Annotated in this window: 112 protein-coding genes, 1 tRNA gene and 2 pseudogenes; 71 read left to right on the plus strand and 44 right to left on the minus strand. The window is 71.9% G+C overall.

From position 1 onward, the window contains the following. Positions 1-212: 212 nt before the first annotated feature. Positions 213-286, minus strand: a tRNA-Ile gene (locus C2L58_RS00985). A gap of 186 nt (positions 287-472) precedes the next feature. Here C2L58_RS00985 and C2L58_RS00990 point away from each other — a divergent pair. Next, positions 473-742 (plus strand): hypothetical protein, encoded by a 270-nt coding sequence (locus C2L58_RS00990; RefSeq protein WP_103335014.1) that lies wholly within the window; start codon positions 473-475, stop codon positions 740-742. A gap of 116 nt (positions 743-858) precedes the next feature. Here the strand turns inward: C2L58_RS00990 and C2L58_RS00995 are convergent, their stop codons facing one another. Next, positions 859-1,833 (minus strand): bile acid:sodium symporter family protein, encoded by a 975-nt coding sequence (locus C2L58_RS00995; RefSeq protein ID WP_103335016.1) that lies wholly within the window; start codon positions 1,831-1,833, stop codon positions 859-861. Between the two features lie 96 nt (positions 1,834-1,929). On the opposite strand from C2L58_RS00995, the gene C2L58_RS01000 reads away from it, so the two are divergent. Further along, complete coding sequence (locus C2L58_RS01000) at positions 1,930-2,763, plus strand: LysR family transcriptional regulator (RefSeq protein ID WP_103335017.1); 834 nt, start codon at positions 1,930-1,932, stop codon at positions 2,761-2,763. Here the strand turns inward: C2L58_RS01000 and C2L58_RS01005 are convergent. After that, on the minus strand, positions 2,760-3,332 hold the full coding sequence (locus C2L58_RS01005; protein ID WP_199191050.1) for a sigma-70 family RNA polymerase sigma factor: 573 nt from the start codon (positions 3,330-3,332) through the stop codon (positions 2,760-2,762). The two genes, C2L58_RS01000 and C2L58_RS01005, sit on opposite strands and share 4 nt — an antisense overlap. 170 nt (positions 3,333-3,502) lie before the next feature. Beyond that, positions 3,503-3,991: an RNA polymerase sigma factor gene (locus C2L58_RS01010; protein WP_103335021.1), complete on the minus strand. Its 489-nt coding sequence runs from the start codon at positions 3,989-3,991 to the stop codon at positions 3,503-3,505. 535 nt (positions 3,992-4,526) lie between these two features. Between C2L58_RS01010 and C2L58_RS01015 the strand changes: the two genes are divergently transcribed. Next, on the plus strand, positions 4,527-4,790 hold the full coding sequence (locus C2L58_RS01015) for a WhiB family transcriptional regulator (protein WP_103335022.1): 264 nt from the start codon (positions 4,527-4,529) through the stop codon (positions 4,788-4,790). Positions 4,791-4,925: 135 nt separating this feature from the next. Here C2L58_RS01015 and C2L58_RS01020 read toward each other — a convergent pair whose 3' ends face one another. Further along, positions 4,926-5,972 (minus strand): RNA polymerase subunit sigma-70, encoded by a 1,047-nt coding sequence (locus C2L58_RS01020; RefSeq protein WP_103335024.1) that lies wholly within the window; start codon positions 5,970-5,972, stop codon positions 4,926-4,928. 39 nt (positions 5,973-6,011) lie between these two features. Here C2L58_RS01020 and C2L58_RS01025 point away from each other — a divergent pair, with 39 nt between their 5' ends. Together C2L58_RS01025 and C2L58_RS01030 are read left to right on the plus strand one after the other, a co-directional pair. Continuing rightward, on the plus strand, positions 6,012-6,755 hold the full coding sequence (locus tag C2L58_RS01025; protein WP_103335025.1) for an SDR family NAD(P)-dependent oxidoreductase: 744 nt from the start codon (positions 6,012-6,014) through the stop codon (positions 6,753-6,755). 207 nt (positions 6,756-6,962) lie between these two features. Next, positions 6,963-8,177 carry an LCP family protein gene (locus tag C2L58_RS01030; RefSeq protein ID WP_103335027.1) on the plus strand — a complete coding sequence of 405 codons (1,215 nt, stop codon included), beginning with the start codon at positions 6,963-6,965 and terminating at the stop codon, positions 8,175-8,177. 4 nt (positions 8,178-8,181) lie between these two features. Here the strand turns inward: C2L58_RS01030 and C2L58_RS01035 are convergent, their stop codons facing one another. The 11 genes from C2L58_RS01035 to C2L58_RS01085 form a co-directional block, all read right to left on the minus strand. Beyond that, on the minus strand, positions 8,182-9,378 hold the full coding sequence (locus C2L58_RS01035) for an acyl-CoA dehydrogenase family protein (RefSeq protein WP_103335029.1): 1,197 nt from the start codon (positions 9,376-9,378) through the stop codon (positions 8,182-8,184). A 1-nt stretch (position 9,379) separates the two neighbouring features. Further along, the gene (locus C2L58_RS01040; protein ID WP_103335030.1) at positions 9,380-10,288 is read right to left on the minus strand and encodes a 3-hydroxyacyl-CoA dehydrogenase NAD-binding domain-containing protein; all 909 of its coding nucleotides are present in this window, start codon (positions 10,286-10,288) and stop codon (positions 9,380-9,382) included. Then, entirely contained in the window at positions 10,285-11,031 is a 747-nt protein-coding gene (locus tag C2L58_RS01045) for an acetoacetate decarboxylase (RefSeq protein ID WP_103335032.1), read from the minus strand. The genes C2L58_RS01040 and C2L58_RS01045 overlap by 4 nt, the downstream gene beginning before the upstream one ends. Positions 11,032-11,033: 2 nt before the next feature. Continuing rightward, positions 11,034-11,783, minus strand: a complete 750-nt coding sequence (locus tag C2L58_RS01050; protein WP_103335033.1) for a crotonase/enoyl-CoA hydratase family protein — start codon at positions 11,781-11,783, stop codon at positions 11,034-11,036. Positions 11,784-11,795: 12 nt separating this feature from the next. After that, positions 11,796-12,941, minus strand: coding sequence for a CaiB/BaiF CoA transferase family protein (locus tag C2L58_RS01055; RefSeq protein WP_199191039.1), 1,146 nt, complete (start codon positions 12,939-12,941; stop codon positions 11,796-11,798). A 118-nt stretch (positions 12,942-13,059) separates the two neighbouring features. Further along, positions 13,060-13,965 carry a LysR family transcriptional regulator gene (locus C2L58_RS01060; RefSeq protein ID WP_103335035.1) on the minus strand — a complete coding sequence of 302 codons (906 nt, stop codon included), beginning with the start codon at positions 13,963-13,965 and terminating at the stop codon, positions 13,060-13,062. Between the two features lie 174 nt (positions 13,966-14,139). After that, positions 14,140-15,522, minus strand: a complete 1,383-nt coding sequence (locus C2L58_RS01065; protein WP_103335037.1) for a sensor histidine kinase — start codon at positions 15,520-15,522, stop codon at positions 14,140-14,142. Continuing rightward, positions 15,519-16,205: a response regulator transcription factor gene (locus tag C2L58_RS01070; RefSeq protein ID WP_103335039.1), complete on the minus strand. Its 687-nt coding sequence runs from the start codon at positions 16,203-16,205 to the stop codon at positions 15,519-15,521. The genes C2L58_RS01065 and C2L58_RS01070 overlap by 4 nt, the downstream gene beginning before the upstream one ends. 45 nt (positions 16,206-16,250) lie before the next feature. After that, on the minus strand, positions 16,251-16,463 hold the full coding sequence (locus C2L58_RS01075; protein WP_103335040.1) for a hypothetical protein: 213 nt from the start codon (positions 16,461-16,463) through the stop codon (positions 16,251-16,253). Continuing rightward, positions 16,460-16,864 (minus strand): hypothetical protein, encoded by a 405-nt coding sequence (locus tag C2L58_RS01080; RefSeq protein WP_103335042.1) that lies wholly within the window; start codon positions 16,862-16,864, stop codon positions 16,460-16,462. Before C2L58_RS01080 ends, C2L58_RS01075 begins: the two co-directional genes overlap by 4 nt. A gap of 235 nt (positions 16,865-17,099) precedes the next feature. Next, positions 17,100-17,630, minus strand: a complete 531-nt coding sequence (locus C2L58_RS01085; RefSeq protein WP_103335044.1) for a TetR/AcrR family transcriptional regulator — start codon at positions 17,628-17,630, stop codon at positions 17,100-17,102. A gap of 23 nt (positions 17,631-17,653) precedes the next feature. On the opposite strand from C2L58_RS01085, the gene C2L58_RS01090 reads away from it, so the two are divergent. From C2L58_RS01090 to C2L58_RS01100, 3 genes are all read left to right on the plus strand, one after another. Continuing rightward, positions 17,654-18,076, plus strand: a complete 423-nt coding sequence (locus C2L58_RS01090) for an SRPBCC family protein (protein ID WP_103335045.1) — start codon at positions 17,654-17,656, stop codon at positions 18,074-18,076. A gap of 40 nt (positions 18,077-18,116) precedes the next feature. After that, complete coding sequence (locus C2L58_RS01095; RefSeq protein ID WP_103335047.1) at positions 18,117-18,488, plus strand: winged helix-turn-helix transcriptional regulator; 372 nt, start codon at positions 18,117-18,119, stop codon at positions 18,486-18,488. A 77-nt stretch (positions 18,489-18,565) separates the two neighbouring features. Beyond that, the gene (locus tag C2L58_RS01100; RefSeq protein WP_103335048.1) at positions 18,566-19,273 is read left to right on the plus strand and encodes a M50 family metallopeptidase; all 708 of its coding nucleotides are present in this window, start codon (positions 18,566-18,568) and stop codon (positions 19,271-19,273) included. Here the strand turns inward: C2L58_RS01100 and C2L58_RS01105 are convergent. Beyond that, on the minus strand, positions 19,270-19,920 hold the full coding sequence (locus C2L58_RS01105) for a response regulator (protein WP_103335050.1): 651 nt from the start codon (positions 19,918-19,920) through the stop codon (positions 19,270-19,272). The two genes, C2L58_RS01100 and C2L58_RS01105, sit on opposite strands and share 4 nt — an antisense overlap. Then, a complete protein-coding gene (locus C2L58_RS01110; protein ID WP_103335051.1) occupies positions 19,895-21,130 on the minus strand; it encodes a sensor histidine kinase in 1,236 nt (411 codons plus the stop codon). Before C2L58_RS01110 ends, C2L58_RS01105 begins: the two co-directional genes overlap by 26 nt. A 170-nt stretch (positions 21,131-21,300) precedes the next feature. Between C2L58_RS01110 and C2L58_RS01115 the strand changes: the two genes are divergently transcribed. The 4 genes from C2L58_RS01115 (at position 21,301) to C2L58_RS01135 (ending at position 24,689) form a co-directional block, all read left to right on the plus strand. Beyond that, a complete protein-coding gene (locus tag C2L58_RS01115; RefSeq protein WP_103335053.1) occupies positions 21,301-21,954 on the plus strand; it encodes a GOLPH3/VPS74 family protein in 654 nt (217 codons plus the stop codon). A gap of 201 nt (positions 21,955-22,155) precedes the next feature. Further along, positions 22,156-22,920: an isocitrate lyase/PEP mutase family protein gene (locus C2L58_RS01125; RefSeq protein ID WP_103335055.1), complete on the plus strand. Its 765-nt coding sequence runs from the start codon at positions 22,156-22,158 to the stop codon at positions 22,918-22,920. A gap of 43 nt (positions 22,921-22,963) precedes the next feature. Beyond that, positions 22,964-23,977 carry an aminotransferase class V-fold PLP-dependent enzyme gene (locus tag C2L58_RS01130; protein ID WP_103335056.1) on the plus strand — a complete coding sequence of 338 codons (1,014 nt, stop codon included), beginning with the start codon at positions 22,964-22,966 and terminating at the stop codon, positions 23,975-23,977. Positions 23,978-24,092: 115 nt separating this feature from the next. Next, positions 24,093-24,689, plus strand: coding sequence for a hypothetical protein (locus tag C2L58_RS01135; protein WP_103335058.1), 597 nt, complete (start codon positions 24,093-24,095; stop codon positions 24,687-24,689). Between the two features lie 74 nt (positions 24,690-24,763). On the opposite strand, the gene C2L58_RS01140 is transcribed toward C2L58_RS01135, so the two are convergent. Next, complete coding sequence (locus tag C2L58_RS01140; RefSeq protein ID WP_103335060.1) at positions 24,764-25,699, minus strand: ferritin-like domain-containing protein; 936 nt, start codon at positions 25,697-25,699, stop codon at positions 24,764-24,766. Positions 25,700-25,820: 121 nt separating this feature from the next. Here C2L58_RS01140 and rimP point away from each other — a divergent pair, with 121 nt between their 5' ends. The 7 genes from rimP (at position 25,821) to C2L58_RS01175 (ending at position 32,681) form a co-directional block, all read left to right on the plus strand. Then, positions 25,821-26,363: a ribosome maturation factor RimP gene (gene rimP, locus C2L58_RS01145; RefSeq protein WP_103335061.1), complete on the plus strand. Its 543-nt coding sequence runs from the start codon at positions 25,821-25,823 to the stop codon at positions 26,361-26,363. Beyond that, positions 26,360-27,406: a transcription termination factor NusA gene (gene nusA, locus C2L58_RS01150; protein ID WP_103335063.1), complete on the plus strand. Its 1,047-nt coding sequence runs from the start codon at positions 26,360-26,362 to the stop codon at positions 27,404-27,406. The genes rimP and nusA overlap by 4 nt, the downstream gene beginning before the upstream one ends. A 77-nt stretch (positions 27,407-27,483) precedes the next feature. Further along, complete coding sequence (locus C2L58_RS01155; protein ID WP_103335065.1) at positions 27,484-27,801, plus strand: YlxR family protein; 318 nt, start codon at positions 27,484-27,486, stop codon at positions 27,799-27,801. Positions 27,802-27,879: 78 nt separating this feature from the next. Further along, positions 27,880-30,882, plus strand: coding sequence for a translation initiation factor IF-2 (gene infB, locus C2L58_RS01160; RefSeq protein WP_103335066.1), 3,003 nt, complete (start codon positions 27,880-27,882; stop codon positions 30,880-30,882). 162 nt (positions 30,883-31,044) lie between these two features. After that, a complete protein-coding gene (locus C2L58_RS01165) occupies positions 31,045-31,338 on the plus strand; it encodes a DUF503 domain-containing protein (RefSeq protein ID WP_091315631.1) in 294 nt (97 codons plus the stop codon). Between the two features lie 19 nt (positions 31,339-31,357). Next, the gene (rbfA, locus tag C2L58_RS01170) at positions 31,358-31,852 is read left to right on the plus strand and encodes a 30S ribosome-binding factor RbfA (RefSeq protein WP_103335068.1); all 495 of its coding nucleotides are present in this window, start codon (positions 31,358-31,360) and stop codon (positions 31,850-31,852) included. 4 nt (positions 31,853-31,856) lie between these two features. Continuing rightward, positions 31,857-32,681: an alpha/beta hydrolase gene (locus C2L58_RS01175; protein ID WP_103335069.1), complete on the plus strand. Its 825-nt coding sequence runs from the start codon at positions 31,857-31,859 to the stop codon at positions 32,679-32,681. 97 nt (positions 32,682-32,778) lie between these two features. Here C2L58_RS01175 and C2L58_RS01180 read toward each other — a convergent pair whose 3' ends face one another. Further along, positions 32,779-33,396, minus strand: coding sequence for a class I SAM-dependent DNA methyltransferase (locus C2L58_RS01180; protein WP_103335071.1), 618 nt, complete (start codon positions 33,394-33,396; stop codon positions 32,779-32,781). Then, the gene (locus tag C2L58_RS01185) at positions 33,393-33,935 is read right to left on the minus strand and encodes a TetR/AcrR family transcriptional regulator (protein WP_103335072.1); all 543 of its coding nucleotides are present in this window, start codon (positions 33,933-33,935) and stop codon (positions 33,393-33,395) included. The genes C2L58_RS01180 and C2L58_RS01185 overlap by 4 nt, the downstream gene beginning before the upstream one ends. A 154-nt stretch (positions 33,936-34,089) precedes the next feature. Here C2L58_RS01185 and C2L58_RS01190 point away from each other — a divergent pair, with 154 nt between their 5' ends. Both C2L58_RS01190 and C2L58_RS01195 read left to right on the plus strand, forming a co-directional pair. After that, a complete protein-coding gene (locus tag C2L58_RS01190) occupies positions 34,090-34,317 on the plus strand; it encodes a hypothetical protein (RefSeq protein WP_003084005.1) in 228 nt (75 codons plus the stop codon). A gap of 19 nt (positions 34,318-34,336) precedes the next feature. Beyond that, on the plus strand, positions 34,337-35,482 hold the full coding sequence (locus C2L58_RS01195; RefSeq protein ID WP_103335074.1) for an SPFH domain-containing protein: 1,146 nt from the start codon (positions 34,337-34,339) through the stop codon (positions 35,480-35,482). Positions 35,483-35,494: 12 nt separating this feature from the next. On the opposite strand, the gene C2L58_RS01200 is transcribed toward C2L58_RS01195, so the two are convergent. After that, entirely contained in the window at positions 35,495-36,526 is a 1,032-nt protein-coding gene (locus tag C2L58_RS01200) for a TRM11 family SAM-dependent methyltransferase (protein WP_199191040.1), read from the minus strand. A gap of 25 nt (positions 36,527-36,551) precedes the next feature. On the opposite strand from C2L58_RS01200, the gene C2L58_RS01205 reads away from it, so the two are divergent. The 3 genes from C2L58_RS01205 (at position 36,552) to C2L58_RS01215 (ending at position 40,616) form a co-directional block, all read left to right on the plus strand. Next, positions 36,552-37,541, plus strand: coding sequence for a DHH family phosphoesterase (locus C2L58_RS01205; RefSeq protein WP_103335077.1), 990 nt, complete (start codon positions 36,552-36,554; stop codon positions 37,539-37,541). Between the two features lie 146 nt (positions 37,542-37,687). After that, positions 37,688-39,007 (plus strand): MATE family efflux transporter, encoded by a 1,320-nt coding sequence (locus C2L58_RS01210; protein ID WP_103335079.1) that lies wholly within the window; start codon positions 37,688-37,690, stop codon positions 39,005-39,007. A gap of 286 nt (positions 39,008-39,293) precedes the next feature. Next, positions 39,294-40,616 (plus strand): MFS transporter, encoded by a 1,323-nt coding sequence (locus tag C2L58_RS01215; protein ID WP_103335175.1) that lies wholly within the window; start codon positions 39,294-39,296, stop codon positions 40,614-40,616. Here the strand turns inward: C2L58_RS01215 and C2L58_RS01220 are convergent, their stop codons facing one another. Then, positions 40,617-40,997, minus strand: coding sequence for a VOC family protein (locus C2L58_RS01220; protein WP_103335080.1), 381 nt, complete (start codon positions 40,995-40,997; stop codon positions 40,617-40,619). Between the two features lie 17 nt (positions 40,998-41,014). Continuing rightward, positions 41,015-41,470 (minus strand): annotated as a pseudogene (locus C2L58_RS01225) (GNAT family N-acetyltransferase); the annotation flags it as partial. Between the two features lie 63 nt (positions 41,471-41,533). Between C2L58_RS01225 and truB the strand changes: the two are divergent. The 9 genes from truB to C2L58_RS01270 all read left to right on the plus strand — a co-directional run bounded on the left by truB (position 41,534) and on the right by C2L58_RS01270 (position 50,098). Beyond that, positions 41,534-42,439: a tRNA pseudouridine(55) synthase TruB gene (gene truB / locus C2L58_RS01230; protein ID WP_103335082.1), complete on the plus strand. Its 906-nt coding sequence runs from the start codon at positions 41,534-41,536 to the stop codon at positions 42,437-42,439. Positions 42,440-42,466: 27 nt separating this feature from the next. Then, positions 42,467-43,450: a bifunctional riboflavin kinase/FAD synthetase gene (locus C2L58_RS01235; RefSeq protein WP_199191041.1), complete on the plus strand. Its 984-nt coding sequence runs from the start codon at positions 42,467-42,469 to the stop codon at positions 43,448-43,450. A gap of 85 nt (positions 43,451-43,535) precedes the next feature. Further along, the gene (locus tag C2L58_RS01240) at positions 43,536-44,009 is read left to right on the plus strand and encodes a helix-turn-helix transcriptional regulator (RefSeq protein WP_103335084.1); all 474 of its coding nucleotides are present in this window, start codon (positions 43,536-43,538) and stop codon (positions 44,007-44,009) included. Then, positions 44,009-44,512, plus strand: coding sequence for an RNA 2',3'-cyclic phosphodiesterase (thpR, locus tag C2L58_RS01245; RefSeq protein WP_103335085.1), 504 nt, complete (start codon positions 44,009-44,011; stop codon positions 44,510-44,512). The genes C2L58_RS01240 and thpR overlap by 1 nt, the downstream gene beginning before the upstream one ends. A 145-nt stretch (positions 44,513-44,657) precedes the next feature. Next, positions 44,658-44,927, plus strand: a complete 270-nt coding sequence (gene rpsO, locus C2L58_RS01250) for a 30S ribosomal protein S15 (protein WP_003084034.1) — start codon at positions 44,658-44,660, stop codon at positions 44,925-44,927. A 232-nt stretch (positions 44,928-45,159) separates the two neighbouring features. Next, positions 45,160-47,415, plus strand: a complete 2,256-nt coding sequence (locus tag C2L58_RS01255; protein ID WP_103335087.1) for a polyribonucleotide nucleotidyltransferase — start codon at positions 45,160-45,162, stop codon at positions 47,413-47,415. Between the two features lie 126 nt (positions 47,416-47,541). Beyond that, entirely contained in the window at positions 47,542-48,906 is a 1,365-nt protein-coding gene (locus C2L58_RS01260) for a M16 family metallopeptidase (protein ID WP_103335089.1), read from the plus strand. Further along, the gene (gene dapB, locus C2L58_RS01265) at positions 48,903-49,643 is read left to right on the plus strand and encodes a 4-hydroxy-tetrahydrodipicolinate reductase (RefSeq protein WP_103335090.1); all 741 of its coding nucleotides are present in this window, start codon (positions 48,903-48,905) and stop codon (positions 49,641-49,643) included. Before C2L58_RS01260 ends, dapB begins: the two co-directional genes overlap by 4 nt. Continuing rightward, complete coding sequence (locus C2L58_RS01270; RefSeq protein WP_199191042.1) at positions 49,640-50,098, plus strand: tetratricopeptide repeat protein; 459 nt, start codon at positions 49,640-49,642, stop codon at positions 50,096-50,098. Before dapB ends, C2L58_RS01270 begins: the two co-directional genes overlap by 4 nt. Here C2L58_RS01270 and C2L58_RS01275 read toward each other — a convergent pair. Then, the gene (locus C2L58_RS01275) at positions 50,084-51,034 is read right to left on the minus strand and encodes a 4,5-dihydroxyphthalate decarboxylase (RefSeq protein WP_103335093.1); all 951 of its coding nucleotides are present in this window, start codon (positions 51,032-51,034) and stop codon (positions 50,084-50,086) included. The two genes, C2L58_RS01270 and C2L58_RS01275, sit on opposite strands and share 15 nt — an antisense overlap. A gap of 69 nt (positions 51,035-51,103) precedes the next feature. Here C2L58_RS01275 and C2L58_RS01280 point away from each other — a divergent pair, with 69 nt between their 5' ends. Genes C2L58_RS01280 through C2L58_RS01295 form a run of 4 tightly spaced genes read left to right on the plus strand, consistent with a single transcriptional unit; the run spans position 51,104 to position 53,761 of the window. Continuing rightward, positions 51,104-51,955 (plus strand): LysR family transcriptional regulator, encoded by an 852-nt coding sequence (locus tag C2L58_RS01280; RefSeq protein WP_103335095.1) that lies wholly within the window; start codon positions 51,104-51,106, stop codon positions 51,953-51,955. Then, positions 51,952-52,716, plus strand: a complete 765-nt coding sequence (locus C2L58_RS01285; protein WP_103335096.1) for a hypothetical protein — start codon at positions 51,952-51,954, stop codon at positions 52,714-52,716. The genes C2L58_RS01280 and C2L58_RS01285 overlap by 4 nt, the downstream gene beginning before the upstream one ends. 23 nt (positions 52,717-52,739) lie before the next feature. After that, positions 52,740-53,573 (plus strand): helix-turn-helix domain-containing protein, encoded by an 834-nt coding sequence (locus C2L58_RS01290; RefSeq protein WP_199191043.1) that lies wholly within the window; start codon positions 52,740-52,742, stop codon positions 53,571-53,573. 53 nt (positions 53,574-53,626) lie between these two features. Continuing rightward, complete coding sequence (locus tag C2L58_RS01295) at positions 53,627-53,761, plus strand: DUF397 domain-containing protein (protein ID WP_369903925.1); 135 nt, start codon at positions 53,627-53,629, stop codon at positions 53,759-53,761. Here the strand turns inward: C2L58_RS01295 and C2L58_RS01300 are convergent. Further along, the gene (locus tag C2L58_RS01300; RefSeq protein ID WP_103335101.1) at positions 53,726-54,244 is read right to left on the minus strand and encodes a hypothetical protein; all 519 of its coding nucleotides are present in this window, start codon (positions 54,242-54,244) and stop codon (positions 53,726-53,728) included. The two genes, C2L58_RS01295 and C2L58_RS01300, sit on opposite strands and share 36 nt — an antisense overlap. Positions 54,245-54,490: 246 nt before the next feature. On the opposite strand from C2L58_RS01300, the pseudogene C2L58_RS50190 reads away from it, so the two are divergent. Then, a pseudogene (locus C2L58_RS50190) lies at positions 54,491-54,841 on the plus strand (GtrA family protein); the annotation flags it as partial. Positions 54,842-54,859: 18 nt separating this feature from the next. On the opposite strand, the gene C2L58_RS48450 reads toward C2L58_RS50190, so the two are convergent. Further along, positions 54,860-55,417, minus strand: a complete 558-nt coding sequence (locus C2L58_RS48450) for a GNAT family N-acetyltransferase (protein ID WP_146073513.1) — start codon at positions 55,415-55,417, stop codon at positions 54,860-54,862. A gap of 111 nt (positions 55,418-55,528) precedes the next feature. Between C2L58_RS48450 and C2L58_RS01310 the strand changes: the two genes are divergently transcribed. Genes C2L58_RS01310 through C2L58_RS01320 form a run of 3 tightly spaced genes read left to right on the plus strand, consistent with a single transcriptional unit; the run spans position 55,529 to position 58,451 of the window. After that, positions 55,529-56,743 carry a winged helix-turn-helix domain-containing protein gene (locus C2L58_RS01310; RefSeq protein WP_103335103.1) on the plus strand — a complete coding sequence of 405 codons (1,215 nt, stop codon included), beginning with the start codon at positions 55,529-55,531 and terminating at the stop codon, positions 56,741-56,743. A gap of 50 nt (positions 56,744-56,793) precedes the next feature. Beyond that, positions 56,794-57,468, plus strand: coding sequence for a HEAT repeat domain-containing protein (locus tag C2L58_RS01315; RefSeq protein ID WP_103335105.1), 675 nt, complete (start codon positions 56,794-56,796; stop codon positions 57,466-57,468). Then, on the plus strand, positions 57,462-58,451 hold the full coding sequence (locus tag C2L58_RS01320) for a HEAT repeat domain-containing protein (RefSeq protein WP_103335106.1): 990 nt from the start codon (positions 57,462-57,464) through the stop codon (positions 58,449-58,451). Before C2L58_RS01315 ends, C2L58_RS01320 begins: the two co-directional genes overlap by 7 nt. Positions 58,452-58,574: 123 nt before the next feature. On the opposite strand, the gene C2L58_RS01325 is transcribed toward C2L58_RS01320, so the two are convergent. Beyond that, positions 58,575-59,498, minus strand: coding sequence for a DUF4097 family beta strand repeat-containing protein (locus C2L58_RS01325; RefSeq protein ID WP_103335108.1), 924 nt, complete (start codon positions 59,496-59,498; stop codon positions 58,575-58,577). 12 nt (positions 59,499-59,510) lie between these two features. Then, positions 59,511-60,023: a toxin-antitoxin system HicB family antitoxin gene (locus tag C2L58_RS01330; RefSeq protein WP_103335109.1), complete on the minus strand. Its 513-nt coding sequence runs from the start codon at positions 60,021-60,023 to the stop codon at positions 59,511-59,513. A gap of 119 nt (positions 60,024-60,142) precedes the next feature. On the opposite strand from C2L58_RS01330, the gene thyX reads away from it, so the two are divergent. The 8 genes from thyX (at position 60,143) to C2L58_RS01370 (ending at position 69,808) form a co-directional block, all read left to right on the plus strand. Continuing rightward, positions 60,143-60,895, plus strand: coding sequence for an FAD-dependent thymidylate synthase (gene thyX, locus C2L58_RS01335; protein ID WP_103335111.1), 753 nt, complete (start codon positions 60,143-60,145; stop codon positions 60,893-60,895). Then, positions 60,895-61,290, plus strand: coding sequence for an ACT domain-containing protein (locus C2L58_RS01340; RefSeq protein WP_103335113.1), 396 nt, complete (start codon positions 60,895-60,897; stop codon positions 61,288-61,290). The genes thyX and C2L58_RS01340 overlap by 1 nt, the downstream gene beginning before the upstream one ends. A gap of 138 nt (positions 61,291-61,428) precedes the next feature. After that, positions 61,429-62,670 carry an Nramp family divalent metal transporter gene (locus C2L58_RS01345; RefSeq protein WP_199191044.1) on the plus strand — a complete coding sequence of 414 codons (1,242 nt, stop codon included), beginning with the start codon at positions 61,429-61,431 and terminating at the stop codon, positions 62,668-62,670. A 24-nt stretch (positions 62,671-62,694) separates the two neighbouring features. Beyond that, positions 62,695-63,129 (plus strand): hypothetical protein, encoded by a 435-nt coding sequence (locus C2L58_RS01350; RefSeq protein ID WP_103335114.1) that lies wholly within the window; start codon positions 62,695-62,697, stop codon positions 63,127-63,129. Positions 63,130-63,734: 605 nt separating this feature from the next. After that, the gene (locus tag C2L58_RS01355) at positions 63,735-65,213 is read left to right on the plus strand and encodes a serine/threonine-protein kinase (protein ID WP_103335116.1); all 1,479 of its coding nucleotides are present in this window, start codon (positions 63,735-63,737) and stop codon (positions 65,211-65,213) included. 90 nt (positions 65,214-65,303) lie between these two features. Further along, positions 65,304-66,317, plus strand: a complete 1,014-nt coding sequence (dapA, locus tag C2L58_RS01360; protein ID WP_103335117.1) for a 4-hydroxy-tetrahydrodipicolinate synthase — start codon at positions 65,304-65,306, stop codon at positions 66,315-66,317. Further along, a complete protein-coding gene (locus tag C2L58_RS01365; protein ID WP_199191045.1) occupies positions 66,314-68,011 on the plus strand; it encodes a ribonuclease J in 1,698 nt (565 codons plus the stop codon). The genes dapA and C2L58_RS01365 overlap by 4 nt, the downstream gene beginning before the upstream one ends. Positions 68,012-68,164: 153 nt before the next feature. Further along, positions 68,165-69,808, plus strand: a complete 1,644-nt coding sequence (locus C2L58_RS01370; RefSeq protein WP_199191046.1) for a VWA domain-containing protein — start codon at positions 68,165-68,167, stop codon at positions 69,806-69,808. Here C2L58_RS01370 and C2L58_RS01375 read toward each other — a convergent pair. From C2L58_RS01375 to C2L58_RS01390, 4 genes are all read right to left on the minus strand, one after another. After that, positions 69,762-71,159 (minus strand): amino acid permease, encoded by a 1,398-nt coding sequence (locus C2L58_RS01375; protein WP_369903913.1) that lies wholly within the window; start codon positions 71,157-71,159, stop codon positions 69,762-69,764. The genes C2L58_RS01370 and C2L58_RS01375 overlap by 47 nt on opposite strands. A gap of 53 nt (positions 71,160-71,212) precedes the next feature. Beyond that, positions 71,213-72,160 (minus strand): EamA family transporter, encoded by a 948-nt coding sequence (locus C2L58_RS01380; RefSeq protein WP_103335122.1) that lies wholly within the window; start codon positions 72,158-72,160, stop codon positions 71,213-71,215. Positions 72,161-72,353: 193 nt separating this feature from the next. Then, complete coding sequence (gene wrbA / locus C2L58_RS01385) at positions 72,354-72,968, minus strand: NAD(P)H:quinone oxidoreductase (RefSeq protein ID WP_103335123.1); 615 nt, start codon at positions 72,966-72,968, stop codon at positions 72,354-72,356. 34 nt (positions 72,969-73,002) lie between these two features. Further along, entirely contained in the window at positions 73,003-73,818 is an 816-nt protein-coding gene (locus C2L58_RS01390; protein ID WP_233225498.1) for a lysophospholipid acyltransferase family protein, read from the minus strand. 156 nt (positions 73,819-73,974) lie between these two features. Between C2L58_RS01390 and C2L58_RS01395 the strand changes: the two genes are divergently transcribed. From C2L58_RS01395 to C2L58_RS01410, 4 genes are all read left to right on the plus strand, one after another. After that, the gene (locus C2L58_RS01395) at positions 73,975-76,458 is read left to right on the plus strand and encodes a DNA translocase FtsK (protein ID WP_103335127.1); all 2,484 of its coding nucleotides are present in this window, start codon (positions 73,975-73,977) and stop codon (positions 76,456-76,458) included. An 83-nt stretch (positions 76,459-76,541) separates the two neighbouring features. Continuing rightward, positions 76,542-77,765, plus strand: coding sequence for an AAA family ATPase (locus C2L58_RS01400; protein ID WP_103335183.1), 1,224 nt, complete (start codon positions 76,542-76,544; stop codon positions 77,763-77,765). Further along, complete coding sequence (locus tag C2L58_RS01405; RefSeq protein WP_233225499.1) at positions 77,762-78,325, plus strand: RloB family protein; 564 nt, start codon at positions 77,762-77,764, stop codon at positions 78,323-78,325. The genes C2L58_RS01400 and C2L58_RS01405 overlap by 4 nt, the downstream gene beginning before the upstream one ends. Positions 78,326-78,365: 40 nt before the next feature. After that, a complete protein-coding gene (locus C2L58_RS01410; protein WP_233225500.1) occupies positions 78,366-78,797 on the plus strand; it encodes a hypothetical protein in 432 nt (143 codons plus the stop codon). On the opposite strand, the gene C2L58_RS01415 is transcribed toward C2L58_RS01410, so the two are convergent. The 3 genes from C2L58_RS01415 to C2L58_RS01425 all read right to left on the minus strand — a co-directional run bounded on the left by C2L58_RS01415 (position 78,790) and on the right by C2L58_RS01425 (position 80,506). Further along, positions 78,790-79,401: a nitroreductase family protein gene (locus C2L58_RS01415; RefSeq protein ID WP_103335128.1), complete on the minus strand. Its 612-nt coding sequence runs from the start codon at positions 79,399-79,401 to the stop codon at positions 78,790-78,792. The genes C2L58_RS01410 and C2L58_RS01415 overlap by 8 nt on opposite strands. A gap of 50 nt (positions 79,402-79,451) precedes the next feature. Continuing rightward, positions 79,452-79,886 carry a phospholipase gene (locus tag C2L58_RS01420; RefSeq protein ID WP_103335130.1) on the minus strand — a complete coding sequence of 145 codons (435 nt, stop codon included), beginning with the start codon at positions 79,884-79,886 and terminating at the stop codon, positions 79,452-79,454. 110 nt (positions 79,887-79,996) lie between these two features. After that, entirely contained in the window at positions 79,997-80,506 is a 510-nt protein-coding gene (locus C2L58_RS01425; protein WP_103335132.1) for an amino-acid N-acetyltransferase, read from the minus strand. A gap of 285 nt (positions 80,507-80,791) precedes the next feature. Here C2L58_RS01425 and rimO point away from each other — a divergent pair, with 285 nt between their 5' ends. From rimO to C2L58_RS01465, 7 genes are all read left to right on the plus strand, one after another. Then, entirely contained in the window at positions 80,792-82,219 is a 1,428-nt protein-coding gene (gene rimO, locus C2L58_RS01435) for a 30S ribosomal protein S12 methylthiotransferase RimO (protein WP_103335135.1), read from the plus strand. Continuing rightward, complete coding sequence (pgsA, locus tag C2L58_RS01440; RefSeq protein ID WP_103335137.1) at positions 82,216-82,857, plus strand: CDP-diacylglycerol--glycerol-3-phosphate 3-phosphatidyltransferase; 642 nt, start codon at positions 82,216-82,218, stop codon at positions 82,855-82,857. Before rimO ends, pgsA begins: the two co-directional genes overlap by 4 nt. A gap of 11 nt (positions 82,858-82,868) precedes the next feature. Beyond that, a complete protein-coding gene (locus C2L58_RS01445; RefSeq protein WP_233225501.1) occupies positions 82,869-83,402 on the plus strand; it encodes a CinA family protein in 534 nt (177 codons plus the stop codon). A gap of 99 nt (positions 83,403-83,501) precedes the next feature. Then, positions 83,502-83,960: a helix-turn-helix domain-containing protein gene (locus C2L58_RS01450; protein ID WP_199191047.1), complete on the plus strand. Its 459-nt coding sequence runs from the start codon at positions 83,502-83,504 to the stop codon at positions 83,958-83,960. Positions 83,961-84,245: 285 nt separating this feature from the next. Beyond that, positions 84,246-85,085, plus strand: a complete 840-nt coding sequence (locus C2L58_RS01455; protein ID WP_103335140.1) for a PspA/IM30 family protein — start codon at positions 84,246-84,248, stop codon at positions 85,083-85,085. 22 nt (positions 85,086-85,107) lie between these two features. Beyond that, entirely contained in the window at positions 85,108-86,094 is a 987-nt protein-coding gene (pspM, locus tag C2L58_RS01460) for a phage shock envelope stress response protein PspM (protein WP_103335141.1), read from the plus strand. A gap of 516 nt (positions 86,095-86,610) precedes the next feature. Beyond that, positions 86,611-88,020 carry an allophanate hydrolase-related protein gene (locus tag C2L58_RS01465; RefSeq protein ID WP_103335142.1) on the plus strand — a complete coding sequence of 470 codons (1,410 nt, stop codon included), beginning with the start codon at positions 86,611-86,613 and terminating at the stop codon, positions 88,018-88,020. On the opposite strand, the gene C2L58_RS01470 is transcribed toward C2L58_RS01465, so the two are convergent. The 5 genes from C2L58_RS01470 to C2L58_RS01490 form a co-directional block, all read right to left on the minus strand. Continuing rightward, complete coding sequence (locus C2L58_RS01470; RefSeq protein ID WP_103335144.1) at positions 87,992-89,029, minus strand: quinone-dependent dihydroorotate dehydrogenase; 1,038 nt, start codon at positions 89,027-89,029, stop codon at positions 87,992-87,994. The genes C2L58_RS01465 and C2L58_RS01470 overlap by 29 nt on opposite strands. Before the next feature lie 65 nt (positions 89,030-89,094). Continuing rightward, positions 89,095-89,655, minus strand: a complete 561-nt coding sequence (locus tag C2L58_RS01475) for a GNAT family N-acetyltransferase (protein ID WP_103335146.1) — start codon at positions 89,653-89,655, stop codon at positions 89,095-89,097. Positions 89,656-90,021: 366 nt separating this feature from the next. Continuing rightward, on the minus strand, positions 90,022-91,068 hold the full coding sequence (gene add / locus C2L58_RS01480; RefSeq protein ID WP_103335147.1) for an adenosine deaminase: 1,047 nt from the start codon (positions 91,066-91,068) through the stop codon (positions 90,022-90,024). A 125-nt stretch (positions 91,069-91,193) separates the two neighbouring features. Further along, positions 91,194-92,003, minus strand: coding sequence for a DNA-formamidopyrimidine glycosylase family protein (locus C2L58_RS01485; RefSeq protein ID WP_103335149.1), 810 nt, complete (start codon positions 92,001-92,003; stop codon positions 91,194-91,196). A gap of 3 nt (positions 92,004-92,006) precedes the next feature. After that, positions 92,007-92,909: a ParA family protein gene (locus C2L58_RS01490; RefSeq protein ID WP_103335151.1), complete on the minus strand. Its 903-nt coding sequence runs from the start codon at positions 92,907-92,909 to the stop codon at positions 92,007-92,009. Between the two features lie 106 nt (positions 92,910-93,015). Here C2L58_RS01490 and C2L58_RS01495 point away from each other — a divergent pair, with 106 nt between their 5' ends. The 3 genes from C2L58_RS01495 (at position 93,016) to C2L58_RS01505 (ending at position 95,732) form a co-directional block, all read left to right on the plus strand. Further along, on the plus strand, positions 93,016-93,741 hold the full coding sequence (locus C2L58_RS01495; RefSeq protein ID WP_103335153.1) for a methyltransferase domain-containing protein: 726 nt from the start codon (positions 93,016-93,018) through the stop codon (positions 93,739-93,741). 106 nt (positions 93,742-93,847) lie between these two features. Next, a complete protein-coding gene (dinB, locus tag C2L58_RS01500; RefSeq protein ID WP_103335155.1) occupies positions 93,848-95,062 on the plus strand; it encodes a DNA polymerase IV in 1,215 nt (404 codons plus the stop codon). 265 nt (positions 95,063-95,327) lie between these two features. Further along, on the plus strand, positions 95,328-95,732 hold the full coding sequence (locus C2L58_RS01505; RefSeq protein WP_103335157.1) for a DUF3040 domain-containing protein: 405 nt from the start codon (positions 95,328-95,330) through the stop codon (positions 95,730-95,732). Between the two features lie 270 nt (positions 95,733-96,002). Here the strand turns inward: C2L58_RS01505 and C2L58_RS01510 are convergent, their stop codons facing one another. The 3 genes from C2L58_RS01510 to C2L58_RS01525 form a co-directional block, all read right to left on the minus strand. Beyond that, on the minus strand, positions 96,003-98,567 hold the full coding sequence (locus C2L58_RS01510) for a transglutaminase family protein (protein WP_103335158.1): 2,565 nt from the start codon (positions 98,565-98,567) through the stop codon (positions 96,003-96,005). Positions 98,568-98,772: 205 nt separating this feature from the next. Further along, positions 98,773-100,047: a DUF58 domain-containing protein gene (locus tag C2L58_RS01520; protein ID WP_103335161.1), complete on the minus strand. Its 1,275-nt coding sequence runs from the start codon at positions 100,045-100,047 to the stop codon at positions 98,773-98,775. Between the two features lie 71 nt (positions 100,048-100,118). Then, positions 100,119-101,186 carry an AAA family ATPase gene (locus C2L58_RS01525; protein ID WP_199191048.1) on the minus strand — a complete coding sequence of 356 codons (1,068 nt, stop codon included), beginning with the start codon at positions 101,184-101,186 and terminating at the stop codon, positions 100,119-100,121. A 317-nt stretch (positions 101,187-101,503) separates the two neighbouring features. On the opposite strand from C2L58_RS01525, the gene C2L58_RS01530 reads away from it, so the two are divergent. From C2L58_RS01530 to C2L58_RS01565, 8 genes are all read left to right on the plus strand, one after another. Then, positions 101,504-101,854, plus strand: coding sequence for a hypothetical protein (locus C2L58_RS01530; RefSeq protein WP_103335164.1), 351 nt, complete (start codon positions 101,504-101,506; stop codon positions 101,852-101,854). Then, positions 101,847-102,521, plus strand: a complete 675-nt coding sequence (locus tag C2L58_RS50195) for a DUF3558 family protein (protein WP_233225502.1) — start codon at positions 101,847-101,849, stop codon at positions 102,519-102,521. Before C2L58_RS01530 ends, C2L58_RS50195 begins: the two co-directional genes overlap by 8 nt. Before the next feature lie 14 nt (positions 102,522-102,535). Then, positions 102,536-103,093: a PPE domain-containing protein gene (locus tag C2L58_RS01540; RefSeq protein WP_103335166.1), complete on the plus strand. Its 558-nt coding sequence runs from the start codon at positions 102,536-102,538 to the stop codon at positions 103,091-103,093. After that, positions 103,090-103,821 (plus strand): ESX secretion-associated protein EspG, encoded by a 732-nt coding sequence (locus C2L58_RS01545; protein ID WP_103335168.1) that lies wholly within the window; start codon positions 103,090-103,092, stop codon positions 103,819-103,821. The genes C2L58_RS01540 and C2L58_RS01545 overlap by 4 nt, the downstream gene beginning before the upstream one ends. A gap of 551 nt (positions 103,822-104,372) precedes the next feature. Then, on the plus strand, positions 104,373-104,804 hold the full coding sequence (gene mraZ, locus C2L58_RS01550) for a division/cell wall cluster transcriptional repressor MraZ (RefSeq protein WP_014467434.1): 432 nt from the start codon (positions 104,373-104,375) through the stop codon (positions 104,802-104,804). Positions 104,805-105,022: 218 nt separating this feature from the next. Further along, complete coding sequence (gene rsmH, locus C2L58_RS01555) at positions 105,023-105,976, plus strand: 16S rRNA (cytosine(1402)-N(4))-methyltransferase RsmH (protein WP_103335169.1); 954 nt, start codon at positions 105,023-105,025, stop codon at positions 105,974-105,976. Beyond that, entirely contained in the window at positions 105,973-106,701 is a 729-nt protein-coding gene (locus tag C2L58_RS01560) for a hypothetical protein (protein WP_103335171.1), read from the plus strand. Before rsmH ends, C2L58_RS01560 begins: the two co-directional genes overlap by 4 nt. Further along, entirely contained in the window at positions 106,701-108,626 is a 1,926-nt protein-coding gene (locus C2L58_RS01565; RefSeq protein WP_199191049.1) for a peptidoglycan D,D-transpeptidase FtsI family protein, read from the plus strand. Before C2L58_RS01560 ends, C2L58_RS01565 begins: the two co-directional genes overlap by 1 nt. Positions 108,627-108,683: the final 57 nt, after the last annotated feature.

The raw sequence follows: 108,683 nt of genomic DNA on the forward strand, positions 1-108,683 counted from the left end.
ACCCAGACGGGGGCAGCGACACGGTAAGCCAGCGGCCTAAGGCGACCCAGACGGGGGCAGCGACACGGTAAGCCAGCGGCCTAAGGCGACCCAGACGGGGGTCCGGGGGCAGAGCCCCCGGGCGGGGCCTGGGGGTTGCACCCCCAGAAGAAAACAACGAAACGAGAGAGCCCGGGCGAGGAAGCGAAGCGACGAGCCCGGGCTCACGAGTGTAGGGCGGGCGGGGCTCGAACCCGCGGCCAAGGGATTATGAGTCCCCTGCTCTAACCAACTGAGCTACCGCCCCCTCGCCTCGGGGTTCCCGAACAATCCGAGGTTTGCATCTGCACAGAACACTCAGTTCGCTTCAAGTTATCACAGCGGCCATCCGGGCAGATCCGGTAGGCCAAACAGGTTGAAGTGGCCGCCGACCGGCGCAGGGTCGTTTAGGTTGCAAGGGCGTCACCGCTGACCGGAACGGCGGGAGGAAGCAATGGGCTCTGCCACCTCGTCCTCTTCCCGGGCCACCCGGCTGGCGTGGCTGAACGCGTTCACCGCGGGGGCCGGTTTGGGCTATCTCGCGCACGAGTACCGGGAGGTCGTCGTGGCGAACCCCGGGGTCGTCGGCTTGGGGTTGTTGCTCGTGTTCGCCGCCGGTTATCTGATCCGGGCGGTCGCGCGTGCGTTGCGGCGCGCGAGTTCGCGTGTCGACACGATTTTCGCGGAGGAGCTGGGAAACAAGCCTTCGCCCGGTCCGCGTTGACGGAAAGCCTTGGCGGGCAGGGCGAAAACCGCGGATTCCGCTCAGCGGCTGCTGGGGGACACCGTGCAGTAGCCGCCGCCGGCTGTGCCGCTGATCGTCCACAAAGGATTCGCCGGTCAGGCCGGCAGGAGTTCCCGCTCCTGCTCGGCGGCGTACCGGCGGGCCAGGGTGGCGCAGACGATCAGCTGGATCTGGTGGAACAGCATCAGCGGCAGCACGATCAGTCCCACCTGGGCGTGCCCGAACAGCACCGTCGCCATCGGCAGGCCGCTGGCCAGGCTCTTCTTCGACCCGCAGAAGACGATCGTGATCCGGTCCGCGCGGGCGAAGCCGAGCAGGCGCGCGCCCAGGCCCGTCGCCGCCAGGACCGCCGCGAGCAGCGCGCAGCACACCACGACCAGCACGAGGAGGTGGCCCAGGTCGAGCCGGTGCCAGATGCCCTCCGTCATGCCCGCGCTGAACGCCGTGTAGACGACCAGGAGGATCGAGCCGCGGTCGACCAGTTTCAGCGGCGCCGCGTGCCGCGTGATCCAGCCGCCGATCCAGCGGCGCGTCAGCTGGCCCGCGACGAACGGCGCCAGCAGTTGCAGCACGATCCCGAGCACGGCCGAGCCGTCGACGCCCGCGCCGTCGCCGGCCAGCAGCAGGGCCACCAGCAGGGGCGTCAGCACGATGCCGGCCAGGTTGGACAGCGACGCGCTGCAGATCGCCGCCGCGACGTTGCCGCGGGCGATGGACGTGAACGCGATCGAGGACTGCACGGTCGAGGGCAGCACCGCCAGGAACAGCACCCCGGCCGCCAGCCGGTCCGGCAGGATCGACGGCGGCAGGAGGAACAGCGCCAGGCCGAGCAGCGGGAACAGGACGAACGTCGCTCCGAGCACCACCGCGTGCAGCCGCCAGTGCCGCAGCCCGTCAAGGGCTTCCTGCGTCGACAGCCGGGCGCCGTACAGGAAGAACAGCAGGCCGACGGCGATCGTGGTGGCGACGCCGAAGCCGCCGGCCACCGCGCCCGAGGCGGGCAGCAGGGTGGCGACGCCGACGGTGGCGAGGATCGCGAGGACGAACGGGTCGAGGCGCAACCGGGACATGGATCTCCTTCCGCGACCATTCTCGGCGACCCGGTGCTCATTCGGAACCCCGATGACCGGACTGACTGTCATCGCAGATCGCGATAAGCTCGCCCGGTGCTGGACCCTCGCCTGTGCCGTTCGTTCCTCGCCGTCGCCGAGACGCGCAGCTTCACCGCGGCCGCCCGGCGGCTGGGGGTCGGCCAGCCGACGATCAGCCAGCACGTGCGACGCCTCGAGCGCGACTCCGGCGGGCTGCTGTTCGCCCGCGACACCCACACCGTCGAGCTCACCGCGCGCGGGCAGGCGATGCTGGGGTTCGCGCAGACCGTCGTGGACACCGAAGAGCGCGCGGAGCGGCATTTCCGCGGCGCCGAACTCCGCGGCCGGGTGCGCTTCGGCGTCTCCGAGGACTTCGCGCTGGGCGAGCTGCCGGAGATCCTGCACCGGCTGCGCCGCAGCCACCCGCTGGTGGACGTCGAGCTGACCGTCGAGCTGTCGGACGTGCTGACCCAGCGGCTGCGGTCCGGGCAGCTCGACCTGGTGCTGGGCAAACGCCGCCCGGGCGCGCACCACGGCCGGCTGCTCTGGCGGGAGCCGCTGGTCTGGATCGGGTCGGCCGCCACCGTGCTGGAGCCGGGCCAGCCGGTGCCGCTGGTGCAGTACCCGATGCCGTCGATCACCCGGCAGCTGGCTGTGGAGTGCCTCGAACGCGCCGGCCGCGAGTGGCGCGCGGCGTGCCAGACGTCGAGCCTCACCGGCCTGCGCGCCGCGGCGGCGGCCGGGCTGGGCGTCACCCTGCACGCGCGCAGCCTGATCCCGGCCGACCTGACCGAGCTCGACGGCCTGCCGGAGCCCGGCGACATCGAGTTCATGCTGCTGGCCAGGGAGTCGATGGAAGGCCCGGCGGCGGCACTGGCGGAGTTCGTTCTGGAGCGCGTCCGGCCCTAAGTGTCTTCGCCGGTGAGCAACCGGCGCAGACGCCCGAGCGCGCGGTGCTGCGCGACCCGCACCGCCCCCGGCGTGGACCCGACCGCCGCGGCCGTCTCTTCGGCCGACAGCCCGACCACCACCCGCAGCACGACGATCTCCCGCTGCTTCGCGGGCAGGATGTCCAGCAGCCGGGCCAGCCGCTCGTTCAGCTCGAACCGCAGCGCCTGCTGCTCCGGGCCGGCCGTCTCGCTGACGCTGTCCGGGACCTCCGGTACCGGGTCGCTGCGGTTGCGAGCCGCGGCGCGGTGCGCGTCGGCCACCTTGTGCTGGGCGATCCCGTAGACGAACGCCAGGAACGGGCGGCCCTGGTCGTGGTACGACGGCAGCGCGGTGAGCACGGCGAGGCAGACTTCCTGGGCGACGTCGTCCGCCGAAGTGAACGAGCGCTCGTGCCGGCCGACGCGGGCGCGGCAGTAGCGGACCACGAGCGGCCGGACGGTGGCGAGCAGGCGCGCGATCGCGGCGTCGTCGCCGGCGATCGCGGCGGCGACCGGCTCGTCGTGGTGCCGCCAGTGCGGCGGGAACACCTCGGGGGGCTGCGTCGCGGCGATCTCCCGGACCAGCGCCCGGCTGCGGACGCGCAGCAGGGCTCCCTCCACGTCGAGCCCGGCGCGCAGCGAGTCGTGCAGCGCGGCGTTGGACTCCCGCAGCTGCTCGGTGATCGCCCGATCCCCGTACTCGGTTGCCGGCATTTCGCTCACCTTTTCCTGTCCCGCTGGTCACCGGGCCGGGCGGCCCGGAGTCGCCTGAGGCGTTCCCGCACGTGGCGGAGGGTGGACCGGACCGTCGCGGGGGCGACCCGGAGCGCCTCCGCGATCTGGGACGGCGTGAACCCGTCGAGCGACCACGCCAGCACCATCCGCTGCTTGCCCGGGAGGGTGGCGAGCAGTTCGATGAGCCCCGCGTGCTGCTCGACCAGCCCGGCGAGTTCCTCGTCGACGTGCGGGTCGCCCGCCAGGGTCCAGTCCGCTCGCGCGTCGCCCGGGGCGTCGATCAGCCGCCCGGCGACCCGGCGCACCCAGGCCCGCGGGTCCTCGACGATCGGCCACGCCTCCAGCGCGTGCAGCATCGCCTCGGCGGCGACGTCGCGGGCCGCTTCGACCTCGAACCCGGCCTTGCAGAGGAACGCCACGAGCGCCGGGAAGTCGGCGCGGAAGAACGCGTCGAACTCGTCGTGACCGCACACGGAAACCCCACCACCCCTCGCCCTCACAAGGACAGGTGCACTGAGGGGCCCGCCACGTGTAACGATCGGATCAAGACTGCTCGGTAGGAGTAATGGACCGCGTTGGCTCGGTGACGGCTCGTGACGAACGGCCGCGGCGGTGGTCGGAGCCGTCCGCGAGCCGTGCCGCCCGGCTCCGCGAACGGCGGGTTCCGGACGCGCGGCGGAGATCGTCCCCGGCGACCGCGTTTCGATCACTCCCGACCGGAAACCCGTACCGGACAACGCGGAAGCGGACCGGTGCCGGCCGGCCCGCGACCCTTCGGCGGCCCGCGGACGTCGTCGATCGGGTGACGTGATCGACATCGAGATCCCAGGAAGAAAGGCGTACTCTCATGTGTTGCAGTCTTGGTTGCCCGGAGGGTGAGCCGGGGACCGAAGCCAAAACCCCCTTGACCCAGGCGGATACGCTCGCGCGCCCGCCGCAGTTAAGTCGGTTGACGCGCCCCAACAATGGGAAGCAGTAGAAGAAAGCTCAAGGAGGTGAACGAAGGAAATGGAAGCCACGATGACGGGCTGGGCGGAACTCGCGGCCTGCAAGGACGAGGACCCGGAACTGTTCTTCCCGATCTCCGAGGTCGGCCCCGGCGCCCGGCAGACGGCGCAGGCGAAGGCCGTGTGCGCGCGCTGCCCCGTGCGCGCCGAATGCCTCGGCTACGCGCTCGACAACGGCCTTGACCACGGCGTCTTCGGTGGCGTCACGGCGGTCGAACGCCGCCGGCTGGTGCGCACCGCGCCTGAGCGGCACCGAGCGGCCTGACGCGCCGCCCGGTGACCTCTTCCCGGCGGCCTCGAGCACAAGCACCGAATCCGGAAGAAAACCATTCCGGCCGTGTGCGCGCCCGGGTGGGTGATTCCCCGCGAATCACCCACCCGGGCTTTTTGCGCGCATTGGCTATGCGTCGCTTTGCATCTTTCCCGGGGAGTGGCGGGCACCGTCGCCGGCCGGCCACGTCTCCGGCAGGCCCCACGCCGCCGCCCCGAGCGACTCGAACGCGGCCATCGCCGTGACCACCCCGCCCTCGATCGTGAGGAGCGTGACTCCGAACCACCGGTGCTCGCGCTCGTCCGGGCGCCGCAGGTAAGTGGCCACCGCGGGCTGGCGGTTGGCGCGCACGGGCAGCATCCGGAACCGCCCGATGCAGTCGGGCGACGCCGGGTCCATCGAGAGCGACAGCGCCCGGATGATCGCCGCGCGACTGCCGAACCACAGCGTGTACGGCGGCATGATCGCCTGCGCGTCTTCGTGCAGCAGCCGGGCGACCGCGGCCGGGTCGCCGGCTTCGTACGCGGCGATGAACCGCTTGAGCAGGGCCGTTTCCTCGGCCGTCGGGTCGCCGGCCGTCCACTCCGCACGCCGCGCGGGCAACCGCTCACGCAACGTCGCGCGAGCCCGCTGGAGCGCGCTGTTCGCCGACGCCACGCTCGTCTCCAGCAGCGCCGCCGTCTCCTTCGCCGACCAGCCGAGCACGTCCCGCAGGATCAGCGTCGCCCGCTGCCGCGGCGGCAGGTACTGGACGGCGGCGAGGTAGGCCAGCTCGATGGTCTCCCGCTCGACCACGGCGGCGCCGGGGTCGTCGGTGCCGCCGGTGGTGTCGGGGGCCGCGCCGTCGAGCAGCCGGTCCGGGTACGGCTCGAGCCACGGCAGGTCGGCGGCCGCGATCGGCCCGGCGGGCTCCCCGGCCGGGCCGAGCTGGTCGGGCAGCACCCGCCGCGGACGGCGGGCGAGGACGTCGAGGCACGCGTTCGTCGCGATCCGGTAGAGCCAGGTGCGCACGCTCGCCCGGCCCTCGAACCCGTCGCGGCCCTTCCACGCGCGCAGGAACGTCTCCTGCGCGAGGTCTTCGGCGTCGGCCAGGGACCCGAGCATCCGGTAGCAGTGCACCTGGATCTCCCGGCGGTGCCGTTCGACGAGCGTCTCGAAATCCGGAGCGTGACCCACCCCGGCACGCTAGCGCACCCGGGTTGGGAGAATGCTGCGGTGAGCGGAACGGTGCTGGTACTGGGCGGACGCAGCGAGATCGGGCTGGCCGTGGCGAAACGCCTGGTCAGCGGGGACGTCCGGCGGTTCGTGCTGGCCGCGCGGCCGGGTGCGGACCTGACCGCGGAGGTCGCCGTGCTGCGCGAGGCCGGCGCCGAGACGGTGGCGACGGCCGAGTTCGACGCCGACGACCTCGCCGCGCAGGGTCCCTTCCTGGAGAAGGTGGCGGCCGAGCACGGGCCGCTCGAGACCGTCGTGCTCGCCTTCGGCGTCCTCGGCGACCAAGCGCGTGCCGAACAGGACAGCGCCCACGCCGCCGCGATCGTGCACACCGACTACGTCGCCCAGGTCGGCGTGCTGACCCACGCCGCGAACCTGCTGCGCGCGCAGGGGCACGGCCGGCTCGTAGTGTTCTCCTCGGTGGCCGGGGTGCGGGTGCGCCGCGCGAACTACGTCTACGGCTCCGCCAAAGCCGGTCTCGACGGCTTCGCGAGCGGCCTCGCCGACGCGTTGCACGGCTCCGGCGTCCACTTGCTGCTCGTCCGCCCCGGCTTCGTCATCGGCCGGATGACCGAAGGCATGACGCCGGCGCCGTTCTCCAGCACCCCGGATCAGGTGGCCGAAGCGACGGTCGCGGCGCTGGCCCGCGGCCGCGGGGTCGTCTGGGTGCCCGGATTGCTCCGTCCGGTCTTCTTCGTGATGCGCCTGCTGCCGCGCGCGATCTGGCGCAAACTGCCGCGGTGACGCGATAGCGTGGGCCACTGTGGCCGGTGCCACAGCACTTTCCCGTACGCACACCCCTACCGTGTGTGGCAAAACCGGTCCAGGGCCCGGATCCGGCTCGGCCGATCGGGCAGCGTCACAGCTTTCCGACAACTTTCTCAGCTGATTCCCAGCTAACGCGGTGATCCTCGAAGAAGGGGAACACGAGCGGGAAGCAAGGGGAAAGACGTGCTGTTGTCGTCGCGGGGGCGCCGGATCGGCGGCCGGGTCGCGCTCGGCGTCGTCTCGACGGTGGTGCTCGGCGCCACCGGCTACCTGTGGACGCAGCTGAGCTCCCTGGACGCCGGCATCGTCACCGCCGACGTCATCCCGCCCGCGGCACAGGTCGGCACCGACGAGACCCCGCCGGGCGAGCCGTTGAAGGTCGCCCAGAACCTCCTGCTCGTCGGGATCGACGCGCGGACCGACACCTACGGCAACCCGTTGCCACAGAACGTGCTCGACGCGCTCCACGCCGGTGGTGGCGACGACGGCGGTGACACCACCGACACGATCATCGTGGTCCACATCCCGGCGGGCGGCGCCGCGGCCACCGCGATCTCGATCCCGCGGGATTCCTATGTGGACATCGCGGGCGGGTACGGCAAGCACAAGATCAACTCGGCCTACAGCCGCGGCAAGAACGCCGCGATGTCCGGGTTGCGCGCCCAGGGGCTCTCCGGCGCGCAGCTGGAGGTGGCGGCGAACGAGGCGGGCGCGAGGACGACGATCCAGACCGTGGAGAAGTTCACCGGGCTGACGATCAACCACTACGCGGCGATCAACCTCGCCGGCTTCGACGCGCTGTCGCAGGCCGTCGGCGGTGTCGAGGTCTGCCTCAAGGCACCGGTGCACGACAGCTACTCCGGCGCGGACTTCGCGGCCGGCCCGCAGACGCTGTCCGGGGCGCAGGCGCTCGCCTTCGTCCGGCAGCGCCACGGCCTGCTCAACGGCGACCTCGACCGCATCGCACGGCAGCAGGCGTTCCTCTCCGGGATGGCGAAGAAGGTGCTGAGCGCGGGCACGTTCACCGAGCCGGCGAAGCTGGGTTCGCTGGTCAGCGCGGTGCAGGGGGCGGTCGTGCTGGACAAGGGCTGGGACATCTTGAGCTTCGCGCAGCAGCTGCGGGGGATGACCTCGGGCGCGATCGCCTTCGCCACCATCCCGGTGCAGAGCCTGTCGCTGGCGACGCCGTCCGACGGTGACGCGGTCAAGGTCGACCCGGCGCAGGTCCGGCAGTTCGTCACCACGGCGATCAGCACCGCCGCGGTCCGGGCCGCGGGTGACGACACGGCCGGCGCCGTGAAGCCGGTGGCCGCCACCGGCACGAAGGCGCCGGCGCCGGGCCCTTCTTCGGACGCGAAACAGCCGGCGGCCAGTACGGCCGCCGGCTGCGTGAACTAGCCCGTCACACGAACGCGGACTGCCCGGTGATCGCCTTGCCGACGATCAGGGTGTTCATCTCGCGCGTGCCCTCGAAGGAGTAGATCGCCTCGGCGTCGGCGAAGAACCGCGCGACGTCGTAGTCGAGGACGATCCCGTTGCCGCCGAAGATCTCCCGGCTCCACGCGACGACTTCGCGCATCCGCGAGGTGACGAACGCCTTGGCCAGCGACGAGTGCTCGTCCTGGAAGATCCCCGCGTCCTGCAGGCGGGCCAGCTGCACCAGCATGCCCCAGGAAGCGGTGATGTTGCCGAGGCTCTTCACGAGCAGGTCCTGCACCAGCTGGAAGCGGGCGATCGGCCGGCCGAACTGCGTGCGCTCCTTGGCGTAGTCCAGCGCGAGCTCGTAGGCGCCGATCATCACGCCCAGCGCCTGCCAGGCCACGCCGCCGCGGGTGGCGCGCAGGATCTCGGCGACGTCGCGGAAGGAGCCGATGCCCTGCAGGCGGTTCTCCTCCGGCACGCGGACGTCGGTGAGGGTGATTTCGGCGTTTTCGACGATCCGGAACGCCGTCTTGCCCTGGATCTTCTCCGCCACGAAGCCCGGCGTGCCCTTCTCGACGACGAACCCCTTGACGTGGTTGTCGTCGAGGTCGCGCGCCCACACCACGACGTAGTCGGCGAAGGTCGCGTTGCCGATCCACTTCTTGGCGCCGTTGAGGACCCAGGTGTTCCCGTCCCGCTTGGCCGTGGTGCGCATGCCGCCGGCGACGTCGGAGCCGCCGAGCGGTTCGGTCATCGCGAACGCGCCGATCTTGTCCATCGCGGCCATTTCGGGGAGCCAGCGATCGCGCTGCTCCTGGCTGCCGCCGCTGTAGATCGAGTACATCGCGAGTCCGTTGTGGACACCGAAGAACGTCGCCACCGAAGCGTCCGTGCGGCTCATCTCCATCGCCATCATGCCGGTGAGGAGGTGGCTGACTTCCGGCTTGTGCTCGCCGTAGCCCTTGTAGGACAGGCCCGCGAGGCCGGAGTCGCGGAACAGGCCGATGAGCTCCTTCGGGAAGGTGCCGGCCTCCCAGTTCTCGTTCACCAGCGGCTTGACGTCGGTGCGCATGAACTCGCGCGCCTTGACGAGCAGCTTGCGCTCGTCGTCGCTCAGCAGCGTTTCGAAGTTGTAGAAGTCGGCGGTCAGCTGGCCTTCGAGTGCTTCCATGGTCATATCAGTTCTCCTCCAATGCCTTCAGGACGGCGAGCTGCTTGCGGTCGCGCGTCTCGGCGAGTTCCGAGTACGTGGAGGAGCCGTAAGCCTTTTCGACAGCTTCGATGAGCTGTTCCTGCTCTTCGGGGCTCTGGCTGGGGTTGCCCAGCCCGGCCCACATCTGCTTCATGGACTTGCCGATGTGCCCGGCCATGTGCCGGTAGCCGCCGGGGCCACCGCCGAGGTGCGAGCCGAGGAACGGCCCGACCGTGGCCCAGCGGATGCCGAGCGAATTCGTGATCACCTTGTCGAGGTCCTCCGGCGTGACGACACCCTGCTCGACGAGGTAGATCGCCTCGCGGCTGAGCGCGTTCTGCAGCCGGTTGCCGACGAACCCGGGGATCTCCTTGCGCTCCACGACCGGGGTGCGGCCGAGGAAGGTGTAGAAGTCGACAGCGGCTTGGACCGACTCGTCGCTGGTGTGCTCGCCGGGGACGACCTCGACCAGCGGGATCAGGTGCGGCGGGTTGAACGGGTGCCCGATGAGGATCCGGCTCGCGTCGGCCAGCTCGCCGGTGAACGCCGTCGAGGGGATGGCGCTGGACGAGCTCAGCAGCAGCGCGTGCGCCGGTGCTTCCTCGACGAGCTGCCGGAACAGGTCCTTTTTGAACTCGACGTTTTCCGGGCCGTTCTCCTGCACGACGTCCGCGTCTCGCACGGCTTCGGTGACGTCCGCGGCGATCCGGACGCGGCTCGCCAGCTCGGCGGCGGTGGTGCCGAGGTGCGGAGCGAACTGGTCCAACGCCTGCGAAACGGCCTCGGCGAGGTCGGGACGGGGGTCGGTGACCCGGATGGTCAGGCCGTGGTGGGCGAACAGCGCCGTCCAGGACAGGCCGATGGTGCCGGCACCGATGACTGCGGCGTTCTTCATGCCTGGGCTCCCTTCAGGTAGTCGAAGACCGGCTTGACCGGAGCGAGCGTCAGGTCGGTGCGGATGTGGCTCGCGGAGACGACCTCCAGCACCGGCAGGTCGGCCAGCGGGGCCAGGACGTGCTGGAACAGCTGCAGCCGGGCCGGGGCGGTGTAGGCCTCCTTGACCACGACGTCGGTGATCTCGGTGCGGACCAGCTCCTGGACGCGCGGAGCGCCGTCGTAGCCGGGGATCGTCTTGAGCATGAACGTCGGGACGGTGATCTGGCGTTCGGCCTCGCGGACGTCCAGCTCGTGGTGCTTGTAACCCATGGTCGCCGTCGCCACCCGCAGCGTCCCGTAGTCCAGCGTGCCGACGAGAACGCCGTTGTCGACATAGAGCTTCGGGCTGCCGGCGGTCTTCGGGTACGCGCTGACCTCACGCCCGGACGCGGTGGCCGGGAAGTTGTCGAGGTACATCGCGTGCAGGTACTCGCCGCGCTCGCCGTCGAAGCTGACCTCGATCGCCTGGCCGGACTCGGTGTACGGGCCGTAGCCGGAGACGTCGCCCATCTTCATGACTTCGAAGCGCACCAACGGTTCCTCGACCCGCAGCGGCTCCGGGACGACCGCGCGCAGGGCGTCGGCGTCGGTGCGGTAGACGATGTTGAGGTACTCGCGGTCGGTGAACCTCGGGACCACGGGCGCGAACGCCGGGGCGGTCAGCGGGGTCGTCACGTGCCGGCGGACTTCTTCGATCTTCATGGTTATTCGCCTGTCCACTTCGGAGCGCGGCGCTCGGCGAAGGCGGTCATGCCCTCGCGGACGTCGGCGGACTGCATCAGCTTCTTGGTCTCTTCACGCTGCAGGGCAAAGGCTTCCGCCTCCGAGCCGCGCACGATCTTCTTGACGGCGGCGAGCGCGAGGGGCGCGTTCTCCGCCAGCTTCTCGGCGAGGCCGACGGCGACCGCCGCGGCGTCACCGTCCGCGGTCACGCGGTTGACCAGGCCGAGCTCGCCGGCGCGGCGGCCGGTGACGGGCTCGCCGGTGAGCAGGAACTCCATCGCGAGGTGGTGGGGGATCCGCTTCGGCAGCCGGATCACGCCGCCGCCCGCGGCGATCAGGCCGCGCTTGACTTCCGGAAGCCCGAACCGGGCGTTTTCCGCGGCCACGATCAGGTCGCAGCCCAGGGCCAGTTCGAACCCGCCGCCCATGGCGAACCCTTCGACGGCGGCGATCAGCGGCTTGGTCAGCTTGGCTTCGGTGAGGCCGCCGAACCCGCGGCCGGGGATCTCCGGCGACTCGCCCTTGAGGGCGGCCTTGAGGTCCATCCCGGCGCTGAAGGTGTTCTCGGCGCCGGTCAGGACACCCGCCCGGAGGGTGGGGTCGCCCTCGAGTTCGTCGAGGGCCGCGGCCAGCCCGGCCGCGACGGCGGCGTTGACCGCGTTGCGGGCCTGGGGCCGGTCGATGGTGATCAGCAGGGTGCTGCCGATCCGTTCGGTGCGTACTTCACTCATGACTCGCTTCTTTCAGAGTTCCGCGAGGACTTCGGCGGTGTCCTGGCCGGCCAGCGGGGCCAGGCGGCGGATCGAGCCGGGCGTCGCGGAGAACTTCACCGGGATGCCGACCGTGCGGATGGTGCCTTCGCTCGGGTGCTCGACGGTGTCGAGCAGGTGGCCGTCGCGGACGTACGGGTCTTCGTGCGCGTTGTCCAGCTCCAGCACCGGAGCCATCGGGATGCTGTGCTTGGCGCACACCTCGGCCCACTCTTCGGTGGTCAGCGCCGGGGCGCACACCGCGATCTGCGCGCTCAGCCACTCGTTGTCGGCGCGGTTGATGGCGTCGCCGTTCACCCGCGGGTCGGCGGCGAGGTCCGGGCGCTCGGCCGCGGCGAAGAAGTCGCGGAAGTTCTGCGGGTTGTAGGGGATGACGCAGGCGAGGCCGTCCTTGGTGCGGACCGCGGCGTGGCCCTTCGTCATCGACAGCGCGAACCCGGTGGGGCCGGTGGCCGGCTCGTAGGTGTGCCCGGCGAGGTGTTCGACGAGGTTGAACGCGATGAGCGTGTCGGTCATCGGGATCTCGATCTGCTGGCCCTGGCCGGTCTTGTCGCGGTGGACGAGCGCGGCGAGCACGCTGTAGGCGATGGTCAGCGACGAGACCTTGTCGCCGATGATCGTCGGCAGGTAGACCGGCTCGCCGAGCGCGCGGTTGGCCACGTCGACCAGGCCGGAGGAGGCCTGCACGGTCTCGTCGTAGGCGGCGTTCCCGGCCCGGTCGGAGTCGCTGCGGAAGCCCTGCGCGTGGGCGTAGACCAGGCGCGGGTTGCGCGCGGCGACGTCGGCGTAGTTCAGGCCGAGCCGGGCCAGCGCGCCGGGGCGCATGTTGGTGATCAGCACGTCGGCCGTGTCGATCAGCTTGAGGGCCTGCTCGCGCTCGGTTTCGTCCTTGAGGTTGAGGGCCACGCTGCGCTTGTTGCGGTTGACGTTGAGGTTCAGCGCCGTCATGCCCGGCGTGGTGCGGTACTCGCCCACCCGCACGGTGTCCGCGGGGGACTCGATCTTGATCACGTCGGCGCCCAGGTCGCCGAGGATCTGCGCCGCGTACGGGCCCATGACCACGGTCGAGAGGTCGATCACGCGCACGCCGTCCAGAGGTCCGGTCGTGATGTCCGTCATCTTGTCGTCCTTTCGCGCCTTGCTGGTTCGCTCTACTTACGAACGTAGGCGCGTCCGGCGGGAAAGGGAATGATCATGATGCGCACAATGGTATGACTCTGGTGGTCATACCATTCTTCTAGCTGCTGAGCGGCTCGGCGAAGATCTCTTTCGCGGCGTCGACGAGCTCGCGCAGGTCGCCGTCGGTGCGGTCGCGCCGCCAGAGCAGGCCGGTGTCCAGCTGGGGGCGGAAATCCGTGAAGGGCAGGACGGTGACGTTGTCGAGCCGGTAGCCGTGCATCGGGCTCTTGGCGTCAAGCATGGAAATGGAAAAGGCTTCACCGCTGGAGATGATTTCCGACGTCCCGCCGTACCCGGTGTTGCTCAATCGGATGCGTTTCTTGACGCCCAGTTCGCTCAATTGGTGGTCCAGCTGCTCGAAATAGGCGGGAACGATTTCCCCTGGTGAGGCGACGTACGGGAATTCGGTCAGCTCGGCCAGGCTGACCGAGTCACGGCCGGCGAACAGGTCGGCGGGGACGACGGCGCCGAGCCGTTCGGTCATCACGGGCAGCTGTTCCAGCGCGGGATCGGTGACCGGCAGCCGGGCGAGGGTGAGCGCGAGCTTCCCGTCGTGCACGCCCTGCACGAGGTCGGCGGTGGTGCCGGGCCAGCGCTTGAGCTCGTAGCTTTGTTTCACCCGCTCGGCGAGAGCGTTGACCCGGTCCCGCAGAGCGGGGTGCACCCCGGCGGGCATGCCGAGGAAAACGGTGCTGCGCTGCGGCTTGGTGGCTTCTTCGAGCTTCCACGGAATGGCGCTGACCTGCTCGAGAACGTCCCGCGCGAGCGGCAGCAGCGCTGTCCCGGCCTCGGTGAGCGTGACGTGGTGGGTGCTGCGGTCGAACAGCTGCTGCCCGAGCTCGTGTTCGAGGTCCTTGATCCGCTGGCTGAGCGGGGACGCGGCCATGTGCAGCTTCCGCGCGGCCGCGGAAAAGTTCAGCTCCTCGGCGACCGCGACGAAGTAGCGCAGGTGCAGCATCTCCATCCCCCGACCCTAACGAGCCGACGCTCCGGGTACGCGAGCCGACCCTCCGGGTACGCGAGCCGACGCTCCGGGTACGCGAGCCGACCGTCCCGGTACGCCCGGTCCGCCCATCGAAGTACCCGGACGGTCGGCTCGCGTACCCAGGGAGTCGGCTCGCGTACCTGGACGGTCGGGTCAGGGGCGGGGGAGCGGGACCGTGGTGGGGGTCAGGGGGAAGGTGAGGGTGAACGCGGCGCCGCCTTCGGGGGCCGGTCCCGCGGTCAGCGTGCCGCCCATGCGGGTGACCAGGGCGTGGACCAGGGCCAGGCCGATGCCGGAGCCGACCGGACGGCGGTCGCGGTAACGGGCGTTCAGGACGCCCCGCTCGAACGCCACCGGGTAGTCCTCCGGCGCCAGGCCCGGGCCGCCGTCGCGGACCGCCAGCGAAGCCGACGAATCGGACACCGACAACGAGAACACCATCGGCGCCCCCGAGGGCGTGACGCGCAGGGCGTTCTCCGCCAGCCCGTCGACGACCTGGCGCAGCCGCCGCGCGTCCGCCAGCACCGGGACCGGGGAAGGCGGCGCCGAAACCGACAGCCGGACGTCCTCCCGGCCGCACCGCAGCTGCCACACCTCCGCGCAGTCGCGCACCAACGCGGCCAGGTCCACCGGAGCCATGTCCAGCCGGAACTCGTCCGCGCCCAGGCGGGCCAGCTCCAGCAGGTCCGTGACCAGCCGCTCGAGCCGCACCGCCTCCCGCTGGATCGTCTGCCCGGCCCGCACCGCGTCGGGCCCGGTGGCGACGCCGTCCGCGATCGCCTCCGCGAAGCCCGTCACGGCGGTCAGCGGCGTCCGCAGCTCGTGCGACACCGACAGCAGGAACTCCCGCTGCCGCGCCTCGCTGACGGCCAGCGCGTCGGCCAGCGAGTTCAGCGACCCGGCCACCTCCGCCACCTCGCGGGGCCCCTGCACCGGCACCCGCACGTCGCGCCGCCCCGCCCGCAACGATCCGGCGGCCAGCGCGGCCCGGCGCAGCGGACGGCCCAGCAGCCGGCCCGAGACGAAGCCCGCCACGGCGGCCACCAGCAGCCCGATCCCGAGCGCCAGCAAGATGTTGCGCACCAGCGCCCGTTGCGTCGCCTGGGCGTTGCGCGCGGGCAGGACCAGCGCGAACGCCGCCCCGCGCGGGCCCACCACCCGCGTCTCGACCAGGTACTGCGACCCCGCCACCGTGACGCGCCCCGAGTGGTCCGCCGCCAGCCCGAGCTTCCCGGCGGCCTGGACCGCGACGGCGTCCCCGACCGCCTGCCCGCCCGCGCGGCGGACCACCACCGAGATGCCCTGCCCGCGCACCACGTCGGCCACCTTGCCGACACCCAGCCGGTTGCCGATGCCCGTTTCGTCCAATTGCGACGCGACGACGTCGGCCTGCGCGGCCAGCGTCGACTGCAGCACGTTGTCCGCCGTGGTCCGGATCAGCCGGGACGCGACCAGCGCCGCCACGATCACCGCGACGCCCGCGACGGCCAGGCACACCAGCGTGATCCGCCCGGTCAGCGTTCCCCGGTACTTCACGCCGGGTCCGCCGCGTAGCCGATGCCCCGCACCGTCCGAATCGGACTCGACGGCCCGAGTTTCGCGCGCAGCTGAGCCACGTGGACGTCCACGGTGCGCGTCCCCGCCGCGGCGGCGTACCCCCAGACGGCACTCAGCAGCTGGTCGCGCGAAAGCACCTGCCCCGGGTGCCGGAGCAGGTGCGTGAGGAGGTCGAACTCCGTGGACGTCAGGGAAATTTCGGCGTCACCCGCCCACGCCCGCCGGGAAAGCACGTCGACGCGTGCGCCGCCCACGGCGAACGTCTCCGCGGCCGGCGCCACCCCGGAGGCCCGGCGCAGCACCGTCCGGACCCGGGCCGCCAGCTCGCGCGGGCTGAACGGCTTGGTGAGGTAGTCGTCCGCGCCGATCTCCAGGCCCAGCAGGCGGTCGAGCTCGTCGTCGCGGGCCGTGACGAACAGCACCGGCGTCCAGTCCCCGGCCGCGCGCAACGCCTTGCAGATCTCGATGCCGTCCATTCCGGACAGTCCGATGTCGAGCACGATCGCCACCGGCTTGAGGCGCCGGACGGCGTCCAGGGCCCGGCCGCCGTCGGCCTCGACGTGCACACCGAAGCCGTCGCGCTTGAGGTAGAGCGCCGCCAGCTCGGCGATCGCGGCCTCGTCCTCGACCACGAGGACGAGGCCGCGTCCCGGTGACCCCATGCCTGCTCCCGTCTCCGCCGTGTTCAGAGGGGAGACGCTAGCCGGTCAGGGCGAGCCATCGCTGTTCATGTCCGACTCGATACCGTTCAGTGCCGACTCGATCCCGCTCAGCTCGCCGGACGGCGAAGACGACGACACCGACGACGGCGCGGGCGCGTCGCCGGAGGGTGAGCCCATCAGGTTGTCGCGGCAGGCCGAGCAGCCGAGCGCGATGACCGCGGCGGCCCCGACCGCTGCCGCGATCCTCGCGCCCCTCACTTGGCCGGCTTGCAGTGCGCGGACGCGAAGGCGTCCAGCTTCTGCTTGGCCGTGTCCAGCTCGCCGATCCGGCCCTGCCGCTTGGTGGCGCGCTGGTCCAGCTGGTCGGCGCGAGCGGTGTGCCCCGCCGCGCGCTGGTCGGCCGCCCGCGCCTTGAGGTTGGCCACCGAGCCCTTGATCTCGGCGCCGCCGTTGATCCGCTTCTTCAGGTTGTCGGCCCGCTTCTGCAGCTTCGGCACCCAGTCCGAGCAGACCTGCTGCGACTCCTGCGGGCTGAGCGTGATCGGCGCGACCGGCGCCGGCGACGTCGTCTGGGCCGACGCCAGCGGCGCCGCCACCAGCAGGCAGGCCGCGCTCGCGCCGCCCGCCAGCGCCAGCCGCGTCCAGGTGGTTCCTCGCATCGTCTCTCCCTCGTGTCCGTTCCGGAGTGCTCCGGGGTACGAGGAGAACTCTGGCGGGGCGGTGTTCGGAGGGCGTCCGCCGAGTGTTCGGGCTTTGTAAGGCCGACGGTGACCGACGTCCGCACGAGGTCGAACGTCATCGTGTACGCCCGGCCCGGGGACGCGCGACGCCGAGCCGGTCTCCACTCACGCCGTCTGGCGGATCGCGTCCGCGTAGGAGCATCGAGCCAGATGATCACGGGTTTTCGTACATCGCCAGGAACTTCTCCATGGCGGCGTCGACGGCTTCGCGGTCGCCGGTCGTGACGAGGTCGAGCAGCAGGCCGCGGGCGACGGCGAGCCCGAGGCGGGCGTGGGCGGGCCGGTCGGCCGCCGGGACACCGAGCTGGGCGAGCCGGGCTTCGATGGGGCCGAGCCAGTTTTCGATCACGCCGTCGAGGAACTCCGCCGTGCCCGGGGTGCCGCCGAGTGCCTGGCCGTAGAGCTGGAAGAACAGCTTCTCGTTGGCGCGCAGGTCGTCGTCGGTGAGCCGGCGCCAGAACTCCGCCGGGTCGAGGCCGGCGAGCGCGGCGCGCTGCCGGGCCTCGACCTCCCGCGCCACCGCCGTGAGCAGGCCTTCCTTCGAGCCGAAGTGGTAGATCAGCATGCGGTGGCTGGTGCCGAGGTCCGCGGCCAGTGCCCGCAGGCTCCGGCCGGCCCCGCCGTGGTGGGCGATGTGGTCGATCGCCGCGTCGAGCAGCTTGGCGCGCGGGCTTGCGTCGATCATGTACCAGATGGTACACGTACCAAATGGTACAACGCATTTCGGTCCACGCCCGGACGGCCGCTCCGGCCGACGCCGTCTACGCCCTGCTGCGCGACGGCCGGAGCTGGCCGGCGTGGTCGCCGCTGGGGTCGTTCGAGCTGGTCCGCGAGGGGGAGGGCGAGCCGGAAGGCCTCGGCGCGGTCCGGCTGTTCAAGACGAACGGCGTCCGCTCGTACGAAAAGATCGTCGCGCTCGAGCCCGGCCGCCGGTTCGGCTACGCGCTGGAGCACGGCCTGCCGCTGCGGGACTACGTGGCCTACGTCGACCTCTCGCCCCGCGACGGCGGCACGGACATCCACTGGCACTCGACGTTCACGCCGAAGATCCCCGGCACGGGCTGGTTCTACCGGTGGTTCCTCGGTTCCTTCATCAAGCGGGTGGCCGCCGGGTTGGCCGCCACCGCCTGATCGGCGTGTTACTCTCCCGGGGAGAGTGAGGAGGTGCCCCGTGGAGCCCGATCCGTACGACCGCAACTGCCCGACCCGCCAGCTGCTCGACCGCATCGGCGACCAGTGGACGGTGCTGATCGTCGGCGCCCTTTCCGCCGGCCCGCTGCGGTTCACCGAAATCGGCCGCCGGGTGGACGGGATTTCCCAGAAGGTGCTGACGCAGACGCTGCGCAGCCTGGTCCGCGACGGCATCCTCACCCGCACGACGTACCCGACGATCCCGCCGAAGGTCGAGTACGAGCTGACCGCGCTGGGCCGCAACCTGTCCGAGCCGCTGGACGTGCTCGACCGCTGGGCCCGGCGGCACATGTCGTCGGTCCAGGAGGCCCGGGACGCCTATGACGCGGAGCACACGCCCGCGTCCGCGTAGTCACCCCGGCTGGACAGCTCCTGGACAATCCGTAGCGTTCCGGGTTCCGCCGTCCCGTCCGCAGGGACACTGTCGCGGTGCTCAACGAGACCGTGCCCGCACCGGGCTGGGGAGTCGTTGCGGTCGCCGCGTTGTTCGCCTTCGCGGTGTCGCTGACCTCGGTCGTCACGCCGCCCAGTGGCCGGCGGAGTCTCCTGCGCAACGCCAACGTCCTGGGCACCCTGTTCCACGAAGGCGGCCACGCGCTGGTGATCCTGCTGACCGGCGGCGACGTCGCCCGCGTCGCCATCACCAGCGCGGGCTCCGGCCACGTCGAAGGCAAGCACGAATCGGGGCTCGGCGCCGTGCTGGCCGGGGCCGCCGGGTACGCGATGCCGCCGCTGGCCGGGCTGGGCGCGGCCGTCCTGCTGCACCGCGGGCACGTCCAGGCCGTGCTCGTCCTGACCCTCGCCGCGCTGGCGTTCCTGCTGCTGTTCGCCCGGGACCTGCTCACCGTCATCCTGATCGTCTTGGTGGGAGCGGTCGTGTACTCGGCCCTGAGCTACGCCCCGGGCTGGCTGCGCACCGGCATCGCGTACACCGAAGCCTGGCTGCTGCTGACCAGCGAGCTCGACGGCGTGCGCATCCTGGTCGTCAACCGCAAGCAGAACGGGTACAAGTCCCAGAAGGACGACGCCGCGGCGCTGGCCAAGCGCACCAAGATGCCCTCACCCCTGTGGATCGGCGGGTGGTTGCTGCTCAACGGCTGGGCGATCTGGCACGCCGCGCCGCTGCTGTTTCACTAGCGGGCCACCAGCCCGGCTTCGTGGGCCAGCAGCCCGGCCTGGGTCCGGTTCGCACAGTCGAGCTTCACCAACATCCGCGACACATAGCTCTTCACCGTCGCCTCGGCCAGGTGCAGCCTCGCCGCGATGTCCGCATTGGACAGTCCGGAACCGAGGCAGTCCAGGACGTCCCGCTCCCGTTCCGTCAGCACCGCTGTCCGCCGCCGGGCGTCTTCCCCGCGTTCGCGGCTGTCCGACGACAACGCCACCAGGCGGCGCGCGGCCGACGGCGAAAGCACCGTGTGGCCGTCCGCCGCCACCCGGACCAGGCCGATCAGGTCCTCCGGGGGCGTCGACTTCACCAGGAAGCCCGCGGCGCCCGCGCGCAGCGCCCGGATCACGTAGGTGTCCGCGTCGAACGTCGTCAGGGCGACCACCGCCGGCGGGTCGGGCAGCGCCGTGATGCGCGCGATCGCCGTCAGCCCGTCCACCCCCGGCATCCGCAGGTCCATCAGCACCACGCGCGGCCGGTGCCGGACCACGGCCTCGACGGCTTCAGCGCCGTCGGCGGCCTGGGCGACCACTTCGATGTCGGCCGCCGAACCCAGGATCGTGCGCAGGTGCGCGCAGACCATCGGCTCGTCATCGACCACGAGCACCGGGATCACAGTGCGTGCCTTCCGCCGTCGGGACGTAGGCGGGCAGTATCGCACCGACCCGGAACCCGCCGCCGGGTCGCGGGCCCGCGTCGAAGCGCCCGCCGACCAGTTCGACGCGCTGCCGCAGCCCGGCCAGCCCGGCGCCGGAACCGCTGCCCGCCAGCGCCGGGTCCGGCGGGTGCGCCGCCGCCGTGCTTTCCACCGAGACGTCGAGGCCGCCCGGGTGGTAGCGCAGCGACACCGTCACCGACGCACCCGGCGCGTGCTTGCGCACGTTCGTCAGCGCCTCCTGCACGAGCCGGTACGCGGTGCGCGCGACGGTCGGCGACACCTGCGCCGGGTCGCCGTCCACCACGAGGTCCGTCGCCACCCCGACCGAGCGGGACTCACTCACCAGCCGCGCCGGATCGCCGGGCTCCTCCGGGCTGAGCGTCCGCGGCCCGGTCTCGGCGCCGTTGCGCAGGACGCCGACGAGGTCGCGCAGCTCGTCCAGCGCCAGCGCGCCTTCGCGGCGGATGTCCTCGGCCGCCGTCCGCGCGGCCGGGTCGGCCGACGTCACGCCGAGCGCGCCGGCGTGCAGCACCATCAGGCTGAGCCGGTGCGTGACGACGTCGTGCATCTCGCCCGCGAGCCGCCGCCGTTCCGCCGCCCGGGCCTGCTCGGCGAGCAGGTGCTGCTCGCGCTCGGCGCGTTCCGCCCGGTCGCGCAGCGACTGCAGCAGCTGCCGGCGGGCTTCGAAGTACAGCGAGGCCAGCGCCGGCAGCGCGGTGTTGAGCAGGCCGAACGACGTCGTCGCCCAGCTCGGCGTCCACGGCCGCGCGGCCAGCACGGCCAGGATGCCGGCCACCCACAGCACGGTCCGCTTGTCCAGCACCCGGGCCGCTTGGGACAGGATCACCGGGGTGATCGTCGGCACGGTCGTCAGGGCGAGCGGGTGGAGCGGCACGAGCAGGCCGGGCGCGAAGGTGTCGGCCGCGAGCATCGCGAACGCCGCCGCGGTGACGAACGCGCAGACCGGGCCGGGGAACCGGAACAGCAGCACCAGCGAGAGGTCGCAGGCGAGCTGCAGGACCAGCCCGGCCGCCGGGCCCCACGCGCCGGTCGTCCGGTCGCCGAGGACGTGGAGGAGGACGTTCATCCCGGCGAACGCGAGGGCCGCGAAGATCAGCCAGCAGGCGTCGGAGCGGCTCGGCCAGAGCGGCCGCCGGGCGGTGGTCACGCGGTCAAGGTAACGGCTGTCCCGGGCCGTCGCCCCGGATGCGCAACCAAAGTTGCGGGCCGCCGGGGAAGGCGGCAACGTTCGTCGCCGCGATCACCGCCGTCGTCCGGTTCCGCCCGCGCCCCGGATCCGGTGGACTGGGGACCCGACGACGAGGGACGGAACCTGAGATGAGCGAGCTGTCCTTGCCCGCCCGGGCTTACCTGCTGGCGTGCGACACCGCGCGGAACCGGTTGCCGGACCGCGAGCGCGTGGCGCTGCTGGTCCGCGCGGCGGCGCTGACGGACCTGGTGCTGCGCGGCCAGGTCGCCGACGACGCCGGCCGGCCGGCGGTGACCGGCGCGGGCGGCACCGGTCACCTGGTGCTCGACGACCTGCTCGCCGAGCTCACCGCCGAACCGCATCGGAAGTGGCGCGCCTGGGTGCGCCGCGGGGCGCGCGGGACGTTGCATTCGCTGGAGGCGCAGCTCGACGCGGCGGGGGTGATCACGCTGCGGACGTCCCGGGTGCTGGGGCTGTTCCCGCGTCGCCGTCCGGAGGTCCGCGAGCCGGCTTCCGCGGCCGCGTTGCGGGACGAGGTGCGGGCGGCGTTGCGCGGTGACGCGCCGGTGTCCGCGGACATCGCGGCCCTGACGTCGCTGGCCGCGGTGGTCGAGCTGGGTGACGTGCTCCCGCGAGCCGAGCGCCGCCGCCACCGCGACCGGCTCGCCCGGCTGGAGGAGCAGGCGGGTGCCGCGGTCCCGGCCCTGCGCAAGGTGATCCGCGAACTCCGCGCCGCCCGCACGGCAGCGATCTCCGCGGCCTCCGGCGGCGGCGGAGGCTGACGTCGTGTCGTCCCTCCGAGCACGCGTGTCGACCCCGGGATCACGCGCGTCGACCGTTCCCGCACACGTCGTTCGTGCGCGAAGGGTCGACACGCGTGATTGAGGAGCCGACACGCGTGATTGCCGGGACGACACGGTCAGGGGGTGCTGGCGCAGTTCGCTTCGGTGCCCGCCGAAGCGACGCGGGCCTAGGTTCGGGGCATGGACGAATTCCGTGCCCTGCACGTCCCCGGATCCCCGCTGCTGCTGCCGAACGCGTGGGAGTTCGGCGTCGGCGCCTTCCTCGCCGCGCAGGGCTTCCGCGCCCTGGGCACGACCAGCCTCGGCGTCTCGGCGGCGGCGGGGGAGCCGGATGGGGCGCCGTCGACGCGCGACGCGACCGTCGCCCTCGCCACCCGCCTGGCGCGGCTGGACGTGCTCGTCAGCGTCGACATCGCCGACGGCTTCAGCGCGGACCCGGCGGCGGTCGCCGATCTCGCGGCCGAGCTGGCCGGTGCGGGCGTCGTCGGCGTCAACCTCGAAGACGGCCGGATCGACGGCTCGCTCGCCCCGGTCGAGGTCCAGTGCGCCCTGGTCACGGCGGTCAAGGAGCGCGCACCCGGCCTGTTCGTCAACGCCCGGACTGACACGCACTGGGCGGGCGACCGCTCGCTCGCCGAGGCCGAGCGGCGGGTGCGGGCGTACGCGGCGGCGGGTGCGGACGGCGTCTTCGTGCCCGGCCTCGCCGAGCCGGCCGACGTCGAGCGCATCGTCGGCGCCGGCCTGCCGCTCAACCTCCTGTTCCTGCCCGGCAAGGTCACCGTGGCCGGGCTGGCGGAGCTGGGCGTCGCGCGGGTCAGCCTCGGTTCGCTGCCGTACCGGATGGCGCTCGCCGCCGCGGCGGAAACGGCGCTGGCCGTGCGCGACGGCCGTGACCTGCCGCTGAGCCCGCCGTCCTACGCCGACGTCACCGCGCTGCTGCCGTAAATTCGGGTGGGCCGCCCCGGCCCGGTCTGCTTGGCTCGGGGGCATGCGTGCCTTCGGAACCGACTTCGCCGCCCCGCCCGGATACCTGAACACGCCCAGCGTCGGCATCCCGCCCGCGCCGGTGGCCGAAGCCGTGGCCGAATCGGTGGAACGGTGGCGGACCGGCGCGATCCGGCCGGACGAGTTCGACGAGTACGTCACGCGGGCGCGGGCCGGGTTCGCCCGGCTGGTCGGCGTCGAGCCCGGGCGCGTCGCGAGCGGCGCCTCGGTCTCGCAGCTCATCGCCAACGTCACCGCGGCGCTGCCCGCCGGCACCCGCGTGCTCGCCGCCGAGGGCGACTTCACCAGCGTGACGTTCCCCTTCGCGGCGCACCCCGGTGTCACGGTGACCGAGGTGCCCTTGGCCGAGCTGCCCGCGCGGGTCGAGGGCCACGACGTCGTCGCGGTGAGCGTCGTCCAGTCCGCCGACGGCCGGATCGTGGACCTCCCGGCGCTGCGGGCCGCGGCCGAGGCCGCCGGGGCGGCGGTGCTGCTGGATGCGACGCAGGCGGTCGGCTGGCTGCCGCTGGACCTCGCCTGGGCGGACTGGGTGGCCGGGACGGCCTACAAGTGGCTCGGCTCGCCGCGCGGCAGCGCGTGGCTCGCGGTGCGGCCGGACGCGCAGGAGCGCACCCGCGCGGTCGCGGCGAACTGGTACGCGGGGGAGGACCCGTGGGCCACGGTCTACGGCCTCCCGCTGCGGCTGGCCGGCGACGCCCGCGCGTTCGACCTCTCGCCCGCCTGGCTGGCCCAGGTCGGCTCGGCGGTGGCGCTGGAGTACTTCGCCGGCCTCGACCTCGCCCAGGTCCGGGCGCACAACACCGGCCTCGCGGACACGCTGCTGGAGAAGCTGGGCCGGCCGCCGCGCGGCACCGCGATCGTGTCGCTCGAGGGCGACCCGGCCCGGGTCGCCGAGGCGGGCGTCGTGTCGAGCGTCCGCGGCGGCCGGGTGCGGGTCGGTTTCCACCTCTACAACACCCTTGACGACGTCGAACGCGTCTTACCCGCATTCGAGTGAACCTCGAAAGTGAAGTGAACTACCGTATGACCCTGTGGTTGGTGCGCATTTCACCCCAGGCCCGTCCGACACCACGGCCCCGCTGGGCGCGGTACCCCCGCAGCCCCGCCCGCCCGTGCCGGGGCCGCCGGCTCGTGACACCCGGTCCCTGCTGCTCAGGGGGGCCGGGCTGGTCGCGATCGCCGTCGTCTCCGGGCTGCTGTGGTTCCTGATCCGGCACGACTCGACGCCGGACGGGCCGGTCGCGCAGCCGCCGGCGCAGAACACCGGGAAGTTCAAGTTCACCCTGGTCGCGGGGCCGGCGAAGACGACGGACTGCGTCGAGAAGTCCTACGGCAAGACGAAGGCCTTCTTCCAGGACACGCCGTGCCAGTCGCTGGTGCGCGCGCTGTACACGACGGAGTCGGGCGGCGCGAAGGCGCTGGTGTCCGTGGCGCTGGTCGGCATGCCGGACTCGGCGAAGGCGAAGGCGCTCAAGGCGCTGACCGAGCAGGACGAGACCGGCAACGTCACCGACATGGTGAAGGACAAGACGTTCGCCGGCACCGGCACGCCGAGCGTGAGCGGCGCGGACGCGGCCTACTCGTCGAAGGTCGAGGGCACGAACACGACGATCGTGCTGGCCGATTTCTACGCCAAGCACAAGGACAAGGACCTGATCGAGAGCATCGCCGACGACGCCCTCCGCCTGTCGGCCGACCTGCACCCCTGACCCGGGCGCCCTGCCGCGGCCGGTCGTGAGTGGTAAGGCGGGTTCTAACCCGCCTTACCACTCACGACGCGGGGTCAGCTCGTCTGGCCGGGCATGGCGATCGCCACCGGCTTCTCGCCCGCCTCGGAGCGCCACGGCGTGCCTCGCCGCGAGGCCGCCACCAGGGCGTGCAGCGCCGTCGTGCGCAGGCCGGCGTCGTCGGTGTGGTCGATCACCGCGAGCCACGCGGCCGCGCAGTCCGCTTCGGCCGTCGCCACCACCTGGGACGCCGACTTCGCGTCCGTCACCGGGGTCTTCGGCACGTACGCCGCCTCCGGGGCCACCGGGGTCGCCCCGGCCGCCGAGAGCGTCGTCTGCAGGTAGTCGCGGCGCAGGGCGTGCTCCGCCGTGCCGCTCTTCTGCGCGTCGCCGAATTCGCCCGGCAGGAACGCGCTGACCAGCCCGTACACCCACATCGCCGCGTGCTCGGCCGCCAGTGCCACCTGCAGCGGGTCGACCGCCTCCGGGGGCACCGCGCCGGCCGGGGCCGTCCCCACCTTCGGGGCGTCCTCGCCCGGCCCCAGCGCGGGGGCGGTGCGCTGCAGCGCCGCGCAGCCCGCCGCCACCGCCGCGACCAGCCCGGCGCGGTAGCGCGGCAGCCCGCCGACGAGGTCTTCGGCCTGCTTGCGGGCGGCCGCCAGCCGGTCCTTCAGGCCGCCCAGCGCCGCGGGGGCCGGTGGGGCCGCGGACGGCGACGGCTTGGGCCGGTTCAGCCGGTCCACTTCGGACTTCAACGCGGCCGCGTGGGCCGCGCGCGCATCGGCCAGCTGGCCGGCGGCGTCGGCGTCGGCGCCCTTGGCCAGCGCCCGCGCGGCGTCGGCGTCCGCCTGGGCGGCGGCCAGCAGCGGCTGCAACGGGTCGGGGCTTTCGTCGTAGCCGGGCCCGCAGGCGGCGAGGGGAACGGCCAATGCGGCCAGCGCCCCCGCTCGGAGGGCGCCGCGGCGGGTCAGCTCGGTCGGTCTTCCGGTCACGCCGCCCCATCCTGCCAGGCCCCGGGGCGGCCCCGCCGCTCGCGCGGGCCGAGCGGGCGACCGGATAAGCTGGTCCACCACCGACCCGCGTACCCCCGGTCCGAAACAAGGAGAGCCCCACGTGCCAGGAGAACTCGCCAGCCGGCTTCAGCCGATAGTGGCCGAAGCCGTCACCGCCGCGGGTTTCGACCTCGATTCGTTCGAGGTGCAGCAGGCCGGCCGGCGCCAGCTGGTCAAGGTCGTCGTCGATTCCGACGACGGGGTCGGGCTGGACGAGATCGCCGAGATCAGCCGCACGGTCTCGGCGACGCTCGACGAGAACGAGCACGTGCTCGCGAGCGCCTACACGCTGGAGGTCACCTCGCCGGGTCTCGACCGGCCGCTGACCCAGCCGCGGCACTGGCGGCGCGCGAAATTCCGCCTGGTGAAGGTCAGCCCGGCGGAGGGCGCGCCCTTCGTCGGCCGGGTCGGTCACGCGGGCGAGGACGCCGCCCGCGTCCTGGCCGGCGGCAAGCTCCGCGACGTCCGCTACGCCGACGTGGCGAAGGCGGTCGTGGAGATCGAGTTCAAGCAGCCGCCCGCCGAGGACCTGAAACTGCTCGAAAACGACGCGTCCGGCATGATCGCTGCCGGTCAGGCCGAGACGGAGAAGGGGTCGAAGTGAACGTCGACATCGCCGCGTTGCGGGCGATCGAACGGGACAAGGACATCCCCTTCGAAACGGTGATCGAGGCCATCGAGACGGCCTTGCTCACCGCTTACAAGCACACCGAGGGCCACCAGTCGCACGCCCGCATCGACATCGACCGCAAGACGGGCCTGGTGCGCGTGCTCGCGCACACGCTGACCCACGACGGCGAGGTCGACGAGGAGTGGGACGACACCCCCGAGGGGTTCGGCCGGATCGCCGCCACCACCGCGCGCCAGGTCATCCTGCAGCGGCTGCGTGACGCCGAGCACGAGAAGACCTTCGGCGAGTTCTCCACCAAGGAGGGCGAGATCGTCGCCGGTGTCATCCAGCGCGACGCCCGCGCCAACGCGCGCGGCATGGTCGTGGTCCAGGTGGGTGACACCGAGGGCGTGCTGCCTTCCGGCGAGCAGGTCGCCGGGGAGTCCTACGAGCACGGCAGCCGGATCAAGGCGTACGTGGTCACCGTGTCGCGCAGCAACCGCGGCCCGCAGATCACGCTCTCGCGCTCGCACCCCAACCTGGTGCGCAAGCTGTTCGCGCTGGAGGTGCCCGAGATCGCCGACGGGACGGTCGAGATCGCCGCCGTGGCGCGCGAGCCGGGACACCGCACGAAGATCGCGGTCAAGTCCACCGTGGCGGGCGTCAACGCCAAGGGCGCCTGCATCGGCCCGGTCGGCGCGCGCGTGCGCAACGTGATGAGCGAGCTGGCCGGCGAGAAGATCGACATCATCGACTTCTCCGAAGATCCCGCCCGCTTCGTCGGGAATGCGCTGTCGCCCGCCAAGGTTGTTTCGGTACGAGTCGTGGACGAGCGGGCGAAGACCGCCCGGGTCGTGGTGCCGGACTTCCAGCTGTCGCTGGCGATCGGCAAGGAGGGCCAGAACGCCCGCCTGGCCGCCCGTTTGACCGGCTGGCGGATCGACATCCGCAGCGACGCCGCACCGGTGGACGACGAGGGTGATCAAGACCACGCCCGTCCGCCGCGGCCCGCCGCGACAACCGGTTCGGCTGAGTGAAGGTCGAAGCGCTAGACTCAGGAGTGGTTCGAAGCCCGCGGCGGGTAGCCGAGCACCAGCCCCACCGGATTTCCCCGGTGCGGACTTGTGTCGGCTGCAAGCGGCGGGCGTTGATCGGTGAGCTGCTGCGCGTGGTCGCGGTGGCCGGGCGGGTGGTCGTCGACGAGCGTCGGCGGCTGCCGGGCCGGGGAGCGTGGCTGCACCCCGACCCGGACTGCCTGGCCAAGGCCGAACGGCGGCGAGCCTTCCCGAGAGCCTTGCGGGCTCTCGGGGCGCTCGATGCCCGCGAGGTCCGCGAGCACGTCGGGCGCACCACCCCGCACCACGAGCCCGGGACATCCCCGGGGTCGCGAGGATTCAAGGAAGCAGGTCGACCCGTCATGAGTCAGCCGTGAAGCTGAAGCCATGAGCGTCAGACAATAAGGACGAGGTCAGCGGGTTTTCCGCCTGGCCTCCCCTAGATGAGGAGAGTTGTGCCAGGCAAGGCCCGCGTACACGAGCTCGCGAAAGAGCTCGGCATCACCAGCAAGGACGTGCTCGCGAAGTTGAAGGAACAGGGCGAGTTCGTCAAGTCCGCGTCGTCCACGGTCGAGGCGCCCGTCGCCCGCCGTCTTCGCGACGCGTATGCGCCCAAGGGCGCCAAGAAGCCCACCCCCGGTCCGTCGGCGCGCCCCGGCCCGCCGGCCGCCAAGCCCGGTGCGCCCGCCGCCCCGAAGCCCCCCGCGCCTGCCCAGCAGGCTCCGGCGGCCAAGGCGGCTCCGGCCCCGGCCGCGGCTCAGGCCGCACCCCAGCAGCAGGCGCCCGCGGCGTCGAAGCCGGCTTCCCCGGGGCAGCGCCCCGGCCCCCGGCCCGGCCCGCGTCAGCAGCCCGCCGCGCCCGCACCCCAGGAGCAGGTACCGGCCGCGAAAGCGGACGCGCCCGCCGCTCCCAAGCAGGACACCCCGGCCACGCCCCCCGCGGGCGGCACCGGTTCGGTCGTCCCGCCGAAGCCGCAGGGCCCCAAGCCCGGCGGTCCCAAGCCCGGCCCGCGCACCCCGCGCGTCGGCAACAACCCGTTCGGCGTCGGTTCCGGCGCCCCGCCGCGTCCGCAGGGCCCGCGCCCCGGTGGCGGCCAGGGCGGCGACAACCGGCCCCCGCGTCCCGGCGGTGGCGCCGGCGGTGACCGTCCGGCCCCGCGGCCGGGTGGTGGCGCCGGTGGCAACCGGCCGAGCCCGGGCAACATGCCCCCGCGGCCGAACCCCGGCATGATGCCGGGCCGCACGCAGCGTCCCGCCGGTCCCGGTGGCGGCGCCCGCGGTGGTCCCGGTGGCGGTGCCCGTGGCGGTCCCGGTGGCGGCGCTCGTGGCGGTCCCGGTGGCGGCGGCGGCGGTTTCCGCGGTGGTCCCGGTGGCGGTGGCGGCGGCGGTGGCTTCCGCCCCGGTGGCGGTGGCGGCGGTGGCGGCGGCTTCCGTCCGGGTGGCGGCGGTCCCGGTGGCGGCGGCGGTGCCCCGGCCGGTGGCGGCGGCTTCCGCGGTGGCGGTGGCGGTCGTGGCGGCCCCGGTGGCCGTGGCGGTACCGCGGGTGCCTTCGGGCGTCCCGGTGGTCCCTCGCGCAAGGGCCGCAAGTCGAAGCGGCAGAAGCGCCAGGAGTACATGGACAACATGCAGGCGCCCAGCGTCGGCGGCGTCCGCCTGCCCAAGGGCCAGGGCGAGACGATCCGGCTGCCGCGCGGTGCCTCGCTGACCGACTTCGCCGAGAAGATCGACGCCAACCCGGCTTCGCTGGTGCAGGTGCTCTTCCACCTCGGCGAGATGGTCACCGCGACGCAGTCCGTGTCGGACGACATCCTCGAGCTGCTCGGCGGCGAAATGAACTACCACGTTCAGGTCGTCAGCCCCGAGGAGGAGGACCGCGAACTGCTGGGGACCTTCGACATCACCTACGGCGACGACGCGGGTGGCGAAGAGGACCTGCAGGTCAGGCCGCCGGTCGTGACCATCATGGGTCACGTCGACCACGGTAAGACCCGGCTGCTCGACACGATCCGGAAGACGAAGGTCCGCGAGAGCGAGGCCGGCGGCATCACGCAGCACATCGGTGCGTACCAGATCGAGACCGAGCTCGACGGCAACCCGCGCCTGATCACCTTCATCGACACCCCGGGTCACGAGGCGTTCACCGCCATGCGTGCCCGTGGTGCGAACTCGACCGACATCGCGGTGATCGTGGTGGCGGCCGACGACGGTGTGATGCCGCAGACGGTCGAGGCGATCAACCACGCGCAGGCCGCCAAGGCCCCGATCGTGGTCGCGATCAACAAGATCGACAAGGAAGGCGCGAACCCGGACAAGATCCGGCAGCAGCTGACCGAGTACAACCTGGTGGCCGAGGAGTACGGCGGCGACACGATGTTCGTCGAGATCTCCGCGCGGCAGAACATCAACATCGACGGCCTGCTCGAGGCGATCCTGCTGACCGCCGACGCCGCTCTGGACCTCCGGGCCAACCCGGACATGGAGGCCCAGGGTGTCGCGATCGAGGCGCACCTCGACCGCGGCCGCGGCCCGGTGGCCACCGTCCTGGTCCAGCGCGGCACGCTGCGCGTCGGTGACTCGGTCGTGGCGGGTGACGCCTACGGCCGCGTCCGCCGGATGGTCGACGAGCACAACGTCGACGTCACCGAGGCGCTGCCGTCGCGTCCCGTCCAGGTCATCGGGTTCACCTCGGTGCCGGGTGCGGGTGACACCTTCCTGGTGGTCGACGAGGACCGCGTCGCCCGGCAGATCGCCGAGCGCCGGTCGGCTCGTACGCGGAACGCGCTCAACGCGTCGCGCCGCAAGCGGGTCAGCCTCGAGGACCTCGACTCCGCCTTGAAGGAGACGAACAGCCTCAACCTGATCATCAAGGGTGACAACTCGGGTACGGTCGAGGCCCTCGAAGCCTCGCTGCTGCAGCTGGACGTCGGCGACGAGGTCGAGCTGAACGTGGTCCACCGCGGTGTCGGTGGCGTGACCGAGTCGGACATCGACCTGGCGACCGCGTCCGACGCGATCGTCCTCGGGTTCAACGTCCGCGCCCAGGGCAAGGCGACCGAGCGGGCCACCCGCGAGGGCGTCGACGTCCGGTACTACACGGTCATCTACCAGGCGATCGACGAGATCGAGCAGGCCCTCAAGGGCATGCTCAAGCCGGAGTACGAAGAGGTCGAGCTGGGCCGCGCGGAGGTTCGCGAGGTCTTCAAGTCCTCCAAGATCGGCACGATCGCGGGTTGCCTGGTCATGTCCGGCGAGATCCGGCGCAACGCGCGGGCCCGGCTGCTGCGCGACGGCACTGTCGTCGCGGAGAACCTGCCGGTCAGCTCGCTGCGGCGGTTCAAGGACGACGTGGTCGAGGTCCGCGAGGGCTACGAGTGCGGTCTGACGCTCGGTTCGTACGGCGACCTCAAGGTCGGCGACCTGATCGAGACGTACGAGCAGCGCGAGAAGCCGCGAGCGTAGAGGCTCGTTGGGGAGGGGTGTGCTCGCGGAAATCGCTCGCCCCTCCCCGCCTCTACGGTGTCCCTTGGGGGTCGAACCCCCAAACCCCCGCCAGGGGGCAAGCCCCCTGGGCAAGCCCCCTGGACCCCCGGGCGGTCCCTACTACACCAAACTCACTTGCCTATGTTCGTCGGAGCTCTTGAGCTCGACATCCTGCTCGGCGACGTCCATTCGCTGAAGCAGAAGCGATCCGTGGTCCGTCCGGTGCTGGCCGAGGTGCGCAAGCGCTTCGCCGTGTCGGTGGCCGAAGCCGGGCACGCCGACCTGCACCGCCGGACCCTCATCGGGGTGGCCGTGGTCGCCGAAGGTGGCGAGCACGTCCGTGACGTGCTCGACTCGTGTGAGCGGTACGTGGCGAGCCGGCCGGAGTTCGAACTGCTGTCCGCCCGCCGCCGGCTGCTCGGCCCAGACGATTAGATCTTCCTAGGAGAACGACATGGCCGATCCGGCTCGGGCTCGCAAGCTCGCCAAGCGGATCTCGCAGATCGTGGCGTCCGCGATCGAACACGAGGTCAAGGACACCCGGCTCGACTACGTGACCATCACGGACACCAAGGTCACCGGCGACCTGCACGACGCCACGGTGTACTACACGGTGCTCGGCGAGAAGCTGGACGTCCCCCCGGACTTCGCCGGTGCCGCCGCCGCGCTCGAATCGGCGCGCGGGATGCTCCGCACGAAGGTCGGGCAGGGCACCGGGGTCCGTTACACGCCGACGCTGACCTTCGTCGCCGACACGATTCCCGAGGAGTCGAAGCGGATCGAGGATCTCCTCGCGAAGGCCCGTGAGGCCGACGCGGAGGTCGCGCGGCGCGCGGCCGAAGCCCAGCACGCGGGCGACGCCGACCCGTACAAGGCTCCTCGCGAGGACACCGAAGTCGCCGAAGATTCCGAAGACGACGAGCTCGCGGAGGAGGAGAGCCGGGGCTGATCCCGTGCTTTCCCGCCGCGGCCTGCTCGCCGGCAGCGCACTCGCGCTGCTGGCGGGCTGCTCGTCCCCGCCCGCCGGGCCCCCGCCCGGCCCACCCGCCGTGCCGGAGCCGGCCCACCCGTCGGCGCTGCGCGACCCGGTGACGGTCCAGCGCATGCACTCGGCGGCTCGCGGCACCGACGTCGACCTGGTGCTCATCACGCCCGAAGGCGTCCCGGCCGCGGGGCTGCCGGTGTGCCTGGCCCTGCACGGCCGAGGTGCCCAGGCGCGGACGTTCCTTTCCCTCGGCGTCCCTGCCCTGCTGACGGCGGCGGTCCGCGCGGGAACGCCACCGTTCGCCATCGCGGCGATCGACGGTGACCACTACTGGGTGAACGTCGGTTCGGACGACGACCCGCAGCGCATGCTCACCGACGAAGTCCCCGGCTGGCTGGCGAGCCGCGACCTGCGTCCGGCATCGGCGGTGTTCGGCATTTCGATGGGCGGCTTCGGCGCGTTGCGCTTCGCCCGCACCCACCCGGACCTGAAGGCGGTGGCCACGGCGAGCGCGGCCCTGTTCGTCAGCTGGCCGGACGCCCGCAGCCGCAAGGTCTTCGCGGACGAGTCGAACTGGCGCGACGCGGAACCGCTGCTGCACCCGGCCGAGCTGCACCCCGGCGCCTTGGGCGTGTGGTGCGGCGAGTCGGACCCGTTCCTGGGGGCGGATCGCCGGCTGGTGAAGGCGGTTTCGCCGGTCGTGTCCCGATTTTCCCCGGGCGGTCACGATGACGAATACTGGCGGGGCGTACTGCCGGAGATCGTGATGTTCGTGGGGGAGCGCCTGTCGTGACCGACCCGTCCGGCCTGTCCGATTCGCCGGGCAGGCGTTCGACTAGGCCACCATCGCGAAGGCGCTGAAATACTCCCCGTCCAGCAACTCATCAACGTTACTTCGCGGCGAACAAGATCGCCTGCGGCACCTCGGCCCCCGGGCGCAGCAGCCATTCGGCTTCCACGGTGAACCCGGCGTCCCGCACCCGCCGGGCCAGCCACCACGGCTGCCGGAGGTGGATGTTGACGCGCATCGGGTGCCCGCCGTAGCCCTCGGTCTTCAGCCGGGTGCCCGCGCCGACGTGGTAGCCGATCGCCAGCAGCCCGCCCGGCCGCAGCACGCGGTGGAAGTGACTCAGCGTCACCGGTACCGACTCGTCCGGGACGTGGATCAGCGACCAGGACGCCAGCACGCCCGCGACCGACGCGTCGGGCAGCGCGAGGTCCGTCATCGATCCCACCTCGAACCGCAACCCGGGGTGCGACCGGCGCGCGAGGTCGATCATCCCCGGTGACAGGTCGATGCCGGACGCGTCGACGCCCAGCGAAGCCAGGTACGCCGTGAAGTGCCCCGGGCCGCAGCCGACGTCCACCGCCGGGCCGTCGACCCGGGACGCGAAGAGCGTCAGCGCCGCCTTGAGGTACGGCTGTTCCCCGAGCGCGCCGGAAACGAACTCGGCGTAGCTCGACGCCACCGTGTCGTACGAGGTGGCGGTGTCCGCGAGCCAGGTCATCGCGCGCGCAGGCCGTCGAGGACCATGCCGAGCGCGCGCCGCCAGTCCGGGGTGGCGGTCGCCGCGGCGAACACGATCGCGAGGTCGGGCCCGCGGAAGTCCGGCCGCAACGCCCCCGCTTCCTGGGCGCGCGAGATGAGCCGGTTCATCCGGGAACCGTTGGCCTGCTTGGCTTTCTCCAGCCCCGACGTCGGGTCGAAGGTCCGCGAGCACACTTCGGTGAAGCCGCGGTCGGAGACCTGCATCAGCACCGAACGCTCGAGGAACAGGACGAAACCCGCCCAGGGGTCTTCGCACGCAAGGGCCTCCTCCAACACGGCCTGAGCCTCTTCCAACGTCGGCAGGAAGGCGGCTTCGACGAGGTCCGCCCGCGTCGGGAACCGGTTGTAGAGGGTGCCGATCGCGACCTCGGCGCGCCGCGCGATTTCGTCGAGCGGGGCGTCGACCCCCTTGGTGCCGAAGACTTCCCGCGCCGCCGCGACCAGGGCTTCCCGGTTGCGGCGGGCGTCCGCGCGCAGGGGACGTTGCTCGACGGTCACGGTCCGCGAGTATAACCGTGTACGCCTGAGCGGCCCGCCTGGTTGCCTTCTGATCGGAACCTCACAGTGCCCACCTCGGGGGCCGGCCGGGAGCACAATGGTGCCAGCGGGGGTGAACCCGCACCGAGACGGCCACCGAGGGGAGGTCGGCACCATGCACTCCGACCTTTCCCCGTCCGGCCGCACCGGAGTCCTCCTGGTCGGCACCCGCGGGCAGCGGGGTCCCGGGGAGGTGCTGATCAGGATCAGGGGTGGCTTGGAAACCTTCCTGGCCTGGTCCGACACGGAGCTGCCGAAGGGCACGACCGTCCTGGTCGTGGAAACCCGGGGCCGGCGCACGGTCGACGTCGTGGCGTGGGACGCCTCGGATCCCGCTTCCTAGTGCTCGCAGAAGGAAATCGATGTTCGGTTATCGCGTGCCGGCCCCCAACGAGGCGATGCTGATCTCCGGGGGCAACAGCAAGAGCGCGGCGCCGTTCCGGGTCGTCACCGGCCACGGCGCGTTCGTCATGCCGGTCTTCCGGAAAGTCCGGTTCCTCACGCTCGCCATGTGCGAGGCCGAAGTGACCGAAGTGTGCGTCACCAAGCAGGCCATCGCCCTCACGGTCCGGGCGGTGATCGCGTTCAAGGTCGGCAACGACACCGAGAGCATCGTCAACGCCGGCCAGCGGTTCCTCTCCGACCAGGACCAGATGTCCGTGCTGACCGGCCGGATCTTCGCCGGGCACCTGCGGTCCATCATCGGCTCGATGACCGTCGAGGAGATCATCACCGAGCGGCAGAAGCTCGCCACCGAGGTGCTGGACGGCTCGGCCGTGGAGATGGCGAAGATCGGGCTCACCGTCGACGCCCTGCAGATCCAGTCGATCGACGACATGAAGCTCGGCTACATCGCCGCGATGGCCGCACCGCACAACGCCGCCATCCAGCGGGACGCCCAAATCGCCCAAGCCGTGGCGAACAAGACCGCGGCGGAGGCCGAGCAGGAGTCGCAGCGGACGCAGGCCGAGTACGCCCGCCAGACGTCGATCGTGCAGGCGCGGTACCGGGCCGAAGTCGAGGCGGCTCAGGCCCAGGCGTCCCAGGCCGGCCCGCTGGCGCAGGCGAAGGCGCAGCAGGAGGTCATCGACGCGCGCACCGAGCTGGCCCAGCGCGAAGCCGAGCTGCGGCAGCAACAGCTGGTCGCCGAGGTCATCAAGCCCGCCGACGCCGAGGCCGAGCGGATCCGCATCCTGGCTCTGGCCGAAGCGGAGAAGATGCGCGTGCAGGCGGAGGCGGCCGCGTCGAACAACCGCGTCGCGCTCGACCGGATGCTCATCGACCAGCTGCCGCAGATCGTCAAGGAAGCCGGCCGGGGCCTGTCGGGGGCGAACGTCAACATCCTCAACGGCGCCGACGGCCTCGGCGAGATGGCCGCGGGCCTCGTCGGCCAGGGACTGTCCATCTTGGACTCGGTGAAGCGCGGCCTGAGCACGCCTCCGGCGGCTCCCGCCGTAGCTCCGGAGGAGAACGGGCAGGCGCCGGTGAAGGGCGAGCTCACCCGGTAGCGCTTTGTCGACTCAGGACGCCGGTTTCGCCGCGACGACCAGGTCACGCAGGATGGCCTGGTCGACGCGGTGGGCGAACTCGTCCCACGGCCCGCCCTCGCGGACGTCGAGGCCGGCCTTCCGGAGCACCTCGACGAGCTCTTCCCGCGGCAGCACGGTCGTGTTCCACGAAATCCCGAGCGCCCCGCCGGGTTTCAGCACCCGCGTCCACACCGGGACGGCCGCGGCGAGCAGGTCGCGCGGGCTGCGCTGCAGGCTCGTTTCGCGGTGGCTGCCGTGCTGGACGCCGTACGGCGCGTCGGCGACGATCACGTCGCAGGAGTTGGCGCGCAGCACCTCGTCGGTGGTCAGGGTGTCGGCGTTGAAGTAGGTCAGTTTGCGCGTGTCGCCCGCTTTGTACGCTTCCTTGTCCAGCGCGTACTCGATGTCGAGCCGCCGGCCGAGCCGGACCTTGTTGCGCCGCAGCTGTCCCGACTCGGCGGTGTGCTTGACGCGCTTGTTCCGCAGCCACGTCTTGATGAACGCCTCGTAGGCCTCGAAGTCCTTGGCGTCGACGTCCAGGCCGGTCGCGTGCAGGCCGTACATCATCGCCTGGTTCAGCGTGGTCCCGCGGCCGCACAGCGGGTCGAGCAGGTACTTCGGCCGGTCCGAGAACGGGTCCGCCGTCGTCAGCAGCGTCACGTTCACCAGCAGCTTGGTGAACAGCTCGTTCGTCTTGCCTGCGTACTTCTGGATGGTCAGCAGGTCCGAGTCGGCCTTCGCCAGCGGTGTCACGGGCACCGGACGGAGGACGCCGTCACCCAGCTCGAACAGCGCGTACAACGAAGAGACGTTCGACAGGAGCGCGAGATCGCTCTCGCCGAGGGGCGCCGAGCTGGTGAAGCGCACGTAGCCGACGCCGCCGAGCTCGACCTCGTCGATCGCGGACAGCTCGGCCGCCAGGCGCGCGCCGAACACCGCCAGCTCGGCGCGCAGCAGCGCGGGGGCGGAGGCGGCGTAGACCCGGTTGGCCGAGGGGTAGACCAGCATCGCGTACTCAGGCATCCCGCAGAGCGTAGCGTGACGCACTGTGACCTCTACTTCGGCGCAGGACATCCGGGACGCGGCGGCACTGCTCGCCCCGGCCACCGACGTGACGATCCTCGGCCACGTGCGGCCGGACGCGGACGCGCTGGGCAGCGCGCTGGCCCTCGGCCGGGCCCTGCGGCAGCGCGGCGCCCGCGTGCGCGTCTCCTTCGGCGAGCCCGACGAGGCCCCGGAGACGCTGCGCTGGCTCGACGAGGACGGCCTGCTCACCCACCCGGACGACCTCCCGGACGCCGAGGAACTGCTCGTCTGCGTCGACACGCCGACGCCGAAGCGGCTCGGCCGGCTCGCCGGGCGCGTCGAGCTCGCCGGCGCGGTGCTGGTGATCGACCACCACGCGACCAACACGTTCTACGGCACCTGCCACGTCGTCGACGAGAGCGCCGAGGCCAGCGCGGTCCTCGTGTTCCGCGTCCTGGAGGCGCTGGGCGCCGAGCTGGACGAGCCGATCGCGCGCGGGCTCTACGCCGGGATCGTCACCGACACCAGCGGGTTCCGCCGGGCGAGCCCGGAGACGCACCGGATGGCGGCCCGGCTGCTCGAAGCGGGCGCCGATCCGGAAGCGATCGTGCGCCGGATCGTCGACGAGCGCCCGTTCGCCTGGCTGCCGATGCTCTCGTCGGTGCTCCGCGAGGCCCGGTTGGAGCCGGAAGCCGCGCAGGGCCGGGGTTTCGTGCACGCGGTGGTCGGTGTCGACGCGGCCCGCACGGTGCGCGCCGAAGAGGTCGAGTCGATCATCGACGTCGTCCGCTCGGTGCGTGAAGCGGCCGTCGCGGCGGTGCTCAAACAGGACCCGGCGCACCCGGGGCAGTGGCAGATTTCGCTGCGTTCGATCGGGATCGACGTCTCGGCGGTGGCGGCCGAGTTCGGCGGCGGCGGCCACCGGCAGGCCGCGGGCTGCACGATCGCGGGCTCCGCGCACGAGGTCGTCGCGGGCCTGCGCGCCGCGCTGGAGCGCGCGCCGCTGCTGTAGCGCGTCGGCCGGCGGGGCCGGAAAGTTCCCGGGTTCCCGCCGGTCAGGACGGGCAGTGGTATCCGGGGCTTCGCCCCAGGGCGGGGGCTCCGCCACCCGCGGGCCCCCGAAGGAAGCCGGTGGCGGCGGTTAGAGTCCGGTTCGTGGTGAACGTGGAGGAGATCGAGCGGGTCCCGGCGAAGCGCGTGCTCGGCCTGGCCGTGCCCGCGCTGGGGGTGCTGGCCGCCGAGCCGCTGTACGTGCTGGTCGACACCGCCGTGGTCGGTCACCTCGACGCGCTGTCGCTGGCCGGGCTCGCGCTCGGCGGCGTCGTGCTGGCCCAGGTCTCGAGCCAGCTGACGTTCCTGTCCTACGGCACGACGTCCCGCACCGCCCGGCTCCACGGCGCCGGCCGCCGGGCCGACGCGGTGCGCGAAGGCGTCCAGGCGACGTGGCTGGCGGTGTTCGTCGGGCTCGTCGTGCTGGCCGCGGGGCAGTTGCTGGCCTGGCCGATCGCGCGGGTGCTTTCGGGGAGTGACGAGATCGCGTCCGCCGCCGTGTCGTGGCTGCGGATCGCGTTGTTCGGGGCGCCGCTGATCCTGGTCACCATGGCCGGCAACGGCTGGATGCGCGGGGTGCAGGACGCCGCGAGGCCGTTGCGGTACGTGCTGGCGGGCAACGGGATCTCGGCCGTGCTGTGCCCGGTCCTCGTCTACTGGGCGGGGCTGGGGCTGGAAGGTTCGGCGATCGCGAACGTCGTCGCGCAGGTCATTTCGGCGTCGCTGTTCTTCGTGGCGCTCGCGCGGGAGAAGGTCGGCCTCCGGCCGGACTTCAAGGTGATGCGCGCGCAGCTCGGCCTCGGCCGCGACCTGGTGCTGCGCAGCCTGGCGTTCCAGGCGTGCTTCGTCTCGGCGGCGGCCGTGGCGGCCCGGACGTCGACCGAGGCCGTCGGGGCGCACCAGGTGGTGCTGCAGCTGTGGACGTTCCTGGCGCTGGTGCTCGACTCGGTGGCGATCGCCGCGCAGTCGCTGGTCGGAGCGGCACTGGGGGCGAACGCGGCCCGGCAGGCGCGCGGGGTCGCGTTGCAGATCACCGGGTACGGGCTGCTGATGGGCTGCTTCCTGGGCGTGCTGTTCGCGGCGTTGTCGGGGGTGCTGCCGCACGCGTTCACGTCCGACCCGGGCGTGCTGGCGGAGATCCCGCACGCGTGGTGGTTCTTCGTGGCCCTGCAGCCGATCGCGGGAGTGGTCTTCGCCCTGGACGGCGTCCTCCTGGGCGCGGGCGACGCGGCCTTCCTCCGCAACGCGACACTCGGCAGCGCGGCGCTCGGCTTCCTCCCGCTGATCTGGGCCTCCCTCGCCTTCGGCTGGGGCCTCACGGGCATCTGGACCGGCCTCTCGCTGTTCATGCTCCTGCGCCTGGCCGCGGTCCTGATCCGCTGGCGCTCCGGAAACTGGGCGGTGACCGGCGCCACCCGCCCCGCCTGACGTGCGCCACCCGTGATCAGAGGGTCAACTCGCGTGATTGAAGAGTCAGCTCGCGTGATTGGAGGGTCGACACGGTGGGGCCCGCACACCGCCGCGTGTCGTCCCTCCAATCACGAGTGTTGGCTTCCCAATCACGCGTGATGTCCCCTCAATCACGGGGGCCGACTCTCTGAGCACGGGTGATGCCCGTTACCTGTGGGGAAAACCACCCGGGTCGCGGCTATGGTTCGCGGTTGCTTAGGCGATACAAGTAGTGGGGACGAACGCCGAAAACCTGGAGGAACTTGTGCCCGCCACCGGCCGTGCCACCGCCCGGTCCTGGCTGATCTGGCTCGCCGCCGTCACCGTCTACCTCCTCGCCGTCTTCCACCGGACCTCCTTCGGGGTCGCCGGGCTGCAGGCCGCCGAGCGCTTCGGCGTCGGCGCGGCCGCGCTCGGCACCTTCACCGTCCTGCAGGTCGGCGTCTACGCCGCGATGCAGATCCCGACCGGTGTCCTGGTCGACCGCTACGGCCCCCGCCGCGTCCTCACCGTCGCCGTGCTGGTCCTCGGGGCCGGTCAGCTCCTGCTCGGCGTCGCCCATTCCTACGGCCTCGGCCTGCTCGCCCGCGGGGTGCTCGGCCTCGGCGACGCGCTCACCTTCGTCAGCGTCCTGCGCCTGGTCGCGGCCCACTTCCCGGGCCGCCAGTACGCGCTGCTGACGTCGTTCACCGCGGCCGTCGGCTACATCGGCAACCTCGCCGCCACCGTCCCGCTCTCGCTGGTGCTCGACAGCGCCGGCTGGACCCCCACCTTCCTGGCCGCCGGCGCCGTCACGGTCCTCTACACCGTCGTCGTGGCACTCCGGGTCCGTGACGTCCCGGCGGGCGAGCAGCCGCCCGTCCGCGAAGACGTCCGCCCGCGCGAGCTCGCCGGCCGGGTCGCCGAAGCCTGGCGGACGCCGGGGACGCGCCTGGGCTTCTGGGTCCACTTCAGCACGATGTTCGCCCCGAACGCCCTGACGCTGCTGTGGGGCGTCCCCTGGCTGGTCCAGGGCCAAGGGCAGTCGAAGGCGACGGCGAGCGCGCTGCTCACCGTGTTCGTCTTCGGCTCGATGGCGGGCGGCCCGCTGCTGGGCGGGCTGATCGGCCGGCGCCCGTCGCTGCGGATGCCGCTGGTCGGCGGCTACATCGGCGGGGCCGTGCTGGTCTGGGCGGTGCTGCTGGGCTGGCCCGGCCAGGTGCCCCTGCCGGTCCTGGTGCCCGCGTTCGCCTTCCTCGCCCTCGGCGGCCCGGCGTCGATGATCGGCTTCGCCCTCGCCCGCGACTACAACCCGCTCAGCCGCGTCGGCACGGCGACCGGCGTCGTCAACGTCGGCGGTTTCGTGGCGACGACGATCGCCGCCCTCGCCGTCGGCGTGCTCCTGCAGGTCACCGGCGGCAACTTCCGGTGGTCGCTGCTGGCGCTGGTCGCGGTGCTGGCCTTCGGCACGGTCCGGATGCTCGTGTGGTGGCGCCGGACCCGCACCCACCTGTTCCTCGCCGAGGCCCGCGGCGAGGAGCTGCCGGTCCGCATCACCCGCCGCCGCTGGGACGCCGCGCTCCCCGAGACGCCGATCGTCGCGGCCTGATCACCCGCGCCGGGGGACCAGCCAGCACAGGCAGAAGGGGTGTCCGGCCGGGTCGGCGTACACCTGGAAGTCGTCCCCGGACGTGCTGCCGGCCGCGGGCTTCAGCACCGTGGCGCCGAGCGCCATGATTTCTTCGTGCGCTTCGGCGAAGTCCTCGACCCACAGGTCGAGGTGGATCTGCTGCTTCGACGGGCCGTCCGGCCACTGCGGCGGCGTGTGGTCGGGCGCGAGCTGCACGCCGATCCGCGGCGCCCCGTCGACCAGCACCATGTGCCAGCCGCCGTCCTCGCTCACCTCCCCGCCGAGGACCCCGGCCCAGAAGCGGCTTTCGGCGGCGAGGTCGGCCGCGTCGAAGGTGACGACCTGGTGGTTGATCCGCATGACCCCCAGTCTGCCGGAACCACCGCCTGCAGCAGCTGGGGCGCGACCGCGAACCCGCGCCGCCGGTAGGCGGGCACGGCCCGCGACGACGAGTGCACGGTGACCCGTTCCAGCCCCAGCTCCCCGGCCAGCCGCAGGACGCCGTCGATCAGCCGGCCGCCGAGGCCGCCGTCGCGCGCTTCCGGGACGACGTACACGCTCTGCACGTCACCGCAGGCCCGCGCGAACGCCGCCGGGGTCGGCACGCGCGCGGTGACCGCCAGGAACGCCATCCCGAGCACCCGCCCGGCGCGCACGACGACCAGGCAGTGGTGGGTGGCCGCGTTCTCCCGCACCCAGGCGGCGAACTCGCGCACGAACGCGGCGCGGCCGTCGCCGGGGAGGCCGTCCTGCTCGGCCACCCAGCGCCACCGGAGTCCGGCGACCGTTTCCAGTTCGGCGGGCCGGGCGGCCCGGACTTCGATCTCCGTCACGCCTCCATCGTGGCGCCCGAGGCGTCCTCCGTTCCACGGGGAGCGGCCGCTAGGGTTTGCCGCGTGTCCAGCCCGAAACCGCCCCGCCGTCCCGCCCCGCCTCCCGGCCTCGTCATCGTCGACAAGCCCGCCGGCATGACGTCGCACGACGTCGTCGCGCGCGCCCGCCGGATCATGGGCACCCGCAAGGTCGGGCACGCCGGCACGCTCGACCCGATGGCGACCGGCGTGCTGGTGCTCGGCATCGAGCGCGCCACCAAGCTGCTCGGCCACCTGGCCCTGGACCGCAAGACCTACCTGGCCACCCTCAGCCTCGGCAGCAGCACCACGACCGACGACGCCGAGGGCGAAGTCCGCACGCGGGCCGGCACCGCGGGCGTGCGAGACGAAGACATCGCGGCCGGCGTCGCCAAGCTGACCGGTGACCTGCAGCAGGTGCCCAGCGCGGTCAGCGCGGTCAAGATCGACGGCAAGCGCGCCTACGCCCGCGTCCGCGCCGGCGAGGACGTCGTCATCCCGGCCCGCCCGGTCACCGTCTACCGCTTCGACGTCCTCGCCGTCCGCCACGAGGAGGACCACGTCGAGGTCGACGCCGTCGTCGAGTGCTCGTCCGGCACCTACGTCCGGGCGCTGGCCCGCGACCTGGGCGCGGACCTCGGCGTCGGCGGCCACCTGCAGGCCCTCCGGCGCACCACGGTCGGCCCCTTCACCCTCGCCAAGGCGAGGACCCTCGACCAGCTCGAAGAACAGCCCGAACTGAGCCTCGACCTCGATGCCGCCGTCGCCGCCGCCTTCCCGCGGCGCGACCTCGACGCCGCGACGGCGAAAGCGGTCCGCCACGGCCAGCGCATCCCGGCGGCCGGCGTCGAAGGCACCTACGGGCTCTTCGGTCCCGACGGCCGGGTGCTCGCCCTGGCCGCCGACGAACAGGGTGTGTCCCGCGCGGTGGTCGTGTTGCTGCCCGCCTAGGGTGGGCTCGAGAGACGGGAGTGTGACGTGCTGCGGTGGCGTGGACTGGGGGACCTTCCCGGCAGCTGGGGCCGGTGCGTGGTCACCATCGGCGTGTTCGACGGTGTCCACCGCGGGCACCAGGAGCTGATCAGCCGGACGGTGGCGGCGGCGGCCGAGCGCGGCCTGCCGAGCGTCATGCTGACCTTCGACCCGCACCCGTCGGAGGTGCTGCGCCCGGGCAGCCACCCGGCGCAGCTGACGACGTTGCGGCGCAAGGCCGAGATCGTCGAGGGCCTCGGTGTCGACGTCTTCTGCGTGCTGCCGTTCACCCTCGAGCTGTCCCGGCTGCTGCCGGAGGAGTTCGTGCACGAGGTGCTGGTCGACCGGCTGCACGCGGCCACGGTGATCGTCGGCGACAACTTCACCTTCGGTGCCAAGGCGGCCGGCGACGTCGCCCTGCTCCGCACCCTCGGCCGCCGGTTCGGCTTCGCCGCGTTCGGCGCCGAGCTGCAGGGCAAGGAACTGTCCGAAGAGGACCAATCGGCGATCACGTTCTCGAGCACCTACGTCCGGTCCTGCATCGACGCCGGTGACGTGGTCGCCGCCGCCGAAGCGCTCGGCCGCCCGCACCGCCTGGAGGGGATCGTCGTCCGCGGCGACGGCCGCGGCCACGAGCTCGGTTACCCGACGGCGAACCTGTCGACCCCGCGCTTCGCCGCGGTCCCGGCCGACGGCGTCTACAGCGCGTGGTTCACCCGTTCGGCCGACCCGGCGCGCCGGCTGCGGGCCGCGGTCTCGGTGGGCACCAACCCGACGTTCTCCGGGCGCGAGCGGACCGTGGAGGCGTTCGTCCTCGACGTCGACGAGGACTTCTACGGCCAGCACGTGGCCATCGACTTCGTGACGCGGCTGCGTGATCAGGTGCGGTTCGCCGACTCGGCCGGACTGGTCGCGCAGATCGACGACGACGTGGTCGAGACGAGAAAGGCACTCGAATTGCCCCCGGGCGCCCTGACCGGGGACGAATAGGGAATTCCGCGTCCACGCACGTGACCGCGATGGCAAGATGCTCACGGACGGTGTGCGCGCAGTGAAACAGGGGAGCGGGAGACTGGTGGAGGACCACAAGATCGTCCAGCGGAACATCGCGCTGCAGCGCGAGTGGTACGGGGAGCCGCTCGGTGACCGCGTGCGCCGGCTCGTGGTCGCGTTCGACGTTTCGCAGGCGTTCCTGGCCGAGGTCCTCGGGATCAGCGCCCCCATGCTCAGCCAGGTGATGAGCGGGCGGCGGGCGAAGATCGGCAACCCGGTCGTGCTGGCCAGGATGATCATGCTCGAGCGCAAGATCCTGGTGCCCGAGGTCGCGGCGGGCAACCGCGACGCGATGCTGGCCGCGATGGAGGACGTCCGCGACTCCCGCCCCACCGTCGGGCGCGACAACATCCCGGTGGTCAACGACGACCAGAAGGTCCTCGCCTACCTGCGTGACCTGGCCGAAGACGAGGACCTCGGCGAAGCCGCCAAGCGCCTCGACGACGACTTCCCGGCCATCGCCGACCTGCTCCGCCGGGCGGGCAACGGCGCCTGATGCCGGTCCTGTTCAGCGCGCTGCTCCCGCCGGACGACGTCGTCGAGGCGATCGCCGAGGTGCTCGGGGAACCCGGCGACGGCCTGCGCTGGGAGCCGCCGGATCGCTGGCACGTCACCCTCGCCTACTACGGGGAGGACGACGTCGAAACCCGTGCCGCCTGGCTGGGCGAGCGGCTGGCCGGGCGCCCGGCGGTCGACGTCCGGCTGGAAAAGGCCGCGACGTTCCCCGGGGTGCTGTGGTTGACTGCCGCCGGAAAAGAGCTGACGCCGCTCGCGCTCGACGCGGGAGCCGGTGCCGAGGCGAGGCCGTACGTGCCCCACCTCACGCTGGCGCGGTTCCCCCGGGAAGAACCCGGGCTCGCCGCGCGTTGGACCAAGTGCTTCGGTGGTTTCACGAGCCGGTGGTGGCAGGCCGCGGAAGTGGCGCTGATGACCAGCGAGCGCGAGCCGGGTGGTCCCCGGTACCGCGTGGCCCGCGGCTTCGAGCTGGACCGCGGCTGAACGCACGCACCGGAAGGCGCTGTTCAGCGGGCTGGTAACCTCGACGTTCGGGTCCGGCTGCAGTCCGTGGCGGCCGTGACCGTCTTCCCGGCGTGCATCCACGCCCGGGGCCGCACGGCACTGATTATTTCGAGGAGCAACACAAGTGGCGCTGTCCACCGAAGAGAAGAAGTCGATCCTGGCCGAGTACGGCGTGCACGACTCGGACACGGGATCCCCCGAGGCCCAGGTCGCGCTGCTGACCAAGCGGATCGTCGGCCTCACCGAGCACCTCAAGGCTCACAAGCACGACCACCACTCGCGTCGCGGGCTCCTGCTGCTGGTCGGCCGCCGCCGCCGGCTGCTGAACTACGTGATGAAGGTGGACATCGAGCGTTACCGTGCGCTGATCCAGCGCCTCGGCCTGCGCCGATAGCTCGAACCCAGGGGGGAGTGGCCGCCGGTCGCTCCCCCCTGGGCCAGGCAAACCGAAGAAACGGCGCGAGCGCGCACGAGGGTCCGTCCGCCGGTCCTCGGTAGTGGTTCCCGGGAAGCGTCCCGGGGGCTTCGATCGAAGACCGGCCTCATTCCTCGAGCGTCCTCAGCGAAATGGGTCCCAGGGTGGGAGACTCGCGTCGTACGAAGGAACTAAAGAGGAGAAACACCCTATGACCGACTCCACCGGAGTCACCGTGCACGAGACCGAAGCCGTGATCGACAACGGCCGGTTCGGCACCCGCACCGTCCGCTTCGAGACGGGCCGCCTGGCCAAGCAGGCCGCCGGCGCCGTCGTCGCGTACCTCGACGAAGAGACCATGCTGCTCTCGGCGACGACCGCGTCGAAGCACCCGAAGGACCACTTCGACTTCTTCCCCCTGACGGTGGACGTCGAGGAGCGCATGTACGCGGCCGGCCGGATCCCCGGCGCGTTCTTCCGCCGCGAGGGCCGCCCGTCGACCGACGCGATCCTGACCTGCCGCCTGATCGACCGGCCGCTGCGCCCGTCGTTCACCGACGGTCTCCGCAACGAGATCCAGGTCGTCATCACCGTCCAGAGCCTCAACCCGGACGACCCGTACGACGTGCTGGCCATCAACGCCGCGTCGGCGTCGACCCAGATCGCCGGCCTGCCGTTCTCGGGCCCGGTCGGCGGCGTGCGCGTCGCGCTGGTCGAGGACCAGTGGGTCGCGTTCCCGACCTGGTCGCAGCTGGAGAAGGCGACCTTCAACATGGTCGTCGCGGGCCGCATCGTCGGTGACGACGTCGCGATCATGATGGTCGAGGCCGAGGGCACCGAGCACACGCTCGACCTGATCGCCGCCGGCGGCAAGGCGCCGGACGAGGCCGCGGTCGCCGCGGGCCTCGAAGCCGCGAAGCCGTTCATCAAGGTCCTGTGCGAGGCCCAGCAGAAGCTGGCCGACGTCGCCGCCAAGCCGACCGGCGAGTTCCCGGTCTTCCTGGCCTACGAGCAGGACGTCTACGAGGCCGTCGCGGCGATCGCCACCGACGACCTGGCCCGCGCGCTGCAGATCCCGGGCAAGCAGGACCGCGACGCCGCGACCGACGAGGTCAAGGCCGCCGTCCTGGAGAAGATCGGCCTGGGCGAAGGCGAAGCCTTCGAAGGCCGCGACAAGGAGATCGGCGGGGCGTTCAAGGCCCTGACGAAGAAGATCATGCGCCAGCGCGTCCTCACGGAGAAGATCCGCATGGACGGCCGTGGCCTCACCGACATCCGGTCGCTCTCGGCCGAGGTCGCCGTGATCCCGCGGGCGCACGGTTCGGCGCTGTTCGAGCGCGGTGAAACCCAGATCCTGGGCGTCACCACGCTGAACATGCTGCGCCTGGAGCAGCAGATCGACTCGCTGTCGCCGGAGACGCACAAGCGCTACATGCACCACTACAACTTCCCGCCGTTCTCCACCGGCGAGACCGGGCGCGTCGGTTCGCCGAAGCGCCGCGAGATCGGCCACGGCATGCTCGCCGAGCGCGCCCTGGTGCCGGTGCTGCCGAAGCGGGACGAGTTCCCGTACGCGATCCGTCAGGTCTCCGAGGCGCTGGGCTCGAACGGCTCGACCTCGATGGGCTCGGTCTGCGCGTCCACCATGGCGCTGTACAACGCCGGTGTGCCGCTGAAGGCGCCGGTCGCGGGCATCGCGATGGGCCTGGTCTCCGACGAGGTCGACGGCGAGACGCGCTACGTGGCGCTCACCGACATCCTCGGCGCCGAGGACGCCCTGGGCGACATGGACTTCAAGGTCGCCGGCACCAAGGACATCATCACCGCGCTGCAGCTGGACACGAAGCTCGACGGCATCCCGTCGGAGGTCCTCGCGGCCGCGCTGAAGCAGGCGAAGGACGCCCGGCTCACCATCCTGGAGGTCATCGCCGAGGCGATCGACAGCCCGGACGAGATGAGCCCGTACTCGCCGCGCGTCACCTCGGTGAAGATCCCGGTCGACAAGATCGGCGAGGTCATCGGCCCGAAGGGCAAGATGATCAACTCGATCACCGAGCAGACCGGTGCCGACATCTCCATCGAGGACGACGGCACGATCTACGTGGGCGCGGCCGACGGCCCGTCGGCGGAGGCGGCGATCGACCTGATCAACGCCATCGCCAACCCGCAGCTGCCCAAGGTCGGCGAGCGCTTCCTCGGCACCGTGGTGAAGACGGCCGCGTTCGGCGCGTTCGTCTCGCTGCTGCCGGGCAAGGACGGCCTGGTGCACATCTCCAAGCTGGGCAACGGCAAGCGGATCAACAAGGTCGAAGACGTGGTCAACGTGGGCGACAAGCTCCGCGTCGAGATCGCCGACATCGACAACCGCGGCAAGATCAGCCTGATCGTCGTCAAGGAGGACGAGCCCGCGAAGCCCGCCGACGCCGAGGCTCCCGCCGCCGACGCCGAGAAGGCCGACGCCAAGTAACACCAGTTCCGCCGAAGGCCTCCTGACCGCGGTGGCGGTCGTGAGTGGTAAAGCGGGTTCTAACCCTCCTTACCACTCACGACCCCGGCGGCAGGGGGCCTTCGCGGCATCGTGAGTAAGGAACCCATGGCACGGCAGGTTTCCGGGCACGAGCAGCCCGTCGGCACCACCCGCACGCTCGAGTCCACTCCGGACGGTGCGGTCGTCAAGCGCAGCGTCCTGCCCGGCGGCCTGCGCGTGATCACCGAGCACGTTCCCGCGTCCCGCTCGGCCACGGTCGGGCTGTGGGTCGGCATCGGCTCCCGCGACGAGCCCGCCGCCGTCGCCGGCGCCGCGCACTACCTCGAGCACCTGCTGTTCAAGGGCACCAAGCACCGCGACGCCACGCAGATCGCCGAGGAGATCGACGCCGTCGGCGGTGAGTTCAACGCCTTCACGGCGAAGGAGCACACCTGCTACTACGCGCAGGTGCTCGACGCCGACCTCCCGCTCGCCGTGGACCTGGTCACCGACGTCGTGTTCGAGGCGCTGTGCACCGACCGCGACATGGACATGGAGCGCAGCGTCGTCCTCGAAGAGATCTCGATGCGCGACGACGACCCCGAGGACCTGCTGCACGAGACGTTCGTGACGGCGATCCTCGGCGAGCACCCGCTCGGCCGCCCGGTGCTCGGCACCGAGAAGTCGATCGTGGAGATGTCGCCCGCGGCGCTGCGGAACTTCTACAAGCGCCGGTACACGCTGCCGCGGATGGTCCTCTCCGTGGCCGGCAACATCGACCACAACCAGGTGCTGCGGCTGGTCCGCAAGGCCCTCGGCGAGCGCCTGAACGGGACCGCGTCGCCGATCGCGCCGCGTGAGGGCCGCGCCCGGATCAAGACCGTGCCGAAGCTGGCCCTGCACACCGACGACACCGAGCAGGCGCACGTCATGCTGGGCCTGCGCTCGCTGTCGCGCCACGACGACCGCCGCTTCGCGCTGTCGGTGCTCAACGCGGCCCTCGGCGGCGGGATGTCCTCGCGGCTGTTCCAGGAGATCCGGGAGCAGCGCGGCTTGGCCTACCAGGTGTACTCGTCGGTGGCGAGCTACGCCGACACCGGGCACATGGCCGTGTACGCGGGTTGCCAGCCGGAGAAGCTCGGCGACGTCGCCGGCGTCATCCGCGAGGTGCTCGACAAGGTCGGCGTCGACGGCCTCACCGACGCCGAGGTGGCCCGCGCCAAGGGCCAGCTGCGCGGCGGCCTGGTGCTGGGCCTGGAGGACACGTCGTCGCGGATGTCGCGGATCGGCAAGAACGAGCTCAACTACGGCCACTACCTGGGCGTCGACGACACGATCGCCCGCATCGACGCGGTGACCACCGACGAGGTGTGTGCGCTCGCTCGCACTTTGTTCGCGCGGCCGGGCGGGGTTTCGGCGGCGGCGGTCGTCGGGCCGTACGCTCACGCCGACGACCTTCCTGACGACCTGCACGAGGTGATCGCTTCATGACCATCAACGTCGGTGTGCTCGGCGCGCGCGGCCGGATGGGGGCGACGGTGGTGAACGCCGTCGAAGGCGCTTCGGACCTGAAGCTCGTGGCCGCGCTGGACGCGGGCGACGACTTCGCCCCGCTGGCCGACGCCCAGGTGGTCGTCGACTTCACCCACCCCGACGCCGTCATGGGCAACCTGGAGTACCTGGTCGAGCACGACATCCACGCGGTCGTCGGCACGACGGGCTTCAGCGAGGAGCGCCTTTCCCGGCTGCGCGCTTTGCTCGAGCCGAAGCCGTCGCTGGGCGTGCTGATCGCGCCGAACTTCGCCCTGGGCGCGGTTCTGGCCATGCGGTTCGCGGCCCAGGCGGCGAAGTTCTACGCCTCGGCCGAGATCATCGAGCTGCACCACAACCGCAAGGCCGACGCCCCTTCGGGCACCGCGGCGCACACCGCCCGGATGATCGCCGCGGCCCGTGCGGAAGCGGGCGTGAGCCCGGGCCCGGACGCGACGACGGCGGAGCTGGACGGCGCCCGCGGCGCCTCGGTCGAGGAGGTCCGGGTGCACTCGGTCCGTCTGCCGGGCCTGGTCGCGCACGAGGAGATCCTGTTCGGCGGCGAGGGCGAGACCCTGACGATCCGGCACGACTCCCTCGACCGGACGTCGTTCATGCCGGGCGTGCTGCTCGGCGTGCGTGAGGTGCTGAACCGCCCCGGCCTGACGGTCGGCCTGGAAAACGTCCTCGACCTGTGAAGGCTCGCAATGTGGCGCTGCTGCTGACGGCGGCGCTGATCGTCTACCTGTTCCTGCTGGCGGATCGGGCGTTCGCCCTGTTCAAGACGGGCACGGGCGTCGGGATCGCCCTGGGCGCGGGCGTGCTGCTGCTGCCCGTCCTGGGCATCTGGGTCGTCGTCGTGACCTGGCGCAACGGCCTGCAGGTCCAGCGCCTGTCCCGGCAGCTGGACGCCGAGGGGGCGCTCCCCGACGTCGCCGACCTTCCGCGTCGCCCGTCGGGCCGGGTGGATCGCGAGGCGGCCGACGCGTGGTTCGAGGAGCGCCGCGCGGAGGTCGAGGCCGACCAGGAGAACTGGCGGGCCTGGTACAAGCTCGCGTACGCGTACGACATCGCGGGCGACCGCCGACGGGCGCGCGAGACGATGAAGAAGGCGATCGAGCTGGAAGCCGCCGAACGCTCACGTGCCGAGTAGCTCCGGCGCGAAGACCTCTTCGATCTGCCAGCGGCGTGCGGACAAGCCCTGTTCGTGGTGGTACCGCAGATACGTGTCCAGGGCGGCGCGGTTGGCGGAAATCCCGTAGGGCCACCAGTCTTCGCCGAACTCGTCGAGCGTTTCGTCGACCAGCGCGTTCGCCCACGGCAGCATGGTCTGCACCTGGTAGAGCCGCCGGCCACGGCGGTAGCGCTCGGCGGCGGCGTCCTTCGCGGCTTCGAACATCGTGTGGACGCGGCGGGCCAGGCCGGGATCGTCCCGCAGGAGGTCCCGCCGGACGACGACGGTGTGCATGATCGGGAAGATCCCGGTGCGGCGGTGGTAGTCGCGTTCCCGCGCGACGAAGTCGGGGAAGAGCCGGGCGACGTCCGGGTGCCCGTCGAGCACGCACTGCGGGACGTTCGCGGAGAACAGCACGTCGATCTCGCCGGTGGCGAGCATCGCGCTCAGCGTCTTCCCCGCTCCGGCCGTGGTGACATCGACGGCGCCGGGGTGCGGGTGGGAGATGAAACCGAAGGGCGCCGACGGGTGTTCGAGGCCGCCGATCACCCAGCGGTTCGTCTCCGGCCGGAACCCGTGCTCGTCCATCAGGATGCCCTTGGCCCAGACGCCGGAGTCCTGCCCGTAGGTCCCGAACTCGCCGATCGTCCGGCCGGTGAGGTCACCGGGACCGGTGATCCCCGAGCGGGTGTTGACGAAGACGCAGGAGTGCCGGAAGACGCGGTTGGGGAAGATCGGGAGCGCCACGAAGGGCGTGCCTGCTTCGAGCAGTCGCAGGTAGAACGTCAGGCCGAGTTCGGCGACGTCGAACTCGCCGCGGACCGCCCGTTCGAAGATCTCGGGCAGTGTGGCGGCGGTTTCCACGGTGCCGGACAGGTCCCGGGTCGTGTCGTAGGTGAAGGTGCCGATGCGCATGGTCCGATCATCGGCGCGCGGGGACGGGGGCGTCCAAGACCGGTTGCGGCAACTCGATACCGTGGGGGTATGGACTTGCGGGTGCTCCGGTACTTCGTCGCGGTGGCCGAGGAGCGGCACATCGGCCGTGCGGCGAGCCGCCTGCACATGGCGCAGCCGCCGCTGAGCCGGGCGGTGCGCGGGCTGGAGGACGAGCTGGGCGCGACGCTGTTCGAGCGCACGCCCAAGGGGGTCGCGCTCACCGCCGCGGGAACGGCCCTGTTCGACGAGGCCGTCGCGCTGCTGGCCCAGGCGGGCCGCATCCGCGACCGGGTGACCGCGGCGGCGGGCGCGGCGACCCTGACGGTCGGCACCCTGGCGGACGCGGCGGAGCAGGTCGGCGCCCGGCTGGTGCCGCTGTTCCGCGAGCAGTACCCGCACGTGGACGTCCGGGTGCACGAAACGGACCTGGCCGATCCGACGGCGGGCCTGCGCGCCGGCCTGGTCGACGTGACGCTGACCCGGACGCCGTTCGCAAGCGCGGGCCTCGGCGTCCACGTGCTGCGCCCGGTACGGGTGGGCGTGGTGCTGCGCGACGACGACCCCCTGGCCGGCCGGCCCGAGGTGTCGACGGCCGAGTTGACGGGCCGCCGCTGGGTCCGGCTCCCGGACGGCGCCGACGCCCGCTGGACGGCCTACTGGACGGGCGGCCCGCCCGGTGACGACGCCCCCGTCCTGCGGACGATCCAGGAGTGCCTGCAGGCGGTGCTGTGGAACGGCATCGCCGCCCTCGCCCCGGTCGACCAGCCGCTGCCGCCCGGGCTGCGGGTCGTGCCGGTGGCCGATCGCCCGCCCAGCGAGCTGGTGGTGGCGTGGCCGAAGGCGGGAAGCAGCCCGCTGGTGCGCGGTTTCGTGCGCATCGCGGCGGCGGCGAACCGGTGACGCTGCTGCTGAAGCTCGTCCTGGCGCCGTTGCTGGTGGTCGGCTCGTCGCTGGCCGGACGGCGCTGGGGCCCGGGCGTGACGGGTCTCCTGGTGGCGATGCCCGTGGTCGCGGGCCCGATCCTGCTGATCACGTACCTGGAGCACGGGGCGGCGTTCGTCGCGCGGGCGGCGTCGGCGTCGTTGCTGGGGCTGGTGTCGCTGGCCGCGTTCGCGGTGGTGTTCGCGCGGGTGTCCCGGGCGCGCGGGTGGGCGGGCACGCTGCTGGTCGGCTGGCTCGTGTGCCTGGCGCTGGATCTGGCCCTGGATCTGGCCCTGTCGTTTGGGTTGGTGCCGGTGTGGGTGGTGCTCGGGCTGGCGCTGGCGGCGGCTTGGGCGGGCAGCCGGTTGCTGCCGGAGCCGGGGGAGGCCGGGCCGGTGACGCTGCCGTGGTGGGACCTGCCCGCCCGCGCGGCGGCGACGGCCGGGCTCGTGGTGGCCCTGACGGCGGCGGCCGGACGCCTCGGCCCCGACCTGACGGGCGTGCTGGCCCCCTTCCCGACCGGGACGAGCGTGGTGGCGGTGTTCGCGCACGCGCAAGGCGGCCCGCCGGCGGCCGCGGCGACCGTGCGGGGCGTGTTGCGCGGGCTCGGCGGGTTTTCGGCGTTTTGTTTTCTGGTGGCGGTGCTGGTGGAGCCGATCGGTGGGTGGGCTTTCGTCGTTGCGGTCGCCGGGACGGTGGTGTGGCAATTCGCTGACAGTTGTCGTTCATTCGGGAAATGAGGGGGCTTCGTACTATCGCCCGCATGAAACCGACTTCGTCTTCTCCTGGTTCACGGGCGTTGTCCGCGTCGCTGCGCGAAGTACGCGAAGCGCGGAAGTTCGGGTTGCGCGAGCTGGCGCGGGCACTCGAGGTGGATCCGCGGTTGCTGTCCCAGTGGGAGCTGGGGATTCGGGTGCCGCCGATCGAAGAGGTGGCCCGGATTCTGGGGTACCTCCGCGTGGATCGGGTGGTGACCAACCGGATCCTGGCCTTGGTGCAGCACGTGAAGGACCCCAACTGGCTGGACTCCAACCCGTCGGATCTCCCCGCCGCGCTCACCGGGGTGGTGCAGTGCGAACGGTCGGCCAGCTTGATCACCAACTGGTCCCCGCAGATCATTCCCGGGCTCCTGCAGACTCCCGACTATGCCCGCGCATTGTTGACCGCCTCCGAAATCAAGCTGGACGATGCCGATGCGCGGCTGGTCGGTCGCTTGGAGCGGCAGCGGATTCTGACCGGCCGTGAACCCGCCCACCTCAAGGCGATCTTGTCCGAGTCGGTGATCCGCGAGGTGGTCGGCGATACCGACATCATGTCCGATCAGATCGACCATCTGCTCAGGTCAACTGTAAGATCTAACATTTCAGTGCGTATCGTGCCTGCCGCTGTGGGCTACCATCCGGGCAAGCTCGGCATGTTCACCCTCTATGACTTCCCGGCCGACCCGTCGATCGTGCTGCTCGAACACCTTCATGCCAGCGCCTTCATCAACGAGTTGGAGGCTATCTCCAGCTACCGGAAGCTGGTAAAGCTGTTGTCAGGCAAGGCTTTGAGCGAGGAGGCCTCGCGGGTCCTGCTGCAGGAGATGGCGCGATAGGGAGCAGCGTGTTGACGTGGCGAAAGTCGAGCTACAGCGTGCAAACCGAATGCGTGGAGGTTCTCCTCGCCGAGACTGTTGGCGTGCGGGACACGAAAGCCCGTCACCTGGGCCAACTCACCGTCTCGCGCGCCGCGTGGACCGCGCTGATCTCAGTGGTGCAGCCAGCCCGCGAACACCGCGGGTGAAGCCGCAATCAGACTGAAGCGGATCCACCTTCCGGCGAGCCCCGTCGTCAGGAAGGTCGCGAGCCGCATCCGCACGAGGCCGGCCAGCACGCTCGTCGCCATGAACGGGGGCAGGCCGACCAGGGAACTCACTCCGTACGTCCCGGCCATCCAATGCGGGTGCCGGTGGCAGCGCTCGCGCAGCCCGTCGACCCACCCGCGGATCCGCTTGGTCCGCAGCTGCCAGCGCACGCGCCGGGGCGTCAGCGGGCGCTCCCGGTGCAACCGGTCGTGCAGCGGCTTCGGGAGCTTGATCGTCCCGCGCGCGGCCAGGTAGTACAGCGTCTTCCCGGCGATCTGCCCGACGGCCACCGCCGCCCCGAGCCACAGCCAGTGCAGCCCTGGCTGGCTCGCGCACAGCCCGAGCAGGAAGACCTCGGCGTTGATCAGCGGCACGATGGCCGAGCCGAACGCGACGCCCAGCGTCAGCAGGATCCAGCTCATCGTGTCACCTCCTGAAAACCGCTCGCGTTCTTCCAAGTTATCAGTCCGAAATCTCCGCGCACGGGGGTTAGCCCCCGTCTTCGGCCGGTGGTCCGCACCAGAAGATCACCTGCCGGACGGCTTCCCGTCACTCTCCGCCGGAACACTGACGGGGTGGCCGCCGAGCAACCCCGTACGCCCGCCGACCGATTCGGCGCCCTGTGCCGGGCCGTCGTGCGCGTACTGCCCTGGGGTCTGTCGCGGATCGTGGCGCCGACGTTTCTCGGGTTCTGCCTGATCAACGGGTTCACGTTCGGCGTCGACCTCACGCTGCTGACCGTCTTCCACGGTGTGCTCGGCTGGCCGGTGTGGCTGGCGATCACGCTGGCGTACGCCTGCGCGTTCGGGCTGAGCTTCGCGCTGAACCGGACGTTCAACTTCCATTCCCACGCCGCCGTCGGAATCCAACTGGTGCTTTACACAGGTGCGATAGCTGTCAATTACGCGGCGTTCCTGCTGGGTGTGGGCGCGGGTCTGACGGCGCTGGGCGTCGAATACCACGTCTCGCGGGTGCTCGCGGGCGTGGGCGAGGGCGTGTTCATGTACGCCGTGATGCGGTGGGTGATCTTCCGCGACTCAGGTGAGACTGAGGTCGAGGGTGCCGGTGAGCCGGACCTCGCGGAGGGTGCGCTCGCCGGTGTCGAGGGTGCGGACGGTGCCGTCGGGGTTCCAGCCGGCCCGGCGGTAGAAGCCGAGGGTGGCGTGGTCGCCCTGGGCGACCCAGGCGATGCCCCGGGAGGCGCCGTCGGCCCGCAGGCCCGCGGCGGCCGTCGCGAGTAGCCGCCCGGCGTGCCCGCGGCGTCCCCAGCGCGGCTCGACGAGCAGGGTGGCGATCAGCCCGGTGGTCGCGGCGTCCTCGGGCAGGCTGCCGTCCGCGGCGGCGACCTCGTCTTCGGGGGCCTGGCCGGCGACGCAGAAGCCGACGGTGAACTCACCCTCGGTGGCGACGTAGACGAGGCTGCCGGGGTAGTCGATGGTCTCGGTCCAGGTGCCGGCGAGGTCGGTGGCGTCCAGCTGCGCGAGAGCCTGCTTGCCGAGCAGGTCCTCGTAGGCGGCGTGCCAGGTTTCGCGCTGGATGCGGGCGATCTCCGCGGCGTCGGACAGATCGGCGGGACGGACGGCGGCGTCGCTCATAGTGGGTGAAATTAGTACAGCGGAGCGCAGCTCCTCCGTTGAGGGCGGTGGTGGGGGCATGGATGGATGGCCGCCGTTTTTGTCGGTGGTGGGTGGCACCATGAGCTCACCATGCAAACGATCAGCGTCTCGACGGCCCGGAAGACGTTCCTGGCCGCACAGGGCTTCACCGACCCGCGTCCGTCCGGCGTGCCTTCGCGGCAGCACCTGAAACGGGTGTTGTCGAGAGTCCAGCTGCTGCAGCTGGACTCGGTGAACGTCGCGGTCCGGGCGCACTACATGCCGGTGTTCTCGCGGCTGGGCGCGTACGACCCGGCGCTGCTCGACGAAGCGGCGTGGGCGCACTCGGCGCGCCGCCCGCGGATGCTGGTGGAGACGTGGGCGCACGAGGCGAGCCTGCTCCCGATCGAGGACTGGCCCTTGATCCGCTCGGGCGCCAAACGCGACGGCTGGTGGCGGCACTACGGGCCGTTGATCGAGAAGTCGCCGGGCCTGGTCGAGGAGATCTTGTCGGTGGTCAAGGAGCTGGGCCCGATCGGCGCGGGCGGCATCGAGCGCGCGGTGGAGGCGGACGCCCGGCGCCGCGGCCCGGGCTCGTGGTGGGAGCGCTCGGAGGTCAAGCGCGTCTGCGAGTACCTGTTCGGCATCGGCCAGCTGACGACGGGCACGCGCCGGTCGTTCGAGCGGCTCTACGACCTGACCGAGCGCGTGGTCCCGCCGGAGATCCTGGCCCGTTCGGTGTCCGCGGAGGAGGGCGCGCGGGGCTTGATATCGCGTTCGGCCCGGGCGCTGGGGGTGGCGACGGAGACGGACCTGCGCGACTACTACCGCCTCGGCCCGGCCCCGGCTCGCCAGGCGGTGGCGGAGCTGGTGGAGTCGGGCGAGCTGGAGCCCCTCGCGGTCCGCGGCTGGAAGCAGCTCGCGTACCGCCATGCTTCGGCTCGGACACCGCGGAACGTGACGGGCCGGGCGCTGCTGTGCCCGTTCGACCCGCTGATCTGGGAGCGAGCGAGGACCGAGCGGCTGTTCGGCTTCCACTACCGGATCGAGATCTACGTCCCGGAGCCGAAGAGGGTGTACGGCTACTACGTGTTCCCGTTCCTCCTGGACGGCTCGCTCGTCGCCCGGGTGGACCTGAAGTCCGACCGCGCGGCGGGGGTGCTGCGGGTCCAGGGAGCGTTCGCGGAGGAAGGTGCGGACGTGGCCCGGGTGCTGCCGGAGCTGGCGGCGGAGTTGCGGCACATGGCGGAGTGGCTGGGGCTGTCGGGCGTGACGGTCGGTTCCCGGGGCGACCTGGCCCCGGCTCTGGCCCGGTTGGTCCGCTGAGGAGGCCTTGACCTTGACACAGTGACAAGGTCTTCACTGCGGGGGAGGAGGTGGTCACCATCAACCACGCAACGGACACCCGGCTGCTTGACGCGCTGGGCGCGGCGAACCCGTCGACCCGGCTCCAGGCGGCGCTGGCCGCGGGCACCCGGGCCGACCCCGGCCTCGCCGAGGCGCTCGTGACGCGGTGCGCGGCGGAACCGGACTTCTTCGTCCGCGACATGCTCACCTGGGCGCTGACCCGCCTGCCCGCGGAGTTGACCGTGCCCAGGCTCGTCGCGGAACTCCGCTCCGGCCGGGCCCAGGCCCGCAGCCAGGCCCTGCACACGCTGTCGAAGATCGGCGACCGCAGGGCGTGGCCGGCGCTCACCCGGGAGCTACTGCACGACCCGGACGACGAAGTCGCGCGAAGCGCCTGGCGGGCGGCCGTCGTCCTCGTGCCGCCGGGGGAACACGCGACCCTGGCGGCCGAGCTGGCTCGTCAGCTCGGCCGGGGTGACCGGGCCGTGCAGCTGAGCCTCAGCCGGGCCCTCGTCGCGCTCGGCGACGTGACCGAAGGGGCCTTGCGGGCGGGGCTGGTGAGCGCCGACCCGGCCGTGCGCGCGCACGCCCGCGCCACGGAACGGCTCCTGCACGACCCGGAGGCCGGGTTCGACCTGGCCGTCGACGAGGCGAAGCGGATCGTCGCGCTCGGCCCGGAACGCGCTGCGAGCGAGGCGTGCTGATTGGCGAGGTGGCCCGCCGGTCCGGGGTGAGTCCGCGGATGCTGCGGCACTACGACTCCCTCGGGCTGGTGCGGCCGACCGGGCGGACCGTCGGCGGCTACCGCGAGTACGCCGAGGCGGACATCCGCCGCATCTTCCACGTCGAAGGCCTGCGGTCGCTGGGGATGTCGCTGCGGCAGATCGGCCAGGCGCTGGCGGATCCGGCCTTCACACCGTCCACTTTGGTCGGTGAGCTGATCCGGCGGACCGAGGACAGGCTGGAACGGGAACGGGAACTGCTCGAGCGGCTCCGTGCGATCGACGCCTCGGAGCCCACCGGGTGGGACGGCGTCCTGCACGTCGTCGAGCTCCTGCACGGGCTCGATTCCCCGAGCCCGGCGCGCCGGCAGCAGGCCGCGCTGGACGTGCCGCTCCCCACCGAGCTGCTGGCCAGGGCGGTGCTGACCGAAACGAACCCGAACGTCGCCGGAGCCCTGCGCTGGGCGCTGGCGCGGGCGGGCGCGGACGGCTTGCCGGCGTTGGCCGCCGGGCTGCGTTCACCCGACGCCGAAGTCCGGCGGCGCGCGGTCCTGGCGATCGCCGAGCTGCCGGGCGAAGAGGCGGCCGCGGCTTTGGCGGCCGCGCTCGAGGATCCGGAGCCGGGCATCCGCCGCCACGCGGCACTGGCCGCCGGCCGTCGCGGAACGACGGCCGCGGTCCCGATCCTGGTCGGCATGGTGGCCGAGGGAACGAACGACGTCGAAGCGGCGGAGGTCCTGGGCACCCTGGCCCTGGACCCCGAATCGGGTCGCCGGATCGTGAGTGCGCTGGCTGCCGAGCTGTCTGCGGAGACCGCTGTGCGGATCCGGGTGGCCCAGGCGCTCGCCGAACTCCCGGCTCCACTGGCACAGGACACCCTGCGGCGCATGGGCGACGACGAGGACCGGGTGGTCGCGCTGATCGCTTCGGCGGTGACGGAGGCGCTGGGCCGGTCCGGTTCGTAGGTCCCCCGGCGCTGTGCCCGTCCGCCGGCATCGCCGGATTTCTGCGGGCCCTTTCGCTGGCATCTCGCGCGAACGGGCCGTTCCCGGCACCCCCGCCGGGAACGGCCCGTCCTTCCCCCTTACTCAGCCCGCCGCGCGCGTCACCACGGCGTTGCCGGTGCCCGTGCGGGCGCGGACCTTCAGCTTCACGCCGCCCTCGGGGGCGCTGTCGGCGACGTCCAGCTCGCTGGAGACGCGGCCGCCGCTGGAGGTCAGGTCGACCTCGGCGGACGTCCCGCCGCGGATGCCGATCCGGACCTCGCCCGAGCCGGTGATCAGGTCGAGCGAGCCCGAGGCGGCGTCGGCCACCGACAGGTCGCCGCTGCCGGTGCGGGCCATCACCTCGCCGGAGACCGCGCCCAGCCAGACGTCGCCGGTGCCGGTGGCCAGCGTGGCGGACCCGCTGATCGACGACGCCTCGACGGGGCCGCTGCCGCTGCGCAGCTGCAGCCCGCCCAGCGTCGGGCCGAGCTTGACGGCGCCGCTGCCGGTGCGGATGGTGGCCGAGCCGTCGGCGCGGTCGAGCTTGACCTCGCCGGAGCCGGTCAGCAGGTCGACGCGGCCGGCCGAGCCGGTGACGGTGACGTCCACCGCGCCCGCCCGCACCTCGACGTGCGAGCCCGCCGGCGCGTGCACCTTCACCGCGAGGGCGACGTTCCGCAGCTGCCACGCCTTCGGGGCCTGGACGACCAGGCGGTGGCCGAGCTTCTCGATCCGGCTCTGCCGCACGGCCTCGGCGGGGGAGGCGCCCGGATCGACGCCCAGCTGGTCGCCGAAGCGCTCGCCGACCCAGGACAGCAGGCTGTTGACCCCCGCCACCCACGGCTGCTGCTCGCCCTGGTCGTGCCGCAGCTCCACGCGGGCGCCGGAGTCGCCCTCGAGGACGACTTCGACGCGCCCGATCGTCACGCTGATGTCGAGCTCCAGCGGGACGTCGGTCTCGAACTCGTCCACCCGGACCAGTTCGTCGTTCGGCTCTTCGGCCGGTGTGGTCTGTTCTTCACTCATCGTCTCGTCCCCTCAGCCTTCGACCCAGCCGTGCAGGTGCGACCCGCTCCCGCCCTTGCCCTGGTGCTTGTGGCCCCCGCCGCCGAGCGCGCCGTGGCCCAGTGCGCCCTGCACCGCCTGCGACACGAAGGTGTTCAGCGAGACGCCCTGGGCGGCGGCCGCGCGTTCGGCCTGGCCCTTGATCTGCTCGACCAGCCGGAGGGTGATCCGGCTGATGTCACCGCCGTCGATCGGCGGCGGTGGTGTGGTGTCACGTGGTGTCGCGCGTGCCGTCGTCTCCTCGGCGGTGCCGGTGACGACCACCCGCACGTCGCGGCCGTCGAGCCGGACGTCCACCACCTGGCCCGGCAAGGCCGCCGTGACCTCGGCGGCGAGGTCGGCGAGGGCGTTCATCAGCGTCAGGCGGACGGCGGGTTCGAGCGCGGAGGACAGCAGCGCGGCCGCCCGCCGGGTGTGCTCGTCCCCGGCGGCAGCCGTGTTCGCGAGGTCCTCGCGAAGGTTGGCGATGTACGGCGTCAAGTCCATGACACCACTATGACGTCATCCTTGGTGTCAGTCAAGGCGGCGGGTGGTGTCACGTGTCCCCCGGGAGTGACCGCCCTCACGCGGTTAGGCTGCGCGGGAGCCGGAGAAGGAGTGCTGACGTGACCGCAACCGTGTCACCCAGAGTGCAGCTGATCGCGAAAACGGAGTTCTTCCCGCCCGGGGACGTGCCTTGGTCGACCGACGCGGACGGCGGGGAAGCGCTCGCCGAGTTCGCCGGCCGCGCCTGCTACCAGTCGTGGAAGAAGCCGAACCCGGCCACCGCGACCAACGCCGGCTACCTCGAGCACATCATCGACGTCGGCCACCTTTCGGTGCTGGAGCACGGTTCGGTGACCTTCTACATCACCGGCATCTCCCGGTCCCTGACCCACGAGCTGATCCGGCACCGCCACTTCTCCTACTCCCAGCTCTCGCAGCGGTACGTCCCGGAGCGCGACGCCGAGTTCGTCGAGCCGGAGATCATCGCGAACGACCCGGTGCTGCACGAGAAGTTCCTCGCCGCCACCCGGGCCAGCGTCGACGCCTACACCGAGCTGCTGGCCGGGCTCGAGGAGAAGTTCGCCGACGTCCCGAGCGCGACCCTGCGCCGCAAGCAGGCCCGTCAGGCCGCCCGCGCGGTGCTGCCGAACGCGACCGAAACCCGCATCGTCGTCACCGGGAACTACCGCGCCTGGCGGCACTTCGTCGCGATGCGCGCGACCGAGCACGCCGACGTCGAAATCCGCGAGCTGGCCGTGGAGTGCCTGCGGCAGCTGCAGAAGGCCGCGGCGAACGTGTTCGCGGACTTCACCATCTCGACGTTGCCGGACGGCACCGAGATCGCCACGAGCCCGAAGGTGCTGGAAGGCTGATGAAACGACTTGCGATCGACGTCCGGCCCGGCGAGTACGCCGTCGTGCGGCTGCCCGCGGACGCCGCGGTGCCCGCCGAGCTCTTCGCGCCCGGCGAGACGTTCGTCTCGGTGACCAGGACGCCCGAAGAACTGTCGGTGATCTGCCCGGCCGGCCGCGAACCGGCCGGGGCCACGGCCGCCGAGGACGGCTGGCGGCTGCTGTCGGTCCGCGGCCCGCTGGAGTTCACCCTCACCGGCATCATCGCCGCGCTGGCCTCGGAGCTGGCCGCGGCCGGGGTCACGCTGTTCTCGATGTCGACGTTCGACACCGACCACATCCTGGTCCGCGCCGGCGACCTCGACGACGCGGTCACGGCGCTGCGCGACTCCGGCCACGAGGTCGCCCTCCCCTGACCGTCCGGGACTTTTCGCCGCCGCCGATCCGGGTACCCGGGGTCGTGGGTGGGCGTGGTCACCCTTGAAAAGCAAAGTTCGGCGCGCCTAAACTCCGGTTTTGGGTCCCCGACATCCGGTTTTCGAGAGGTGGGCGTCATGGCTGTGACCGAGGCTGTCCGGCCGGGACTGGTGACCCGCCTGCGCACCGGGTCGGCCCTGCTCGGGCCGGCGTTCGTCGCCGCCATCGCCTACGTCGACCCGGGGAACGTCGCCTCGAACATCAGCGCCGGCGCCCGCTACGGCTACCTGCTGGTCTGGGTGATCGTCGCGGCGAACCTGATGGCCGTGCTGGTGCAGTACCTGTCGGCGAAGCTCGGGCTGATCAGCGGCATGTCGCTGCCGGAGGCCCTGCGCGCCCGCCTGTCCCGCCCCGCGCGGCTGGCCTACTGGGCGCAGGCGGAGATCGTCGCCATCGCCACCGACCTGGCCGAGGTGGTCGGCGGCGCGATCGCGCTCAACCTGCTGTTCGACCTCCCGCTCGTCGTCGGCGGCCTGATCACCGGCGCGGTGTCGCTGACGCTGCTGGCGGTCCAGGACCGCGGCGGCCAGCGGACGTTCGAGCGGGTCGTCACCGGCCTGCTGGCGGTGATCGCGGTCGGCTTCCTGGCCAGCCTGTTCGTCGAACCGCCGTCGCCCACGGAGACCCTCGGCGGCCTGCTCCCGCGGTTCGACGGCGCGGGCAGCATCCTCATCGCGGCGGCCATGCTCGGCGCGACCGTGATGCCGCACGCGGTCTACCTGCACTCGGGCCTGGTCCGCGACCGCCACGGCCGTCCCGAGGGCCTCCAGCGCCGCCGCCTGCTGCGTGCGACGCGCGTCGACGTCGGCTCGGCGATGCTCCTGGCGGGCGCGGTGAACCTGGGCATGCTGCTGCTGGCCACGACGAACCTCCAGGGCCAGGCGGGCGTCGACAGCATCGAGGGCGCGCACGGCGCGGTCTCCTCGGCCCTCGGTCCGGGCATCGCGCTGCTGTTCGCGATCGGCCTGCTGGCGTCGGGCCTGGCCTCGACGTCGGTGGGCGCGTACGCGGGCGCGATGATCATGCAGGGGTTGCTGCACAAGCGAATTCCGCTGGTCCTGCGCCGTCTGGTGACCCTGACGCCGGCGATCGTGGTGCTCGCGCTGGGCGCCGACCCGAGTACCGCGCTGGTGGTGTCCCAGGTGGTGTTGTCGTTCGGTATCCCGTTCGCGCTGGTGCCGTTGATTCGCCTGACGGCCGACCGTGATCTGATGGGGGAGGACACGAACCGCCGCTCGACGACGGTCGCGGCCTCGGTGATCGCGGCGATCATCATCGCTCTCAACCTGGTGCTCATCTACCTCACGGTCACCGGTTGACCCACGGAACGGGGAAACGCGGCCATGGCCTGGACCTTCGCCCTCAACGCCGAATGCGGGGATCGGGAGACCCACGCCCGCGACCTGGCGCGGCACTTCGACGGCTGGCCGGCGGGTGTCTTCAGCCGTGACAACGCCTGGTGGTGCGGGATCGCGCCGGACGGCCTCAGCCGCACCGGCGCGCACACCGACGAGGAAGCGGCGGCGATGACCGCGGCCGGCCGCCGGCTCTACTGGCTGCTCCGGATCGCGCCGCCGGTCTACCGCTACGCGCTCGCCGGCATCGAGACCGACCGGTTCCGCAGCTACGACGAGCTGATGGCGGAGAAGGACCTGACGATCTTCCCGGGCCTCGTCGTCGCCGAGGACATCTGGATCCGGACGGGCAAGCGCGCCGAGTTCAGCGACTTCGCCCCGGGCTACCGCTGGCTCCCCTACCGCGGCGAAACCCGCCGCTGACCAACCGCTCGACAACCCTAGGGGGTAATTGTCTCATCGATGTGGCAGTTAGCCCTAGGGTCGGAGAGCAAGAGTCGGCGCCACACGCAATCTCGGGCTGCTGCTGGTGCGAATCCCCAGGTCCGGGGCACGGCCGCGGGATGTCCCGGTCGGCGAGCCCGACCGTCAGGCACGCGAGTCGCCCCTCCAATCACGCGAGTCGTCCCTCCAATCACGCGTGTCGTCCCTCCAATCACGCGTGTCGTCCCTCCAATCACGCGTGTCGTCCCTTCAATCACGCGTGTCGTCCTTCCAATCACGCGTGTCGTCCTTCCAATCACGCGTGTCGTCCCTCCAATCACGCGTGTCGTCCTTCCAGGTACGCGAGTCGACCCTCTGCGTGCGCGAGCCGACCCTCTGGGTGCGCGGGCCGACCCGCTGGGTGCGCGGGCCGACCCTCTGGGTGCGCGAGCCGACCCTATGGGTACGCGAGTCGTCCCTTTGGGTGCGCGAACCGACCCTCTGGGTACGCGGGCCAGCCGTTCGTCGGCACGAATTCCGCGGAACCCGCGGCGCCCCGCGGCGGTCCGACTAGCATCTGCGCGACCGCCGCCCGAAGGAGCACCGTGACCGACGAACAGACCCGGCCCTACCCGCCGCAGGCGCCCAGCACGCCTGGTCAGCGGGTCGTCGCGGGCCGCTACCTCCTGCTCGGCGAACTCGGCCGGGGCGGCATGGGCGTCGTGTGGCGGGCGCAGGACCAGGTCATCGGACGCCAGGTCGCGGTCAAGGAACTGCGGCTGCCCGACGCCGAGTCCGCCGCCGTCTTTTCCGAACGCGCCCTGCGCGAGGTGCGCACCGGCGGGCGGCTCAACGACCCCGCCATCGTCACCGTTTACGACGTCGTCACCGACGGCGGCACCACCTTCATCGTGATGGAGCTCGTCGAAGCGCCCAGCCTCGCCGACCTCGTGCGGCAGCGGGGCCCGATGCCCGCCGCGCAGGCCGCCCAACTGGGGGAGCGGGTGCTCGCCGCGCTGCAGGCCGCCCACTCGGCCGGGATCGTGCACCGGGACGTCAAGCCCGCGAACATCCTCGTCGCGCCGGACGGCCGCGTGAAGCTCACCGACTTCGGCATCGCCCACGCCGTCGACGACCCGCGGCTGACCACCAGCGGCATGATCGTCGGCTCGCCCGCGTTCATGGCGCCGGAGCGCGTCGAAGGCCGGGAAGCGATGCCCGCCTCCGACCTCTGGTCCCTCGGGGCGACGCTGTTCTACGCCGTCGAAGGCTCGATCCCGTTCGAGCGCGCGACCACCGCCGCGACGCTGCACGCGATCATGACCGAGATCCCGTACCTCACCCGCGGCCACGGCCCGATCGCCGCGGCCATCCTCGGCCTCCTCGTCACGAACCCGGACGCGCGGCTGACCGCGGCCCAGGCCCAGAACCTGCTGACCACGGCGCAGGGCGTCCGGCCCACCCCGCCGCGCGGCACGGCGATGCTCGGCGCCGCCGCGCCGCAGCCGCCGAAGAAGACCCACCGCGCCCTCTGGCTCACGGCCGCGGCCGTGCTGGTGGTCGCCGCCCTGGTCGGCGGCTTTTTCGCGGGCAAGGCGTACGAGACGCCCGCCGCGGACGAGCAGAAGCAGCCGACCAAGACCTACGGCGTCGGCGGGCAGATCCGCGCGAACATCAACGACTACTACCGCTGCTACAACGGGCCCGTCCAAGACGGCGCGATCATCAGCAAGGAGGACAACCAGGCCGAGTGCGGCAACGCGCACACCTTGGAGGTCTACGAGATCGGCGGCCTGCTGTCGGTCGAGAACTGGACCTCCGACGACGCCAAGGTCGCGGCCTACCCCGGCCTGCCCGCGGTGACGGCGAGCGCGGAGGCGGCGTGCGCGACCGCGTTCCGCTCGTCGATCGTGCCCGAAATCAAGCGGCCGGACCTCACCTACCGCGCGCTCGTGCCCACCGAAACCGAGTGGCGCAGGGTCCCGGAGAAGCCCGGTGAAGAGCCCAGCCGCGCGTTCTACTGCGTGCTCGCCCGCGCCGACGGCGGCCCCATCACCGCGCCGATCGTGACCAAGGTCAAGTAGAAGTTCCGCGACGAGCGGCCGACCCCGGGAAATCCTCCTGGTGACCAGGTCGGCGCGGTTTTCGTCGGACCGGCGAGGTACCGTCTCCCCATGTCCAACCCACCTACCGCAGCGCCCGGACGGCCGTTCGGGCGCGTGCTCACCGCGATGGCCACCCCGTTCGACGCCGACGGCGCGCTGGACCTGAAGCGGGCGCAGGAGCTGGCCGAGCACCTCGTGGAGCTGGGGAACGACGGCCTCGTGGTCAACGGCACCACCGGCGAGAGCCCGACCACGAGCGACGCGGAGAAGCAGCAGCTCATCCGCGCCGTGGTCGAGGCCGTCGGCGACCGCGCGACCGTCGTGGCCGGCGCGGGCACCAACAACACCGCGCACAGCATCGAGCAGGCCAAGCAGGCGGAAGAAGCCGGGGCGCACGGCCTGCTGGTCGTCACGCCGTACTACTCGCGGCCCAGCCAGGCCGGGCTGTACGCGCACTTCACCACCGTCGCCGAAAGCACCGGGCTGCCCGTGCTGCTCTACGACATCCCGCCGCGCTCGGTCGTCCCGATCGAGGTCGACACGCTCCTGCGGCTGGCCGAGCACCCCCGGATCGTCGCGGTCAAGGACGCCAAGGGCGACCTCATCGCCGGCTCCGAGGTGATCGCCAACACCCACCTCGCCTACTACTCCGGGGACGACGGCCTCAACCTGCCGTGGATCTCCGTCGGCGGCGTCGGCGTGGTGAGTGTGATCGGTCACGTCGTCGCGGGCCGGATCCGGGCCATGATCGACGCCTACGAGAACGGCGACACCTCCACCGCGCGCACCAACCACCGCGGCATGCTGCCGGTACTGCGCGCGATGTCGCGGGTCGGCGGGGTCGCCTTCAGCAAGGCGGCGCTGCGGCTGCGCGGCTTCGACATCGGCGACCCGCGGCTGCCGATCGTCGCGCCGACCACCGAGCAGACGGCCCTGATCGCCGCTGATCTTGCCCAGGGCGGCGTGCCGCTGGGCGACAGGGCGGCTCAGGACTGGCATGGTGAGCGGGTGGCACAAGCAGATTCGCGAGCGGCCTACATCGCGCCGACCTCGCACACCAGCGTTGGGACCCTGCCTCGGTGAGCCCGCTTCCCCAAGGTCCAGGCCCCACCAACGCCCCGCCCGCACTGCCCGAGGGAGCTCTGCGCGTCGTCGCGCTGGGCGGCATCGGCGAAGTCGGGCGCAACATGACCGTTTTCGAGTTCGGCGGCCGGCTGCTCATCGTCGACTGCGGGGTGCTCTTCCCCGAGGACGACCAGCCCGGCGTCGACCTGATCCTGCCCGACTTCCGCGCGATCGAGGACCGCCTCGACGACATCGACGGACTGGTGCTCACCCACGGGCACGAAGACCACATCGGTGCCGTCCCGTTCCTCCTGCGCCTGCGGCCGGACCTGCCGATCTACGGCTCGAAGTTCACCAACGCGCTGCTCGCGGCCAAGGCCAAGGAGCACCGGCAGCGGCCGAAGCTGATCGAGGTCCGCGAGGGCGAGCGCCGTGACGTCGGCGTCTTCAACCTCGAGTTCTTCGCCGTCAACCACTCCATCCCGGACGCGCTGGCCGTGGCCATCCGCACCCCGGCGGGCGTGGTCCTGCACACCGGCGACATCAAGCTCGACCAGCTCCCGCTCGACGGGCGCCTCACCGACCTGGCCGGCTTCTCCCGGCTCGGCGACGAGGGCGTCGACCTGTTCTGCGTCGACTCGACCAACGCCGAAGTGCCCGGGTTCGTCATGCCCGAGCGCGACATCGGCCCGGTCCTCGACGACGTCATCCGCAAGGTCGACCAGCGCGTGATCGTGGCCTGCTTCGCCAGCCACGTCCACCGCGTCCAGCAGGTGCTCGACGCCGCCCAGCGGCACGGCCGCCGGATCGCCTTCGTCGGCCGGTCGATGGTCCGCAACATGGGCATCGCCGCCGACCTGGGCCTGCTCAACGTGCCGGACGGCCTGCTGGTCGACCTCGACCAGGCGAGCACGCTGCCGGAGAGCAAGGTCCTGTTCGTCTCGACGGGTTCGCAGGGCGAGCCGCTCTCGGCGCTGTCGCGGATGGCGCGCGGCGAGCACCGGCAGATTTCGATCCGCGCGGGCGACACCGTCGTGCTGGCCAGCTCGATGATCCCGGGCAACGAGACCGCGGTGTTCGGCGTGGTCAACGGCCTGACCCGGCTCGGCGCGAACGTCGTCCACCAGGGCAACGCCAAGGTGCACGTGTCCGGGCACGCGTCGGCGGGCGAGCTGCTCTACCTGTACAACGCGGTGCGCCCGAGCAACGTCATGCCGGTCCACGGCGAGTGGAAGCACCTGCGCGCGAACGGCGAGCTGGCGATCCGCACCGGTGTCGCGCCGGAGAACGTGGTCATCGCCGAGGACGGCGTGGTCGTCGATCTCGTCGACGGCAAGGCGTCCCGCACCGGCCGCGTCGAGGTCGGCCACGTGTACGTCGACGGCCTTTCGGTCGGCGACGTCGGCGAGTCGACGCTGTCGGATCGCCTGGTCCTCGGCGAGGGCGGGTTCATCTCGATCAGCGTCGCGGTGGATTCCAGCACCGGCCGCGCGGTCAGCAGCCCGACGGTGTCCGGCCGCGGCTTCTCCGACGACCCGAAGGCGCTCGCCGCCGTCGTGCCGCTGGTGGAGATGGAGCTGGCGCGCACCGAGGCCGAAGGCATCACCGACACGCACCGGATCGCGCAGGCGGTCCGCCGGGTGGTGGGCCGCTGGGTGGCCGACACCTACCGCCGCCGCCCGATGATCGTCCCGACGGTCATCCCGGTCTAGCCCGGCTCCGAGGCGGTCTTCGGTGCGGTGAACGCACCGAAGGCCGCCTTCGGCATGAGATCGCCCGCCTGTTAGGCCGTCCGGCGCACATGCGGTGGGTTTGTTGCGGGCTAACCTTGATCCCACCCCGCCTCGCGCAGAGAGGCCGCGCCGATGGGACGTCATTCGGACGGCAGACGACGCCGGCTGCTCGTGCCTGCCCTGGCGACCGGTCTCGTGCTCGTCCTCGGAGCCGCCGCGTGGGTGGCGGTGACGGTCGTGCGGGCCCGGCCGGCGTGCGAGCAGCCCGCGAAGGTCCTGGTCACCGCGTCCGCGGACATCGCGCCCGCGCTGTCGCTCGTCGCGCACGGGCTGGACCTGGGGTGCGGCAGCATCGAAATCCAGACGCGGGAGGCGACGCAGGCGGCCGAGCGCCTCGCCCTGTCGGACGGCAGCCCGCGGCCGCAGATCTGGGTGCCGGATTCCACGCTCGCGCTGCGTCGCGCCCACCAGCTCGGCGCCTCCGACGTCCCCGAAACCGGGGCGTCGGTGGCGAGCTCGCCGGTGGTCCTCGCGGTCGCCGCGGACGTCGTCAAGGGCCTCGGCTGGCCCGACCACGTGCCTTCCTGGACGGAGGTGCTGGCCGCGCCCGGCGTCGTCCCGGGGATGTCCGACCCGGCGCGCGACGCGGTCGGCGCGATGGCGCTGCTCGGCCTGCGCGACAGCGTCAAGGCGGCGCCCGAGCCTTCGGCCGCGTATGTGGCGATGCTGCGGCGCTTCTCGGCCAACACGCTCGGCGCGGAGACGGAGCTGATCGCGCGGCTGCCGGGCTCGAGCGACGGCGGCGGCACGGCCGCGGTGACGGCGTTCCCCGCGTCGGAGAACGCCTTGCTGCGCCACAACGTCGAGGACCCGAAGTCCCCGCTGGTCGCCGTCTATTCCACGGCGGTGCCCACTTTGGACTACCCGTTCGCGGAGCTGGGCGGGATCACCCCGCAGCAGCGCCCGATCGTCGAGGCGCTGCGCGAAGCGGTGCTGGGCGACCCGGGGGCGGACGCGATCGCCCGGACGGGCCTGCGCGCGGCGGGCGGCCAGGCGCTGCGCGACCACCCCGACGACCCGAGGGTGCTGCCCGAGGGCATCCGGGCGGAGAGCCTCCCGCCCGAGCCGCTGGTCGACGAGCTGCTCAACCAGTGGGCGGGCGTCAACCTGAGCGCGCGGGTCCAGGTGCTGATCGACGTGTCGGGGTCGATGAACGCGCAGGTCCCGGGAACGAACCTGAACCGCATGCAGGTGACGATGGAGGCGGCGGCGAAGGCGATGCACCTGTTCAAGCCGGCGACCCAGCTGCGCATGCTGGCCTTCTCGACCCACCTGGACGGCGACAAGGACTACCGCGAGCTGCTCCCGATGGCCTCGGTCGCCCAGCACCTGGCGAGCGGAGCCCTGGACAAGCTGGGCCAGGTCAAGGCCACCCCGGACGGCGGAACGGGCCTGTACGACAGCGTCCTGGACACGTACCGCACCGCCCGCCGCGAGTGGGAGCCGGGGCGGTTGAACCTGGTGATCGTGATGACGGACGGCCGCAACGAGGACCCGCACGGGATTTCCCGCGAAGACCTGCTGGCCGAGCTGGCGAAGCTCCAGGACGCCCGCCGCCCCATCCCCCTGATCGGCGTGGGCATCGGCCCGGACGCGGACAAGACGGAACTGGACCAGCTGACCGCGGCGACGGGCGGCCAGGCGTTCCTGGCCCCGGACCCGGCGAAGATCACGGACGTGTTTTTCGGGGCCCTGTCCCGGCTCGCCGGCGGATGAGGGCGTAGACGCCGAGGATCACCGCCAAGCTGATCAAGCTCAAGTACAACTGCGCCCGCGCGTCGGAATCCACGAACAGCATCGACGCCACCACGACGAGCGTCAGCACCAGCGTCACCCAGCTCAGCCACGGATAGCCCCACATCCGCAGCTTCAGCGTCTCCGGCGCCGTTTCCTCCAGCCGCCGCCTCATGCGGATCTGGGAGCCGCAGATGATCGCGTACACGAACAGGGCCACCGCGCCCGCCGAATTGATGATGAAGTAGAAGATCTTGTCCGGGGACACGTAGCTCATCACCACCGCCACGTACCCGACCGAAGTCGAGGCCAGGATCGCCTTCCACGGCACACCCCGCCCGTTCGTGTCCGACACCCACGCCGGGGCCCAGCCGTGGCGCCGCAGCGCGAACAACATCCGGGAGGCCGTGTACAGCCCCGAATTCAGCACCGACAACGCCGCCGTCAGGACCACCGCCGAGACGATGGTCGACGCCGCCGGGACGCCGAAGCGGCCGAACGCCGCCGCGAACGGGCTCGTCTCGCTCGGGATTTCGCGCCACGGGGTGATCATCACCAGCAACGCCACCGAGCCCACGTAGAACACGATCACCCGCCAGACGATCGTCGAGGTCGCCTTGCGGACCGCCGTCTCCGGCTGGTCGGATTCCGCCGCCGCGATCGTGACGATCTCCGCGCCGAAGTACGAGAAGATCACGATGACGACGCCGTGCACCACCGAAAACGGGCCGTTCGCGACGAAGCCGTCGAGGCCGATGTTGCCCACCGAAAAGTGTGCGTCCGGCCAGAGCCCGAGCACGAACAGCGTCCCGAGCAGCAGGAAGACGACGATGGTGGCGACCTTGATCGACGCCAGCCAGAACTCCGTCTCGCCGAAGGACCGCGCCGACGCGAGGTTCGTCGCCGTCAGCAGCAGCATCAGCGCCAGCGAAAACACCCACTGCGGCACGCCGGGGATCCAGCCCTGCAGGATCTTCGCGCCCGCGACCGCTTCGAACGCGACCACGCCGACCCAGAAGTACCAGTACAGCCAGCCGATCGTGAAACCCGCCCAGCCGCCGAGGGAATCGCGCGCGTACTCCATGAACGAGCCCAGCGCCGGTGACGCGGTCGCCATCTCGCCGAGCATCCGCATCACCAGCACGACGAGCAGCCCGCCGACGGCGTAGGACAGCACGGCGGCCGGGCCCACGGTGTGGATCACCGCGCCGCTGCCGATGAACAGGCTCGCGCCGATGATGCCGCCGAGGGCGATCATCCGGACGTGCCGCTGCCGCAGGTCGGGCCGCAGCCCGGACTTGGTCGTCAAGGTGCTTCCTCCCCGGGTGGGCATCGATCGCGGGAATTCTGCACCCCGGCGAGGTCAGACGCAGAATTTGCGCAACTTCACCCGGCGAGGATGGCCGAGTTCCGCTGCACGACGTACGCGCCGCCCAGCAGGATCGCCGACCCGAGCAGCTGCGGCCAGGCGAGCTGCTCGCCCAGCAGCACCCACGCCGCGACCGTCGTGATCACCGGTTCGACCAGCCCGAGCACGCTCGCCACCGACGCCGGCAGGTGCCGCAGCGACGAAATGCCGCAGACGTAGGCGAGGACCGTCGCGACCAGCACCAGCAGGGTCAGCAGCAGCCACACCGGCGGGTGCCAGGCCCCGAACCCGACGTCCGCACCGAGCAGCCCGGCCGGCCACGTCCACGGCGGCGCGACGAAGCTGATCGCGACCGCGCCGATCACCATGCCCCAGGTGACCAGGCCCAGCGGGTCGATGCCGGCCACCGCGCGTTCGCCGAGCAGGAAGTACCCGGCCGAGCACAGCGCCGCACCGAAACCGGCCAGCAGGCCGAGCCCGTCGAGGGTGACGCCCTCCCAGACCTGGGCGACCAGCGCGAGCCCGGCCATGGCCAGCGCGATGCCGCCCCACACCGCCCGCGGCAGCCGGTGCCGCCGCACGAACCGCACCCACAGCGCGATGAGCACCGGCGAGACGAACTCCAGCAGGATGGCGATCCCGACCGGGATCCGGCCGGCGGCGACGAAGTAGAGCAGCTGCACACCCGCCACGCCGAGCAGGCCGTACCCGGCCAGGACGGGCAGCTCCGCCCGGCGCACCCGCAGCTTCCGCGGCGCCACCAGTGCCACCCCGGCCAGCAGCACGACGCCGGCCAGCGCGATCCGCGCCGCGGCCACCTGCTCCGGGGTGATCCCGGCGGCCATCACGGACTTGCCCAGGGTGCCCGACGTGCTGAAGAACAGCGCGGCGAGCAGGACGTAGGTGGTCCCGCGGCCCCGGTGGGCGACCCGGGGCGGCGCGAGGACGGGGAGTTCGGTGGTCACCGTCGCGACTGTAGGTGGGCCGGTGTCACCGCCGAAACGATTTTCCCGGTTACCCGGGTCGCGGGGTGCCGGGTCCGTTTCGTTACGTCCGGGTCGGCGGGGAGTGAGTTTCTTTTTCTGAAGCCGCAGACCGGTGGTGGCCCGGCCGACGACGAATCCGCCGTCACGCCGCTCCTCGCGGACGGCGCGACGGTCACTCCGAGCGCTTCAACCCGGTCGCGACGTGCGTGGTGATGGTGGCCAGCCGCCGGCCCTGCAGGCGCAGGGCGTCGAGCGCGACGTCGTCCGGCGCGGCGGACTTCCGGGACACGAACGAGCCGCCGTACGGGTTGCCGGATTCCTTCAGGTGCGGGTCGGTGTAACCGAGCGGGACGACGATCGCGCCCCAGTGGTAGAAGACGTTGTTGATCGCCAGCAGCGTCGACTCGAGACCACCGTGCGCGGTGGACGCCGTCGTGAACGACGTCGCCACCTTGTCCGCCAGCTTTCCCCGCGCCCACAGGCCACCCGTGCTGTCCAAATAGGACTTGAGCTGGGCGGCCGGCCCACCGAACCGGGTCGGGCTGCCGACGGCCAGCCCGTCGGCCCACTCCAGGTCGCCGAGGGTGGCGAGCTCGTGGTGGGGGCCGGTGTCCACCCAGGCCTGCCAGCGCGGGTTCTGCGCGATCGCTTCGGCGGGCACGGTTTCCGGCACGGTCCGCACCCGCACGTCCGCGCCGGTCTCGCGCGCCCCGGCGGCCAGCGACTCGGCGAGGGCGGCGGTGTTCCCGGTCGAGCTGTAGTAGACGACGAGTATCCGTGTGCTCACATCCACCGACTCTAGGGGCGCCGCCGCGGGCGTCTCACAATACGGACGGCGGCTTCCAGGGGCTGACCGTGTCGGTCGGCCGGGTCGGGTCGTGGAACTTGGGCCGGTCCAGCTCGTCGCGGCGCAGCGGGACCAGGCCGTCGGTGATGGCCTGCATGATCTTCGCGTGCGCGCGCACCCCGGCACCCGGCCGCTGGGTGTCGATGTCCGAGAGGTCGACGGGGTCGCCGAAGTGCACGCGGAACCGCGGGCGGCGCAGCGGGGCGCTGAGCCCCGAGCGGGCCAGCGGGACCAGGTCCGCCGGGCCGTTGACGGTCTCGGTGCCCCAGTAGACGGCCTCGTGCGCGCCCCACTGGCTGATCGGGATCACCGGCACGCCCGCCGCCAGCGCCAGCCGCGCCGCGCCGGTCTTGCCGCGCTCCGGCCAGAGGCCGGGGTCGTGGCTGATCCGGCCCTCGGGGTAGACGACGATCGGCTCGCGCGTGGTCTTCATCGCCTCGACGGCCTCGGCGAACTGCCCGACGGCGGTCCCGGCGTGCTTGCGGTCGACCCGCAGGTGCCCGCTCACCCGCAGCGCCGGCCCGATGACGGGCGCGTCGAGGATGCCGCCGGCCAGCATGAACCGCGGGTTGATGCCGATCCGCTTGCACGCCGCCATCAGCACGAAGGCGTCGAACACGCCGATGTGGTTCGCGGCCATGAGCAGCGGCTTGCCCCGCAGCTGCGCGGGCACCCGGCCGCTGACGGTCAGCCGCCCGACGAGGTTCACCAGCCCGCGGTCGATGTTCAGCATGGTCCGCCAGATGGCGGGAGCACGGCGGGGCGGTTCGTCGGTGCGCAGCGCGAGCATGGGGCAGAGCATGGCAGACGCCGATTTCACCCGTTTGCGCACTCGCCGGATCGGTTCACCCGGATGGCCGCTCGACCGGCGGTGTGAGGCAGAAGTTCACCCTGAGCCGAGAGTGGCGCACGAGGCGATCGGCGACGGCCGGTTACCGTTGACGGCATGGCTGGGTCGGCGACGAGGAAGAGAAACACGGGAAGCGGCGCGAAGGGGGCAGCGGCGCGTAAGCCGCGTACACCCGCGAAGCCTCGTACGTCGTCCGCTCGCAAACCCCCGCCACGCGGCCGCCGCAAGACGCCCGGGACCTTCGGCAAGGGCGTCCGGGGGACCTGGAACCTGCTGGCCAAGGGCCTCGGCACGCTGGCCCGCACGGTCGGCCGCACCCGCGAGCTGGAGCCGGAGCACCGCCGCGACGGACTCGCGCTGGGCCTGATCGGCCTGGGCATCGTCGCGGCCGTCGGCGTCTGGTGGCGCGCGGCCGGGCCGATCGGCACCGGGGTGGAGATCGCCACCCGGACCGTCCTGGGCGCCGGAGCGGTCACGTTGCCGCTGGTGCTGGTCGTCGTCGCGGTCGCGCTGATGCGGTCCGAGCCGCACCCGGAGACGCGGCCGCGGATGGTCGTCGGCACGATCATGGTGGTCCTGTCCGTGCTCGGGATGCTGCACATCTTCACCGCGCTGCCCGACACCAACGACGGCCGGATGTACGCCGGCGGTATCGTCGGCGCCTTCTCCGGCGGCCTCCTCACCATGGGCGTCACCACCTGGGTCGCCGTGCCGCTGCTGATCCTCGCGCTGTTCTTCGGCGTGCTCGTGTTCACCGGCACGCCGGTCCGCGAGATCCCGCACCGGCTGCGCCACTGGGGCCTCGACGAAGAGGAGCTCGCCGAAGCCGAGGCCCAGCGCCCGGGCTTCGCGACCGACGAGGACACCGTCACCGAGACCGATCCGAAGTCGGCGCGGCTGCGCAAGCCGTCGCGGCGCCGCCAGGGCGGCGAACAGCTCGACCTCGACGCCGCCCTCGCCGAGGTGCCGACGCCGATCAAGCCGCCGAAGGCCCTGCCCAAACCGCCCGCCGAGGTCCCGGAGAAGAAGCCGAAGAAGACCCCGGAACCGCCGCTCGCGGTCACCCGCACGGTCGAGGGCGACTACCAGCTCCCGCCGCCTGACCTGCTGAAGCTCGGCGACGCGCCGAAGTCCCGCAGCAAGGCCAACGACGCCATGATCGAGGCGATCACCGGCGTCCTGGAGCAGTTCAACGTCGACGCGCAGGTCACCGGGTTCACCCGCGGCCCGACGGTCACCCGCTACGAGGTCGAGCTCGGCCCGGGCGTGAAGGTCGAGAAGATCACCGCGCTGACCAAGAACATCGCCTACGCGGTGGCCACCGACAACGTCCGGCTGCTGGCGCCGATCCCGGGCAAGTCCGCGGTCGGCATCGAGGTGCCGAACTCCGACCGCGAGATGGTCCGCCTGGGTGACGTCCTGCGTGCGCCGTCCACGGTCAAGGACAATCACCCGATGGTGATCGGCCTCGGCAAGGACATCGAGGGCCACTTCGTCACCGCGAACCTGACGAAGATGCCCCACCTGCTGGTCGCCGGTTCCACCGGTTCCGGTAAGTCCAGCTTCGTCAACTCGATGCTGGTGTCGCTGCTCGCGCGGGCGACGCCGGACGAGTGCCGGATGATCCTGATCGACCCGAAGATGGTCGAGCTGACGCCGTACGAGGGCATCCCGCACCTGATCACGCCCATCATCACCCAGCCGAAGAAGGCCGCCGCCGCGCTGGCGTGGCTGGTGGAGGAGATGGAGCAGCGCTACCAGGACATGCAGGTCAACAAGGTCCGGCACATCGACGACTACAACAAGAAGGTGCGCTCCGGCGAGATCACCGCGCCGCCGGGGTCCGAGCGCGAGTACCGGCCGTACCCGTACATCATGGCGATCGTCGACGAGCTCGCCGACCTGATGATGACCGCCCCGCGCGACGTCGAGGACGCGATCGTCCGGATCACCCAGAAGGCCCGTGCCGCCGGTATCCACCTGGTCCTGGCCACGCAGCGGCCGTCGGTCGACGTCGTCACCGGCCTGATCAAGACGAACGTGCCTTCGCGGCTGGCCTTCGCGACGTCGTCGCTGACCGACTCGCGCGTCATCCTCGACCAGCCGGGCGCGGAGAAGCTGATCGGCATGGGCGACGCGCTCTACCTGCCGATGGGGGCCGGGAAACCGGTCCGCATCCAGGGCGCGTTCGTCGGCGACGAGGAGATTTCCGCGGTCGTCAACTACGCCAAGGAGCAGGCGCAGCCGGACTACCAGGACGGCGTCACCGCGCAGAAGGCGGGCGAGAAGAAGGAGATCGACCCGGACATCGGCGACGACCTCGACGTCCTGCTGCAGGCGGCGGAGCTGATCGTGACGTCCCAGTTCGGCTCGACGTCGATGCTGCAGCGCAAGCTGCGGGTCGGTTTCGCGAAGGCGGGCCGCCTGATGGACCTGCTGGAGAGCCGCGGCGTGGTGGGCCCGTCGGAGGGCTCGAAGGCCCGCGACGTGCTGATCAAGCCGGAGGAACTGGAGTCGGTCCTGTTCATGATCCGCGGCGGCGGCCCGGTGGACGCCGACGCGGGCGACGACGACGAGTAGTACACCCTGGTAGATGCTTCGCGCGGTTCTGTGCGGTTTACTGGTACAGAACGGCTCGAAGCATTGCCAGGGAGGTGGTCAGGGTGCTGCGGAGCTTCCGGCTCGGCAATCACCGCTCGTTCCGGGACGAGCAGGAGCTGCTGCTGATGCCCGCCCGGCCGGGAGACGCTCGCCGGGCCGTCCCGGTCGCGGCGATCTACGGTGCGAACGCCTCCGGCAAGTCGAACTTGCTGAACGGTCTCTGGTACATGCAGACGGCGGTGCTCGAAACCGTCGGTGGCATCGGTGGGAGCGAAGGCTTCCGGCTCGACGACGGCGACGAGGAGCGATCCTCTTCTTACGTGGTCGAACTTGTCGCGGAGGGGAATCGCTACACCTATGGGTTCGTCGTTCGAGGCGAAATCGTCGAACAAGAGTGGTTGTACTCATACCCGGAGAAGCGCAGGAGGGTACTCCTCGAGCGAACCGGTGAACACATCAAGTTCGGCAGCACCGTGCCGGACCTCAAGGCCAAACTGACTGTCCTGGACGGGCTCATCCAGCCGGATGCGCTCGTCCTCGGCATCTGCAAGCGTCTCTCGCTGGAACCGTTGATGCCGGTCTACGAGTGGTTCAAAGCCGGAATGCGCATCCACTACCGGCATGCGGAGAATGCAACGGATCCGCTCGGCCAGCGAGTCGCTGCCTTCCTCCGACGCAGCCCGGACCATTCACGCCGGCTTCTGGGGCTGCTGGTCGCTGCCGATGTCGGCATTACCGATATCTCGATCGAGAACATCGGCGAGCCCATCCGACAGCCGCACGCCTCCATGACGCTGCAGCAGGTGCGGCGGCCCGGCCCCGGTCAGGCGCGGTTGAAGTTCAGGCATGGCGCTTCCGGTGTTCCGTTCGACCTCGTCGACGAGTCCGCCGGCACTTTGAATTGGCTCGACCTCTTACCTGAGGTGCTCGATGTGCTCGACGCCGGACGGTTGTTCGTGGTCGACGAGATCGACGGCAGCCTTCATCCGCGGTTGACCGCGAAGCTGATCGAGCTGTTCCAATCGACGGAGACCAACCCGCACAGCGCGCAGTTGATCTTCACAACGCACGACACGAGTCTGCTGGGCACCATGCTGGGCGGCGACCTGCTGGACCGTGATCAGGTTTGGTTCGTCGAGAAGGGAGCGGACGGCGCCAGCGAGCTGTACCCGCTCACCGACTTCAAGCCGCGCAAGGATCAGAACACCGAACGACGGTATCTCGCGGGTAGTTACGGGGCTGTGCCGGTACTGGGTGACTTCGCGGAAGCGGTCGCCGAACGGTGACCAGACGGGAGAACAGCGACCGGCGGCGCCCTGCGTTCCGGGAGCAGAGACTGTCCCTGTTGGTGGTCTGCGGTGCCAGGGCAACGGAGCCGGCGTACCTCGAAGGGCTGAAACGCGCCCGCCGGAATCCGGCTGTCAAGGTGAAGGTGAAGGTCAAGGCGGCAGATCCCGAAGCGGTCGTCAGATACGCTGCGCAACTGAGCGACCGGACGAGCGGCGCACACGACGAGGTGTGGTGTGTCGTCGACGTCGACGAATTCGACCTCGAGCGGGCTGTAGTGCTCGCTCGGAGCCTTCGGGTGAACCTGGCGGTGTCGAATCCCTGCTTCGAATACTGGCTGTTGCTTCATTTCGAAGCCTGCGCGGCGCCTGTGAAGTGCTACCGCGACGTTGAAAGGCGGTTGCTGCGGTACGTACCCGGCTACAGTAAGTCAGCTTTGCGGTTCGCTCACGACGAGCCCGGCGTCGATGCAGCGGTACAGCGCTCGCGCCATCCCGACGCCGGGCACGCTCGCAACCCGTCCACGCAGGTGGGCCTACTCGTCGAGAAGATGCTCTGAGCGCGTGCAACCCGGGGTCGGTCCGTTCCGTCCACAGCACGTGGACCTACCGCGATTCGTAGCCGGACTGTTCGCCTTCGCCGTCGTCACGGTGGGCGCCGGGAGCTCGGTCGCCGCGGGGCACCCCGCCGTCCCCGGGCCCGCCCCGGCGCCGTCGACGGTGAGTGCCCCGGCCGGGCCCGACGTCACCCTGCGGCTCGGGCAGGAGGCCGCCGTGCAGGGGAAGGACCTCACCGTGCGCTACACGCGGCTCGTCGCCGACTCGCGGTGCCGGCCCGGCATGCAGTGCATCTGGCAGGGCGAGGCGACCCTCGCGTTCCTGCTGAAGCAGCCCGGCCGCGGCGAGAGCACCACGGCCGAGCTGCACAGCGGCTTCCGCACCGGCCCGCAGGCGACGTCGTTCGCCGGCAGCCGGGTCGAGCTGGTGTCCGTCAGCGAGGACGGCGGGGAGGCCACCGTCCGGATCAGCTGAGCGGTGTGCCCCAGTGGTCGAGGAAGGCCACTTCGGACAGCGGCGTGCGCGGCGCCGGCTTGAAGTCCGGCACCGTCGTGTACGCCACCGGCAGCAGCCCGACCTGCGTGTGGCCGTCCGGGATGCCGAGGATCTGCGCGGCTTCGGCCTCCCGCGCCAGGTGGTACGTCGTGAGCGTCGAGCCCAGCCCTCGGGAGCGCAGCGCCAGCTGGAAGCTCCACACCGCCGGGAAGATGCCTCCGTAGAAGGCCGCGTCGACCGCGTTGTTCCCGGCCGGGCGGCCGGCCACGACCGGGATCACGAACACCGGGACGCGCTCGATCACGTCGATCAAGTGCTGCCCGGAGGCCTGCGCCCGCGACGGCGCGGCACTCGCCCGGTCCGCCAGGTAGGCCTCGCCGACTTCGCGGAAGATCGCGCCGAGCCGGTTCTTCACGTCCTGGTCGCGCACCACGAGCCAGCGCCAGGCCTGGACGTTGCCGGGCGTCGGCGCCTGCAGCGCCAGGTTCAGGCACTCCTTGACGACCTCGGGTTCCACCGGCCGGTCGAGGTCGAGCTTCCGGCGGACCGCGCGGGTCGTGCTGAGCAGATGGTCGATGTCCATGCACCCATCCTGACGGGCCCGGGCCGAGCACGCGGCCCGGGCCGCCGGGCTCAGCCGCCGAACTTGCGGACCGCCTGGTAGTACGTCCAAGCCGCGCCCTTGCAGGCGATGTTGGACCCGCAGACGCTCTTCAGGTCGGTGTAGAGGTTGTCGTCGATCTTCAGCCGGTTCGCCGCGGTGAACCGGCCCTGCTTCTTGTAGTTGCGGTAGCCGAAGTCGTGCCGGTGGCAGCCCGGCAGGAACTGCCAGCCGAACGGGTTGTCCGGCGCCCACGAACAGCCGTCGGACGACCAGTCGAGCTGGCCGGAGTACGGAGCTTGGTTCCGGATCGTTTCGAAGCCGGAGAGGGACGTCGAGAAGAGGTACTGGTCGGTGACCGCCGGAATGTCGACGGCGGCCGCGGTGCCGGTGCCCAGCAGGGCACCCGCGCCGACAGAAACGGCCACCGTCAAGGTGGCCCCCAGGTTCCGCAGTGTCGTGCGCATCGCGTGCTTCCCTTGCCGATCGGGGGACAAGTGCCCGATCAGCTTCGGGCAGGCGGGTGGCGCACGTCACCGCCCGAAAGGAGGTTTTCACTCAGAGTTGAGGTTTTCCCTCAGAGTTCGAGCAACATTCGCGAATTGCCGAGGGTGTTCGGCTTGACGTAGGGGAGGTCGAGGAATTCGGCGACGCCGGTGTCGTGCGACCGCCGCATCTCCTCGTAGACCTCGTGCGAGACCGGCGTGCCGTCGATCTCCACGAACCCGTGCCCGGTGAAGAAGCTGGTCTCGAACGTGAGCACGAACAGCCGTTTGAGACCGAGCTCACGTGCTTCGTCGACCAGCCGGGCCACGAGCACCCGCCCGACCCCCTGGCCGCGGACGGCCTTGTCGACCACGACGGTGCGCAGCTCGGCGATGTCCTCCCAGAGCACGTGCAGCGCGGCCGCCCCGACCACTTCGTCACCCACTTCGGCGACCCAGAACTCCTGGACCGCCTCGTACAGCGTGACCAGGTCCTTCTCCAGCAGGACGCGGCCCGCGTCCGAGTCGACCAGGGCCTTGATCTTGCGCACGTCGGCGATCCGGGCGCGGCGGACGGTCGGGCGGAGCGAGTCGGACGGCACGATCGTCCACCCTGCCACATCGCCCGGCGCGCGCGGCGACACAGCTCGCCTTTCGGGGGTCCGGGTGGCGGAGTCCCCGGCGCGGGGCGGAGCGCCGGTTGTCACTGCTCGCCTTTCGGGGGTTCGGGTGGCGGAGCGCCCGGCGCGGGGCGGAGCGCCGGTTGTCACTGCTCGCCTTTCGGGGGTTCGGGTGGCGGAGCGCCTGGCGCGGGGCGAGGCCTCGGTTGGCACGACCGGGCTACGCCGTCGTCGGGTCGCCCGGGACCGGCGGCTACCCTGAACTTCGTGCCTTCCCCTGCCACGGACCCAGCCGCCACCCGACGCGTCTCCCTGCTGACCCTGGGCTGCGCCCGCAACGAGGTCGACTCGGAGGAGCTGGCGGGCCGGCTCGCGGCCGGCGGCTGGGAGCTGGCCGCCGACCCCGAAGAGTCCGACGTCGTGGTGGTCAACACCTGCGGCTTCGTCGAGTCGGCCAAGAAGGACTCCGTCGACACGCTGCTCGCCGCGTCCGACACGGGCAAGAAGGTCGTCGCCGTCGGCTGCATGGCCGAGCGCTACGGCCACGAGCTCGCCGACAGCCTCCCGGAGGCCGACGCGGTGCTGGGCTTCGACCACTACGCCGACCTCTCGGCCCGGCTCGACGACGTCGTCGCCGGCCGCAAGATCGCCTCGCACACGCCGGGCGACCGCCGCAAGCTGCTCCCGATCAGCCCGGTCGAGCGGCCCGCCGCCGCGGAGAAGGTCGAGGTCCCGGGCCACGGCTGGGGTCCTCGGGTGCTGCGCACGCGCCTCGACGACTCGCCGGTGGCCGCGCTGAAGATCGCTTCCGGCTGCGACCGGCGCTGCTCGTTCTGCGCGATCCCGTCGTTCCGCGGCTCGTTCGTCTCGCGGCAGCCGGACGAGATCGTCGCCGAGGCGCTGTGGCTGGCCGAGCACGGCGTCAAGGAGCTGTTCCTGGTCAGCGAGAACTCGACGTCCTACGGCAAGGACTTCGGCCGCGACGGCGCCACCGCGCTGGAGCGGCTGCTGCCGCGGCTGGCGGAGATCGACGGCATCGAGCGCGTCCGCGTCTCCTACCTGCAGCCGGCCGAGACGCGCCCGCAGCTGGTCAAGGCCATCGCGACCACGCCGGGTGTCGCCGAGTACTTCGACCTGTCGTTCCAGCACTCCAGCGAGCAGGTGCTGCGCCGGATGCGCCGGTTCGGCTCGACGGACTCGTTCCTGGCGCTGTGCGAGCAGATCCGCGAGTACGCGCCCGAGGCGGGCATCCGGACCAACGTGATCGTCGGGTTCCCCGGCGAGACCGAGCACGACCTGGCCGAGCTCGAGCGGTTCCTGACGGGCGCGCGCCTCGACGCCGTGGGCGTCTTCGGCTACTCGGACGAGGACGGCACCGAGGCCGAGACGTTCGACGGCAAGCTCGACCCGGCCGAGGTCGCCGAGCGCGTCACCCGGATCTCGGCGCTGGTGGAGGAGCTGACCACGCAGCGCGCGGAGGACCGGATCGGTACCTTCGTCGACGTCCTGGTGGAGCTGGACGACGACGGCGAGCTCACCGGCCGCGCGGCGCACCAGGCCCCCGAGGTCGACGGCGAGTGCATCATCCTCGACGCGCCGGAGAAGGTGCAGGTCGGTGACTTCCTGCGCGGCGAGGTCGTGGACTCGGCGGGCGTGGACCTGATCGTCCGCGCGGTACCGGACGCCGTCCGGTGAGTGCGCTCCCCAGCGACGCCGCCGACGAGGGCCTGGCCCGCGATGCCCCCGCCCAGGTCCCGGAGCCGACCCCGGTCCCGACGCTCAACGTCGCGAACCTCCTGACGCTGTCGCGCCTGGCCCTGGTGCCGTTGTTCGTCGTCGCGCTGTTCGTCGGCGACGGCCACGACACGACCTGGCGCGCGCTCGCCACCGGGCTGTTCGCGATCGCCTCGGCCACCGACCAGCTGGACGGCTGGGTGGCCCGCAAGTACGGCCTGATCACCGACTTCGGCAAGATCGCGGACCCGATCGCGGACAAGGCGCTGACCGGCGCCGCGCTGGTCGGGCTGAGCGTGCTGGGCGAGCTCGGCTGGTGGGTCACGATCGTCATCGCGGTCCGCGAAATCGGCGTGACGCTGCTGCGGTTCTGGGTGATCCGGCACGGCGTTATCCCGGCCAGCCGGGGCGGGAAGGCCAAGACGATGGCGCAGATCGCCGCGATCACGGCGTACCTGCTGCCGCTGCCGGCCGGCGCCGACCCGGTGCGGTGGGCGTTGATGGGGCTGGCTCTGGTGCTGACCGTGGTCACCGGCGTCGACTACCTGGTGCGGGCGGTCCGGCTGCGGGCGGCCGGGCGCCGGGTCACCGGGAGCTGAGCTTGGCCGACATGCCGCGAATGACTCATTCGGGACGTCCGGCGTCGCGAACGTCTCAGCCGGGACCTCCGGCGGGCGGCGAGGAGCAGGCCGGCACGCTGATCGCGGCCCTGGCCGCGCGGGGCGAGACCGTCGCGGCGGCCGAGTCGCTGACGGCCGGGCTCGTCTGCGCCACCCTCGCGCGGGTGCCGGGGGCGAGCGCGGTCCTGCGTGGGGGACTGGTCGTCTACGCGACCGAGCTGAAGACCGCACTGGCCGGCGTCGACCCGGAGCTGCTGGCCGAGCACGGCGCCGTCCACCCCGAAGTGGCCGCCCAGCTGGCCGAGGGTGCCCGAGACCGGTGCGGCGCCACGTGGGGCCTCGGGCTCACCGGCGTGGCCGGACCGTCGGCGCAGGACGGCGTCGAACCGGGCACCGTGCACATCGGGCTCGCCGGGCCGGCAACACTTACAGTCCGTACGCTGGCCTTGAGCGGCGATCGCGACTTGATCAGGACCGAGTCGGTCTTGGCCGCGTTTGCGCTGCTCGGGGAACATTTGGGGTGAAATACGCGTTCGCCCTTGGCGTACGTGCACACCAACTCCTGCGCCCGGGGGGCCGCTCTGGGTAACGTAGGGGGTACTTGTTCGGAAGGGAGGCGCGTGATGACCGTGCTGTTGCGTGAGGCGATCGGTGATCGGCTCCGTCATGCCCGCACCAACCAGCGTCGTACGCTGCGCGACATCTCCCGCGCCGCCAGGGTCAGCCTCGGCTACCTCTCGGAGGTCGAACGGGGCCAGAAGGAGGCGTCGAGCGAACTGCTCGCGTCCATCTGCCAGGCCCTGGACCTTCCGCTCGGCGAGCTGCTGCACCACGTGGCGGCGGATGTTTCGGCCCTCGACAACGTCGAGGTCCCACCGGTCGACGAGCGGATCGTGGAAGGCGCGCCCCGGGAGAAGCGGGGCGCCGAGGCCTCGGCGGCCGGCATCGAAGGTGGCCGCCTGATGTCGGAACTGATCGGCAACGACCTCGCCGACCTGCGGGTTTCGCCCGCGCCGCGGATGAACACGACGTTGCGGACGACGATCGGGCAGCCGAAGCTGGCGTCCACGATCGCCGCGTGAGGCGTGGCGGGGGGCCAGATGTGCTCGCCCCCGAGCGGTGGCTTCGAGCACCGTTTCACCCCTGATTTCGGCCGACGGCCCCGGGCAACCCGCCCGGGGCCGTCGGCGTTACCTCCAGGGGTGATCAGGGGCGAACCCTGAAATCCCCCGGGGTCGCCTGGAACGGACGTGGCCGACCTGACACGATGGAACCCGACGCCGGGGTCGGTGCGTTGCTAGTGCAGGGGAGTGACGCCCCACCCCGAGTACCAAGGCCCGTGGGACGCAAGAAGGCAGGCGGAGGAGATGGCCAACCCGTTCGTGAAGTTCTGGAAGTACATGATGGCGGCGTTCTCGTCGAAGATCGACGAGCACGCCGACCCGAAGGTACAGATCCAGCAGGCCATCGAGGAGGCGCAGCGCAACCACCAGGCGCTGACGCAGCAGGCCGCCTCCGTGATCGGCAACCAGCGGCAGCTGGAGATGAAGCTCAACCGGCAGCTCGGCGAGGTCGAGAAGCTCCAGGCTTCCACCCGGCAGGCGCTCGTCCTCGCGGACGAGGCGCGCGGCAAGGGTGACGAGCAGAAGGCCACCGAGTTCGAGAACGCCGCGGAGAGCTTCGCGACGCAGCTCGTCACGGCCGAGCAGAGCATCGAGGACCTGAAGACGCTGCACGACCAGTCGCTGCAGGCCGCGGCCCAGGCCAAGAAGGCCGTGGAACGCAACTCGCAGATGCTGCAGCAGAAGCTGGCCGAGCGCACCAAGCTGCTCTCGCAGCTGGAGCAGGCGAAGATGCAGGAGCAGGTCTCCGCCTCGCTGAACCAGATGAGCCAGCTGGCGGCGCCGGGCAACACGCCGTCGCTGGAAGAGGTCCGCGACAAGATCGAGAAGCGCTACACCACGGCGCTGGGCTCGGCGGAACTGGCGCAGAACTCGGTCCAGGGGCGCATGATGGAGGTCCAGGCCTCCACCACGCAGATGGCCGGCCAGTCGCGGCTGCAGCAGATCCGCGCGTCGATGCACGGTGACTCGGTCGCCCAGGTGACCGACGGCGGCAAGGCGGCTCCGGCGGCGAGCAGCCAGGCCGACATCCAGCGTGAGATCCAGGCACGGGTACAGGCCGAGCAGGGCAAGAACCCGGCCTGACGACACCGAGGGGGCGAGCACCATGGGTCAGCAGGGCAGACGGCGTGACTTCAGTGAGCTGAGCGCGAAGCTGGAGAAGCACATCGAGAAGCTGCCCGACTACGCGGTGCGCGCCCAGGAACACCTCCAAAAGGTGCAGAAGTACTTCCCGCCGGCCGAGCAGGCCGGCGGGAAGCCCGCACCGCGGCGCCCGAACCCGCTGCAGCGGCCGCCGGTCCGGCGGCCCGACATGACGGCGTCGCTGTCGTCCATGGCGAGCCAGGTCCCGGCGTTCGCCGAGGCCCGGGCCAAGTGGGACCGCTGGAACCACCCGGCCGCGAAGCTCGAACGCCGCAAGCGCCGGACGTCGAAGGCGCTGACGTTGTGGATCATCCTGACGATCCTGTGCGCGGTCGTGACGGTGGCCGCCGCGGTGGGCTGGATCAGCCCGACCCACGCCGCGATGATGCCGCAGGCGATCACGGCGTTCGCGGGCGCCGTCATCTTCGGCACGTTCAGCGTCCGCTCCGGCCTCAAGCTGCGTGAACTCAAGCGCACCCCGATCCCGGTGGCGCCGGCCGGACCGCCACCGCTGCCGCCCGCCCGCTCGGCGGCCCGTGAGCCGATGGAGCGTCTCGCCGAGTGCGAGGCCTCGCTGACGGAGCTGCTGCGCCAGCTCTCGGTGCCGACTTCGCTCGGGACGCCTCAGGTCTCGGAGGTGTCCGTCGCCGACGCCCGCCAGACGGCCACCGAAGCGGCGGCCGCGTTGCGCGGCCTGGCAGCCCGCATCCAGGCGATCGAGCGCGGCCGCGACTCGGCGCCCACCCGCGAGAAGGCGGCCCTGGACGCGGCGGTGGCCAAGCTCCGCGAGCAGCTCGACGACGGCCTCGAGGGCTACCGCGGCCTGGTCGCCGCGGCCGGCCACACAGTAGCCGCGGCCGGCGACGGCCTGGTGACGTCCAAGCAGGCCCTCACCGACGCCACCGACCACCTGGCCGGCCTGGCCATGGCCCTCCGCGAACTCTCCTGACCCTCAACCGCCGTACCTCAACGGTCGGCCCACGTACCCAGACGGTCGGCTGGCGTACCCAGACGGTCGGCTGGCGTACCCAGACGGTCGGCTCGCGTCCGACCCTCCAGTTACGCGGGCCGACCCTCTAGGTACGCGGGCCGACCCGTCAGGTACGCGGGGCGGGCCGGAATCCGCGGGATCCGGGGCGGATCCCGCGTGATCACGCGAGTTCAGGCTTTGTTGCGCCATTCGGGGGCCTGGTTCGGCCGTTCGAGGGCCGCCGACCGGGGGAACCTGCTGGTCGTCACCCGGTGTGCGTGATCGTGCGTTTCACCCCGGCGTCGCGCCCTGTTCACCTTCCGGTGCCGAAACCCGGGCGTAATCGGAATCTGATGGCTACGGAAACGTCCACGCCCTAACGTTTCTGTCATGCATGAAGAGGTGTCACTCGCCGGGAGGCCCGCCGTGCACTGAGGACCGCCGGCACCGACCGTACACAGTGGACTTTCTCGACCGCCGAGGAAAGGACGCCCCGTGAACACGCTCCCGCCGGACCCGGATCCCGTGCCGATCACCCCACCCACCGCCTCCCAGCGCGTCATCGCGGCCTTCGAACGCCTCACCGAGGCCGGCCGTCCCGAACTCTGGACCACCCTCCGCGCCGTCGAAGACGTCCTCGTCGACGCCAAGGCCGTCGACGAACGCGTCAAGGCCGGGGAAGTCCTCCCGCTGGCCGGCACGGTCATCGCCGTCCAGGACCTGATCGACGTCGCGGCCCAGCCGTCCGGCCACGGCGTCCCGGAAACCAGCGCCGCGGTCGTCACCCGGCTCACCGCCGCCGGTGCCGTCGTGCTCGGCAAGACCGGCGCCGCCCCGATCTCCGCCGCCTGGGACCGCACCAAGACCGGGGGCAACGGCGCGGCGGTCGCCGTCGCGCTCGGCGTCGTCGACCTGGCGCTGAGCACCGGCGGTGCCGTTCCGGCGGCGCTGAACGCCGTCGTCGCGGTGAAGCCGACGCGCGGCCTGCTGCCCGCCGCCGACACCGTCTCCGTGTACGCGAACGGCCTGATCGCGGCCCACCGCGCCCTCACGCTGATGACCGGCGGCGACCGCAGCTGGCCTGCCGACGTCCGCCTCGGCGCCGGCGAGCACCCGCGGATCGCCTACCCCGCCGACCTCCCCCTCGGCGAGGCGGCGAGCCTCGCGCTCGAGACCGTCGTCACCCGGCTGACCGCGGCCGGCGCCGTGCTCACCCCGATCTCCGGGCCCGAGCCGGGGTTCGACGGCTTCGACGCCCTCCTCGTGCCGACCGTGCCGGAGCACCCCGGGATCGCCGAAGCGCTGGCCGACCCGGCCGGCGTGGGCCACCGCCTGGCCTCCTGCACGGCCTTCGCGAACCTCCTCGACGTGGCCTCGGTGACCGTCCCGGTGCTCCCGGGCGATCGCCGTCCCTTCGGCGTCACCTTCCTGACGCGCGCGTTCGAAGACCAGATCGCCCTCGACCTGGCGACCGTCTGCACGGACGAGCCGATGACGCCCTACCCCGAGCCGGGGGAGGACGTCGTCGTGTTCGGCGCGCACCTGCGCGGCCAGCCGCTCAACGCCGACCTCACCGCGCTCGGCGCCCGGTTCACCGGACCGGTCCGCACCACCGAGGCCTACCGGATGGTGCTCCTGGACACCGAACCGCCGCAGCCGGGCGTCCTCGACGGCGGCACCGGCCTCGACGGCGAGCGCTGGCGGCTGTCGCCGGCCGCGTTCGAGCGCTTCGCGGCGACGCTGAAGCCGCCGTTCGTCCTGGAGCGCGTCGAGTTGGCGGACGGCACCGCCCCGCTGGCGGTGCGCTGCGACCCGGCCGCGGACGGCCCCGGGCTGGAGCGCTACGAGTCCTGGCGCGGCTACGTGCGCTTCGCGTCTACCGCCGGGCTGCGAGACCCCGGCTGACGCGGCGCACCAAACCCGGCCCGTGCAGCGCGAAGCCCGTGTAGAGCTGCACGAGTGACGCGCCGGCGTCGACGAGCCGGATCGCGTCGTCCGGGCCCATGATCCCGCCGACGCCGATGATCGGCAGGCTCCCGCCGGTGTGGTCGTGCACGAATCGCACGACCTCGGCCGCGCGGGTGGTCAGCGGCCGGCCGGACAGTCCTCCCGCCTGTCCGGCCAGGCCGCTTTCCGCGGACGCGATGCCGTCGCGCGCCAACGTCGTGTTCGTGGCGATGATCCCGGCGACGCCGTGGCCGAGCGCGACCTCCAGCAGCTCGGCCAGTGCGTCGTCGGTCAGGTCGGGCGCGACCTTCACCAGCACCGGCGTCGGCGAACCGCCGCCGGCGAGCTCCAGCGACGTCGAGCGCAGCTCGCCCAGCAGTTCGGCGAGCGCGGTGCGGTCCTGCAGCTGCCGCAGTCCCGGCGTGTTCGGCGAGCTGACGTTGATCGCGAAGTAGTCCGCGTACGGGTGCAGCGCCCGCAGCGAAAACCGGTAATCCTCGACGGCGTCCTCGAGCGGCGTCACCTTCGACTTGCCGATGCTGACCCCCAGCGGGACGCCGGGCTTGCCGTCGCGGGCGAGCTTGGCCGCGAGGGCTTCGGCGCCGTCGTTGTTGAAGCCCATGCGGTTGATCACCGCGTCGCTCGCCGGGAGGCTGAACAGCCGCGGCTTCGGGTTGCCCGGCTGCGCCCGCCGCGTCACCGTGCCGGCCTCGACGAACCCGAAGCCCAGCGCGGCCCACGCGGGCAGCGCGCGGCCGTTCTTGTCCATCCCGGCGGCCAGGCCGACGCGGTTGGGGAACCGCAGGCCCAGCACCGTTGCCGGGTCGTCGACGCGGAGTGCGCCACCCAGCGCGGGCGCGGCCTTGCCGAGCCGGGCCAGGACGCTGATCGTGCGCTCGTGCACCAGCTCGGGGTCGTGGTAGGACAGCCGGTACAGCGCCGGGCGGACGATCTTGTCGAAGAACACGCCCCTATGCTGCCAAATCGCCCGGGACCCGCGACCCGAGCGTCACGCCGGAGTGAAGGCGGCCACTAATCGCGGTCCTTCCACTCGTCCTCGAGCATCGCGTAGATCAGCTCGTCGGTCCACTCGCCCTTGACGATCTCGTTTTCCTTCAGGTGCGCCTCGCGGCGCATGCCGAGGCGTTCCATCAGCGCGGCGGACGCGGTGTTCCGGCCGTCGCAACGGCCGATGATGCGGTGCAGGCCCAGGTCTTCGAAGCCCAGCCGCAGCAGTTCGGTGGTCGCCTCGGCGGCCAGGCCCTTGCCGTGGTGGTCCGGGTGGAAGACGAACCCGATTTCGCCCTGGCGGTGTTCGCTGCTGAGCCACTCCAGGTTCAGGTCGCCGATCAGCTGCCCGGTCGCGGCCAGTTCGACCGCCACGGCCAGGAACTGCCCTTCCTTCGTCAACGTCGAGCTGTGCACGCGCTTCGCGAGCGCGGCGGCCGACTCGGCGCGGCTGCGCGGGCCCCAGTACAGGTAGCGGGCGACGTCGGCGCGGGACTGGAAGGAGTTCAGCGCGTCGAGGTCGTCGGGCGTGAACGGGCGCAGGAGCAGGCGTCCCGTGGTGATCGGGTAGTCGGGCCTGAGCATGCTTCCAGGCTAGCGAGCATCAGCCGTCCGGGGGACGACGGCGCGAAATGCTGATCGCCGGACGGTCATCCGGCGACGCCGGGTGGCATGACCTGCACAAATGAGCGCATGAAGGAACCCCCGGGGTGCCTCTCGAGCGCCGTCAAACGCTTGAGTCCGAGCCGGACTGGTGCTCGGAAACCCCGGGGGCACGGTGACTGCCTGGTATTCGCTATCAGGCATCACGTGGAGCAGGCGATGAGCCGAAGGTGGCTCAGCTGTAGCGCTGCTCAAAGTCCTCCACGTGCCATCCGCTAGCGGACAGCCACCTCACGAGTCCTGTCGATATACAACTTTGGACCACCTCCTCTCTCGTGTACTTCCAAGCTAGGCGAAGTCGGTGGTGCGCGGCAACGTCATTTCGGTGATCTCGGTCCGCAAGACGGCTTTCCGCCGCTCGTCGAGGAAGGAGGCGTCGACGGCGTTCTCCGCCAAGCGCACCAGCTCGGCCGTGGTGAGGCCCAGCGTCTCGGCGACGGCGACGTACTCGCCGGTGAGCGTGGCACCGAACATCGGCGGGTCGTCGGTGTTGAGCGTCACGACGACGCCGTGGTCGAGCATGCGCCGCACCGGGTGCGCGGCGAGGTCCGCGACCTGGCCGGTCCGCACGTTCGACGTCGGGCAGACCTCGAGCGGGATCCGCTGGGCCGCAAGGTGTTCCAGCAGCGCGGGGTCGGCCGCGCAGCTCGTGCCGTGCCCGATCCGCTCGGCGCCGAGGTCGTGCAGCGCGGACCAGATCGTGGCCGGCCCGGTGGTCTCCCCGGCGTGCGGGACGCTGTGCAGCCCGGCTTCCCGCGCCCGCGTGAAGTACGGCTCGAACTGCGCCCGCCCGACGCCGAGTTCCGGTCCGCCGAGCCCGAACGACACCAGGCCGCCGGGGCGTTCGCGCAGCGCGAACACCAGCGTTTCCTGTCCGGCCCGGATGCCCTTTTCGCCCGGGATGTCGAAGCACCAGGCGAGTTCCACGCCCAGTTCGGCGGCGTGGGCCCGGCCGGTTTCGAGCCCGGCCAGCAGGTCGTCGCCGGACATCCCGTCGAGCAGGTGGTTGTACGGGGTCACGGTGACTTCGGCGTAGCGGCAGTTGTGCGCGGCGAGATCCGCCGCCAAGCCCGTCACGAGGGTGTGGACGTCGTGGCGGTCGCGCACGAGCGAGGTGACCGCGAGGTACACGGTGAGGAAGTGGGCGAAGTCGCGGAAGGTGAAGAACTCCGCGAGCTCGCGTTCCTCGGTGGGGACGCCGGCGGCGGGGCGCCGCCGGGCCAGTTCGAGCACCGTCGGCAGGCTCGCCGAGCCGACCAGGTGGACGTGCAGTTCGACCTTGGGCAGGGCGTGCGCGAACGCGCGCAGCGCCGGCCCGGTCAGGATTTCGGGCATGACGAAGCTCCCTGGGTTTTGAAAACGGGTGACGGGAAGGAGCGCGCGGCGCTCAGGGAGCGAGGTCGCCGCGTTCGGTGTCGGCCCCGTAGAGCGGGAGCTTGAACGTCGTCACGTGCGCGAGCTTACTGCGGCGGGTACGGGCCTGTCTGGTCCTTCGGGCAGAACCACGTCGGCCGCCGCTGGACGTCGTGGCCCTGCGTGCGGACCAGGAGCTTGCCGCCGCAGCGGAAGCAGCCCTGGCGGGTGCGCTCGTACACCCAGTTCTTGCGGTTGCGGTCGAGGTGGCCGGTGGTGCTCTGGTCGAAGCGCCCGGCGAGGGCGTTGGCCAGCAGCAGCTTGCGGGCCAGCGCGACCGTGCGCTCGGCGTCCACTTCGGACACCGGCGTCCACGGCGTCACCCCGAGCAGGAAGGCGATCTCGCACTTGTAGAGGTTCCCGACGCCCGCCATCACGCGCTGGTCGAGCAGGGCGAGCCCGAGCTCGCGTGCCGGAGCGGCGGTCAGGTTCGCGATCGCCCGCTTCAGGTGCTCGTCCGTCCACTTCGGATCCAGCAGGTCCGGGCCGAGGTGGGCGACGAGGTCGCGTTCCTTGCTCGTGGCCACGAGTTTCAGGTCGTGGACGCGGAAGCCGATCACCTGGACGCCGGCCGCGGTGAAGATCACGCGGGCGTGGTGGCCGGGCCGGCGCCACTTCGCGCCGGCCGGGTAGACGTCCCACATCCCGTCCATCATCAGGTGCGAGTGCAGGGTCAGGTCGCCGGAGAAGCGGGTGAACAGGTGCTTGCCCACCGTTCCGACGCCGAGCACCTCGCGGCCGGACAGGTCCACAGTGGCCAGCTGGGGCACGCGGAATTCGCCGCGCAGCAACGTCTTCCCGGTCATCGCGTTCGCGAAGCGCTTGGCGACCAGGAAGACGGTGTCACCTTCGGGCACGGCTCACCCCGTGGATTCGGACACCTCGGCGGGCGCGTCGGGGGCCTCGGGCGTCTCCGGGGCCGGGCCTTCGGGCCAGTCCGGGCCTTGGGGTTCTTCGCCGGCGATGCGGTGCCGGCCCGCCCGGTTCGAGCGGAGGATCTTCGCCAGCACCATGTTGAACGTCAGCGCGATCTCCTGGGCACCCGGCGAGTGCCACTCGTGGATCGGGCTGCACGCGCCCTGGGCCTGCTGCACCGCGAGCCGGTCGGTGATCGCCGTCGGCATCACCAGGGAGCCGAAGTTCTCGCGCAGCTCGGCGATCCGGAACTGGTGCTCGTAGGAGCGCACGCGAAGCTTGTTGACCAGGACGCCGATCGGGCGCAGGTCCGGGTTGAGCTCCTTGCGGATCTTCTCGATCGCCTCCAGCGCCCGGGACGCCCCGGCGACGGCGTACATCGTCGGCTCGGTGACGATGAGCGCGCTGTCCGCGGCGACCAGCGCCGACTTCGTCAGCCGGCCCAGCGACGGCGGGCAGTCCAGGATCACCAGCTCGTACGGCGTTTCGCGCAGCGGCGTGCGGTGCAGCTCGTCCAGTGCGCGGGAGAAGTTCGCCAGGCGCTCGCTGTCGGCGTCCGGGTCGTTGAGCAGCTCCAGCTCTTCGGTGCCGACGAGGACGTCGACGTCCTCGCTCCACACGCTCGGGGCGATCGCGCGTTCCAGCGTCTCCCGGGTCGGGGTTTCGAGCACGTCCGCGAGGGTGGCGTCGGTGAAGGGCGGGTCGAGCGAGGTGGTGGCGTTGCCCTGCGGGTCGAGATCGACCACCAGCGTCCGCGTGCCCCTACGCAAGGCGGCGGACGCGATACCGAGAGCGACCGTCGTCTTGCCGACGCCTCCCTTGAGGCTGAGTACGGCGACCGTGTGCACGAAGTCCAGCCTACGGGTGCGGGCGGGAGGCGCCGCCGGGCAAGGGCCGTTCACTCGAAGGGAGGAGCTCGGGGGGCGGGCGGGGGCGGGCACTACCCTGTGCGACATGAAGACGGAGACCGTGGCCGCCCGGGGTTCGGGCGCCGTCCGCCGGGTGCTCGAGGCCGAGATCGAGGCCGCCCGCGCCCGCGGCGCCGAGCACCCCCGCGTCGTCGACGTCGGCGGCGGCAGCGGTGGCTGGGCGGTGCCGTTCGCGGCGGCGGGCTGCCGGGTGACCGTCGTCGAGCCGAGCCCGAACGCCCTGGCCACGCTGCAGCGCCGGGCCGAGGAAGAAGGCGTCTCCGAGCTGATCACGGTGGTCGCGGACGACTCGGACGCGCTGGGCCGGTACGTCGAGGCCGGCTCGGCCGACCTGGTGCTGGCGCACGGGCTGCTGGAGATCGTCGACGACCCTTCGGCGGTGCTTTCGGCCCTCGCGACGGCGGTGGCGCCGGGTGGCGCGGTGTCGGTGCTGGTGGCGAACCGCCACGCGGCCGTGCTCCACCGCGCGCTGGCGGGCCGGGTCGGCGAGGCCCGCAAGCTGCTCGAAAGCGCCGACGGCGTCGCCCCGGGCGATACCGTGCTGCGGCGCTTCTCCGCCGCAGGGCTGCGTGCGGACCTGGAGGCCGCGGGCCTCGAAGTGACGCTGCTGCAGGGCGACCGGGTGATCTCGGACCTGGTCACCGGCGACGTCCGGGACGACGAGCTGGCGGAGTTCGAGCGGGTGGCGGCGGGCACGCCGGCGCTGCGGGACATCGCCGGCCGGCTGCACGCGGTGGCGCGCCCGGCCTGAGCCCGTTCCGCGGGTTTCCGCCCTCGCGCTCCCCGGTGATCCGAAACTGTCGGTGGTGGCCGGTAGCGTCCTGGGTGTGGGGCGAAATGCTGAGTTGCCGGGCGGGATGGGCCGGTTCCGCGTCCGGCCGGGAGAGCCGGTGCCGGACGACACCGGGTGCGGGCTGCTGCACGTCGACATGGACGCGTTCTTCGTGTCGGTCGAGCTGCGGACCCGGCCCGAGCTCGCGGACAAGCCGGTCGTGGTGTCCGGGGGCGGCCCGCGGGCCGTCGTGGCCGCGGCGAACTACCCGGCGCGGAAGTTCGGGGTGCGCTCGGCCATGCCGTTCTCGACGGCGAAGCGGCTGTGCCCGCACCTGATCAACATCCCACCGACGTCGGGGCTCTACGGCGAGGTCTCCCGCGGCGTCATGGGCATCTTCCGCGAGCTGACGCCGCTGGTCGAACCGCTGAGCCTGGACGAGGCGTTCCTGGACGTCAGCGGGGCGCTGCGGCGCTTGGGCGCCACCCCGGCGTCGCTGGGCGCGCAGCTCCGCTCGCGGGTCGCGGCCGAGCACGGGATCACCTGCTCGGTGGGGGTGGCGAAGGTCAAGTTCGTCGCGAAGCTGGCGTCGGGGATGGCCAAGCCGGACGGAATGGTCGTGGTGCCCGCGGCGGAGACCCTGGCGTTCCTGCACCCGCTGCCGGTGTCGGCGCTGTGGGGCGTCGGCGCACGGACCGAGGAGCACCTGCGGCGCCTGGGCCTGGCCACGATCGCCGACGTCGCCGCGTTCCCGCCGGAACGGCTGAAGAAGTCGCTGGGCACCGCGGCCGGCGAGCACCTGTACCGGCTGGCGCACGGGGTGGACGAGCGGTCGGTGGTGGCCGAGTCGCCGGAGAAGTCGATCGGCGCGGAGCACACCTTCGACGTCGACCGGCACGACCGGGCCGCGCTGGGGCTGGAGCTGCTGCGGCTCGCGGAGCGGGTCGGCGCGACGCTGCGGGGGCGGGGGCTGCGCGGGCGGACGGTCTCGATCAAGGTGCGGTTCGCGGACTTCCGGACGATCACCCGGGCCCGCACGCTGGTCTCGGCGACGGACGTGGCGCGCGAGATCCACGCGGTCGCCGTCGCGCTGCTGGCCGAGCACGCGCCGACCGGGCCCGTGCGGCTGATCGGCGTCCGCGTCGAAGGGCTGGACACGGGGGAGGCGGGGGAGCAGCTGGTGTTCGATTCGCCGGCCCCGCGCTGGCGTGACGCGGAGGTGGCGGCCGACGTCGCGCGGTCGAAGTTCGGCTCGGCGGCGGTGCGGCCGGCGTCCTTACTGGGGCCGCGGGAGGGGTGACGGCACGGACGGTGATCTTCGGCTCGGCGGCGTTCCCCCGCAACGGCGGCCGGGCCGCAAAACGGTCACGATCGGCCACGGTGACCGTCCGCAACGCCCCTCCGGCGGGATTTAGCCCAATTCGATCCCTCTTGGATGCGGGATCGGGTAGTCGTGCGGCCGCGGGCCTCGTATCCTGGACAGTGCCACCCCGCCTGGGGTTGGCTGTTGGGTCCAGGACGTTGCGCGGCCCGGCGCCCGCGACAGCTGTGCCGGAGGAGGAAAGATGCCACTCTCCGAGCATGAGCAGCGGCTGCTCGATCAAATCGAGCGCGAGCTCTATGCCGAGGACCCCAAGTTCGCATCCACGGTGCGTGGCACCCGGTTGCGTCGCCCCGCTCGCCGACGGCGTATTCAGGGCATCGCCCTGTTCGTAGTGGGCGTGGCCCTGCTGGTGCTGGGCGTGGTGGTGCCGCAGTTCCGGGTGGCCGACATCCCGCTGATCAGCGTGCTCGGGTTCCTCGTGATGTTCTTCGGAGTCATGATGGCCGTCACTTCGATTCGGCACGGCGCCGACGGAGACGGCAAGGCCGGTGGACCAGCCACCCGGGGCGGCAAGCCATCGGGTCGCCGGAGTTCCTTCACCCAGAGGATGGAGGAGCGCTTCCGCCAGCGCTTCGAGGAGCAGTAGCGCCGCAAGACGACAAGGTCCGCGTCCCGCCGAACGGGGGGACGCGGATCTTCTTGTTTGCTCACCTGCCCGGCGGCGGGCCGTCCAACTGTGGTGACAGCGGGTGACCCCCACCCGGGTGACCCGGCGCCCCTGGTCACCCGTGTTCAGCGGGGCTTCACGCTGATACCCCGCTGAACACGCGAGTTGCCCCGCCAAGCACAGATGATGCCCCGCTGATCACGCGAGATGCCCCGCCAAGCACAGGTGATGGCCCGAGGGCGGGTGGGGTTAGTCGCGGTTGCGGAAGACCGAACGAGGGAACAGCTTTCCCTTCCACGACAGCGGCGCGTTGCGGCGAAGGCTCCGCCGCAATCCCTCGAAAGCCGGCGGGAGCGCCGGCTGAGCCGCGTCGTCCCCGCCGTACCACGACCTCTCCAGGACGCCGATGACCGTCCGGAGGTTTTCGCGGCCGTCGTCGTCGAGGTGGTGCTTGGCCGCCAGCTTCTGGCCCGCGACGCGGACCGTGTCGCTGCTCGGGATCGGCAGGCCGCGGTCCGCGCACTCCGCGCGCAGTTCCGCCCAGGCCGCGTCGGCCGCGCCCGGCTGCTGCTGGACGATGCGCTGCAAGCGCCGCCGGCGGACGACCTCGCGGAACAGCGCCGGGCCGGCCGCCGCGAGCTGCAGGACCACCACCAGCACGCCGAGCCACCAGGCCACCGTCGCCGCGAGCAGGCCCAGCGCGGTGATCCACAAGCCCGCCGCCAGCAGCGGCAGCCAGCCGAGCAGCGCCTGGAACCGGGACGGTACCGCCACCGGCGCCGGCGCTCGGACGAGCAGTGCGCCCTCGCTCCGGTCGCCGTCCGCGGGCCCGGGTGGTGGAGCGCCGTCCCCCGGCCGCGTGCGCCCGCGGCCCAGCGACCGCCGCAGCAGCGCCGCGACGAGCATTGCGCCCGCGCCGAGCGCGGCGAGCACCAGGGCGAGGTCGAACAACCAGCCGTCGCCGCTCGAAGCGTCCTTGGCCGTCTGCGCCGGGACGTTCGGCTCGTTGTCACGCGGGACGCCGGTCGGTGCCGCGCTCGACTGGACCGTGCTCGGCGCCACCTGGGTGTCGTCCGGCTGGTTGCCGTTCTGCGGGCCGGCCTGCAGGTACGACGGCGTGATACCGCGGCCGTCGGACAGCGGCGTCGGGTCGAACGTCACCCAGCCCTTGTCGCCGAAGTACGCCTCGACCCACGCGTGCGCGTCCTGGGTGGTGATCGTCAGGTAGTCGTTGACCTGCACGCCCGGCGTGAAGCCGATCGCCACGCGCGACGGGATGCCCGCCACCCGCAGCATCACGCCCATCGCCGACGCGAACTGCTCGCAGAAGCCGCGCTTGCCGTTGAGGATGAAGTCGGTGAGCGCGTCGGCGTCGGTCGCCGGCGCGGTCTTCGTGTCGTAGACGAACCCGTTCTGCGCCGTGAAGTAGCGCCAGATCGCCGAGGCCCGGTCGAAGTCGTTGGTCGCGCCGGCGATCAGCTGCTGGGTCTTCGCGCGGACGCGGTCGTCGACCCGGTCGATCTGGGTGTAGCGCGGTGGCAGGTCGTCGACCCGCGAGGTCACGCGCAGCTCGGCGGCCGTCGGTTCCTTCAGCGACGCGTATTCGGTGTACGCCGGCGGGGCTTCGCTGCGGGTGGTGAACACCGTGCCGCTGATCTGGTCGTAGAGGTAGCCGTTGGCCGTGCCGTCGATCACCCGCGGGGCGCCGTAGACCGGCAGCCAGTTGTCCCGCCAGCTGGTCGGCTCGACGTCGATCCGGCGCGCGGTGCCGGTGCCGTCGTCGCCCGGGGCGGGCGGCAGCTGCGGCCCGACCGGGACGCCCTGCTGCGAACGGCCTTCGTCGTGCAGGCCCCAGCCCTTGTTGGGGTAGTAGGTGTCCAGCGTCATCGCGCGCATCAGCCGGCGGTCGGTGCCGAGGCCGCGGACCTTGAACAGCTCGCGGTTGGACCCTTGGTCGAGCATGCCGCGCAGCTCGGTGAACGGCTGGATGCCGAATCCGCCGGAGCCCGCCCCGGGGCCGTTGCCGCCCTCGCCGAACGGCATCCGGCCGATCGTGCCGACCCAGGTGATCGCCCCGCCCAGCAGGCCGAGCACGATCGCCGCGCAGACGACCGCGACCGGCGCGGACAGCACGCCGGGTTTGCCGCTGCTCCCCGGGGCCTCCCGGGTGCGCCAGCGCTGGTGCCGGTGGTTGCCGTCGACGGCCAGCAGGCCGGCGAACGCGGCCCCACCGAGCAGGAACGTCCACCACGGCAGCATTTCCTCGCTCAGCGCGGCCGGCACGGCGTAGACGCAGAGCAGCACGAGCCCGGTCGCCGCGGGCGCCGCGGCGGCGACGGTCAGGGTGTCGACGAGGACGGCGACGAGGCCGATCAGGATGGTGATGAGGCACAGGATCGGCTGGCTGCCCTCGACCGGCGGCAACCCGACCCGGATCTGCTCGGCGGCGCTCGACAGCGTGGTCCCGATCTCGGAAAACGCTTCCGGGCCGGGGATGACCTGCAGGATGCCGTGCGTGGTGAAGGCGCCGGTGATCAGGAAGAGCAGGACGAGCAGCTGCCCGCACCCGACCAGGACGGTCGGCACCTGCAGTGAGCGAAGGGCCAGCCCGGAAGCCCCGATGAGCAGGACGGCGACGAACAGGTACCCGAACCAGGCCAGCCCGGCGACGACGCTGGTGACCGAGGTCGCGGCGCAGAGGGTGGCAACCCCGGCGGCGACGGGCGCGAGAACGCTGCTGCGCCAGGCGGAAAGCGGCCGTTGCGGCCGGGGCGCGGGCCGATCGAACTTCCGCGGCGGTGCGGCGGTGCTCATCGCGACCCTCCGATCGAGGCGGTGCGGTGGGGTGCGGTGCGCCGCGGGGCGGTGGTGCTCGCCGACGCGGGCGGCCCGATGCGCGCGCCGCGGCTGGTGCGGCCGTGGTCGGGAGCGATGCCGCGAGTCGTGGTTTGCGGCGCGGCGAGGCTCATCGCGGCCCTCCGATCGAGGTGGTGCGGCCGGATGTGGTGCGCGGTGGTGCTCATCGCGGCCCGCCGATCAGCGTGCCGCGCCGGGCGCCGCTGCGGCACAGCTCGGCCCACACCTGCGGCATCGGCGACCCGGGCCCCGCCACGATCACGCCCCAACCGGCCGCGCGCAGCAGGGCCGCCGAGTCCTCCGTCGCCGCGGCCCTCTGCTCGGGCGCCGAAACCCCCGCCGACCACGTCGGCGTGTCCAGCAGGACCGCCAGGCTCCTGATGCCGCGCGGGCGGTACTGGGTCAGCTCGTGCACCGCCTCGGTGCTCACCGTGCCGAGCACCGCGATCAGCTCCTGGCCCTCGGCCGGGTCGCCGGCCAGGGTGATGTCGCGCTGGTGGGCCGGCTGCAGGGCCGCCAGCGCGTCGAGCACGACGTGGTCGTAGTGGTCGCCGCCGTCGCCCGGGGTGTCCGCCAGGGTGACGCCGTGCTCGCTCACCAGCCGGACGCGGTGGCCGGACCGGCGCAGGTGCAGGGCCGCCGACGCCGCGAACGCCACCGCCCACTCCAGGCTCGCCGCCGGGCCGGCGCCGTGGTGCGCGGCCGCGCGGTGGTCCAGCAGCACCGTCGTGCCGCCGCGCCACGGGCGTTCCTCGACGCGGACCATGATCTCGTCGCGGCGGGCCGTCGAGCGCCAGTGCACCTTCCGCAGGTCGTCGCCCTGGCGGTACTGGCGGACGATCACGTCGGCCTCGCCCTGCCCGGCGTGCAGCCGGACCGTGCCGTCGTCGCCGACGCCGATGCCCGCGCCGCTCGGCAGGCCCCACAGCGGGACCACGCGGGGCACGACGACCAGCCGGGAGTGCCCGATCAGCTCGCGCTCGAACTCGCACAGCCCGAACGGGTCGGTGATCGTCGCGCGCAGCGGCCCGACCTGCTGGATCCCGCGCAGCACCGGCTGCAGCGGGTAGCGCAGGGCGACGCGCCGGTCGTGCGGGAGCCGTTCGACGACGAACCGCGGCCGCGAACCCAGCGCGTACGGCACGCCGTCCTCGAGGAGGATCTCGCCGGCCGGCAGCCGCCCGCTGCGCCACAGCTCCAGCTGCACCTCGCCGTTGCCGCCGACGGCGACCCGTTGCGGGCGCAGCGTGCGGGTGGCGCCGATGCGCAGCCGCGTCGCCGAGATGAACACGGCGACCAGCAGCGGCAGCGCCACCACGAACACCGCGACCCGCAGCAGGTCGCGTTCGTTGAGCACGAACGAGCACACCGCGGCGGCGATCCCCGCGGCCAGGAGGCAACGGCCGCGGGTGGTCAGGCCGGACAGGGCACGCAGCATGCCGTTCTCTTCCCCTTCGGCGGCAGGACGGTTTTCGGGGGTTCGGGTGGCGAAGCCCCGGATGTCACCGGCTAGGGCCGGGTGCCCTGCGGCACCGGCACCCGGTGCAGCACCGCGCGCACGACGTCGGTCGCCGACCGGCGGGCCGCGTGGGCCTCGGTGGTCAGCATCAGGCGGTGCGCGAGGACCGGGACCGCCACCGTGTGCAGGTCGTCCGGCACGACGTAGTCGCGGCCCGACAGCGCGGCCTGCGCCCGCGCCGCGCGGACGAGGTGCAGCGTGGCCCGCGGGGACGCGCCGAGCCGGACCTCCGGGACTCCCCGGGTGGCCGCGACGACGTCGACGGCGTACCGGCGGACCTCGGGGGCCATGTGCACGCTGCGGACCGTCTCGATCAGCCGGTGCACGGTCTCGCCGTCGGACACCGGCTGCAGGTCCTCGATCGGGTTGTGCCCGGCGTGCTCGTCGACCATGGCCAGCTCGGCCTGCTGGTCGGGGTAGCCGATGGAAACCCGCGCGGTGAAGCGGTCGCGCTGGGCTTCGGGCAGCGCGTACGTGCCTTCCATCTCGATCGGGTTCTGCGTCGCGATCACCATGAACGGCTCTTCGAGCCGGTAGGTCGTGGTGTCGACGGTGACCTGGTGCTCTTCCATGCACTCCAGCAGCGCCGACTGCGTCTTCGGCGAGGCGCGGTTGATCTCGTCGCCCACCACGATGTTCGCGAACACCGGGCCGGGGCGGAAGTCGAACTCGCCGGACTGGCGGTTGTAGATGGAGACGCCGGTGACGTCGCTCGGCAGCAGGTCGGGGGTGAACTGGATGCGGCTGACCGTGCAGTCGATCGACCGGGCGAGCGCCTTGGCCAGCGACGTCTTCCCGACGCCGGGCACGTCCTCGACCAGGAGGTGGCCTTCGGCGAGCAGGGTGACCAGCGCGATCCGGATGACGTCGGGCTTGCCGACCAGCACGCGCTCCACGTTGGCGGCGATCCGCCGCGCCGTGTCGTGCAGTTCGTCCAGCGGCACTCTGCCGGGGTGACCGGGGGCCCGGCCGTTGCCCGAGGGCTCCGCCGGATAAGGCGGCCGCCCGGATGCCTGCTCGCCCGATCCGGGCGCGGCAGACTGGATTCTCGACGTCACTCGACCTCCTGGTGGCGCATGGCCGCGCGCAGTGTGCGCACCGCCGGGCCGAACGGCCCCCTCGCTGCTGTCCGCGCGCAGCGACCAGCCTTCCACCCAGTGTGTCAAACCCGGGCGAACCGGGGGGCGGAACCCCGCGAAGGCCGGAGGAACACGGCCGGCCTTTCGGGCTGGGACAGTGCCGATGACACTGCGCAAGCAGGCACGATACCCCGAACGGGTGGGTGTTCACCCGATTCTGGGTGCTCCCGCTGACACCCTGCTCTGTCGTATGCTGCGGTTCGAGGTCGCCCGGCTACGGAGAGGCGTAACCGCTTATGAGCGAGCTGCGAACCCAGCCGCCCTTCGACGTCCGCGGCTTCGCGGTCGCGCCCGAGCTGGCCACGGACGCCTACGCGAAGCTCGGCCGGCTGCAGGACGTCGTCGGCGAGATGGTCCGCGAAGCCAAGGTGCTCGGCCGGAGCGTGCCGCTGGGCGGCGGGTACGCCGGCGAGATCGGCGAGTTCATGGCCGAGTACGGGATCGGCGGCCAGGGCTCGGCGGTGCAGCAGCTGACCGCGTTCGGCAAGGAGCTGGAGACGCTCAAGCGGCGGATCGGCGAGGCGCTGGCGAAGTACCAGCACGCGGACGAGCAGGCGGCCGAAGGGGTGGACTGCACTGGTGGGTGAGCTGGTGCGTGCCGAACGGGCGGAGGCGCGGGGCCCCGGGGTGGCGGGTGCGCCGGGGGAGCCGGCGGGTGCGTGGGGCCGGGAGCCGGCGGGTGCGTGCGGCCGGGGGCCGGTTGCGTCGGGCCGGGGGCGCCGGTTCCTCCTTGCTCCCGCTCTCCTTCTTCTCCTCACCGCGTGCGGGCAGCAGACCACCCCACCGGCCGCCGTCGGGCACACCTTCGCGGCGGCCTCCGCGACCGCCGTCCCTGCGCCGTCCGCTTCGCCGATCGGCCTCGCGGCGCTCGACCCCTGCACCTTGCTCTCCCCGCAGGACCGGTCGGCCGCCGGCGTCACCGTGCTCGGGAAGCCCAAATCCATCGCCGGGGCCCGGGCGTGCGACTGGACCGTGCCCGCCACCTTCGGCGTCACCGTCACCTTCGACGAGCAACACGGCCTGGCCGACCTCGACGTCGCCAAGAAGAACGCCACGAAGACGACGGTCGGCCGCCACCCCGGGCTGAAGGTCGCCGACAAGAAGGCCGCCGACGGCACCTGCGCCGTGCTGCTCGGCGTGGGCGACCGCGCCAGCGTGCAGATCGACGTCAGCAACACCGGCTTCTCGGACACCCCGCTCGCGTGCCGCCGCGCGGGCACGGTGGCCGGGCTCGTCGAACCCAAGCTGCCCTGACCAGGAGGTGCGCCGTGCCCGAACCCCCCGTCGCCACCGCGCGGTACGAGGCCTACAGCCACGAGGCGATGGCCGCGGAGGTCGTGCGCGGCAACGACCCGGTCGCCGCGGGCGAGGTCGGGGCGCGCTGGGACGGGCTCGCCAAGCGGCTGCAGGAGTCCACCGCCGACGTCGCCGCGCTCGTCGCCTCCTCGGAGGAGCACTGGCGTGGCCAGGCGGGGGACGCGGCGCGCGCGGCACTGGGCCGGGCCGCGCAGTGGCTTTCGCACTCCGCCGCCGTCTCGGCGTCGGTCGGCCAGGCGGTCGGTGCGCAGGCCGAGGTGGCCGCGCGGGCCCGGGCCGACATGCCGCCGCCGGTGACCTACGACCCGGCGTCGATGATCCGCGACGCGGCGTCCAGCGGGAACGTGCTGGTGCTGGCCGGGCTGGCCGGGGAAATGGCCGCCCGCCGGGCCGAGGCGGAAGCCGCGCGGCAGAAGGCCATCGACGTCCTCCGGACACGGGACACCGCGCTGCGCGGCCACGCGCCCGCCGAGACGTTCCCCGCCCCGCCGGCGCTGGGGCGGGCTTGATCCGGGTTTCGGCGTCGGCGTTCGACATCCTCTGGACCGACCTCGGCCACGACCGCCCGCCGGAACCGCTGAGCGTCCGCAGCGTCGGCGTGACCGACGCCGAACGGGCCGAGGTGCGGAAGGCCGTCTACGCCAACCTCGCCGAGCGCGGTCTGCACGACGGGTCCCGGCTCGAGCCGGTCCTGGCCGCGCGCCTGAACCTGCTGGCCGACGCGGACGTGTTCGTCGCGTGCGAGGCACTGGCGGACATGACGGCGGCGACGCCCTTCCGCGCGGTGACCGCGGCCCGCGGCCGCCGCGGCGTCCTGGCGACCCAGCCGGAGCAGACGATCGGCCTGGACTCGATCCGCGAGGGCGAGCTGGGCACGGCGATCGTCGACGTCCTGCCGGAGCTGGCGGCGGGTCCCGGCTACGGCATCAGCCTCCCGGCGTCGACGCTCTCGGGTGCCTCGGACGCCGGTTCCGGGCCGGCGGCGGCGCAGCTCGAGGAGGTCCGGGCGATCCAGGCGCGGCCGGTGTACGCGGCGGGACAGTTCAGCGTGAGCCGCCGCTCGGGGTCGGGCCGGGTGGCGCGGGTCGGCGGCTTGACGTGGTTCGACACCGACGTCGGCGCTTATTGCGCGACGAAGACCCCGGGCCGCGGTGGGGTGGAGTGGGTGACGGTCAGCCCGGTCGACAGCGCCCGCCTCGCGGCCCGCGTCACGGCCTTCCTCACCCCGGAAGACTGAGCGCCGAGGGGCATCATCCGTGTCCGGAGGGGCATCACGTGTGATTGAGGGGGCATCACACGTGATGGGAGAGTCGACACGCGTGATGGGAGGGTCGACACGGCTTGCGGGGTGATGCCCGGCTGGTCACGTGTGATGTCCCGCTGGTCACGCCGGGCCCCACGGGGCCCCACCCGGGTTCCCCATCTTGACCCACCCCTGGCCCCACGGAGGCCCATCCGGTTCCCCACTTCGGGCCACCCCCGGCCCCACGGGACCCCACTTGGGCCGGGTGAGGGTTCTTTCGCGGCCGTTATGCGGACGTTCGGGGGACAGCTGAGGTTGCTCCGGCCCCCGGTGCGGGGGATCTTGGCCACCGTGCCCCACCACGCCCCCCACCTGGCCCCACCCGGCTGACCTGCGCAAACGGAACACCCAACGGAGTGGTCTGCCCTTTTGTCGCGTTGACTGTGGTGAAAAGTGGGGTACGGTGGTGGCCAGTGGGGCGGAAGGGAAGCCCCGTGGCCGTTCGGGGTGGTCCGCCACCCCGGTGCGGTAGGGAGGTGGAGGCCGTGTTCCTCGGCACCCACACCCCGAAACTGGACGACAAGGGGCGGCTCGCGCTGCCCGCGAAGTTCCGTGACGCCTTGGCGGGTGGGCTGATGCTTACCAAGGGGCAGGACCACTGCCTCTTCGTCTTCCCCCGCGCCGAGTTCGAGCAGATGGCACGCAAGGTCGCCGAGGCCCCGTTCACGAACGAGGCGGTTCGGGCCTACCAGCGCTACCTGTTCGCCGGCACGGACGAGCAGCGTCCGGACGGCCAGGGGCGCATCACCATCGCGCCCGAGCTCCGCCGCTACGCGGGGCTCAGCAAGGAGTGCGTGGTGATCGGGGCGATCACCAGGCTGGAGATCTGGGACGCCCAAGCGTGGCAGGGCTACCTGGAGGAGCACGAAGACAGCTACGCGAAGGCTCGAGAGGAAGTACTGCCGGGCGTCTTCTAGGCGTGCGGTCGCGGTGCACCTTCGTCGTCGGGGGACGACAGGTTCGCCGCCGCCCGCGCGATGAGGGGAAGCCCACCCGGATGCCGTGAGGCCTCTGTCCGCTCAATGGCCCTGGTGCACCTTCCCCGGTACCAGGTCAGCAGCGGGCGGACAGGGACCTGACGGCATCCGCCATATTTCCCCCGGGCCGCCCAGGCGAGAAAGGGGGAGGGAACACCATGACGGCACCCGAGCACGTCCCGGTTCTGCTGAGCCGCATCGTCGAGCTGTTCACTCCCGTGTTCACCGACCGCGACGGCGTCCTCGTCGACGCGACGGTCGGCCTCGGCGGGCATTCCGACGCCCTCCTGGAGGCCTTCCCGCGGCTGCGGCTCGTCGCGCTGGACCGCGACCCCGCCGCGCTCGAAAAGTCCGCGGAACGCCTGGCCCACCACGGCGGCCGCGTCGATTTCGTCCACACGGTCTACGACGGGCTCCCGGAGGCCCTGGACAGCGTGGGCCTCGCCAAGGCCGACGGCATCCTGTTCGACCTCGGCGTCTCCTCGATGCAGCTGGACCGCGCCGAGCGCGGGTTCGCCTACTCCAAGGATTCGCCGCTGGACATGCGGATGGACCCGACCACCGGGTTCACCGCCGCCGACGTGCTCAACACCTACGCGCCCGGCGAGCTGATCCGGATCCTGCGGAACTACGGCGAGGAACGCTTCGCGCAGCGGATCGTCAAAGCCGTCGTGGCCGCGCGGGAGAAGGAGCCGTTCACCACCAGCGGACGCCTGGTCGAACTGCTCTACGACGCCGTCCCGGCCGCCACCCGCCGCACCGGCGGGCACCCGGCCAAGCGCACCTTCCAGGCACTGCGGATCGAGGTCAACGGCGAACTGGAGGTGCTCCGCCGCGCCATGCCGGCGGCGCTGGGCGCCCTGAAGGTCGGCGGCCGGATCGTCGTCGAGTCGTACCAGTCCCTGGAAGACCGGCTGGTCAAGCAGGCACTGGCCGAGCTCGCGAAGTCCCGCACCCCGGAAGGGCTCCCGGTGGAGCTGCCGGGACACGGACCGGAGTTGAAGCTCCTCACGCGCGGCGCCGAAAAGGCCGGCGAAGAGGAGATCGAACGGAACCCGCGCGCCGCCTCGGTGCGGCTGCGGGCCGCAGAGAGGATCGGAGAGCCGCGATGACCGCTCCCGCGAAGTCCCGCCGCCGGGCCGCGCCGGCGCGAGACCGCAGTGAGGCCGACCGCACCTCGACGACCACCGTCGAGCCGGATCCGCACGCGCCGCCGGTCAAGGCCGCGCCCCGGCGCGGGTCGCGCGGCCGCACGTCCGCGGCCGAGCGCGCCTACGCGCGCCGCGCCCAGCGCGCCGACCTGCTGAAGGAGCGCGAGGCGCGCCCGGAGCCCAAGGCCCGGCCCGCCGAGCCGCCGGTGAAGCCGAAGCTCGAGCTGAAGCTGCTGCTGCCGAAGTCGCGCGCGTCGTTCGTGCTGATGATGATGGCGCTGCTGGCCGCCGGGGTGGCGACCACGCTGTGGCTGACCACGCAGGCGATCGCCGACTCCTACCGGCTCGAGCAGCTGCGCACCACCAACGCGAACCTGGCCGAGCAGAAGGAACAGCTGCAGCGCGACGTCGCGAAGGCCGAGTCGCCCGCTTCGCTGGCCCCCGCGGCCCAGCAGCTGGGCATGGTGCCCGGCGGCGACCCGGCGCGGATCGTCGTCGGCCCGGACGGGAAGACCTCGCTCGTCGGCGACCCCAAGAAGGCCAAGGCGGACACCCCGGTGGTGCCGGCCGCACCGCCCGCGGCGCCCGCCGCCGGCACGCAGTCGCAGCAGGGCGCGCCGATCGAGGGTGACCAGCCCGCCGTGCCCGAGGAGCAGCCGCCGGCCCAGCCGGGAGGCGGCCAGTGATGGCTTCGGGCCGCAGCCAGGCCCGCGCGCGCGCCGCGGGCAGCGCGCGGCGGACGTACGCCGCCGGCACCCGCAGCGCGGCCGCGCGGCGGGGCAACGGCGGGCACCGCAGCCGGTTCTCCGCCGTGCGCCTGCTGCTGGTCGCCGTGCTGATCGTCGCCGGCGTGAAACTGGTGCAGGTGCAGTGGTTCGACGCCGCCGCGCTCTCGGCCGCGGCCGAGCGGCAGCGTGCCCAGACCATCGACATCCCCGCGCAGCGCGGGTCCATTGTGGACCGCAACGGCGCGAAGCTGGCGTTCAGCGTCGAGGTGCGCACGCTGTCGGTGAACCTCAAGGCGCTGCACAAGAGCATGGACGACTTCGCCACGAAGAACCCCGGCACCACGAAGACGTTCGACGGCGAGACCGCCGCGGCCGCGAAGTACATCGCGGCCAAGGTGCCGAACCAGCTGAGCGAGCAGCAGCTGCTCGACCTGTTCCACAAGCAGGCGTCCTTCACCTACCTGGTGAACAACGTCGAGCCGTCCGTCGCCGCCGACATCGTCAAGCACTTCGCCTGGATCGGCGTCGAGAAGCGCGCGCTGCGGGAGTACCCGGGCGGCGGCCTGGCGGCCAACATCGTCGGTGCCGCGAACTGGCGCTCCGAAGACCAGGACGTGTCGAAGCACAACCTCCACGGCCTCGTCGGGCTCGAGCTGCTGCGCGACAACGACCTGGCGGGCATGCCGGGCCGGATGATGGTCAACACCAAGAACGGCAGCGACAACGTCGTCATCCCGGGCACCGAGCGCGACCTGCAGGCCGCCGTCCCCGGCTCCGACCTCGAGCTGACCATCGACTCCGACCTGCAGTACGAGGTGCAGCGGCAGCTGGCGGACTACGTCCAGCAGTCGCACGCCAAGGGCGGGCAGGCCGTCGTCATGGACGCCAAGACCGGTGAGGTCTACGCGCTGGCCAACGACAAGACCTTCGACCCCAACGACCAGAGCACCTGGAACACCGACGACCTGGCCAACCCCGCGGTCACCACGCCGTTCGAACCGGGCTCGGTGAACAAGCTCGTCACCGCCACCGGGGCGATCGACTTCGGGGTCGCGACGCCGGAGTCCACCGTCGAGGTGCCCGGTGCGCTGCAGGTGGCCGACAAGACGGTGCACGACGCCTGGACCCACGGCACCCAGACGTTCACCACCACCGGGATCTTCGCCAAGTCGTCCAACATCGGCACCCTGCTGCTGGCGCAGAAGATCGGCGAGGAGCGCTACGCCAACCTGCTCAAGTCGTTCGGCCTCGGCCAGCGCACCGGCGTCGGCCTGCCCGGCGAGAGCGCGGGCGTGGTGCCCGCGCGCAGCCAGTGGTCGGCGACCACCTTCGGCAACCTGCCCATCGGGCAGGGCCTGTCGATGACCGTCCTGCAGATGGCCGGGATGTACCAGGCGATCGCCAACGACGGCCTGCGCGTCGAACCCCGCATCGTCAAGGCGAAGGTGAACCCGGACGGCACGACCGTGCCCGAGCCGGCCCCGAAGTCGGTCCGGGTGGTCAGCCCGCAGACCGCCAAGACGGTGCGCGACATGATGCGCGCGGTCGCCCAGAACGGCAAGGGCGTCCAGAAGGGCACCGCGCCGACGGCGGCGGTCGAGGGTTACCAGATCTCCGGGAAGACCGGCACCGGCCAGCAGGTCGACCCGCGGACGAAGGCCTACAGCGACCACCTGTACAACATCACCTTCGCCGGCATCCTGCCCGCCGACCACCCGCGGTTCGTCGTCGGGATCCGGCTGGACGCGCCGGACACGACGCTGCCGGTCGGGCACTCCGCCGCGCCGCTGTTCCACACGATCGCGTCGTACGTGACGCAGCGGTACCAGATCCCGTTGTCCGACGGTCCCTCGCCGGAGGTCCCGCTCATCATCGCCCCCTAGCCCTCGCTCGGCGGGTCGTGAGTGGTAAGGCGGGTTCTAACCCGCCTTACCACTCAC

Source organism: Amycolatopsis sp. CA-126428 (assembly GCF_002904335.1).
Classification (GTDB): Bacteria; Actinomycetota; Actinomycetes; order Mycobacteriales; family Pseudonocardiaceae; genus Amycolatopsis.

Excerpts from the sequence above, each read along its gene's own strand:
- C2L58_RS00990 (WP_103335014.1), top strand. The coding sequence starts at position 473 with ATGGGCTCTGCCACCTCGTCCTCTTCCCGGGCCACCCGGCTGGCGTGG.
- C2L58_RS00995 (WP_103335016.1), bottom strand. The coding sequence starts at position 1,833 with ATGTCCCGGTTGCGCCTCGACCCGTTCGTCCTCGCGATCCTCGCCACC.
- C2L58_RS01015 (WP_103335022.1), top strand. The coding sequence starts at position 4,527 with ATGGAAGCCACGATGACGGGCTGGGCGGAACTCGCGGCCTGCAAGGAC.
- C2L58_RS01035 (WP_103335029.1), bottom strand. The coding sequence starts at position 9,378 with ATGACCATGGAAGCACTCGAAGGCCAGCTGACCGCCGACTTCTACAAC.
- C2L58_RS01040 (WP_103335030.1), bottom strand. The coding sequence starts at position 10,288 with ATGAAGAACGCCGCAGTCATCGGTGCCGGCACCATCGGCCTGTCCTGG.
- C2L58_RS01045 (WP_103335032.1), bottom strand. The coding sequence starts at position 11,031 with ATGAAGATCGAAGAAGTCCGCCGGCACGTGACGACCCCGCTGACCGCC.
- C2L58_RS01050 (WP_103335033.1), bottom strand. The coding sequence starts at position 11,783 with ATGAGTGAAGTACGCACCGAACGGATCGGCAGCACCCTGCTGATCACC.
- C2L58_RS01055 (WP_199191039.1), bottom strand. The coding sequence starts at position 12,941 with ATGACGGACATCACGACCGGACCTCTGGACGGCGTGCGCGTGATCGAC.
- C2L58_RS01060 (WP_103335035.1), bottom strand. The coding sequence starts at position 13,965 with ATGGAGATGCTGCACCTGCGCTACTTCGTCGCGGTCGCCGAGGAGCTG.
- C2L58_RS01070 (WP_103335039.1), bottom strand. The coding sequence starts at position 16,205 with ATGGGGTCACCGGGACGCGGCCTCGTCCTCGTGGTCGAGGACGAGGCC.
- C2L58_RS01080 (WP_103335042.1), bottom strand. The coding sequence starts at position 16,864 with ATGCGAGGAACCACCTGGACGCGGCTGGCGCTGGCGGGCGGCGCGAGC.
- C2L58_RS01085 (WP_103335044.1), bottom strand. The coding sequence starts at position 17,630 with ATGATCGACGCAAGCCCGCGCGCCAAGCTGCTCGACGCGGCGATCGAC.
- C2L58_RS01090 (WP_103335045.1), top strand. The coding sequence starts at position 17,654 with ATGGTACAACGCATTTCGGTCCACGCCCGGACGGCCGCTCCGGCCGAC.
- C2L58_RS01115 (WP_103335053.1), top strand. The coding sequence starts at position 21,301 with ATGAGCGAGCTGTCCTTGCCCGCCCGGGCTTACCTGCTGGCGTGCGAC.
- C2L58_RS01125 (WP_103335055.1), top strand. The coding sequence starts at position 22,156 with ATGGACGAATTCCGTGCCCTGCACGTCCCCGGATCCCCGCTGCTGCTG.
- C2L58_RS01130 (WP_103335056.1), top strand. The coding sequence starts at position 22,964 with ATGCGTGCCTTCGGAACCGACTTCGCCGCCCCGCCCGGATACCTGAAC.
- C2L58_RS01165 (WP_091315631.1), top strand. The coding sequence starts at position 31,045 with ATGTTCGTCGGAGCTCTTGAGCTCGACATCCTGCTCGGCGACGTCCAT.
- rbfA (WP_103335068.1), top strand. The coding sequence starts at position 31,358 with ATGGCCGATCCGGCTCGGGCTCGCAAGCTCGCCAAGCGGATCTCGCAG.
- C2L58_RS01180 (WP_103335071.1), bottom strand. The coding sequence starts at position 33,396 with ATGACCTGGCTCGCGGACACCGCCACCTCGTACGACACGGTGGCGTCG.
- C2L58_RS01190 (WP_003084005.1), top strand. The coding sequence starts at position 34,090 with ATGCACTCCGACCTTTCCCCGTCCGGCCGCACCGGAGTCCTCCTGGTC.
- C2L58_RS01195 (WP_103335074.1), top strand. The coding sequence starts at position 34,337 with ATGTTCGGTTATCGCGTGCCGGCCCCCAACGAGGCGATGCTGATCTCC.
- C2L58_RS01200 (WP_199191040.1), bottom strand. The coding sequence starts at position 36,526 with ATGCCTGAGTACGCGATGCTGGTCTACCCCTCGGCCAACCGGGTCTAC.
- C2L58_RS01220 (WP_103335080.1), bottom strand. The coding sequence starts at position 40,997 with ATGCGGATCAACCACCAGGTCGTCACCTTCGACGCGGCCGACCTCGCC.
- thpR (WP_103335085.1), top strand. The coding sequence starts at position 44,009 with ATGCCGGTCCTGTTCAGCGCGCTGCTCCCGCCGGACGACGTCGTCGAG.
- C2L58_RS01255 (WP_103335087.1), top strand. The coding sequence starts at position 45,160 with ATGACCGACTCCACCGGAGTCACCGTGCACGAGACCGAAGCCGTGATC.
- C2L58_RS01260 (WP_103335089.1), top strand. The coding sequence starts at position 47,542 with ATGGCACGGCAGGTTTCCGGGCACGAGCAGCCCGTCGGCACCACCCGC.
- dapB (WP_103335090.1), top strand. The coding sequence starts at position 48,903 with ATGACCATCAACGTCGGTGTGCTCGGCGCGCGCGGCCGGATGGGGGCG.
- C2L58_RS01275 (WP_103335093.1), bottom strand. The coding sequence starts at position 51,034 with ATGCGCATCGGCACCTTCACCTACGACACGACCCGGGACCTGTCCGGC.
- C2L58_RS01280 (WP_103335095.1), top strand. The coding sequence starts at position 51,104 with ATGGACTTGCGGGTGCTCCGGTACTTCGTCGCGGTGGCCGAGGAGCGG.
- C2L58_RS01290 (WP_199191043.1), top strand. The coding sequence starts at position 52,740 with ATGAAACCGACTTCGTCTTCTCCTGGTTCACGGGCGTTGTCCGCGTCG.
- C2L58_RS01300 (WP_103335101.1), bottom strand. The coding sequence starts at position 54,244 with ATGAGCTGGATCCTGCTGACGCTGGGCGTCGCGTTCGGCTCGGCCATC.
- C2L58_RS48450 (WP_146073513.1), bottom strand. The coding sequence starts at position 55,417 with ATGAGCGACGCCGCCGTCCGTCCCGCCGATCTGTCCGACGCCGCGGAG.
- C2L58_RS01310 (WP_103335103.1), top strand. The coding sequence starts at position 55,529 with ATGCAAACGATCAGCGTCTCGACGGCCCGGAAGACGTTCCTGGCCGCA.
- C2L58_RS01325 (WP_103335108.1), bottom strand. The coding sequence starts at position 59,498 with ATGAGTGAAGAACAGACCACACCGGCCGAAGAGCCGAACGACGAACTG.
- C2L58_RS01330 (WP_103335109.1), bottom strand. The coding sequence starts at position 60,023 with ATGGACTTGACGCCGTACATCGCCAACCTTCGCGAGGACCTCGCGAAC.
- C2L58_RS01340 (WP_103335113.1), top strand. The coding sequence starts at position 60,895 with ATGAAACGACTTGCGATCGACGTCCGGCCCGGCGAGTACGCCGTCGTG.
- C2L58_RS01345 (WP_199191044.1), top strand. The coding sequence starts at position 61,429 with ATGGCTGTGACCGAGGCTGTCCGGCCGGGACTGGTGACCCGCCTGCGC.
- C2L58_RS01350 (WP_103335114.1), top strand. The coding sequence starts at position 62,695 with ATGGCCTGGACCTTCGCCCTCAACGCCGAATGCGGGGATCGGGAGACC.
- dapA (WP_103335117.1), top strand. The coding sequence starts at position 65,304 with ATGTCCAACCCACCTACCGCAGCGCCCGGACGGCCGTTCGGGCGCGTG.
- C2L58_RS01370 (WP_199191046.1), top strand. The coding sequence starts at position 68,165 with ATGGGACGTCATTCGGACGGCAGACGACGCCGGCTGCTCGTGCCTGCC.
- C2L58_RS01375 (WP_369903913.1), bottom strand. The coding sequence starts at position 71,159 with ATGCCCACCCGGGGAGGAAGCACCTTGACGACCAAGTCCGGGCTGCGG.
- C2L58_RS01390 (WP_233225498.1), bottom strand. The coding sequence starts at position 73,818 with ATGCTCGCGCTGCGCACCGACGAACCGCCCCGCCGTGCTCCCGCCATC.
- C2L58_RS01395 (WP_103335127.1), top strand. The coding sequence starts at position 73,975 with ATGGCTGGGTCGGCGACGAGGAAGAGAAACACGGGAAGCGGCGCGAAG.
- C2L58_RS01415 (WP_103335128.1), bottom strand. The coding sequence starts at position 79,401 with ATGGACATCGACCATCTGCTCAGCACGACCCGCGCGGTCCGCCGGAAG.
- C2L58_RS01420 (WP_103335130.1), bottom strand. The coding sequence starts at position 79,886 with ATGCGCACGACACTGCGGAACCTGGGGGCCACCTTGACGGTGGCCGTT.
- C2L58_RS01445 (WP_233225501.1), top strand. The coding sequence starts at position 82,869 with ATGCCGCGAATGACTCATTCGGGACGTCCGGCGTCGCGAACGTCTCAG.
- C2L58_RS01450 (WP_199191047.1), top strand. The coding sequence starts at position 83,502 with ATGACCGTGCTGTTGCGTGAGGCGATCGGTGATCGGCTCCGTCATGCC.
- C2L58_RS01455 (WP_103335140.1), top strand. The coding sequence starts at position 84,246 with ATGGCCAACCCGTTCGTGAAGTTCTGGAAGTACATGATGGCGGCGTTC.
- pspM (WP_103335141.1), top strand. The coding sequence starts at position 85,108 with ATGGGTCAGCAGGGCAGACGGCGTGACTTCAGTGAGCTGAGCGCGAAG.
- C2L58_RS01475 (WP_103335146.1), bottom strand. The coding sequence starts at position 89,655 with ATGCTCAGGCCCGACTACCCGATCACCACGGGACGCCTGCTCCTGCGC.
- add (WP_103335147.1), bottom strand. The coding sequence starts at position 91,068 with ATGCCCGAAATCCTGACCGGGCCGGCGCTGCGCGCGTTCGCGCACGCC.
- C2L58_RS01495 (WP_103335153.1), top strand. The coding sequence starts at position 93,016 with ATGAAGACGGAGACCGTGGCCGCCCGGGGTTCGGGCGCCGTCCGCCGG.
- dinB (WP_103335155.1), top strand. The coding sequence starts at position 93,848 with ATGGGCCGGTTCCGCGTCCGGCCGGGAGAGCCGGTGCCGGACGACACC.
- C2L58_RS01505 (WP_103335157.1), top strand. The coding sequence starts at position 95,328 with ATGCCACTCTCCGAGCATGAGCAGCGGCTGCTCGATCAAATCGAGCGC.
- C2L58_RS01510 (WP_103335158.1), bottom strand. The coding sequence starts at position 98,567 with ATGAGCACCGCCGCACCGCCGCGGAAGTTCGATCGGCCCGCGCCCCGG.
- C2L58_RS01520 (WP_103335161.1), bottom strand. The coding sequence starts at position 100,047 with ATGCTGCGTGCCCTGTCCGGCCTGACCACCCGCGGCCGTTGCCTCCTG.
- C2L58_RS01530 (WP_103335164.1), top strand. The coding sequence starts at position 101,504 with ATGAGCGAGCTGCGAACCCAGCCGCCCTTCGACGTCCGCGGCTTCGCG.
- rsmH (WP_103335169.1), top strand. The coding sequence starts at position 105,023 with ATGACGGCACCCGAGCACGTCCCGGTTCTGCTGAGCCGCATCGTCGAG.
- C2L58_RS01560 (WP_103335171.1), top strand. The coding sequence starts at position 105,973 with ATGACCGCTCCCGCGAAGTCCCGCCGCCGGGCCGCGCCGGCGCGAGAC.
- C2L58_RS01565 (WP_199191049.1), top strand. The coding sequence starts at position 106,701 with ATGGCTTCGGGCCGCAGCCAGGCCCGCGCGCGCGCCGCGGGCAGCGCG.